The organism is uncultured Tateyamaria sp., from assembly GCF_947503385.1.
Classification (GTDB): domain Bacteria; phylum Pseudomonadota; class Alphaproteobacteria; order Rhodobacterales; family Rhodobacteraceae; genus Tateyamaria.
Map to the genome: position 1 here is coordinate 282228 of NZ_CANNDO010000001.1, position 115343 is coordinate 397570.

The 115343-nt window shown below is 60.2% G+C and carries 103 protein-coding genes and 1 tRNA gene (1 of these 104 only partly in view); 63 read left to right on the forward strand and 41 right to left on the reverse strand.

Features of this window, described 5'->3' with window-relative positions; genetic code table 11:
* The first annotated feature begins 32 nt into the window (after positions 1 to 32).
* From ade to Q1A85_RS01435, 3 genes are all read left to right on the forward strand, one after another.
* Positions 33 to 1829 (forward strand): adenine deaminase, encoded by a 1797-nt coding sequence (ade, locus tag Q1A85_RS01425; RefSeq protein ID WP_299684295.1) that lies wholly within the window; start codon positions 33 to 35, stop codon positions 1827 to 1829.
* Positions 1830 to 1831: 2 nt separating this feature from the next.
* Positions 1832 to 3286 carry an AMP nucleosidase gene (locus Q1A85_RS01430; protein ID WP_299684297.1) on the forward strand — a complete coding sequence of 485 codons (1455 nt, stop codon included), beginning with the start codon at positions 1832 to 1834 and terminating at the stop codon, positions 3284 to 3286.
* Between the two features lie 143 nt (positions 3287 to 3429).
* The gene (locus Q1A85_RS01435; RefSeq protein ID WP_299684299.1) at positions 3430 to 3717 is read left to right on the forward strand and encodes an HU family DNA-binding protein; all 288 of its coding nucleotides are present in this window, start codon (positions 3430 to 3432) and stop codon (positions 3715 to 3717) included.
* A 56-nt stretch (positions 3718 to 3773) separates the two neighbouring features.
* Here the strand turns inward: Q1A85_RS01435 and Q1A85_RS01440 are convergent, their stop codons facing one another.
* Positions 3774 to 5138 (reverse strand): DUF3179 domain-containing protein, encoded by a 1365-nt coding sequence (locus tag Q1A85_RS01440; protein ID WP_299684301.1) that lies wholly within the window; start codon positions 5136 to 5138, stop codon positions 3774 to 3776.
* A 138-nt stretch (positions 5139 to 5276) separates the two neighbouring features.
* Here Q1A85_RS01440 and Q1A85_RS01445 point away from each other — a divergent pair, with 138 nt between their 5' ends.
* From Q1A85_RS01445 to msrA, 11 genes are all read left to right on the forward strand, one after another.
* Complete coding sequence (locus Q1A85_RS01445; protein ID WP_299684303.1) at positions 5277 to 6146, forward strand: DMT family transporter; 870 nt, start codon at positions 5277 to 5279, stop codon at positions 6144 to 6146.
* A 70-nt stretch (positions 6147 to 6216) separates the two neighbouring features.
* A complete protein-coding gene (locus Q1A85_RS01450; RefSeq protein ID WP_299684305.1) occupies positions 6217 to 6618 on the forward strand; it encodes a thioredoxin family protein in 402 nt (133 codons plus the stop codon).
* Positions 6618 to 7865, forward strand: a complete 1248-nt coding sequence (locus tag Q1A85_RS01455; protein ID WP_299684307.1) for a glycosyltransferase family 4 protein — start codon at positions 6618 to 6620, stop codon at positions 7863 to 7865. The genes Q1A85_RS01450 and Q1A85_RS01455 overlap by 1 nt, the downstream gene beginning before the upstream one ends.
* A complete protein-coding gene (locus tag Q1A85_RS01460; RefSeq protein ID WP_299684309.1) occupies positions 7862 to 8650 on the forward strand; it encodes an NAD-dependent epimerase/dehydratase family protein in 789 nt (262 codons plus the stop codon). The genes Q1A85_RS01455 and Q1A85_RS01460 overlap by 4 nt, the downstream gene beginning before the upstream one ends.
* On the forward strand, positions 8647 to 9267 hold the full coding sequence (locus tag Q1A85_RS01465; RefSeq protein ID WP_299684311.1) for a sugar transferase: 621 nt from the start codon (positions 8647 to 8649) through the stop codon (positions 9265 to 9267). The genes Q1A85_RS01460 and Q1A85_RS01465 overlap by 4 nt, the downstream gene beginning before the upstream one ends.
* A 157-nt stretch (positions 9268 to 9424) precedes the next feature.
* A complete protein-coding gene (locus tag Q1A85_RS01470) occupies positions 9425 to 11329 on the forward strand; it encodes a nucleoside-diphosphate sugar epimerase/dehydratase (RefSeq protein ID WP_299684313.1) in 1905 nt (634 codons plus the stop codon).
* A gap of 100 nt (positions 11330 to 11429) precedes the next feature.
* A complete protein-coding gene (locus Q1A85_RS01475) occupies positions 11430 to 13595 on the forward strand; it encodes a YjbH domain-containing protein (protein ID WP_299684315.1) in 2166 nt (721 codons plus the stop codon).
* A 5-nt stretch (positions 13596 to 13600) separates the two neighbouring features.
* Positions 13601 to 14299 carry a YjbF family lipoprotein gene (locus Q1A85_RS01480; RefSeq protein ID WP_299684317.1) on the forward strand — a complete coding sequence of 233 codons (699 nt, stop codon included), beginning with the start codon at positions 13601 to 13603 and terminating at the stop codon, positions 14297 to 14299.
* A 98-nt stretch (positions 14300 to 14397) separates the two neighbouring features.
* The gene (locus Q1A85_RS01485) at positions 14398 to 14595 is read left to right on the forward strand and encodes a hypothetical protein (protein WP_299684319.1); all 198 of its coding nucleotides are present in this window, start codon (positions 14398 to 14400) and stop codon (positions 14593 to 14595) included.
* Positions 14596 to 14740: 145 nt separating this feature from the next.
* The gene (msrB, locus tag Q1A85_RS01490) at positions 14741 to 15184 is read left to right on the forward strand and encodes a peptide-methionine (R)-S-oxide reductase MsrB (protein ID WP_299684321.1); all 444 of its coding nucleotides are present in this window, start codon (positions 14741 to 14743) and stop codon (positions 15182 to 15184) included.
* Positions 15181 to 15687: a peptide-methionine (S)-S-oxide reductase MsrA gene (msrA, locus tag Q1A85_RS01495; protein WP_299684323.1), complete on the forward strand. Its 507-nt coding sequence runs from the start codon at positions 15181 to 15183 to the stop codon at positions 15685 to 15687. Before msrB ends, msrA begins: the two co-directional genes overlap by 4 nt.
* A 14-nt stretch (positions 15688 to 15701) precedes the next feature.
* On the opposite strand, the gene Q1A85_RS01500 is transcribed toward msrA, so the two are convergent.
* The 5 genes from Q1A85_RS01500 to Q1A85_RS01520 are packed head-to-tail and all read right to left on the reverse strand — an operon-like array spanning position 15702 to position 20880.
* On the reverse strand, positions 15702 to 17690 hold the full coding sequence (locus tag Q1A85_RS01500; protein ID WP_299684325.1) for a hydantoinase/oxoprolinase family protein: 1989 nt from the start codon (positions 17688 to 17690) through the stop codon (positions 15702 to 15704).
* Positions 17687 to 18706 carry a tRNA epoxyqueuosine(34) reductase QueG gene (queG, locus tag Q1A85_RS01505; RefSeq protein ID WP_299684327.1) on the reverse strand — a complete coding sequence of 340 codons (1020 nt, stop codon included), beginning with the start codon at positions 18704 to 18706 and terminating at the stop codon, positions 17687 to 17689. Before queG ends, Q1A85_RS01500 begins: the two co-directional genes overlap by 4 nt.
* Before the next feature lie 46 nt (positions 18707 to 18752).
* A complete protein-coding gene (locus tag Q1A85_RS01510; RefSeq protein ID WP_299684329.1) occupies positions 18753 to 19418 on the reverse strand; it encodes a glutathione S-transferase family protein in 666 nt (221 codons plus the stop codon).
* A 56-nt stretch (positions 19419 to 19474) separates the two neighbouring features.
* Positions 19475 to 20203: a monofunctional biosynthetic peptidoglycan transglycosylase gene (gene mtgA / locus Q1A85_RS01515; protein WP_299684331.1), complete on the reverse strand. Its 729-nt coding sequence runs from the start codon at positions 20201 to 20203 to the stop codon at positions 19475 to 19477.
* Between the two features lie 26 nt (positions 20204 to 20229).
* Positions 20230 to 20880 (reverse strand): SGNH/GDSL hydrolase family protein, encoded by a 651-nt coding sequence (locus tag Q1A85_RS01520; protein ID WP_299684333.1) that lies wholly within the window; start codon positions 20878 to 20880, stop codon positions 20230 to 20232.
* 162 nt (positions 20881 to 21042) lie between these two features.
* Here Q1A85_RS01520 and Q1A85_RS01525 point away from each other — a divergent pair, with 162 nt between their 5' ends.
* Positions 21043 to 21279 carry a hypothetical protein gene (locus Q1A85_RS01525; RefSeq protein WP_299684335.1) on the forward strand — a complete coding sequence of 79 codons (237 nt, stop codon included), beginning with the start codon at positions 21043 to 21045 and terminating at the stop codon, positions 21277 to 21279.
* A gap of 7 nt (positions 21280 to 21286) precedes the next feature.
* On the opposite strand, the gene gltB is transcribed toward Q1A85_RS01525, so the two are convergent.
* From gltB to Q1A85_RS01545, 4 genes are all read right to left on the reverse strand, one after another.
* Positions 21287 to 25816 (reverse strand): glutamate synthase large subunit, encoded by a 4530-nt coding sequence (gene gltB / locus Q1A85_RS01530; protein WP_299684337.1) that lies wholly within the window; start codon positions 25814 to 25816, stop codon positions 21287 to 21289.
* The gene (locus tag Q1A85_RS01535; RefSeq protein ID WP_299684339.1) at positions 25813 to 26508 is read right to left on the reverse strand and encodes a hypothetical protein; all 696 of its coding nucleotides are present in this window, start codon (positions 26506 to 26508) and stop codon (positions 25813 to 25815) included. Before Q1A85_RS01535 ends, gltB begins: the two co-directional genes overlap by 4 nt.
* Positions 26505 to 26945 carry a GFA family protein gene (locus Q1A85_RS01540; protein ID WP_299684341.1) on the reverse strand — a complete coding sequence of 147 codons (441 nt, stop codon included), beginning with the start codon at positions 26943 to 26945 and terminating at the stop codon, positions 26505 to 26507. The genes Q1A85_RS01535 and Q1A85_RS01540 overlap by 4 nt, the downstream gene beginning before the upstream one ends.
* Before the next feature lie 92 nt (positions 26946 to 27037).
* Entirely contained in the window at positions 27038 to 28474 is a 1437-nt protein-coding gene (locus tag Q1A85_RS01545; protein WP_299684343.1) for an NAD(P)-dependent oxidoreductase, read from the reverse strand.
* Positions 28475 to 28696: 222 nt separating this feature from the next.
* Between Q1A85_RS01545 and Q1A85_RS01550 the strand changes: the two genes are divergently transcribed.
* Entirely contained in the window at positions 28697 to 29500 is an 804-nt protein-coding gene (locus tag Q1A85_RS01550; protein WP_299684345.1) for an undecaprenyl-diphosphate phosphatase, read from the forward strand.
* On the opposite strand, the gene Q1A85_RS01555 is transcribed toward Q1A85_RS01550, so the two are convergent.
* Positions 29497 to 30477 (reverse strand): complex I NDUFA9 subunit family protein, encoded by a 981-nt coding sequence (locus Q1A85_RS01555; protein ID WP_299684347.1) that lies wholly within the window; start codon positions 30475 to 30477, stop codon positions 29497 to 29499. The two genes, Q1A85_RS01550 and Q1A85_RS01555, sit on opposite strands and share 4 nt — an antisense overlap.
* A gap of 202 nt (positions 30478 to 30679) precedes the next feature.
* Between Q1A85_RS01555 and Q1A85_RS01560 the strand changes: the two genes are divergently transcribed.
* Positions 30680 to 30766: transfer RNA gene (locus tag Q1A85_RS01560), tRNA-Leu, on the forward strand.
* A gap of 23 nt (positions 30767 to 30789) precedes the next feature.
* Here Q1A85_RS01560 and Q1A85_RS01565 read toward each other — a convergent pair.
* Positions 30790 to 32166, reverse strand: a complete 1377-nt coding sequence (locus Q1A85_RS01565) for a PLP-dependent aminotransferase family protein (RefSeq protein WP_299684349.1) — start codon at positions 32164 to 32166, stop codon at positions 30790 to 30792.
* Positions 32167 to 32311: 145 nt separating this feature from the next.
* Here Q1A85_RS01565 and Q1A85_RS01570 point away from each other — a divergent pair, with 145 nt between their 5' ends.
* Complete coding sequence (locus tag Q1A85_RS01570; RefSeq protein WP_299684351.1) at positions 32312 to 32683, forward strand: DUF983 domain-containing protein; 372 nt, start codon at positions 32312 to 32314, stop codon at positions 32681 to 32683.
* A 95-nt stretch (positions 32684 to 32778) separates the two neighbouring features.
* Here Q1A85_RS01570 and Q1A85_RS01575 read toward each other — a convergent pair whose 3' ends face one another.
* The gene (locus Q1A85_RS01575) at positions 32779 to 33456 is read right to left on the reverse strand and encodes a sugar transferase (RefSeq protein WP_299684353.1); all 678 of its coding nucleotides are present in this window, start codon (positions 33454 to 33456) and stop codon (positions 32779 to 32781) included.
* A 441-nt stretch (positions 33457 to 33897) separates the two neighbouring features.
* A complete protein-coding gene (locus Q1A85_RS01580; RefSeq protein ID WP_366140546.1) occupies positions 33898 to 35262 on the reverse strand; it encodes an efflux transporter outer membrane subunit in 1365 nt (454 codons plus the stop codon).
* Positions 35263 to 35487: 225 nt separating this feature from the next.
* On the opposite strand from Q1A85_RS01580, the gene Q1A85_RS01585 reads away from it, so the two are divergent.
* The 3 genes from Q1A85_RS01585 to Q1A85_RS01595 all read left to right on the forward strand — a co-directional run bounded on the left by Q1A85_RS01585 (position 35488) and on the right by Q1A85_RS01595 (position 37621).
* The gene (locus tag Q1A85_RS01585; RefSeq protein ID WP_299684357.1) at positions 35488 to 35760 is read left to right on the forward strand and encodes a hypothetical protein; all 273 of its coding nucleotides are present in this window, start codon (positions 35488 to 35490) and stop codon (positions 35758 to 35760) included.
* Positions 35761 to 35893: 133 nt separating this feature from the next.
* Positions 35894 to 36628 carry a metallophosphoesterase gene (locus Q1A85_RS01590; protein WP_299684358.1) on the forward strand — a complete coding sequence of 245 codons (735 nt, stop codon included), beginning with the start codon at positions 35894 to 35896 and terminating at the stop codon, positions 36626 to 36628.
* 144 nt (positions 36629 to 36772) lie between these two features.
* Complete coding sequence (locus tag Q1A85_RS01595; RefSeq protein ID WP_299684360.1) at positions 36773 to 37621, forward strand: sulfotransferase domain-containing protein; 849 nt, start codon at positions 36773 to 36775, stop codon at positions 37619 to 37621.
* Between the two features lie 43 nt (positions 37622 to 37664).
* Here the strand turns inward: Q1A85_RS01595 and Q1A85_RS01600 are convergent, their stop codons facing one another.
* The gene (locus tag Q1A85_RS01600; RefSeq protein ID WP_299684361.1) at positions 37665 to 40529 is read right to left on the reverse strand and encodes a S8 family serine peptidase; all 2865 of its coding nucleotides are present in this window, start codon (positions 40527 to 40529) and stop codon (positions 37665 to 37667) included.
* Between the two features lie 542 nt (positions 40530 to 41071).
* Here Q1A85_RS01600 and Q1A85_RS01605 point away from each other — a divergent pair.
* Together Q1A85_RS01605 and Q1A85_RS01610 are read left to right on the forward strand one after the other, a co-directional pair.
* Positions 41072 to 41332, forward strand: a complete 261-nt coding sequence (locus Q1A85_RS01605) for a hypothetical protein (RefSeq protein WP_299684363.1) — start codon at positions 41072 to 41074, stop codon at positions 41330 to 41332.
* Between the two features lie 128 nt (positions 41333 to 41460).
* Complete coding sequence (locus tag Q1A85_RS01610; RefSeq protein ID WP_299684365.1) at positions 41461 to 42696, forward strand: hypothetical protein; 1236 nt, start codon at positions 41461 to 41463, stop codon at positions 42694 to 42696.
* Between the two features lie 31 nt (positions 42697 to 42727).
* Here Q1A85_RS01610 and Q1A85_RS01615 read toward each other — a convergent pair whose 3' ends face one another.
* Entirely contained in the window at positions 42728 to 44752 is a 2025-nt protein-coding gene (locus tag Q1A85_RS01615; protein WP_299684367.1) for a family 16 glycosylhydrolase, read from the reverse strand.
* A gap of 111 nt (positions 44753 to 44863) precedes the next feature.
* On the opposite strand from Q1A85_RS01615, the gene Q1A85_RS01620 reads away from it, so the two are divergent.
* From Q1A85_RS01620 to Q1A85_RS01650, 7 genes are all read left to right on the forward strand, one after another.
* The gene (locus Q1A85_RS01620; RefSeq protein WP_299684369.1) at positions 44864 to 45961 is read left to right on the forward strand and encodes an acyltransferase; all 1098 of its coding nucleotides are present in this window, start codon (positions 44864 to 44866) and stop codon (positions 45959 to 45961) included.
* Between the two features lie 15 nt (positions 45962 to 45976).
* On the forward strand, positions 45977 to 47002 hold the full coding sequence (locus Q1A85_RS01625; protein WP_299684371.1) for an acyltransferase: 1026 nt from the start codon (positions 45977 to 45979) through the stop codon (positions 47000 to 47002).
* 475 nt (positions 47003 to 47477) lie between these two features.
* The gene (locus Q1A85_RS01630; RefSeq protein WP_299684373.1) at positions 47478 to 48032 is read left to right on the forward strand and encodes a hypothetical protein; all 555 of its coding nucleotides are present in this window, start codon (positions 47478 to 47480) and stop codon (positions 48030 to 48032) included.
* 138 nt (positions 48033 to 48170) lie between these two features.
* Positions 48171 to 49247 carry an acyltransferase gene (locus tag Q1A85_RS01635; RefSeq protein WP_299684375.1) on the forward strand — a complete coding sequence of 359 codons (1077 nt, stop codon included), beginning with the start codon at positions 48171 to 48173 and terminating at the stop codon, positions 49245 to 49247.
* Between the two features lie 136 nt (positions 49248 to 49383).
* Positions 49384 to 51351 carry an acyltransferase family protein gene (locus tag Q1A85_RS01640; RefSeq protein ID WP_299684377.1) on the forward strand — a complete coding sequence of 656 codons (1968 nt, stop codon included), beginning with the start codon at positions 49384 to 49386 and terminating at the stop codon, positions 51349 to 51351.
* Complete coding sequence (locus Q1A85_RS01645; RefSeq protein WP_299684379.1) at positions 51335 to 52666, forward strand: O-antigen ligase family protein; 1332 nt, start codon at positions 51335 to 51337, stop codon at positions 52664 to 52666. Before Q1A85_RS01640 ends, Q1A85_RS01645 begins: the two co-directional genes overlap by 17 nt.
* Positions 52663 to 53988, forward strand: a complete 1326-nt coding sequence (locus Q1A85_RS01650) for a hypothetical protein (RefSeq protein WP_299684381.1) — start codon at positions 52663 to 52665, stop codon at positions 53986 to 53988. The genes Q1A85_RS01645 and Q1A85_RS01650 overlap by 4 nt, the downstream gene beginning before the upstream one ends.
* A gap of 7 nt (positions 53989 to 53995) precedes the next feature.
* Here the strand turns inward: Q1A85_RS01650 and Q1A85_RS01655 are convergent, their stop codons facing one another.
* Both Q1A85_RS01655 and Q1A85_RS01660 read right to left on the reverse strand, forming a co-directional pair.
* Positions 53996 to 54970, reverse strand: a complete 975-nt coding sequence (locus Q1A85_RS01655) for a sulfotransferase (RefSeq protein ID WP_299684383.1) — start codon at positions 54968 to 54970, stop codon at positions 53996 to 53998.
* Positions 54971 to 55110: 140 nt separating this feature from the next.
* Positions 55111 to 56226, reverse strand: a complete 1116-nt coding sequence (locus Q1A85_RS01660) for a sulfotransferase (protein ID WP_366140548.1) — start codon at positions 56224 to 56226, stop codon at positions 55111 to 55113.
* 180 nt (positions 56227 to 56406) lie between these two features.
* Between Q1A85_RS01660 and Q1A85_RS01665 the strand changes: the two genes are divergently transcribed.
* Both Q1A85_RS01665 and Q1A85_RS01670 read left to right on the forward strand, forming a co-directional pair.
* Positions 56407 to 57321 carry a glycosyltransferase gene (locus tag Q1A85_RS01665; protein ID WP_299684387.1) on the forward strand — a complete coding sequence of 305 codons (915 nt, stop codon included), beginning with the start codon at positions 56407 to 56409 and terminating at the stop codon, positions 57319 to 57321.
* A 30-nt stretch (positions 57322 to 57351) separates the two neighbouring features.
* Positions 57352 to 58179 (forward strand): sulfotransferase family 2 domain-containing protein, encoded by an 828-nt coding sequence (locus Q1A85_RS01670; RefSeq protein ID WP_299684389.1) that lies wholly within the window; start codon positions 57352 to 57354, stop codon positions 58177 to 58179.
* A 3-nt stretch (positions 58180 to 58182) separates the two neighbouring features.
* Here Q1A85_RS01670 and Q1A85_RS01675 read toward each other — a convergent pair whose 3' ends face one another.
* Positions 58183 to 59388 carry a polysaccharide biosynthesis/export family protein gene (locus tag Q1A85_RS01675; protein WP_299684391.1) on the reverse strand — a complete coding sequence of 402 codons (1206 nt, stop codon included), beginning with the start codon at positions 59386 to 59388 and terminating at the stop codon, positions 58183 to 58185.
* 292 nt (positions 59389 to 59680) lie between these two features.
* Between Q1A85_RS01675 and Q1A85_RS01680 the strand changes: the two genes are divergently transcribed.
* On the forward strand, positions 59681 to 60280 hold the full coding sequence (locus Q1A85_RS01680; RefSeq protein ID WP_299684393.1) for a sulfotransferase family protein: 600 nt from the start codon (positions 59681 to 59683) through the stop codon (positions 60278 to 60280).
* A 75-nt stretch (positions 60281 to 60355) separates the two neighbouring features.
* Here Q1A85_RS01680 and Q1A85_RS01685 read toward each other — a convergent pair whose 3' ends face one another.
* The gene (locus Q1A85_RS01685) at positions 60356 to 61312 is read right to left on the reverse strand and encodes a calcium-binding protein (RefSeq protein ID WP_299684395.1); all 957 of its coding nucleotides are present in this window, start codon (positions 61310 to 61312) and stop codon (positions 60356 to 60358) included.
* A gap of 568 nt (positions 61313 to 61880) precedes the next feature.
* Here Q1A85_RS01685 and Q1A85_RS01690 point away from each other — a divergent pair.
* The 8 genes from Q1A85_RS01690 (at position 61881) to Q1A85_RS01725 (ending at position 71501) form a co-directional block, all read left to right on the forward strand.
* Positions 61881 to 64202 carry a polysaccharide biosynthesis tyrosine autokinase gene (locus Q1A85_RS01690; RefSeq protein WP_299684397.1) on the forward strand — a complete coding sequence of 774 codons (2322 nt, stop codon included), beginning with the start codon at positions 61881 to 61883 and terminating at the stop codon, positions 64200 to 64202.
* A gap of 109 nt (positions 64203 to 64311) precedes the next feature.
* Positions 64312 to 65484, forward strand: a complete 1173-nt coding sequence (locus Q1A85_RS01695) for a glycosyltransferase (protein WP_299684399.1) — start codon at positions 64312 to 64314, stop codon at positions 65482 to 65484.
* Positions 65481 to 66491, forward strand: coding sequence for a glycosyltransferase family 2 protein (locus Q1A85_RS01700; RefSeq protein WP_299684401.1), 1011 nt, complete (start codon positions 65481 to 65483; stop codon positions 66489 to 66491). The genes Q1A85_RS01695 and Q1A85_RS01700 overlap by 4 nt, the downstream gene beginning before the upstream one ends.
* Entirely contained in the window at positions 66488 to 67408 is a 921-nt protein-coding gene (locus Q1A85_RS01705; protein ID WP_299684403.1) for a glycosyltransferase family 2 protein, read from the forward strand. Before Q1A85_RS01700 ends, Q1A85_RS01705 begins: the two co-directional genes overlap by 4 nt.
* Positions 67405 to 68241: a sulfotransferase gene (locus Q1A85_RS01710; protein WP_299684405.1), complete on the forward strand. Its 837-nt coding sequence runs from the start codon at positions 67405 to 67407 to the stop codon at positions 68239 to 68241. Before Q1A85_RS01705 ends, Q1A85_RS01710 begins: the two co-directional genes overlap by 4 nt.
* A 38-nt stretch (positions 68242 to 68279) precedes the next feature.
* Positions 68280 to 69272 (forward strand): aldo/keto reductase, encoded by a 993-nt coding sequence (locus Q1A85_RS01715; protein WP_299684407.1) that lies wholly within the window; start codon positions 68280 to 68282, stop codon positions 69270 to 69272.
* A gap of 103 nt (positions 69273 to 69375) precedes the next feature.
* On the forward strand, positions 69376 to 71013 hold the full coding sequence (locus Q1A85_RS01720) for a multicopper oxidase family protein (RefSeq protein ID WP_299684409.1): 1638 nt from the start codon (positions 69376 to 69378) through the stop codon (positions 71011 to 71013).
* Entirely contained in the window at positions 71001 to 71501 is a 501-nt protein-coding gene (locus tag Q1A85_RS01725) for a hypothetical protein (protein WP_299684411.1), read from the forward strand. The genes Q1A85_RS01720 and Q1A85_RS01725 overlap by 13 nt, the downstream gene beginning before the upstream one ends.
* 10 nt (positions 71502 to 71511) lie before the next feature.
* Here Q1A85_RS01725 and Q1A85_RS01730 read toward each other — a convergent pair whose 3' ends face one another.
* From Q1A85_RS01730 to Q1A85_RS01760, 7 genes are all read right to left on the reverse strand, one after another.
* Entirely contained in the window at positions 71512 to 73008 is a 1497-nt protein-coding gene (locus Q1A85_RS01730; protein WP_299684413.1) for a mannitol dehydrogenase family protein, read from the reverse strand.
* Positions 73008 to 73775: an L-iditol 2-dehydrogenase gene (locus tag Q1A85_RS01735; RefSeq protein WP_299684415.1), complete on the reverse strand. Its 768-nt coding sequence runs from the start codon at positions 73773 to 73775 to the stop codon at positions 73008 to 73010. The genes Q1A85_RS01730 and Q1A85_RS01735 overlap by 1 nt, the downstream gene beginning before the upstream one ends.
* Positions 73772 to 74776, reverse strand: a complete 1005-nt coding sequence (locus Q1A85_RS01740; RefSeq protein ID WP_299684417.1) for an ABC transporter ATP-binding protein — start codon at positions 74774 to 74776, stop codon at positions 73772 to 73774. The genes Q1A85_RS01735 and Q1A85_RS01740 overlap by 4 nt, the downstream gene beginning before the upstream one ends.
* 9 nt (positions 74777 to 74785) lie before the next feature.
* The gene (locus tag Q1A85_RS01745) at positions 74786 to 75619 is read right to left on the reverse strand and encodes a carbohydrate ABC transporter permease (RefSeq protein ID WP_299684419.1); all 834 of its coding nucleotides are present in this window, start codon (positions 75617 to 75619) and stop codon (positions 74786 to 74788) included.
* 4 nt (positions 75620 to 75623) lie between these two features.
* Positions 75624 to 76562 (reverse strand): sugar ABC transporter permease, encoded by a 939-nt coding sequence (locus Q1A85_RS01750; RefSeq protein ID WP_299684421.1) that lies wholly within the window; start codon positions 76560 to 76562, stop codon positions 75624 to 75626.
* Positions 76563 to 76725: 163 nt separating this feature from the next.
* Entirely contained in the window at positions 76726 to 78018 is a 1293-nt protein-coding gene (locus Q1A85_RS01755) for a sugar ABC transporter substrate-binding protein (RefSeq protein ID WP_299684423.1), read from the reverse strand.
* Between the two features lie 90 nt (positions 78019 to 78108).
* Positions 78109 to 79140, reverse strand: coding sequence for a LacI family DNA-binding transcriptional regulator (locus Q1A85_RS01760; RefSeq protein WP_299684425.1), 1032 nt, complete (start codon positions 79138 to 79140; stop codon positions 78109 to 78111).
* A gap of 183 nt (positions 79141 to 79323) precedes the next feature.
* Here Q1A85_RS01760 and paaA point away from each other — a divergent pair, with 183 nt between their 5' ends.
* From paaA to Q1A85_RS01835, 15 genes are all read left to right on the forward strand, one after another.
* Positions 79324 to 80301, forward strand: coding sequence for a 1,2-phenylacetyl-CoA epoxidase subunit PaaA (gene paaA, locus Q1A85_RS01765; RefSeq protein ID WP_299684427.1), 978 nt, complete (start codon positions 79324 to 79326; stop codon positions 80299 to 80301).
* Positions 80298 to 80762, forward strand: coding sequence for a DUF3291 domain-containing protein (locus Q1A85_RS01770; RefSeq protein WP_299684429.1), 465 nt, complete (start codon positions 80298 to 80300; stop codon positions 80760 to 80762). The genes paaA and Q1A85_RS01770 overlap by 4 nt, the downstream gene beginning before the upstream one ends.
* A gap of 4 nt (positions 80763 to 80766) precedes the next feature.
* On the forward strand, positions 80767 to 81051 hold the full coding sequence (gene paaB / locus Q1A85_RS01775) for a 1,2-phenylacetyl-CoA epoxidase subunit PaaB (RefSeq protein WP_299684431.1): 285 nt from the start codon (positions 80767 to 80769) through the stop codon (positions 81049 to 81051).
* Positions 81052 to 81071: 20 nt separating this feature from the next.
* Complete coding sequence (gene paaC / locus Q1A85_RS01780) at positions 81072 to 81770, forward strand: 1,2-phenylacetyl-CoA epoxidase subunit PaaC (protein ID WP_299686326.1); 699 nt, start codon at positions 81072 to 81074, stop codon at positions 81768 to 81770.
* Positions 81764 to 82231, forward strand: coding sequence for a 1,2-phenylacetyl-CoA epoxidase subunit PaaD (gene paaD, locus Q1A85_RS01785; RefSeq protein ID WP_299684433.1), 468 nt, complete (start codon positions 81764 to 81766; stop codon positions 82229 to 82231). Before paaC ends, paaD begins: the two co-directional genes overlap by 7 nt.
* A complete protein-coding gene (locus Q1A85_RS01790) occupies positions 82228 to 83292 on the forward strand; it encodes a 2Fe-2S iron-sulfur cluster-binding protein (RefSeq protein ID WP_299684435.1) in 1065 nt (354 codons plus the stop codon). Before paaD ends, Q1A85_RS01790 begins: the two co-directional genes overlap by 4 nt.
* A 12-nt stretch (positions 83293 to 83304) precedes the next feature.
* The gene (gene paaZ, locus Q1A85_RS01795) at positions 83305 to 85320 is read left to right on the forward strand and encodes a phenylacetic acid degradation bifunctional protein PaaZ (RefSeq protein ID WP_299684437.1); all 2016 of its coding nucleotides are present in this window, start codon (positions 83305 to 83307) and stop codon (positions 85318 to 85320) included.
* Positions 85310 to 86047: a PaaX family transcriptional regulator C-terminal domain-containing protein gene (locus Q1A85_RS01800; protein ID WP_299684439.1), complete on the forward strand. Its 738-nt coding sequence runs from the start codon at positions 85310 to 85312 to the stop codon at positions 86045 to 86047. The genes paaZ and Q1A85_RS01800 overlap by 11 nt, the downstream gene beginning before the upstream one ends.
* Before the next feature lie 42 nt (positions 86048 to 86089).
* Entirely contained in the window at positions 86090 to 86704 is a 615-nt protein-coding gene (locus Q1A85_RS01805) for a ribonuclease D (protein ID WP_299684441.1), read from the forward strand.
* Positions 86701 to 87663: a KpsF/GutQ family sugar-phosphate isomerase gene (locus tag Q1A85_RS01810; RefSeq protein WP_299684443.1), complete on the forward strand. Its 963-nt coding sequence runs from the start codon at positions 86701 to 86703 to the stop codon at positions 87661 to 87663. The genes Q1A85_RS01805 and Q1A85_RS01810 overlap by 4 nt, the downstream gene beginning before the upstream one ends.
* A 10-nt stretch (positions 87664 to 87673) precedes the next feature.
* Positions 87674 to 88270: an LPS export ABC transporter periplasmic protein LptC gene (gene lptC / locus Q1A85_RS01815; RefSeq protein WP_299684445.1), complete on the forward strand. Its 597-nt coding sequence runs from the start codon at positions 87674 to 87676 to the stop codon at positions 88268 to 88270.
* A gap of 7 nt (positions 88271 to 88277) precedes the next feature.
* Entirely contained in the window at positions 88278 to 88766 is a 489-nt protein-coding gene (gene lptA / locus Q1A85_RS01820; RefSeq protein ID WP_299684447.1) for a lipopolysaccharide transport periplasmic protein LptA, read from the forward strand.
* Positions 88766 to 89524: an LPS export ABC transporter ATP-binding protein gene (lptB, locus tag Q1A85_RS01825; protein WP_299684449.1), complete on the forward strand. Its 759-nt coding sequence runs from the start codon at positions 88766 to 88768 to the stop codon at positions 89522 to 89524. Before lptA ends, lptB begins: the two co-directional genes overlap by 1 nt.
* 216 nt (positions 89525 to 89740) lie before the next feature.
* Entirely contained in the window at positions 89741 to 90304 is a 564-nt protein-coding gene (raiA, locus tag Q1A85_RS01830; RefSeq protein WP_299684451.1) for a ribosome-associated translation inhibitor RaiA, read from the forward strand.
* 41 nt (positions 90305 to 90345) lie between these two features.
* The gene (locus Q1A85_RS01835) at positions 90346 to 90810 is read left to right on the forward strand and encodes a PTS sugar transporter subunit IIA (RefSeq protein ID WP_299684453.1); all 465 of its coding nucleotides are present in this window, start codon (positions 90346 to 90348) and stop codon (positions 90808 to 90810) included.
* A gap of 16 nt (positions 90811 to 90826) precedes the next feature.
* On the opposite strand, the gene Q1A85_RS01840 is transcribed toward Q1A85_RS01835, so the two are convergent.
* From Q1A85_RS01840 to cysQ, 9 genes are all read right to left on the reverse strand, one after another.
* The gene (locus tag Q1A85_RS01840) at positions 90827 to 92242 is read right to left on the reverse strand and encodes a nodulation protein NodH (RefSeq protein WP_299684455.1); all 1416 of its coding nucleotides are present in this window, start codon (positions 92240 to 92242) and stop codon (positions 90827 to 90829) included.
* 3 nt (positions 92243 to 92245) lie between these two features.
* The gene (locus Q1A85_RS01845) at positions 92246 to 93943 is read right to left on the reverse strand and encodes a beta-1,6-N-acetylglucosaminyltransferase (RefSeq protein WP_299684457.1); all 1698 of its coding nucleotides are present in this window, start codon (positions 93941 to 93943) and stop codon (positions 92246 to 92248) included.
* Positions 93940 to 94950, reverse strand: a complete 1011-nt coding sequence (locus Q1A85_RS01850) for a glycosyltransferase family 2 protein (protein ID WP_299684459.1) — start codon at positions 94948 to 94950, stop codon at positions 93940 to 93942. Before Q1A85_RS01850 ends, Q1A85_RS01845 begins: the two co-directional genes overlap by 4 nt.
* 48 nt (positions 94951 to 94998) lie before the next feature.
* A complete protein-coding gene (locus Q1A85_RS01855; RefSeq protein ID WP_299684461.1) occupies positions 94999 to 96120 on the reverse strand; it encodes a glycosyltransferase family 1 protein in 1122 nt (373 codons plus the stop codon).
* Positions 96121 to 96136: 16 nt separating this feature from the next.
* On the reverse strand, positions 96137 to 97120 hold the full coding sequence (gene galE / locus Q1A85_RS01860) for a UDP-glucose 4-epimerase GalE (RefSeq protein ID WP_299684463.1): 984 nt from the start codon (positions 97118 to 97120) through the stop codon (positions 96137 to 96139).
* A gap of 14 nt (positions 97121 to 97134) precedes the next feature.
* The gene (galU, locus tag Q1A85_RS01865) at positions 97135 to 98028 is read right to left on the reverse strand and encodes a UTP--glucose-1-phosphate uridylyltransferase GalU (protein WP_299684465.1); all 894 of its coding nucleotides are present in this window, start codon (positions 98026 to 98028) and stop codon (positions 97135 to 97137) included.
* Between the two features lie 140 nt (positions 98029 to 98168).
* A complete protein-coding gene (locus Q1A85_RS01870; protein ID WP_299684467.1) occupies positions 98169 to 99404 on the reverse strand; it encodes a glycosyltransferase in 1236 nt (411 codons plus the stop codon).
* Positions 99401 to 100201, reverse strand: a complete 801-nt coding sequence (locus Q1A85_RS01875) for a manno-octulosonate cytidylyltransferase (RefSeq protein WP_299684469.1) — start codon at positions 100199 to 100201, stop codon at positions 99401 to 99403. The genes Q1A85_RS01870 and Q1A85_RS01875 overlap by 4 nt, the downstream gene beginning before the upstream one ends.
* Positions 100201 to 100998, reverse strand: a complete 798-nt coding sequence (cysQ, locus tag Q1A85_RS01880) for a 3'(2'),5'-bisphosphate nucleotidase CysQ (RefSeq protein ID WP_299684471.1) — start codon at positions 100996 to 100998, stop codon at positions 100201 to 100203. The genes Q1A85_RS01875 and cysQ overlap by 1 nt, the downstream gene beginning before the upstream one ends.
* Positions 100999 to 101114: 116 nt before the next feature.
* Here cysQ and Q1A85_RS01885 point away from each other — a divergent pair, with 116 nt between their 5' ends.
* Complete coding sequence (locus Q1A85_RS01885) at positions 101115 to 101939, forward strand: ABC transporter permease (protein WP_299684473.1); 825 nt, start codon at positions 101115 to 101117, stop codon at positions 101937 to 101939.
* Positions 101940 to 102118: 179 nt separating this feature from the next.
* Here Q1A85_RS01885 and Q1A85_RS01890 read toward each other — a convergent pair whose 3' ends face one another.
* Entirely contained in the window at positions 102119 to 102496 is a 378-nt protein-coding gene (locus Q1A85_RS01890) for a hypothetical protein (protein WP_299684475.1), read from the reverse strand.
* A gap of 252 nt (positions 102497 to 102748) precedes the next feature.
* Complete coding sequence (locus tag Q1A85_RS01895; RefSeq protein ID WP_299684477.1) at positions 102749 to 103348, reverse strand: alpha-ketoglutarate-dependent dioxygenase AlkB; 600 nt, start codon at positions 103346 to 103348, stop codon at positions 102749 to 102751.
* 190 nt (positions 103349 to 103538) lie between these two features.
* Between Q1A85_RS01895 and dnaK the strand changes: the two genes are divergently transcribed.
* From dnaK to radC, 4 genes are all read left to right on the forward strand, one after another.
* Positions 103539 to 105455, forward strand: a complete 1917-nt coding sequence (dnaK, locus tag Q1A85_RS01900) for a molecular chaperone DnaK (protein ID WP_299684479.1) — start codon at positions 103539 to 103541, stop codon at positions 105453 to 105455.
* 80 nt (positions 105456 to 105535) lie between these two features.
* Positions 105536 to 106687, forward strand: coding sequence for a molecular chaperone DnaJ (dnaJ, locus tag Q1A85_RS01905; RefSeq protein WP_299684481.1), 1152 nt, complete (start codon positions 105536 to 105538; stop codon positions 106685 to 106687).
* A 53-nt stretch (positions 106688 to 106740) separates the two neighbouring features.
* Positions 106741 to 107280 carry a GNAT family N-acetyltransferase gene (locus Q1A85_RS01910; protein ID WP_299684483.1) on the forward strand — a complete coding sequence of 180 codons (540 nt, stop codon included), beginning with the start codon at positions 106741 to 106743 and terminating at the stop codon, positions 107278 to 107280.
* A gap of 59 nt (positions 107281 to 107339) precedes the next feature.
* The gene (gene radC / locus Q1A85_RS01915) at positions 107340 to 108089 is read left to right on the forward strand and encodes a DNA repair protein RadC (protein WP_299684485.1); all 750 of its coding nucleotides are present in this window, start codon (positions 107340 to 107342) and stop codon (positions 108087 to 108089) included.
* 1 nt (position 108090) lies between these two features.
* Here radC and Q1A85_RS01920 read toward each other — a convergent pair whose 3' ends face one another.
* From Q1A85_RS01920 to secA, 3 genes are all read right to left on the reverse strand, one after another.
* Positions 108091 to 109644 (reverse strand): phosphate ABC transporter substrate-binding/OmpA family protein, encoded by a 1554-nt coding sequence (locus Q1A85_RS01920; RefSeq protein ID WP_299684487.1) that lies wholly within the window; start codon positions 109642 to 109644, stop codon positions 108091 to 108093.
* 24 nt (positions 109645 to 109668) lie between these two features.
* Positions 109669 to 110688 carry a hypothetical protein gene (locus Q1A85_RS01925; RefSeq protein WP_299684489.1) on the reverse strand — a complete coding sequence of 340 codons (1020 nt, stop codon included), beginning with the start codon at positions 110686 to 110688 and terminating at the stop codon, positions 109669 to 109671.
* A gap of 106 nt (positions 110689 to 110794) precedes the next feature.
* Positions 110795 to 113494, reverse strand: coding sequence for a preprotein translocase subunit SecA (gene secA / locus Q1A85_RS01930; protein ID WP_299684491.1), 2700 nt, complete (start codon positions 113492 to 113494; stop codon positions 110795 to 110797).
* Positions 113495 to 113669: 175 nt separating this feature from the next.
* On the opposite strand from secA, the gene Q1A85_RS01935 reads away from it, so the two are divergent.
* Together Q1A85_RS01935 and argJ are read left to right on the forward strand one after the other, a co-directional pair.
* Positions 113670 to 114509 (forward strand): peptidylprolyl isomerase, encoded by an 840-nt coding sequence (locus Q1A85_RS01935; protein ID WP_299684493.1) that lies wholly within the window; start codon positions 113670 to 113672, stop codon positions 114507 to 114509.
* 3 nt (positions 114510 to 114512) lie between these two features.
* Positions 114513 to 115343 carry the 5' portion of a bifunctional glutamate N-acetyltransferase/amino-acid acetyltransferase ArgJ gene (gene argJ / locus Q1A85_RS01940; protein ID WP_299684495.1) on the forward strand. The gene runs 396 nt beyond the window's last position, so only the first 831 of its 1227 coding nucleotides appear in the window; it begins with the start codon at positions 114513 to 114515; its stop codon lies beyond the right edge, outside the window.

Genomic DNA, 115343 nt, shown 5'->3' on the forward strand with positions numbered 1-115343 from the left:
GCACCTTTCGGCATTTCTTGATCCAACGGGACATGGAACATGACCTTTTCCCGTCCTGGCCCGACGTTGCCCCTGACCTTGTAAATGTTGCCGCTGGTCGCGCGCCTGCCGACACGGTGATCCGTGGCGGCACATGGGTCAACGTGCACACGCGCGAAGCGTTACCGGGCCATGACATCGCCATCAAACATGGCCGGATCGCCTGTGTGGTTCCGGATGCCAGCGCGCAGACCGGACCAGAAACCGATATCATCGAAGCGGGCGGCCGCTACATGATCCCCGGCCTGTGCGACGGGCACATGCATATCGAAAGCGGGATGCTCACCCCTGCGGAATTTGCCGCCGCCGTGATCCCGCACGGCACCACAACCATGTTCACCGACCCCCACGAGATTGCCAATGTGCTGGGCCTCGAAGGGGTCCGCCTGATGCATGACGAGGCGCTGATGCAGCCGGTGAACATCTGGACCCAGATGCCATCCTGCGCGCCCTCGGCACCGGGCATGGAAACAACCGGCTTCGAGATCAGCGCCGAAGACGTGGCCGAGGCCATGGCGTGGCCCGGAATCATCGGTCTGGGCGAGATGATGAACTTCCCCGGCATGGCCGGCGCCGATCCGCAAATGCTGGCCGAGGTCGCAGCCACCCAGCGGGCGGGCAAGACGGTCGGCGGGCACTATGCGTCCCCCGACCTCGGGTCTGATTTCGCAGCCTATGTGGCAGGCGGTCCCGCAGACGATCACGAGGGCACCTGCGAGGCGGATGCCATTGCGCGGATGCGGCAGGGGATGCGGTCGATGATCCGGCTGGGGTCCGCGTGGTATGACGTGGAAACGCAGATCACCGCGATCACCGAAAAGGGCCTTGATCCGCGGAATATGATCCTGTGCACGGATGACTGCCATTCCGGCACGCTGGTGAATGACGGGCACATGAACCGCGTTGTGCGGCACGCCATCGATTGCGGCTGTGACCCGTTGGTGGCGCTGCAAATGGCGACGATCAACACGGCGACCCATTTCGGGCTGGAGCGTGAGGTGGGTTCGCTGACGCCCGGACGGCGGGCGGATGTGATCCTGACATCGGACCTGCGCACCCTGCCGATCGAGCAAGTGATCGCACGCGGCAAGACGGTGGCAAAAGACGGCGCGCTGACCGCCACCTGCCCGCATCTCGATTGGCCCTCTCATGCCCGCCAAACCGTGCGCATGGGCACCGAAAAAACAGCAGCCGATTTCGAGATCACCGCCCCCGAAGGTGCAAACTCCGTCACCGCCAACGTCATCGGCGTTGTGGAAAATCAGGCCCCGACCAAGGCGCTGAAGCGTGATATGCCGGTCAATGACGGCAAGGTCGAAAGCCACGGCGACACCTGCCAGATCGCGCTGGTCGAACGGCACCGCGCCACCGGGGGTGTGACCAACGCCTTCGTTGCCGGTTTCGGCTACACAGGCCGCATGGCCATGGCGTCCACCGTCGCGCATGACAGCCATCATATGATCGTCGTGGGCACAGACCGGGACCAGATGGCGCTGGCTGCAAACCGGCTGGCCGAGGTGGGCGGTGGCGTCACACTGTTTAAGGACGGCGTGGAACAGGCGCTGGTGGAATTGCCCATCGCGGGCCTCATGTCCGACAGCCCCGCCGCCGAAGTCGCGGCCAAAGCACAGCAACTGGGCGCCGCCATGGAGGCCTGCGGCTGCACCCTCAACAACGCCTATATGCAGCACTCGTTGCTGGCACTGGTCGTTATCCCGGAATTGCGCATCTCGGACCTTGGTCTGGTGGACGTGCGCACATTCGAATTCATCCCCGTATTAGAGACATAACAATGAAAAAGTTCGAGCATCCGACGCATCAGGAATTCAATGATCCCGCCGCCGCTGTTGCGCAGCTGAAAAAGCTTTACGCACAGGCATCGGACTATCTGTGCGAACAATTCAGCGCGGCGATGCGGGACGGCGCGCCCGAAGGCCGCGTGCGCGCCTACTATCCGGAAATCCGATTTACCACCAAAAGCTATGCGCAGGTGGACACCCGGCTGAGCTTTGGGCACGTGTCGGCCCCCGGCACCTACGCGACCACCGTTACCCGGCCCGACCTGTTTGCGGCGTATCTGACCCAGCAGATCGGCCTGCTTATCACGAACCACGGCCAGCCCGTTGAAATCGGCTATTCCAACACGCCCATGCCGGTGCATTTTGCTGTTGCCAACGATGCTGGTATTACGGTGCCGCAACAGGGTGCCGCCAGCTTTCCGCTGCGGGACGTGTTTGACGTGCCGGACCTGTCGACCACGAATGACGATATCGTCAATGGCGTTTACGAGCCGGGCGATGGCGTCGGGCCGCTGGCCCCGTTCACTGCACAACGCATCGATTATTCGCTGGCGCGGCTCGCGCATTACACGGCGACAGACCCGGATCATTTCCAGAACCATGTGCTGTTCACGAACTACCAGTTCTACGTGTCCGAATTCGAGGCCTATGCCCGCACGCAACTGGACGACCCGAACAGCGGCTATACCGCCTTTGTGTCCACCGGCAACGCCACGATCACGGCGGGCGATGAACCGCTGGAACAGGTGGCGAAGATGCCGCAAATGCCGACCTACCACCTCAAGCGCGCCGATGGGTCCGGCATCACGCTGGTCAATATCGGCGTCGGTCCGTCAAACGCCAAGACGGCAACCGACCACATCGCCGTGCTGCGCCCCCATGCGTGGCTGATGGTGGGACATTGCGCGGGCCTGCGCAATTCTCAGGCCCTCGGCGACTTTGTTCTGGCACATGGCTATCTTCGCGAGGACAACGTCCTGGATCAGGACCTGCCGCCATGGGTGCCAATCCCGGCGCTCGCCGAAATCCAGATCGCACTGGAAGAGGCCGTGGCACAGGTAACCGAGCTCGAAGGTTACGAGCTGAAACGCATCATGCGCACGGGCACGGTGGCCAGCTATGACGACCGCAACTGGGAACTGCGCGACCAGCACGGCCCCGTGCAGCGCCTCAGCCAAAGCCGCGCCGTCGCGCTGGACATGGAAAGCGCCACAATCGCCGCCAATGGCTACCGCTTCCGGGTGCCCTATGGCACGCTTCTGTGCGTCTCGGACAAGCCACTGCACGGGGAGCTAAAGCTGCCCGGCATGGCCTCTGACTTTTACAAAACGCAGGTCGCACGGCACCTGATGATCGGAATCCGGGCCATGGAACAGCTGCGCGATATGCCGCTTGAACGTATCCACAGTCGGAAATTGCGGTCGTTTGACGAGACCGCGTTCCTCTGACACCCGGAAAACCGGCTGAAAAACGCTAAAAACAAGCGATTTTCGCTTGCGCGGGTCCACTATTCGTTGTGTTGTCACACAACATTCCGTTAAAAACGGGGACAGAGGCCCAAGACATCGGGCAGACGAAGGAGACCAGTAAAATGGCAAAACCAATGACCAAGACCCAGCTCGTCGCCGCTTTGGCCGAGAAAATGGACAGTGACAAGAAATCCGCAAGCGCCGCACTCGACGCAATCTGCGGCCTGATCACCGACGAAGTGTCGGGCGGCGGTGCCGTAACCCTGCCCGGCGTAGGCAAGATCTACTGCCGCGAGCGCCCCGAGCGTATGGTGCGCAACCCCGCCACCGGCGAGCAGTTCAAGAAAGAAGCCGACAAGGTCGTCAAGATGACCATCGCAAAAGCGCTGAAAGACAGCGTGAACGGCTAAGCCCACTCACGAACGTTTACAGAACGGGCCGCTCGATGGAGCGGCCCGTTTCTGTTTCAGCCCTCGAACACGGTCGCCGCATCACCCATGTAATTGTCCCACGCAAACCAATAGCTGATGTGTCCCGCCACACGCGGCAACCGCGCGCCGTCCGGGCCAATCAAAGCCTCTTCAGTTACAGTCCAGAGCGTGCCGGCCTGATCCTTCAATTTCCCCGCCTGCGCCGTGAATGTCCGGTTGCCCCGCTCGTAGGCGCGCACGGCGCGCTTGTCCGCATCGCCCAGCAGCACCAGCGGCGTGTCGGCAATCCCGTCATTGATCAGCCCGCGCGTCTCGAACGCACCCAGCGGCCATGCCCGCGCCGCGCCAAACTGTCGGACGGCAAAGATGTAATCCTTTTGCTGATGCGCCCGCTGATCCACCAGCACCGGAAACATCAGATCAGGCGAGGCGAAATAATCGTTGTAGACCACGCCCGACCCATAGTTGCGGCGATGCCCCGTCTCCAGCGACAGGACCTTGGTGCCCGGATTTGACCCTTTCCAGCTGTCCCATGTGGTGATCACCACCGGGCGCTGTTTTAACGCGATGCCACTGTCCACCAGCGGGCCAACAACTGGCCGGCCGGTGTACTGGTTCCATAGGCTGTGCGTGCCCCGGTCAAACATCAGCTTGTTCGACCGGTACAGGAACCCGGATGACCCAAAGACCAGTGGATCGCCCCGCCCCACATCCGTCTCGAACAGGATACCCGAGCCACAGAGCGTGCAATAGGCCAGCGCCAGCGGCACGCCACCAATCACATCATTGAACATCTCGTGCCAGCCCATGATCCGCAGCGGATAGGCCCGCGCATCACCGTTGATTGACACGCCAAAAACCAGATCGTCATCGCGCAAGTAGTCCGCCTGCGCCACCGTCAGAAGATCCGGGTTGTCGAGCGATGGGATACCGTCCTTGACCACACCGCCCCATGCGATCTCTTCGAACCGGATCTTCATCCGGTCACGGGCGAGGTGTTCGAGCCGCAGAAAGTCGTCGAAATTGTCGTCCACCCGCAGCAGCACCTCGCGCTTGAAGGGGATAAACGCCGGGTGCGGCACAACCTCGGGGGTGTGTTCCTGCCACAGCATCCACTGGAACCAGTCGACCCCATGTTCCTCCCCGGTGATCGCCTGCAACGTCTCGGCGATGGCGAACTGACGGTCACGGGCAAAGCGCAGCGATTGGATCAGCCCCGCCGCCATGTCAGGATTGCGCCGGTCGCGGATAAAGGCGAGCGCCTCGAAATACTCGGACGTGGGCGCGAACAGCGGCGCGCGATGCACCTCCAGCATGTCGCGGTCATCGGCCCTGGCCATCCCCGGCACTGCGGCCCCGGCCATGGCAAGCCCGGCAAACTGGCGGCGCGTCAATGTCATGGAATCCTCCCGGTCACAATTGCCGTCACTGTGACGGCCAAGCCGATCACATGCATCAAACACAACCGTGATCGCCGCCCTTGCACCCGGCCCGGAATTGCAGGACGGTCGCGCCGAACCGGTGGGCAAGGGGCTGACATGGATATTCGCGCGATCGCGATGGGGCTGACCTTTGCGTTTATCTGGTCGTCGGCCTTTACCTCTGCGCGGATCATTGTGACCCATGCGCCGCCTTTTGCGGCCTCTGCGGTGCGCTTTGCCATTGCGGGCTGTATCGGCGTCGCGATTGCGTGGGCACTGGGGCAAAGCTGGCGGCTGACGCGGGACCAGTGTCGCGCCACGCTGGTCTTTGGCCTGTGTCAGAACGCGATCTATCTGGGTCTGAATTTCTACGCCATGCAAACGGTCGAGGCGTCGTTGGCCTCTATCATCGCCTCAACTATGCCACTGATGGTGGCCGCTGCGGGCTGGGTTGTGTTTCGCGACAGGCTGCCGGCGCTTGGGGTGGCCGGGCTGATCCTCGGAATTGGCGGCGTGATGCTGATTATGGGCGCGCGGCTGGGTACGGGCGTGGACACGTTTGGCATCGCGCTGTGCGTGATTGCCGCTGTTGCACTGACCGTGGCCACACTGATGATGCGCACCATGTCGTCGGGCGGCAATCTGATGATGGTCGTGGGGTTGCAAATGTTCGTCGGCGCAATTGTCCTTGGCATTGCCTCGGCGCTGACCGAAACGATCACCGTCACCGTGACGCCCGCGTTTGTCGCAGCCTTCGTCTACACCATATTTGTGCCCGGCCTGCTGGCGACCTTTATCTGGTTCACACTGGTCCAGCGGATCGGCGCGACCAAGGCCGCCACGTTCCACTTTCTCAACCCGTTCTTCGGGGTGGCCGTGGCCGCGGCACTTTTGGGCGAACGGCTGGGGCCGCAGGATATCGTGGGCGTTGCCATCATCGCGGCGGGCATTCTTGCGGTACAAGTGTCACGGCAGGCCAAAACCTGACACGCCCCTCTTGCGCCTGCCTCTGCGGCTCATATCCTGCGCCGAATTTGACCCATTCCGGAGCACGCATATGCACCGCCGCACCCTTTTGATATCCGCCGCTGCGGCTGCCTTGCCACTGGGTGCGCACGCCTCTTACCCGGCGCAAGTGTTCACACCCGCCCTGTGGCGCGACCTGCGCGAAGACGACCGCGCCGTGATCTTTAACTACCGCGCCTCATGGTCGCTGACCTGTCAGATCAAGGCCGAACTGATCGCCGACGCGCTGGCCGAAAATCCCGACTATCAACGCCTGAGCTTTGTGGACATCGACTGGGACACGTTTGGACAGTCGCAACTGACCCAACGCCTCAAGGTCAAGCGACGGTCCACCCTGCTGGTGATGAAACGCGGCAAGGAAATCGCGCGGCTGGAAAACGAACCCTACGCACGGCGCGTGCGCGCCCTGCTCGACATGGCGCTGACAGCCTGATGAAACTGCTATTCGTCCACCAGAACATGCCCGGCCAGTACCGCGAACTGGTGCAATGGCTGGCCGCGAGTGGCCAGCACGAGATCGTGTTTCTGACCCAGCGCACCAATGCCCCGGAATTCGCAGGCGTGCGCACGGTTAAATACAAGACCCACCACAAGGCCGCCGAAGACGCCTATGGCCTGTCAAAGACTTGGGAAACCGCCACAGGCAATGGCTTTGGCGCCGCCAAGGCCCTGCAAGAGATTGTCGCCGAAGGATTTACGCCGGACATCGTCATCGGGCATGTCGGCTGGGGTGAGATGAGCTTTCTCCGCGAGGTGCTGCCGGATACGCCCAGCATCGGATTTTTCGAATACTACTACTCGGTGTATGGCGGTCCCGTGGGTTTCGATCCCGCCAGTCCGCCCAGCGAACATGCGCCCTATCTGATGCAGGGGCACAATGTCGTCCCGCTGTTCAACATCGAACAGGTCACTCTAGGCCACAGCCCGACGATGTGGCAGCGCAACCGCTTTCCCGAAAGTTTCCACGACAAAATTTACGTTTGTCACGATGGCATCCGCACAGACAAGCTGGTGCCAAACGCAAAGGCCAAGGTGAACCTTGGCCGCATCGGGCGGCCCCTGACCCGCAAGGACGAGATCGTGACCTACATGGCCCGCAACCTCGAGACGACGCGCGGCTACCACATGTTCATGCGCGCCCTGCCCCATATCCAGCGCGCCCGTCCCAACGCGCGGGTGATCGTGATCGGCGGCAACGACGCGTCCTATGGCGGCAAGTCCAAACATCCCGGCGGATTGCGCGGCGAGATGGAAAAAGAGGTGGGCCACCTGCTCGACTGGGATAGGCTGCATTTTTTGGGTCAGGTGCCCTATGAGAGCTATCAGAAGATCATCCAGATCAGTTCCTGCCACATCTATCTGACGATGCCATTTGTGCTAAGCTGGTCGCTGTTGGAATCAATGTCGATGGGCGCAACGATCGTCGCCAGCGATGTGGCACCCGTGCGTGAGGCGATGACACATGGTGAGACCGGCCTTCTGGTCGATTTCTTTGATCCGGAGGCCATCGCGGCGCAGGTTGCGGATGTGCTTGAACGGCCGCGTGACTTTGCCCATCTGGGGCCTGCCGCACGGCAGCACGTGGTTGATACGTATGACTTCCACACTGTGTGCCTGCCCGAGCATCTGCGCCAGATCAACGCGCTGGTGCGCGCGGACAAGCATATCCCACTGCCATGACCGCGCCCTTGGTCGTTCTGGGGGCCGGAGGCAAACTGGGGCGGCTGATGGCTGGTGCGTGGCCGGATGATGTTGTGCAATACGGACGCGCCGACCTTGATATTCTCGATCACGCGGCGCTGATGTCCGCCCTGCGGGGCGCACGCGCGGTGCTGTGTCTGGCCGGGTGCACGAACGGGTCAGGCAGGCCAATGTCACTGAACACAACACTGGCGCAACTGACATTGGGCGCCGCCGCAGCAACCGGATGCGGTCGCGTTTTCCTGATGTCATCGGCGGCGGTATACGGGCGCCAGACGGGCCACCTGTCCGAAGCCACAGCACCCGCACCGGTGGCGGAATACGGCCAGTCCAAGCTCCGGATGGAGCAGATGGCCGCCGACCACAGCCACCCTTGCAGCGTGCTGCGGCTGGGCAACGTCGCCGGGGCTGACGCCATTCTTGGCGGGTGGCAACCGGGCTTTGCCCTCGACGTTTTGGCGGATGGAACCACACCGCGCCGCAGCTATATCGGCCCGCGCAGCTTGGTCCGTGTGCTGTATATGCTTAGCCTGACAAGGGATATACCACCCCTGTTGAACATCGCGGCCCCCGGCACGCTGGCGATGGGCGATTTGCTGGACGCCGCAGGGCTTGCATGGACACCGCGCACACCTGACGGGGACATTATCGCCAAAGTTACCCTCGACACCAGCCTGCTTTCGACATTGTTTGACTGGCAACCCGATGACAGCACCGCCAAGACGATGGTGCGCGAATGGAAAGAACTGACACACCGCACATGACTTGGCGCAAACGGATTTTCGACCTGTTCTTTGCCAGCCTGCTGGTTGTGATTCTCGGCCCGATCATCCTTTGGCTGATCTGGCGCATCTGGCGCGAACAGGGGCGGCCGATCTTTTACGTGGCCGAACGGATGAAGGGGCCAGACACACCGTTTGGCCTTGTCAAATTCCGCACCATGACTGTAGTCGATGATGATCAGGGGGTGTCAGGCGCGCATAAGCAGGCGCGAATCACGCCCATGGGGGCAAGACTGCGGGCCAAGCGGCTGGACGAGTTTCCGCAGCTCTGGAATATCCTCAAGGGCGATCTCAGCTTTGTCGGGCCGCGCCCGCCGCTGCGCGAATATGTGAAACGGTTCCCCGATCTATACGCCGAAGTGCTGCGGTCACGACCGGGTGTGACCGGCCTTGCCACGATCCGCTTTCACAAACACGAGGACCGGCTGCTGGCCCGGTGCGAGACACCAGAACAGACCGATGACGTCTATTGCCGCATTTGCGTGCCCCGCAAGGCACGGCTGGACCTGATCTACCAGCGGCATCAGAACACCTGTTACGATTTCGATCTGGTGTTCCAGACCATTGGCAATCTGTTTCGCCGCAAAAACAACAACTAAGCCGATTTCCACCACTGCGGGAAGTGACGCATAATTGCGCATTTGCCACACGATTTTTCGCCGACTGAGGGGTGCGCGAAACAATCACCTATAAATTGAACCAAATGCTGTGTAACGGTAACTGCACTGCGCCGTACGGGACCGGCGGGGGGACTGTATGTTAGAACTGCTGAAATCGATGTCGCGGCGCCAAAAACGAAATGTGTTTGTTGCACTCGATTGTTTGCTGGTGCCAATGTCGCTCTTGTTTGCCTTCAGCTTGCAAGCGCCGCTGGGCGGATCCATGGCACTGTTGCAGGCCTATCTGCCGGAACTGCCCTTTGTCATGGCCGCTGCTGCGGGCCTTTCGCTTTGGCTGGGTATCAGCACCACAACGCTGAACGATTATGAGGCCAGTTCAGTCGGGCAAACGGCCATTTTTGCCGGGCTGTTGACGCTTGTATCAGTGGTTCTGACATCGCTGATCAAACCGACCGTCCCGCTAAGTACGCAGATTGTGTTCGGCATCACTTACTTTGTCTTTTCGGCGCTCAGCCGTGCAATCCTGCTGCAAATCGTCCTCGCGGTGTATCGCAGCGGTGCGGACCGCTGTCGCGTTTTGATCTACGGCGCGGGCACCACGGGGATGCAACTGGTTTCTGCGCTCCGCAATCACGAGTTCATCGAACCCGTCGCCTTTGTCGACGACAATCAGGCCCTTCAGGGTCAGTTTGTCCTTCGACTGCCGGTGCACAGCCCCGTGCGCATCGCCGAGATCGTCGCAGAAAAGCAGATCCACCGGGTACTGCTCGCCATGCCGTCACAGTCCCAACCCAAGCAGGTGCAGATTGCCCGTCGTCTGGAAAAGATGGGCCTTGAGGTGCAGACCCTGCCATCCTTTTCACAGCTGATCGGCGAAGAAGAACTGTTGAACAAGCTGACGCCCGTCCATGTCAGCCGCTTTCTCAACCGTGACGAAGTCAGCACCGCGCCGGGATCGGATGCGGCGGCCTATTTCGGGCGCAACGTTCTGGTGTCGGGCGCAGGCGGGTCAATCGGGTCCGAACTGTGCCGTCAGGTGCTGGAATGCGGCCCCTCCAAGATCGTGCTCTACGAGCTGAGCGAACTGGCTCTTTATCAGGTGCATCAGGAAATCAAGCAAATGGCCGAGGGCAGCGGGATCGCCATTGTCCCCTTGCTGGGCTCGGTCACCGATCCGCGGCAGGTGCGCCGCGCCTTGCAGGAACACAAGGTTCAGGTTGTGCTGCACGCCGCCGCCTACAAACACGTACCCTTGGTCGAGGAAAACCCATTGGCCGGTCTTGCCAACAATGTGCTGGGCACCCACACGCTGGTGAGCGAAGCCGCCGCAGCGGGTATCGAACGGTTTGTGCTGATCTCTTCGGACAAGGCCGTGCGGCCCACCAACATCATGGGGGCGTCCAAACGGCTGGCTGAACTGGTCGTGCAGGACATCGCAATGCGCATCGCAAAACCCAACAAGCTGGTGTTTTCCATTGTGCGCTTTGGCAATGTTCTGGGATCGTCCGGGTCGGTGGTGCCGCTGTTTCAGGATCAGCTGCGCCGCGGCGGTCCGCTGACCGTGACGCATCCCGACGTGTCGCGCTTTTTTATGACAGTGCAGGAGGCGGTCCACCTGGTGTTGCGGGCCGGTGCAATGGCAACGGGCGGCGAGGTGTTCGTTCTGGACATGGGCAAGCCCGTACGCATTGAGCAACTGGCCCGGCAGGTTATCGAAAGCGCGGGCTACACGGTGCGTGACGCACAAAACCCGGACGGTGATATCGAGATCGAATTCACCGGCCTGCGCCCCGGCGAAAAGATGACCGAGGAGTTGACGTTGAGCGGCTCCTTGATCGGCACGGGACACCGCAAAATCTTCTTTACCGTCGAGGATGGGCTGAGCGAGATCGAAATCGCGTCGGTCCTGCGCGCCCTGCGCGCTGCACTGGCCGCCAGCGACGACGACGCTGCACGGGCTGTGGTGACACGCTGGGTGGATGGATATCGACGCCCCTCCGCAGATGCCGACCCCGCGGACCGTGCAAACCCTGTATCCTGAATGCCGCGCTCCGGCATGACGTCGCCAGAAACGCACGCGCGCCGTTGTGCGGTTTTGCAGGCCGTGGTCTAACGTGAGCCAAGACAAAGGGGACACACACGTGACGGACATTGCGCGCCACTGGAAATGGACAAAAGCTGTTGCCGCCGCGGCTGCGCTCATCACCGCCCCTGCGCTTTCTTACGCCGAAGATGCTGCCGCACCACCGTCACCCACATTGAACTTTTACGGCGTGCCCGGCCTGATCGATATGCCCAGCGGCGAGGCGCTGCCAGACGGAACACTGGCCTTTAGCGTCTCCAGCTTTGGGGGTCAGACCCGGACCAATGTCACGTTTCAATTCTCGCCCCGCATTTCCGGCTCGTTCCGTTACATCAGCTTGCAGGACTGGAACTCCGACGGGTTTGAGACCTACCGCGACCGCAGCTTTGACGCCCGGTTTCTGCTGGCGCGCGAAGGGCGCATTCGTCCCGCGATCTCGGTCGGGCTACAGGACCTCGCGGGCACCGGCATCTATGCGGCGGAATACGTGGTCGCGACCAAGAATTTTGACCAACCGCTCAGCCTGCCTGGCCGGATCAAGGTCACCGCTGGTCTTGGCTGGGGACGTCTGGGCCAATTGGGCGACATCGGCGCACCGTTCAGCGGCAGCCGGCCCGCTTTTGATCCCAACGACAACGGCGGATCGCCCTCGACCGATCAATGGTTCCGTGGACCGGCGGCACCCTTTGGCGGCATCGAATGGCAGGTGAATGACAAATTCGGGGTGAAACTGGAATACTCCAGCGACGCCTACGCGCCCGAAACATCCCGCGACGTTTTCGAACGCAGTTCACGCATTAACATCGGTGCCGAATATCAGGTCAGCCGGTTCCTGCGCGTCGGCGGCTACTACCTCTATGGAGAAGAGCTTGGGGTCAGCGCCCAGCTTGTGACCAATCCTAAGGCACCACCGCGCGCCTTTACGCTCGCCGGGCCACGCCCTGTGATCACACGCCCGGACCGCGCGGCGGCCCCCGAAGCCTATTCGACCGGATGGGCCCCCGCCAAAGGCAAGGTGACCGAACAGCTTGGCCCGGTGATTGAACCGCTCCTGCGCGAGGACGGCATCCGCCTCGAAAGCCTGACGCTGCTGTCAACCGCGCGGGTCGAGGCGCGTGTGTCCTCGCAACGCTATACCAACAATGCCATCGCAATTGGCCGGACCGCGCGCCTGCTGACCGCAACGATGCCCGCCACGGTGGACACGTTCGACATCATCCTGATGCAGGGCAGTATCCCGGTCACACGAGTGTCGCTCAGCCGCAGTGATCTGGAGCAGCTGGAGTTCCAGCCGGGTGCCGCTGATCTGCTTTTGGCGCGGACGGCACTGGACAGCGCACCCAGCGACACCGCCCCTGACACCTATGTCCCCGAGGGGCTGTACCCGCGGTTCAGCTGGGCAATCGGTCCCTTTGTCCGCCCCAGCTTCTTTGATGTGGAAGAGCCGGTGCGCGTGGATGCAGGCATCGCATTGACAGGCGAATTCCGGCCCGCGCCGGGCTGGCTGATTGCGGGCGAACTGCGTCACCGTCTGGTGGGCAACGTCGAAGACACGGCAACCTCGCCGTCGAAACTGCCCGCTGTGCGCACCAGTGCGCCGCTCTTTGCACAAGAGGGCGATACGACAATCGAAACCCTCTATGTGAACCGTCAGTGGAAAGCAGGCAAAAACACCTATGCCCGCCTGACAGCCGGTTATCTCGAACAGATGTTCGGCGGTGTGTCAGGCGAATTGCTCTGGCAACCCACCGACAGCCGACTGGCTCTTGGGGTTGAGGCGAACTACGCCCGCCAGCGCGACTTTGACCAGCAGTTCGGCTTTCAGGACTACGACATCTTTACCGGGCACGTGTCGGCCTATTACGACTTTGGCGGCGGCTATGTCGGGCAGGTAGATGTCGGGCGCTACCTCGCCGGGGACTACGGCGCGACCTTCTCAGTCGATCGCACGTTCAAGAACGGGTGGAGCGTTGGCGGCTTTTTTACGCTCACCGATGCCACCTCCGAAGAGTTCGGCGAAGGCTCCTTTGACAAGGGCATCCGCATCTCCATCCCGTTGCAATGGCTGACAGGGCAACCGACGACGCAATCGGCCACCTTCCCGATCCGGCCCATCCAACGGGACGGCGGGGCGCGCCTGTCGGTGCCGAACCGGCTCTATCCGCAACTGCGCGATGCGGACGCGCGCGCCCTGCGCGAAGATTGGGGCCGGGTATGGGAGTAAGGACGATGACAGCAAAAGCACGCTTTGCAGCAGCCTTTGTGCTGGCGGGCCTCATCTCGGGCTGCGCCGGTGGCACGGACGTCGTCAGTTCGCAGACCGGGCGCTATCTGACTGTTGTCGGATCGCTTCAGAACGGCCTGTTTCAGGACCCTCCCGAACTGCCCAATGTAACGCGCGCGCTGCTTGATGGGCTGACGGTTCCATCGCTTGAGGTCACCGTGCCAAAGCGGGACGGGCTGGCCTATCTGGTTCCATTGATAACCCGTCAGGATGCCACGCTTGGACAGCTTGATATCTGGCGTACGGGCGACGGGACGCAACTGACCCTGCGGTCTGGTGTTATCATCGCCTCGCGCGGACTGGGCGACGATGTCACGTCTACGGACCGACGCGGCTCCATCGCCTTTGTCAACGGTCGCGCAGCGGACAACTGGCCCCTGCGCCTCGATATTCAAACCTCTGCCGAAGGGGTGGTGCGCCACGACTTTACCTGCACCGGTCAAAGCATGGGGCGCCAGACCCTCGAGATCGTCGAGCGCACATTTCCAGTCGAATTGCTGAGCGAAACCTGCGTCGGAGACAACGGTGTGCGCATCGAAAATCAGTACTATGTCGACACACGTGATGGACATGTTTGGCAGACAAACCAGTGGATTGGTGAAAATATTGGCTATATGGCCACACGTGTCCTGAAAAAGAAGTAACCGAATCTGCACCGTTCTTGCGAATAAAGCCACACGGTGCTAGTTGTTTCCCAACGTCAAAGAGCACTTCTACGCTCAAATCTCGAGAGAACGCAGATATGAAAAAGTTTTTTGCAGCTTCCGCACTCGCCCTGTCCGTCGCCGGCCTGGGCGTTACATCCGCATCGGCTCAGGGTGAGCTGGTTGCAGGTTCCATCATCTCCACGCAAGTGATCGCTGGCATCATCGTTGCCACTGTGGTCGTTGCGGTTGCGGACGACGGTTCCGTCACAACAACAAACGTCGTCGTCGAGTAATCGACACACCGCGACGCGGTACAAAGGCTGGGCGCAGGCAGCGCCCGGCCTTTTTGCGTTTGTACGTATTTCAGTGGCCGACCTTCCCGCCAGCACCTGCGCACCTATATGATGCTCTACAGCCGAAGAACTGCGAGGGGGCAACATGACGACATATTTCAAAAACCCGGACGTGATTGCGACCCTGTCGCCCGAAGAATTCCGCGTCACCCAGCAAAGCGGCACGGAACGTCCCGGCACAGGCAAACTGCTCGCCAACAAAGAGCCGGGCATTTACGTCGATATCGTATCTGGCGAGCCGTTGTTCGCCTCGTCCGACAAATATGAATCGGGGTGCGGCTGGCCGTCCTTTACCAAACCCATCGACAACGTGACCGAACATCACGACACCACCCACGGCATGATCCGCACCGAAGTGCGGTCTAAACACGGCGACAGCCATCTGGGCCACGTATTCCCGGACGGCCCACGCGACCGCGGGGGGCTACGCTATTGCATCAACTCGGCCTCGCTCCGCTTCGTCCACCGCGACGACATGGAAGCCGAAGGCTACGGCAAATACTTGGATCAAGTGGAGGATGTGGCATGAGCCATGAACGCGCAGTGCTTGCAGGCGGATGCTTTTGGGGAATGCAGGACCTGATCCGCAAACGCCCCGGCGTGATCAACACCCGCGTCGGCTACACGGGGGGCGACGTACCCAATGCGACCTACCGCAATCACGGCACGCACGCGGAAGGGATCGAGATCATCTATGATCCCACGCAGATCACCTATCGGGACCTGTTGGAGTTTTTCTTTCAAATCCACGACCCCACCACACTGAACCGGCAGGGCAATGATCGCGGGCTGAGCTACCGGTCAGCCATTTACTACGTGGACGACAGGCAAAAGCAGGTGGCACTGGACACCATCGCGGATGTCGAAGCATCGGGCATCTGGCCGGGCAAAGTCGTGACCGAGGTCGAACCCGTGGGTGATTTTTGGGAAGCCGAGCCTGAGCATCAGGATTACCTCGAACGCATTCCAAACGGCTACACCTGCCACTTCCCACGCCCAAACTGGGTACTGCCCAAACGCGCGGCGGAATAACCGTACCCCTTGGGTCAGCCCGCGACTCGCGGGCGGCCCGACACCTCGATCGTCAGCACCGCCTCGACAAACACCTCCCGCGCCTCTGCTTGTGCTGTTCGGATGTCACGGTGCACCCGCATTTCGACATCTTCGGCCCCGGCGGAGCGCGCGTCCGTATTGGCCTCGTCCTCCAGCACCAACTGCAACCGCTCCAATGCGGCGTCCTGATCCGAAAAATCTTCCAGACCACCCGGCAGATGCACGCGGAACTGCCCTTCGCCGGGCGACGTGATCGTCCCGCTTTTGCGCACCGTGACCCGACCGACCACAGCGCCGATCGCGTTCGCTACGCCGCCGTCCTCCGGCAGCTCCATCGACGTGCGCAACACCGCGCCCACTGCTGGATAGTAGGTCCGCGCCGATGCGCCGAGGCCGACCACCGGCACGGCCAGCCCTGTCTCGACCCGCACCGCACCACCCGGCCGCGCCAGACCCCGCTGCATCAACACATGTTCTGCCAGATCAGACGGCAACCCGTCCTCCGCCAGCCCAGCCTGCAACAGAACCACTGCCGTTTGCCGCGTCAGTTGATCCACAACCATCTGCGCCATGCGCTCCGGGTCAGGGGACAACAGGTCACCGGCCCCCGTCCGACGACGCCCGAACAGGTGACAGGCCAATTCCGCCGCGCGCGCGTCCCATGTATCCAGCGCTCCCAACACATGGGCCGCATCCGACGGCGTCAGCGCGGACAGTTGCACGACACCGCGTGACACCAACCGGCGCAGCGCGCCAATTTCCACACGAGCGCGCAACACATCGCCCAACGGGTGCACCGCATCCCCAATCCGATCCAGCAACGCGGCCTCGCGCGGCCCCAACCCTTCTCGTCGCGCACCGGGCACCGCGCGCACGAACCGGCCATCCATCTCTCCCGGCAGCGTGCTGCGCGCCTGCGCCTCCAGTGCGGGCAACACCACATCCGGGGCCTCGTGCGCCAGCAGCGACACCGGCACCACGCGGCGCGGTCCCAGTGTGACACCCCCTGTCAGCCCCTCGGCCACGAAATGCACCTCGCTGTCACCACCCAGACCTGTCGTGCGCATCGCCACCGCCTCGACCATGGTGCGGTGCTGACCCACTTGCGCGCCCATCGGGTCAATCGCAGGCCGCCCATCACGCAGCATGGCCACATCTGTTGTCGTTCCGCCGATATCACTGACCAGCGCGTGCGTCGCCCCGGTCAGCCAACGCGCCCCCACGATAGAGGCCGCAGGCCCGCTCAGGATCGTCTCGATTGGCCGCGCGCGCGCCTGTGCCGCAGACATCAGCGCCCCGTCCCCTCGCACCACCATCAGAGGCGCGGAAATGCCCAGCGTTGCCAGAACATCCTGCGCCCGCCCGATCAGCGTATCGATCATCCCGATCAGACGTGCGTTCAGCAGGGCCGTCACCGCACGCTTTGGCCCCCCCAGCTTGGACGACAACTGATGTGAGGCCGAGATCGGCGCGCCTGTGATTTCGCGCACCAACTGTGCCACCCGCTGCTCATGGGCCGGGTTCCGCGTCGCAAATTGTGCCGCCACGGCAAAGCCACTCACTGCCCCCCGCTGCGCCTCCAAAAACGACAGCAGCGCCGCCTCGTCCAACACCGCGGCGGCGCTCCCGTCATGCCGGTGCCCCCCGGCCAACACACAGACCGGATCATCACCCAGCGCCTCGGCCAGACCGGGCGTATCCGCAGGTACCGTGTCAAAACCTACATAGATCAACGCCCCACGCCCGCCTTGCCCTTCGACCAACGCGTTCGTCGCCAATGTCGTGGACAGGGATGCAAGGCCAATCTCCTCCGCCGCCACACCTGACGACGCCAGCACCGCCCGCACAGCCGCGCCCACGCCGATGGCCAGATCTCCCCGTGTGGTCAGCGCCTTGGCCCGCGCGATCACGGCCTCTTCGCCACGCATCAGAACTGCGTCCGTATAGGTTCCGCCCGTGTCCACACCCAACAAGATGCTCATGTCAGCCTCGATACTGCCCACCGCGCGGCGTCTGCCACCGCCGGGTCCTTATCATCCAGCAAGGCCTGCGCTGCCTCGACCAAATGCGACATGCCGGAGTTGCCGATGGCGTAAAGGACATTGCGCACGAACCGGTCCCGCCCGATCCGCTTGATGGGTGAGCCGGAGAACCGCGCGCGGAACGCCGCATCATCGAGTGTCGCCAACTCGGCCAAAGGCGGCGCGCCGACAGCACCGAGATACCGCATGTCGCTGGCTGCGACCGCAAACTTGTTCCACGGGCACACCGCCAGACAATCGTCGCAGCCATAAATCCGATTGCCCAGCAACGGGCGCAGTTCTTGGTCCACCGGCCCTTTGTGCTCAATCGTCAGGTAGGAAATGCACCGCCGCGCATCCAACTGATACGGGGCCGGAAACGCATCTGTTGGGCACACGTCCAGACAGGCCCGACACGATCCGCAATGATCGACTTCCGCCGCATCCGGCGCAAGCTCCAGCGTGGTGAACACAGACCCCAGAAACGCCCAATTGCCCCAATCCCGACTGACCAGATTTGTGTGTTTGCCCTGCCAGCCCAACCCGGCGGCCTGCCCCAGCGGCTTTTCCGGCACAGGGGCCGTGTCGACGAACACCTTGATCTCACCGCCTGCGGCATCAATCAACCAGCGGCCCAACCGCTTCAAACGCTTCTTGACGATGTCGTGGTAATCCCGGCCTTGCGCATAAACCGACACCGCGCCCAGTTCGGGCCGCTCCAGAACGGCCAAGGGATCGTGCTCTGGCGTATAACTCTCCGCCAGCATCAGCACAGACCGCGCCTCGGGCCACAAAGCCGCCGGGTTGCTCCGCCACGGCATCCGCTCTGCCATCCAACCCATCTGTCCGTGGTGACCCGCCGCCACGAAATCCGCCAAACGCTGCGCCACTTGCGGAACCGCATCCGGTCGACACACGCGCGCGGAGGCAAACCCCTCTTCCAGAGCGCGCGCAATGACCTGCTCTTTCAGGCCCATGTCTTCTTCTCTTTAAAAATACTCAAAATGGATCCGACCTCCCCGGTCAGAAATCCAGATCGTTATAGTGCCGCGGCGGTGGAAACCCCGGCACCTGATCAGCGAGAATGGACCGGAACGCGGGCCGCGACTTGATCTTGGCGTACCAGTCTTTGACCACCTCGCTCCGGTTCCAGTCAACATCCGAAATATAGTCCAACGCCGACAGATGCGCCGCCGCTGCAAAATCGGCCAAGGTCATCACATCTCCGGCCAGCCACCGGCGATGATCCAAAAGCCATGTCATGTAGTCGAGGTGATATTTGATCGCCTTCGCCCCATCTTTGACGTTCCGGCTGTCAGGAAACCCCTTGCCCATCACCTTTTTGTTCACCCGCTCATAAAGCAGCTTCGACGTAACCTCGTTGTGGAACTTGTCATCGAACCAGCCCACCAGCCGCCGCACCTCCAGCCGCTGACCCGCGTCCTTGGGCAACAGAGGCGGTTCGGGCCGCGTTTCTTCGATATATTCGCAGATCGCCGCACTCTCGCTCATCGTCAGCCCATCGAGCTTGAGCACTGGCACCTTGGCCGCCGGGTTGCGCCGCAGGAAGTCAGGGTCCGCCTCCCAGTACCGCTCCTCGACCAGTTCCACCTCCACCTTCTTTTCGGCAAGGCTCAGCCGCACTTTGCGGCAAAACGGGGATAGGGGGACGTGGAACAGGCGCGCCATCAGAAATCCAAGGTCAGCAATGGGTCAGGCATCCATGCACGCGCACGCACGAATTTTCAACTCTCGAAACACGCGGCCCGCCCGTCTGCGCGGATCGTGGCGGCCCCGTCGCGGATCGCTCCGGTCCGTTTGCGCACGAAATTCGACGGGCGGCTGGCCGACCGGCCCTTGGGATTGGGCAGCACAGCCGCGAGCCGTGCGGCCTGCGTCGGGCTCAACGCTTCGGGGCCAACACCAAAATAATGGCGCGACGCCGCCTCAACCCCGAACACCCCTTCATCGAACTCGGCCACGTTCAGATACACCTCGAGGATGCGCCGCTTGGACCAGATCGCCTCGACCAGCGGGGTCATACCCGCTTCCAGCGCTTTGCGCAGCCACGACCGCCCGTGCCAGAGATAGACGTTCTTGACGACCTGCTGACTGATGGTGGACGCGCCACGGCTGCCGCCGTCCTCAATCGCAGTGCGGATCGCCTCCAAATCGAGGCCCCAATGCAGGCAAAAATTGGCGTCCTCCGCCGCGACGGCAGACCGGGCCATCACTGGCGCGATCTCCTCCATTGGCACCCATTCCTGATCCACGCCGCCCAGACGACGGGATTCCTGCCACATGTACCAAGTGGTGGGCGGGTTCACGACCGACCACAGCAACACAGCCACAACCGCAACAAGGAACGCGGCACTGAACCCGCGCAGTGCCCAAAGCAGCAGCCAGCGAACCGGACGAAATCGCCGCTTCGTCTTTGCCTTGGGTTTTGTCTTTGCCTTGCGTGCCTTAGCCATGGCCTAGCTATAGGCAATGGGCTGGCTCAGGGCGAGATACGATTTGCCAGATAGAGACCGACCCGCTGCGCCCCCTCTGGCGACGGATGGATGCCATCCACCGCAAACAGCGCACGATTGTCCGGGTCCAGCGCATCTTCGGAATCGACAAATGTCAGCCCCGGCGTTGCCGCCGCCAACCGGGCAATTCGCGCGTCGTACTCCACCAGATACGGGCGGCAACCCGCAAACTGACCCGACCGCGCGCTGGCATAATAGCCCATCCACAGCACCTGCGCCCCGTCGCGCAGCACCTGAGCGATAAAGCGCGGCACCTCGCCGTCCAGCTCTGCATCAATCAAACCGTCCACGACAGGACCACATGCGCCACAACTACAGTCGTTCAGCAGGTCGTTTGCTCCGCCGTTCATCAGCACCAAATCCCATGGCCCGCGCCGATACTGCGACCGCACATCGAACCCCAGCGCACGGCCCAGACCGGAGGCGTTGGAAAACCGCGCACCCGCCACCGCGTCATTTTCGACCTCGGCGCCCAACACCTGCCCCATCACTGACGGGATGTCGCGCCCCGTCCACTTTTGCCAAGCAAGCAGGCTGTCCCCCACCGCAAGAATGCGCTGCGGCTCGGCCTGCGCCGCACCGGTCATCAACAGAAAGCCAAGCAAAATCCATCGCATGACACTCAATCTAGGGGCCTTGCCCTCGGCAACAACTCGTTCACCAGAGTCGACGAAAACTCTAATCAATATCAAAACGTTAAACGCTTACGGAAAATGCCTGATTCGCAGTAAACTCTATGTCAGCCGAAGCCATATGCCCTGATTTCGGAGAGCGGAGACATGATTGAAGGAATACCGCAAACACCACCCGGCAGCATCGCGCCCGAATACCGCGTGCTCAGCGCCGCAGATGCCAAACTGGTCTGGATCCTGAAATGGTCCGGCAATGCCGACCACGTGATCGCGCACAAGCTGGGCACCATGCCCAGCCGTGTCAGCGACATTCTGGCCGAAAACACCCACGTGGGCAGCCGCGATCAGGCGACCAAGATGGTCGCCCAGCGCGAAGAACCCTGAGGCCCGCTTATTCTGCGGGAATGGCCCCTTCCTCAAGCGTCAGAGGTGCGGGCAAATGGATCAACATTTCTGTGGGACACACCTGCAAGAAGTGACGCTGTTCAACGTCCCAATGTTGCAGGATATCGGCGGCCTTGCGACTGCCGGTTTCCGTCAAATGCCGCTCGATCAGTGTCTTGAGCTGATCCTGCCAGTGCGGCACGGTCACCGGGCACGTCACCAAGGTTTCCATGTTCATCAGCGGCTCGGCCTGCCCCTCGGGATCATACAGATACGCCATCCCGCCGGTCATCCCCGCGCCGAAATTCGCACCAATGCCCCCCAGGATCACGGCGACACCGCCGGTCATGTATTCACAGCCATTGGACCCGCAGCCCTCGACCACGACCTGCGCACCCGAGTTGCGCACCGCAAACCGTTCACCCGCGCGGCCCGCCGCAAACAAGAAGCCGTCGGTCGCCCCGTAAAGGACGGTATTGCCGATGATCACATTGTCCGACGCAACGAGCGGTGATGCCATCGGCGGACGCACGACAATGGTGCCGCCTGACAGACCCTTGCCCACATAGTCATTGGCATCGCCAGACACTTCCAGTTTGAGCCCAGGTGCCGCAAACGCGCCCAAGGACTGCCCGGCAGAGCCGGTCAGTTTGACCGTCAGGTGGTCAGGCTGGAGCGTATTGCGCATCCCGAACTTGCGTACGATATGGCTGGAGGTCCGCGTGCCCACAGTCCGGTGCGTGTTCTGCACTGCGTAACTCAACTGCATCTTTTCGCCGTCCTCAAGGAACCGCGCCGCGTCGCGCACAATTTGCGCGTCCAGCGTGTCGGGCACTGCGTTGCGGTCGCGATCGCGGTTGTAGACGATGTCTGCGGCCCCATCGACGGTGATCAGCATCGGGTTCAGGTCGAGATCATCCAGATGCGCAGACCCGCGCGACACCTGCGCCAGTAGGTCCGCCCGTCCAATTACGTCATCAAGGCTCCGCGCCCCGATAGAAGCCAACAGCTCTCGGACTTCCTGCGCGTAGAAAGTGATCAGGTTCACCACCTTGTCCGCGTTGCCGGTGAATTTGGCCCGCAGCGCTTCGTCCTGCGTACACACGCCCACGGGGCACGTGTTGGACTGGCACTGCCGCACCATGATACAGCCCATCGCGATCAGCGCCGCAGTGCCGATGCCGTATTCCTCGGCCCCCAGCATCGCCGCCATCACGATATCACGCCCGGTGCGCAGGCCCCCGTCGGTCCGCAAGGTCACACGGTCGCGCAGGTTGTTCATGCTCAGCACCTGATGCGCTTCGGTCAGGCCCATCTCCCACGGCAATCCCGCGTATTTGATCGACGTAGCAGGCGACGCGCCTGTGCCGCCGTTATGGCCCGAGATTAGGATCACATCTGCCTTCGCCTTGGCCACACCGGCGGCGATGGTGCCGACACCGCTGGACGCCACCAGCTTGACCGTCACCTTGCAGCGCGGGTTGATCTGTTTGAGGTCGTAGATCAGCTGCGCCAGGTCTTCGATCGAGTAGATGTCATGGTGCGGCGGGGGCGAGATCAGCGTAACGCCCTTGGTCGAGTGCCGCAGCCGTGCGATCAGGTCAGTGACCTTCATACCGGGCAACTGCCCGCCTTCGCCGGGCTTGGCACCCTGCGCCACCTTGATCTCCAGCTCTTCACACTGGTTCAGATACTCCGCCGTCACGCCGAAACGCCCGGACGCCACCTGCTTGATCTTGGCCGACGGATTGTCGCCATTGGGCTCGGGGTGGAAATGCGCCGGATCTTCACCACCTTCGCCACTGTCCGACTTTGCGCCAATCCGGTTCATCGCCACGTTCAGCGTCTTGTGCGCCTCGGGGCTCAGTGCGCCCAGCGACATACCGGGCGTTACAAACCGCTTGCGGATCGAAGTGATGCTCTCCACCTCTTCAATCGGCACAGGCTTGCCCAGCGGCTTGATGTCCATGAGGTCGCGCAGATGGATCGGCGGGCCGCTCCGCATTTTGGCGGAATACTGCTTCCACAGTTCGAACGACGCCTTGTTGCAAGCCATCTGCATCATGTGCATCGAGGTCGCTTCCCATGCGTGGGTCTCACCCGATTGGCGCGCCTTGTAGAAGCCGCCGATGGGCAGGACATCAGCGCCTTGCCAACCCTGTGCGTGGACCTCTTCGGCCTTGGACTGGATGCCTGTCACGCCAATCCCAGAGATGCGAGACAACATCCCGGGGAAGTATTCGGCACACATGGCGCGGGACAGGCCCACCGCCTCAAAATTCAGGCCACCGCGATAGGACGACACAACGGAAATCCCCATCTTGGCCATGATCTTGAGAAGGCCCGCATCAATCGCTTTGCGGTAGCGCGCAACCGCCTCGGTCAATGTGCCGTCCAACAGGCCCCGGTCGATCCGGTCGGCCAGCGAGTCTTCGGCCAGATAAGCATTCACAACCGTCGCACCACAACCGATCAGCACGGCAAAGTAGTGCGGATCAATACATTCCGCCGACCGCACGTTCAGCGAACAGAAGGTGCGCAAGCCGTTGCGCGTCAGATGACTGTGCACAGCGGATGTGGCAAGGATCATGGGCATCGCAACGCGATCCGGCCCGGAATGTTGATCCGTCAGCACTATGTGCCCCGCGCCCGACCGTACGGCATCCTCGGCCTCGGCCCGGATACGCGCCAGACCATCGCTGAGCGCGCCGGTACCGGGTTCAAAGGAACAATCGATCTCGATCAGGTCCGCGTTGAAATGGGTCGCGATCTCGTCCCACTGCGCATTGCCGACAAAGGGGCTGTCGAGTGTGATGATCTCGGTCTGTGCGCTCGACTCGTCCAGCACGTTCTTGAGGTTGCCGAACCGTGTCTTGAGGCTCATCACGCGGTATTCGCGCAGACTGTCAATTGGCGGGTTCGTCACTTGGCTGAAATTCTGGCGGAAGAAATGCGACAGCGGACGATACCGCTTGGACAGCACGGCCGAGGGCGTGTCATCGCCCATGGAGGCAATCGCCTCTTTCCCGTCCTCGGCCATGGGGGCGAGGATATTCTCAAGCTCTTCGATGGTGTAGCCTGCCGCAATCTGACGCCGTTTCAGATCATCACCGGAAAACAGGACCTTTTCCGTCACGCCCGCTATCGCAGGTTCCAGATCCTTGATCTTGCCGACCCAGTCGCCAAAGGGCTGGTTGGCGGCCAGTTGATCCTTGATCTCGGTGTCGTGATACAGCTTGCCCTCCGCCATATCGATGGCCAGCAACTGACCAGGGCCCAATGCGCCCTTTTCAATGATCCCCGCTTCGTTCAGCGGCACCATGCCGGTCTCGGACCCGGCGATAACCATACCGTCCTCGGTCACGACATAGCGCATCGGACGCAGACCGTTCCGGTCCAGCCCCGCGCAGACCCAACGCCCGTCCGTCATGGCCAAGGCGGCTGGACCGTCCCACGGTTCCATCACCGAATTGCAGTAGGAATACATGTCGCGCCACGCCTGCGGCAGCTCAACCGCCTGCTTGGACCACGATTCCGGCACCAGCATCGTCTTGGCCATGGGCGCGTTACGGCCCGCCCGCACCAGCACCTCGAACACTGCGTCGAGTGCCGCCGAGTCCGAAGACCCGTTGGCAACGATGGGCTTAATGTCCTCGGCCATGTCGCCAAACGTGCCCGATGCCATGCGGATTTCGTGGGACTTCATCCAGTTCAGGTTGCCTTTGAGCGTGTTGATCTCGCCATTGTGCGCCAGCATTCGGAACGGCTGCGCCAGCCACCATTGTGGAAATGTGTTGGTGGAATAGCGCTGGTGATAGATCGCAAAAGCGCTCTCGAACCGCTCATCCAGCAGGTCGGGATAAAACTCCGCCACCTGTTCGGCCAGCATCATGCCCTTGTAGATGATCGACCGGCAGGACAGCGACGCAATATAGAGCTGCGGCACCTGCGCAGCGGCGGCAGCCTTTTCGATGCGGCGGCGGATCACGTACAGCTCCCGTTCGAACGTTTCTTCGTCCACGCCTTTGGCATTGGAAATCAGGATCTGTTCGATCTCGGGCCGGGTTGCATTGGCCTTTTCGCCCAAAACAGAGACGTCGACCGGAACGTGCCGCCAGCCGTAGATGTAGTAGCCCATACGCAGAACTTCGGTTTCCACGATGGTCCGACAAGTTTCCTGCGCGCCAAAATCATTGCGTGGCAGGAACACCTGCCCCACCGCGATCAGCCGGTCCCGATCCGGTGTGTGGCCCGTCCGTTCAATCTGATCGTAAAAGAACGGCACCGGAATCTGCACATGGATGCCCGCGCCATCGCCGGTCTTGCCATCTGCATCCACAGCGCCGCGGTGCCAAATCGCCTTTAGGGCCTTGATCCCGTTTTCCACCACCGCGCGACTGGCGGTGCCGTCGACATTCACCACCAGACCCACGCCACAATTCGCGCGCTCGTGTTCATGCGCATACAGACCCTGTTCGGCCAGACGTGTGCGTTTTGTTTCCTCGGCCTTGACCCAAGTGGCATCAAATTTGGTCATTGGTCGGCTCCTTCGTGGCTGGGGGTGAAACGTGCCAGCGACGCTTCACACTCGTATAGCGGTGTCTTGGAAAAGAACCCCGGTTCGCCGGGAAAAATGAAATCAACGGGGTCATTCGCCCATTCGGTGACAGCCCCGTCCGCGCTGGTGTGCCGGTAGCTGCCCGACAGAAACCGACCCAGCGCAGGCGACACGTATTCGTTGCCCGTGATCGTCGTCGTTCCGCTTGTCGTGCTCTCGTAGCGCGCCGAAAAGGCCGTGCGCAGCAGGGCCTCGCCGTCAATCACGACCTCTTCGCCGGTCAATTGATCAAAGCCCACAACGCGGGTCACCTCGCCACCCGGACCGCGCATATTAAAATCGAATGCGTCGGTCCCGGTTTCAAGCAACTCGGACAGGCTGGCCGGATCGGCGGCGGGCAGTTCGATCACCTCGCGCCGGGTCGGGAACAGATCAATGCTTTCCATCCATTGGGTTTCGGCATCAATGCGCCCGATGAATTTTGGCCCATCTTCGTGAAACGACACGCGCCAACTGTCGCCCGGAGTATCAGCGGTACAGACATAGATATTGTCCAACTCGCAACCGCGCGATTGCACCGTTACAACACCCTCACACCCGACAGGCGGGATGAACCGGTCACTGGCGGTGGCTGGCGCAGCCAGCAGAAATAAAACGGCTGCACGGATCATGGGGCTGCGTCCAGATCGGGGTTGAGAGCAATCACATCGTCCCGTGTCATGCGCTTTTGACCCCGGTCCACGATTTCAAATCCGTCAGGCGCATGATCCACGTAAATCTCGTGGCTCAACTCAAAACCGTTTGGATCATCGAACAGCCCCAAGGGCAGGTCGGTCGCGCCGAACCACTTGCCCGGCTTCGTCTGACGGAAATAGAGACCCGTGCCGCATTCCCGGCACCACGCGCGTTCGGCCCAATCGCTGCCTGCGCGCACTGCAATATTCTCGGAACCGTCCCAAGTTATGTTCTCGGTCTTAACGCTGACCTCGACCAGCGCGGCCCCGGTCCACCGGCGGCACATTGGACAATGGCAGATGCCAAAGGTGCCGGGCACGTCGCGCGCAACAAAGCGCACGGCACCGCACAAGCATCCTCCGGTCTTTTCCATTGTCGTTCTCCCTGCTTTGTCAGCGATGCTGACATAAGTGATGTCAAATGTGTCTCGCGCTGTGCACGTGGATGGTCGGCCCGGTGACGTGGTTATTCGGCGGCGATGGCCGTGGCACTGAACTGTTGCAGGATCGCGTCGGCGCAGTCGCGCCCGTCCCGGATCGCCCAGACGACAAGGCTTGCGCCGCGCACGATGTCACCCACCGCATAGACGCCGACCATAGCCGTCTTGCCGGTTGTGAACTCGGCCTTGACCGTGCCCCACCGTGTCACCTCCAGCTCGGGCTGGTTCCACAGCGTTGGCAACTCTTCGGGCTCAAAGCCCAGCGCCTTGATCACCAGATCCGCCTCTTCGACGTAGTCGGCACCTTCGATCAACTCGGGTGCCTGACGGCCTGTAGCGTCGGGTTGGCCCAGACGCATCTGCTGCACCATCACGCCGGCGACTTTGTCGCCGTCGGTGGTGAACCCTTTGGGTGCGCGCAACCAGTCGAATACCACGCCTTCTTCCTCGGCGTTCTGCACCTCGCGCTGCGAGCCGGGCATGTTGGCCCGGTCCCGGCGGTACAGGCATTTCACGCTGGTCGCGCCCTGCCGGATCGACGTGCGCACACAATCCATCGCCGTGTCGCCACCACCGATGACCACCACGCGTTTACCGTTCGCATTCAGCGACCCGTCCTCAAACGCGGGCACCGCGTCGCCAAAGCTCTTGCGGTTGCTTACGGTCAGGAAATCAATCGCCTTGACCACACCGTTGGCTTCGGCGTTAGGCATTGAAAGATCACGGCTTTTGTAAACACCCGTCGCAATGATAACCGCATCATGCGCCTTGCGAATATCCTCGAACGAGATGTCGTCGCCCACGTTGCAATTCAGCTTGAAGGTCACACCGCCCTGTTCCAACTGTGCGTTGCGGCGCATCACAACGTCCTTCTCCAGCTTGAAGCCGGGAATACCATAGGTCAGCAATCCGCCCGAACGGTCATAGCGGTCATAGACGGTGACCTGCACGCCCGCGCGGCGCAGCACGTCCGCTGCGGCCAGCCCACCGGGCCCCGCGCCGATGATGCCCACGCTTTCGCTGCGTTCCTGTGCCGGAGCGATCGGTTTGACCCAGCCTTCTTCCCATGCGGTGTCGGTGATGTATTTCTCGACCGATCCGATGGTGACGGTGCCGTGGCCCGACTGTTCGATCACGCAATTGCCTTCGCACAGGCGGTCCTGGGGACAGATGCGGCCACAAATCTCGGGAAAGGTGTTGGTTGCCTGAGACACCTCATAGGCCTCTTGCAAACGACCTTCGGCAGTCAGCTTCAACCAGTCGGGGATATTGTTGTGCAACGGGCAATGCGACTGGCAATAGGGCACACCGCATTGCGAACAACGTGACGCCTGCTCTTTTGCTTTGGCATCCGCGTATTCGGCGTAAATCTCATGGAAATCCTCGCGACGTGTTTCCGCATCACGCTTTTCGGGCATGACTCGGGGGATGTTCACGAATTTCAGCATCGGTTGCTCGGCCATGGATCACTCCAGCGGGTAAACGGTCAGGTCCGCGCGGCATAAAGGATTCAAGACAGGATGAAAAGGCAGTATTACTGACCTAATAATGTGTTTTGTCACAAGATCAGGTGCAAAGCTGCATAAACGGCATAAGATTTAAGGCCGGTTCGGCCTCATATCTGGCGTTTGCGTTCAGAATCAGCGGCTTGTATGCAGAGTGTAGCACATAAGGGCGCGCGGCACATGACTCTGTTTCAACTCCTGATAGTAGCGCTGATTCAGGGCGTGACCGAATTCCTGCCCATTTCTTCCTCTGGCCACCTTATCTTGTTGCCCGCGCTCACCGGCACCCCAGATCAAGGGCTCGCCATCGACGTGGCGGTGCATGTGGGCACTCTTTTGGCCGTTGTCCTGTATTTCTGGCGGGATGTGCGTATCGCCGCTGGAGGCACGCTCCGCCTCGCCCGTGGAAAGGTCGACACCCAAGGCGCGTTCCTTGCCCTTTGCCTGATCATCGCGACGATCCCGGCGGTCATCGTGGGCTTTGCCATCAAACTCACCGGCCTTGATGAGGCCATGCGCTCTGCCGCTGTCATTGGCTGGACCATGCTGATCTTTGGCATTGTGCTTTACTGGGCGGACATGACGGGCGGCACCAAGCGCACCGCCGACCACTGGACGCTGCGCGACGCGGCTACGATGGGTCTTGCGCAATGCCTCGCCTTGATCCCCGGTACGTCACGCTCAGGCATCACAATCACCGCCGCCCGCAAACTGGGCTATGCGCGCGAGGATGCCGCCAAACTTGCGATGCTGATGTCGATTCCGGTGATCCTCGCCTCTGGCACGATCCTCAGTCTCGATGTGGTGGGACAGGCAAACTGGGCACTGATGCGCGACGCCAGCATTGCCGCCGCTTTTGCATTTCTGGCCGCATTGGGCGCTCTGGTGCTGATGATGCGCCTGCTGCGCAGCATCAGTTTTACGCCATATGTGATCTACCGTGTGATCCTTGGGATCGGCCTGCTGATCTGGGCCTATACTTAGGCGCGCAGGTTCTTTGCGCTTTCCTTGATTGCGTCATACTGACCCGACGGGCGAAAGCGATACAGATACTCTGGCAACACCGCGTCCATCGCTGTCGGTTCGATCCCCAGTTCGGCAAAGCCCTTGGCACCATCGGCCACCACATTGTCCACGGCCAGATTGCGCACCTGATCCCGCGTGATTTGCGCCGGAAACAGACCCAGCGTCAGCCGGTTGGCCAGCTCGAACCCAAAGCCCATGATGTTCGCCATCCAGAACGGGATATTCACAATCAGGCGGCGGCGCCGGATCACTTGCAGCATCGTCTCCATCAGCGACCGGAACGTGCGCACGTCCGGCCCGCCCAATTCATAGACACCGCTGGATACGGTCCCGGTCAGGGCCGTCACTGCGGCTTGCGCAACGTCGTCTACATAGACGGGCTGGAACCGCGTCTCCGCACCCACCACCGGCAGGATCGGACCCAGCCGCGACATGCTCGCAAACCGGTTAAAGAATTGATCCTCAGTGCCAAAAATAATCGACGGTCGCAGGATCACGGCATTTGGCATGTGCTCCTGCACTGCCGCCTCGCCCAGCGCCTTGGTGCGCGCATATGCGCTGTCGCTGTCCGCGTCTGCCCCGATGGCCGAAATCTGCACCATCTGAGTGATGCCGTGCGCCGCTGCAATACGCGCCACGCGCGCGGCACCTTCGGCCTGCACGGCCTCGAACGTGTTTTTGCCCTGCCGTGCAAGAATGCCGACGCAGTTCACCACCGCATCTGCACCCTGCATCACCGATGCAACGGATGCATCGTCACGGATGTTACAGAGCACCGGCTCAACCTGACCGACAACGCCGTACGGTTTGACAAAGATCGCCTCGTTCGGCCGCCGCACCGCCACGCGCACGCGCCAACCCGCCTTGGCCATGCGCCGGGCGATATAACGCCCCACAAATCCGGACCCGCCGTAGATCGTGACCAGCTTGGACATGTTAGCTCCTTCGCGCGCAGTATCGCCCTTGGTCTAAAGGGCCGAACTGCACCGCACAAGACGCCATTTTGGCGCGGACCCGCTCCCGTCTCTGTCCCAAGAAAATCCCCGCCGGAGGCTCCCACAGATGTGACCCACACAGGCCAGAGGAATCGGATTGACACCCATGTCCACTGCGCTTAAACGCCCCCTACCAACCCGTGCCCAGATGGCGGAATTGGTAGACGCGCTAGCTTCAGGTGCTAGTGTCCGTATGGACGTGGAGGTTCGAGTCCTCTTCTGGGCACCATTTCTCCCTTACCGCAGCACGTATCATCCAGACCAATTGCCCCCGGCAAGTGTATCGGTCAGGGCAACCAATCCAGCTTCGATCACGCTGCGCGATGCCGGGCCGCCCAGACACACGCGCACAGATTCGGACGGGTCCCCACCAACCGTAAATGCGTCGCTGGGCATAATGCCAAGGGGTTGCCGCGCCATCCCGGACAATAGTTCGGCCCGGCTCAGGCCTTCCGGTAATGGTAGCCATATGTTGTATGCCATAGGATCGGCGGCAAATCTGTAGCCTTCAAGAATCCGCGCCGCCATGCGCTGGCGGTGCTGCGCCTCTTGCCGGACAAATGATTGAAGCGCTGCCGCAGTACCATCCTCCATCCATGTGCTGAGCAAAGCGAGGCTGACCGTGTTGGTCATCACATGTGTTGCGCGCATGGACTGTACGAAGCGCCGCACATTCACTGCGTCAGGCACCTGGACATAGGCCAGCCGCAGCCCGGCACCAAAAACCTTGGAGATGCCCGCGATATGCCACGCCAGATGCGGGATATGGGTCGCAAAGGGCTGTGGGGTCCCCTGTGCAATGAACCGATACGCGTCATCTTCGATCAATGGAACACCGTGTCGCTCCAACAGGCTGGCGATCTGCCCGCGCCGCGTTTCAGGAACGGTGTGTGTGGTGGGGTTGCGCAAGGTCGGGTTGAGGTACAGCACCGCTTGCGGGTACGTTTTCAGCGCGCGGTGCAGCGCGTCCGGCGTGATGCCGTCGCGGTCCTCCTCCAGACCGATCAGCGGCAGGCCAAGCTCGGCACATATGGCGCGGATGCCGGGATAGGTGACCTGTTCCGACAGAACAACGGTGTCCGGCTGCCGCAACACCATCAGCGCGCCTTGGATCGCCGCGTGGGCACCGGCGGTGATGGCCAATCGATCCGGCGCACAATCGACGCCGTTTGACACCATCCACTGCGCCGCAATCTCGCGATCCTTTACACTGCCGGTTGGCGTTTGGTAGCGCAGCAGATGCACGATATTCGCGGACACGTGCTCCAGCCCCGCCTGCATCCGGGCGATCAGTTTTGGGCCCGTCGGCTCTGGCGGCATGTTCATCCGCGGGTCTTCTTCAAGCGCGCGCCTCGGATCGTGAGGCGCTGTGCCGCTTTTGGGATCTTTGACGAATGTACCGCGCCCCACATGCGCGTCGACCAGATCACGTCGGGCGGCTTCGGCATAGGCCCGGGAAATAGTGGACACATCCAAGGCGACACGCTGTGCAACTTGCCGTTGCGGCGGCAGACGGTCACCGGGCTTGAGCCGCCCGGAGGCGATGTCGGCCCCAATCGCGTCGGCAATCGCTACGTAATGCGGGCGATCCGTGCCGGAAAATTCCGGGGTCCAGTCTGCGATGGTCATGGGTGTTCCCTTGGGCGTTGATGCATAGGGCATGACAATAGCAATGCAGACAAAATGACGCAAATGCAATCATTGACTCAGATTGTATGCAATCAATATATCCCAAGCTGATAGATCCACACGACCCGGATAAGGAAGCAAGCCAATGTCAGAGATTGCTACACCGGACCGCGCCCTGAGACCTGCCATCGGCAGGGGCTTGCGGTTAAAATGTCCGAACTGCGGACAGGGTCCGCTGCTGCACGCCTATCTCAAGGTGAACACACGGTGCGCATCCTGCGGCGAGGATTTTACCCCTCAGCGCGCGGACGATGGACCAGCCTACCTCACGATCCTGTTGGTCGGGCATGTCATGGGGTTCGTTCTGCATTTTGTGTATGTGAACTTCCGCCCGGAGCCATTGACGTTTGCCTTGATCCTGTCGTCTGTCGCGGTCGCGGCAACGCTATTCCTGTTGCCACGGATGAAAGGGCTGGTCGTCGCCTATCAATGGGCCAAGCGGATGCACGGGTTTTGACGCATAGGTTTCACCAGGTACGCCAAGAACACAGTTGAAACGAAAAACGCCCGCGCAACAGCGCGGGCGTTTTCGTGTTTGCCTGACGGTATGGGTCAGCAGCCAGTCTTGCTCAGCACTGCGTCAGCCGTCTTGGCCAGAATGCGCAGGTCCGTGCCGAGAGACACGCTGTTATAGTAGGTACTGTCCATGCTCACGCGTTCACCATAGGTGACCTCGTTCCGCCCGGATACTTGCCAAAGGCCCGTTACGCCGGGCCGCATGGCGAGGTAAACACCCTGCTGGGTGCCGTACCGTTCAAGCTCAGATTCTGTCACAGGGCGTGGCCCAACAAGGCTCATCTCACCCTTCAACACATTAAAAATCTGAGGCAGCTCATCGAGGCTGGATTTGCGAAGAAAGTTACCGATCCGCGTCACACGCGGGTCATTGCGCAGCTTGCGGTCCCGATCCCATTCTGCGCGCGCATTTGGGTCACTCTCAAGCAGCGCGTCGAGGCGCTCCTGCGCATCCGTCACCATGGTGCGGACCTTCCAACATTTGAACGAACGACCGTTCCGGCCAACGCGGCTGTGACCAAAAAAGCCAGGGCCACCATCGGACCGCACGACAATGTAAAGAACAGCAATAATAGGAAGAAGGATCGGCAACAAAATGACCGACAGAATGACGTCAAAGAGACGCTTGAAAACAGAGGGATATAAAGGCGCCGCAGAGTCACGCCCGATACGTAGGCCGGCAGTATCTGCCGCCGTAGATACACGGTTGTTCATTTTGACTCCCCAGTCAAAAGAGTGCTTGGCAGCGAAACCAAACGACTAAAATAGTGTTAATATTACGTGCCTTACGTCTGCTCAACGCGACACTTGTGCAGATTATGAGTAGGTTCTACAGCATCACAGCATTCCAGAGAAGGCTAACAAACCGTTTCTTTTCCCCGTAGCGAAAACAATGCGAGCGCACCGTTTCCACCACGGAAACCGGAAAAATTTTAGCCGATTTTACAGTGGTTTACGCCGCAGTGCGGCGAAAGATAAGCCGCTCAAATTTTAAGCGATTGCGTCAAAGACACATTTTCAATCGCTTTTGAAAAGCTGAAATTTTAACTCTTTGCTCGCAAAACGTGCACCATCGCTGCCGTTTTGGCCAAAGTGATTCTTTTCGTTGGCATGGTTTGAGCGGAAATCTGCCAAGTCACGCCTTGGCGGATCGTATCATTCTGCAGTGCGCTGAAGGACGACATCGCGCCCTTGGCCAATTGCGATATTCAATTGCGCCCATGTCGCTGCATAGTCACGCCGCGCACCAGCCAGCGTCAATGATGTGTCCCGCAGGTCTTCTTCTGCCCCCAGAACCTCGATCAGGGTAATGGCGTTCAGGCTGAAAGCCTCTTGCGACAGGCTCACCGCGTCGCGGTATGTTGACTGTGCACGCTGCAAGGCCGCTGACTGTTCTTGCAGGCTTTGGGTTTGCGCCAGGCTCACCTGCACTTCCTCGACCGCTTCGAGGACGGTTTGACGATAGTTCGCCTCTGCCTCCTCCGCGCGTGCGCGACCGGCAGCAATCCGGGCACGACGCGCCGGGAGGTCGAACAGAGGTGCAACAAGGGAAGGACCAAAAGAGATCGTGTTGTTCGTACTGACGCCGATCGTACCGCCCAGAGACAGGGAGGGATAAAGCTGCGCCTCAAGCACGCCGATTTCTGCCGTGGCGGCCACCAAACGCGCTTCGCTGGCGCGCACGTCCGGACGATTGCGCAACAGCGCGGCAGGGACGTCAGGATTCAAGTGGGCCGTTGGAACCGGCTGCCCGCCGCCGCGGGCAAGAATTTCCAGTACGGATTCGGCTGGCTCCACGCTGAGCGTCGCCAGCGCAAAAGCTGTCGCTTTGAAGTCGCCTTCGAGCGCCGGCAGACGTGCCTGTTCCAGCCGCAATTCGGCCTGCGCACGGCGCAACTGCACTTGCGTGGAATCCCCAACCAAACCACGCTCCCGCAAAATCGAAACCAATCGGCTCCGATTGCGCACGGCAGCCTTGCGGATGCGCATGGACGCCTGCAGAAAGCGTGCGTTCAGATAGATTTGTGTTGCTTCAGCCTGCAAGGCAAGTCGCAGCGCCGCTTCTTCCTGCACCGCTGCTTCGAGCAGGGCTTCGGCCTGTTCTTGTTGACGGCGCCGCTGACCAAACAGGTCAAAGAGATACGTCGCGGAAACCTGAGATTGCGCGCTGCTGTTTGAATCGCGTTCAACACTGCGCACCGTTGCAGACCCGGATAGGTTGCCCGACAGCTGGCTGCGCGGGTTCACGGTTCCGATGATGGCACGCGCCTCGGCAATGCGGGCGAGGGCTGCGTCAATTTGAATGTTTCGGGCCAAAGTCTTTTCGACAAAAGACGTCAATACGGGATCGTGCAGACGCTCCCACCACGGGTCTTCGGCTGCGAAACTCAATGCACCTTTTGTGGATGCTGCGAATTGCGCATCCAGCGGAATAGCGGGTCGCTGGTATTGCGGACCAACCACGCTGCAAGACGCAAGAGTCATACCGACCGCTACGTACAATCCGTGCCGAAGTAACATAATTCTGCTCAAACCTGCTCGGGCAATTTTTTGCCTTGATTAATTGTTAACACAATGTTCGGTTTTCCGAAGTATCCGTGCGTATGGCGGACGTGTTTTGTCTTTTGGCTTACTTTTTTGCAACAGGTTGCACCTAGACAACATACCCGCTTAACGTGCACAAATACTCCATACGGGACCGAAAGTTCTCATGACTGGTAATTTGACATATTCAGGAGAAGAGCAGTGGCGCTGACCGATATGACGGCAACGGCGGCTGGAAAAACGCTCCATCCTGATCAGATCCGTATGGAAGATCAGGTCAGACGACAGACCGGTCGCCACTACAATGCACTGGCGGCGGTCATGGCAGCTGTGCCAGTGGCTGCCATTCTGTCCATCGCGGGTGTCATTCGGTTCGATCTACATTGGGCATGGGGCGTTCCCCTGTACGGTCTGTGCGGCGCTGTTGTGGTCGGCATCATTGTTTCAGTGGTTGACTACAAGCACACACATTAGCGCGACGGCCCCTTACCCGAGTTATGTCAGGCGGACGTTGAAACCGCCGCCCAATCCATTACCCTGATGAGCGAAGGCACAACCCCGTGCGGGATGACCCCCGCCGAGGATGCCGCGCACAGGGTCACAACACATGTTCCGCAAGTTTTTTCGCAGTGCACAATCGGACGCGCCGTTCCCGGCCGTCGCACCCGACGCACCTGTGGTCGTTGTCGGCGACATCCACGGATGTGCAGCCTTGTTGCATCGGTTTCTTGAGCGGGTCGGCGATCTGCCCCTGGTATGTGTTGGAGACTACGTAGACCGGGGTCCCAACAGTGCTGAGGTGCTGCGCACCTTGCAGGCCCGTCCTGACATTACATGCCTGTCTGGAAACCACGAAGTGATGATGCGCGATTTTCTGGAAGCGCCGGTAAAAGAGGGGGCGCGGTGGCTAAACCACGGCGGCACTGCAACGCTGCAAAGTTTTGGATTGCCCACGATCCGGCACAACAATGACAGTGCGATGTTGAACGATGCGCGGGATGCATTGGCCGAAGCGATGGGCCCGGATCTGGTCGCGTGGTTGGTGTCTTTGCCGCCCCTGTGGCAATCAGGCAATGTGGCAGTCGTACACGCCGGAGCCGACCCGGACCGGCCCATGAACGAACAGTCGGACCATGATCTGCATTGGGGGCATCCAGCGTTCTTCAAGCGTCGGCGGCGGGATGGCATCTGGGTGGTGCACGGACACACGATCGTGGCGAACCCTCAAGCACGGGACGGACGCATTTCGATCGATACAGGCGCCTATGCCAGCGGACGCCTAACCGGCGTCCGGCTAGAAGACGGCGAAGCGTATGCCGAGACGGTGACCCTGCAAGACTGATCCGACAACACATTTTCGCGCCGCAAAGCGCACATGATTTTTGCCCTGCGCCACAGTGTTCGCCGTGCAGGACGCTCAGGTTTGGTTTTTGCTTGCGCGTCAGGCGCTCTGCGCCTTTAAGGAGGCCCGGTATAAGGACCACACATGCGACCATTACAAGCAACGTTTATTGGAATTGGCGCGCAGAAATCCGCGTCGACTTGGCTGTACGGCGTATTGCAGCAGTGCCCGGATGTACGGGTGAGCGATGACAAGGAAGTCGACTTTTTCAGCTACTATTTCGACCGCGGCTATGAGTGGTACGAACGCAGTTTTGTCGGAGCAGAGGACCGAGCACATCGGGGGGAAATTTCGCCCTCGTACCTGATCCACCCCGGCGCGCCGTTCCGCGCAGCGCAATACAATCCGGATATGCAGGTCTTTGTCACGCTGCGGGACCCGGTAGACCGGGCATATTCAAATCACCTGCACGAGGCGCGCAAGGGCCATATCAGCGGCGCCAATCTTTCGTTCGAAACTGCGTTGGAAAACAACCCGCTCTACCGCGATCAGGGTCGCTATGCACATCATCTGTCAGGATGGTTCGATCATTTCCCACGCGAGCAAATTCATGTTATGTTTCAAGAAGATATACATGTAGATCGTGCAAAAGCCGCGCGACAGGTTACGGACGCACTGGGCCTCGAACCGCTGGCTGATTTTCTGGATTTGCGTGCCAATGAAAGCGTGCGCTATCGCAACGCAGCCATGGGTGAAACCTTGTGGAAGATCGGGAATTTCGCGCGGCGGAACGGACTTGGTAAAGTCGCGGAGTTGGCAAAGTCCCTGCCCGGCATACGCCAAATGCGACAGGCCAACCGCGAGGAAATGCGTGAGGTCGTGGCGCCGATGGATCCGGGCACGGCTGAGTCGTTGACTGGTTTTTATCAGGAAGATGTTGCCGCGCTCGAAGCGTTGCTTGGACGTTCGGTGCCTTGGACCCGCTACACATAGACGGGCCAAGGGCAGGACAGCCTGTGCCGCCCTGCCCTGATGTTTAGAACAGCCAGAATTCGCCGTCGCTTTGTTGGCCTATGCTCAGGTCGTCGGCACTGATGCCTTCGATCCGGCCAAGCTGGATCGTCTGACCACCCACTTCGACCTGAAGAATGGTGTCGTCGTTGCGCGTCACCATCTCGATGTCCGCTTCGCTGGCGCTGTTGAGGCCAACGAGCACAACTTGATCGCCTTCGTCCAGGTTGAAGTCGCGGATCACGTCCAGTTCGCCGGAGTGCTGCAGGTCAAGCACGAAGGTATCGGCCCCTGCGCCACCAAAGAGCAGGTCACGTCCTTCGCCACCGGACAGCGTGTCGTTGCCCTCGTCGCCGCGCAGGATGTCACGTCCCAGACCGCCCTCGATATAATCGTCACCAGCGTCACCGATGAGGCGGTCATTGCCGACACCACCGTCCATGACATCATCGCCAGCACCGCCACGCAGTCGGTCATACCCGGCGCCGCCGTCAATCGTGTCAGCACCCGCGCCGCCTACCAGATGGTCTGCACCTGCGCCACCATCCATGACGTCGTGACCTGCGCCACCATTCAACCGGTCAATGCCTGCACCACCGTGTAGGTCGTCTGCGCCGTCACCGCCGGACAGTGTGTCGTCACCGGCATTCCCGATAAGTTCATCGCGCCCATCCGTTCCGGTCAGGCGGTCAGCGCCATCCGTACCAGTGAACGTTTCGTCAAAATCATCCGAGGGTGTCGGCTCCACGGGAGGATCCGTGGGCTCTGGTTCGGGCTCGGGTTCTGGTTCCGGTTCGGGTTCAGGCTGAGGCTCGGGTTCGGGTTCAGGCTGAGGCTCGGGCTCTGGTTCAGGCTCTGGTTGCGGTTCGGGTTCGGGCTCCGGCTCTGGTTCGGGCAATTCGCCACTTGTGATCCACGCTTCAAGCTCTGCCGCGTCGTAGGTGACATCGGTGAACTGAAAGAATTCCACGCCAAATATCATCGACAACCCGTAGTCGATGAAGCCCAACAAGAATGTGCCAGCATCAGACAGCGTGGCGTGAACGCTGGAAAACAGTGCATCGATGGCAAAAGTGTCATTGCCTGCGCCACCGTCTACGGTGTCCTCGCCAAAGCTAAAGTGAATGATGTCGTCACCACGCCCGGTGCTCAACCAGTTGTCGGACCCGTTGCCGAATACGATGTCGTTGCCGTCGCCGGTAAAGACATCCTCAATCTCTTCTGGTGTGCCGAGATCCAGAACAACCCCCGCGATCATGCTGGAAGTGTTTCCGGTCAAGTCGATACGGCTGCCCGAAGTCACGGCGGCCGCGTTGATCGCGTCATGGCCTCCATTTGTGTCAGACAGGGTGCTGCGCGCCTCAAGATCGGTGCCGTCGTAATGGTTGCCGAATTCGTTCGTGTAGAAATACGTGTCGTCGTTCAGACCGTCCGTATCACCGTGGATCGACAGCGACACATCAAGGAGGCGACCCGTCATGGGTTCACCCTGATCTGTGGCGTCGGGGTTCATGTTGTAAATGTCCAGCGTCCACGTGCCAGCACCCAATTCACCCATCGTAGCGACGGATGAGAAGGTAAAGTTGCGGATGTTGCCAATGCTACTGGCCTCTTCGTGGTCATAGACCAGTTGGACGCGCTGACCTTCGGCGCTGGTCAGATATACCTCAAGATCGCCGCTGAACCGCCAGACCAGTGCCATCGACAACTCGACATGCTCAACTTCGATCGCTTCGGTGATCTCGATATCAACCGAAATGTGATCTTGCGTGCCGGCGATCAGCTCTTGGCCAACCTCCTGCTCGACCGTGATCGTTTCGCGATTGTGCGCCGTTTGTTGCTGTGTCCAGGTTTCGGCAAGGCGCACAGCATTGTGAGCGTTTACAACGCCGTAGCCGAACACATCACTATAGTGCATCCCACCACCGTTGAAGTTGTCGGTGTTCGTAATGCGCCAGCCTTGGCCGTGCAACGCGTTGTCGGTCAGACCCTCGCGCTCGGCGGACAAGGCGAGGATTTGCTGCACGTCCCGGTAGCCCAAATCTGGGTTGGCTTCATACATGAGGGCGATAACGGCGGACACCGCCGGAGCTGAAAATGACGTGCCGGATGTCTCTGTGTAGTTGCCCTTGGGGCGGGTCGTGTAGACGTCATCGCCTGCCGCAGACACGAGCACGTTTGCGCCAATGCTGGTCGAGGCCCAAGCGTCACCATCCGCCTGAATCGCACCCACGGAAATCGCGTAGGTCGAGTTCTGGAAGTTGTGGTAATTGGATGAGCCGCTCGCACCGTCATTCCCTGCGGAGAACACCATGCTGGTGCCCAGACCATCGCGGCCTTCTTCGGCCACGGTTTGCAGCGTATCACCCAGATGCGCGAATTCCGCGCGGCTGAAGTTATCGTGGAAGTTCTGCGTGAAACTCCAGCTGTTGTTGGCCACGTCGACGTTGACGGCGGCGGCCAAGGCTTGCTGCACCTGATCAACGGCGTTAGCGCTGGAATAGTCGATCGCAAGGCCAACCAATGTCGCGCCGGGCGCTATGCCCACGCTGCCTTCGCCATTGCCACCTTCGGCCGAGATGACGCCTGCGACCATTGTTCCGTGCCAGTCACCGATGTCGCGCGGCGCGACGTTCACGTCGTCGGTTTCAAGTGCAAAGTTGTAATCCAGATCGGAATCGTACGCGTTTGCGAGGTCACCGTGGTGATAGTCGATCTGCGAGTCGATCACCCCGACCAGCACGCCATCACCAGTGTAATCTTCCCAGACGCTCGACACATCTATGTGGACATCCGACGTTTCGGACCCATCAATAAACCAGGATTCGCCGACGTCGGGATCAGAGAGCAGCGTGTTCACCGAAGTGGGATTGATAAACGAGGCAGTCATTCTTTCAATCTTCCTTGCATTCTTTCGGGGTGCCTGTCGGAGTGGACGACATGCACAGTTTCATGTTGGTCTGGTGCACCAGACCGCGTGTTGACCCAACGGATCCGTTTAGCTGCCCAGCTTGGTAGAGGGAGATCGAGACAGGATTGTGGCTGCGGACAGCCAATTGCTGGGCAGTTTCTTGACAGGTTTGCGGAGCGGAAGGCCTGCAATGCGCCGGAACTGAAACAGGAAGAAATCAACCAAAAGTTAAATAAAATGGTAATTGTTCACGTTTTGCGAGCAGGGCTGATCCTGTGCCTTGTTTTTGTTGGAAAACCCGGTCCGCACCAATTTTCAAATCTTAACGCACGGTGCTGTTGCGCCTGCTGAAAGCGTTGACAAACCCTTAACCCACCGGTCGCACAGGCGACTGTTTATTAAGGTTTTTTACGAATTTTCCTTGTTTGTGCGTCGGTTTGATCCTTCGCATTCCCTGTGCGGTGTCTTCGACGCGCTGACCCACAGGGACGAATGCATCATTGGCACCGAAAGGACTTCACATGACTGACCGATTTGCATCGTATACCCCCGGACTCGAAGCACCGGCGGAAGACGTTTTTGTTGTGGCGCCTGATGACGGCGCGGACTTGCCGCAGGCGACGCGTGCCTTGAATGTGGCGCAATCCGGCGCTGTCCGGTTGACCACCGTTTCGGGCACTACCGCGACCGTCTACGTCGCGGCAGGCATCGCCTTTCCTGTCCGTGCCTCACGGATTTTCGCGACCGGCACGACGGCAACCGGCATCGTGGGCATGGCCTAATGCTGATTGGCATTGGCTTGACCGCAGCGCAGACGCCAATGTCTGACCTGCCCGTGGCGCCGCCGCCGCCGCCTCCGCCACCGGTCGGGGGGCTTGTGCCGCCGTCGAACCTGTTTTCGTCAACACAGATGGCATTTGACACCACTGCGCACATTGATTTGCGCAGCAACTGGTCTGTTGTGGATGGGCGCCTGACATGTCTGGGTGTCAACGGCAATGACGTGCGGATGAACTTGGATGACCCGCTTGTCGCCGGGCGCCCATATTTTGTGACCCTCGATCCGCAATACGGGAGCGCAAACGTCAAAATCAACCTCAGCGGAAGCGGGTCTGCCAACGGGCGCAATGTCAGTGAGGATTGGCAGGGCTTTCAGTACTTCCCGCCTTCGGTTGTCGACGGCAATTTTACCCGTGCCTCTCTGAACCCGAGCGCGGCCTTCACCGGGTCAGTGGATGACATTTCGGTCTATGATCTGTCTTCGGTCGATCCACATATTGTGCCCTGCGACGTGATTATCATTGGCGGAGACAGCAACTCTGCCAATGCGACGTCCGACTTTGTGACCAAAGACAACCGCGAGACGGCTTATGACCCGCGCATGTGGTACATGCCCTGTCTGCGTACCTCGCCCACCTATGGCACAGTGGGTGCAGAACGGCACATGCCGTTTCCGATGATCGAACCAGTGCTGGCGGCACCCGGAGCCTCCAGAATGTCGCCGGTACACGCTGCGGCATCCCGGTTGGTGGGATGGTCAGCGGGCCGCGACAGGCCCTTGCTGGTCATGGCGCTGGGTGATCCGGGATCCGGTCTGATGAACACGCAGGATTGGCGTCACCCAAGCCGCGCGGTGATCGAAACCACGCAGCAAGGCAACACAGCCTCGCGCATGTGGAACGAGATGATGGCGATGAAATCCGCTGTCGAGGCGCTAGGTCCGGCGCACGAAGTTGTCGGGGCGATCTGGTCGCTGGGTCAAAACGACGGCTTTAACACGCCGGATGGTCCGGACGGTTACGACACCGCACACACGGCCGAATACCACGCGTTCTTTGCAGGGGTCCGGGCAGAGTTTGGGAACATCCCCATGGTTCTGACCAACATTGCGCAGCATATTGTCGACAACACCGACGGTGCGGGCAATCCGGGTTTCGGCAGCTATCGCCAGCAATGGCTCAACCGGTTTGACAAGGACAGTGGTCATCCAAACGCGATCTCCGACTTTCGGGTGATCCAGCCTGCTTCCGGCAATCAAGTTGATCCGCTCGACCCCGGCGATCCGCATTATAACGCCGCAGGTATGCAACAGAACGGGCGCGATATGGGCGATGCATTGTTGAGCCTGATCACGTCAGCCACCTGACGGACGAACGCTTAACATTGTTGCGCGCGGCTTAAGGGCTTTGCAGGCCCGTGCCGCGCGCAGCCATGTCCGCCCCTTCGATCAAAAGTGACTGATCCGCATTGAAGGTTATCAGAATTCCCTCGTCGACCTGTTGCCACACCCAATCGTCGCCCCGGGCGCGCAGAGTTGGCGCGATAAGCAAATCGTGGCTTTGATTGTAACCCCGGAGTCGATCATGGCCCGGCGCATTGTCGATCCGCACCGTAATTCGGGACGCCTTTTCCGCGATAACAAACAGATCATCACCCGCGCCACCAGACAACTGCCCTCCATGGCCTTCGGCCTCGAGTCTGTCATCCCCGGGCGTTCCCAGCAGTCTGCCAAACTCGCCGCGCAAAATGCCGCGTTCCACATGAGGTGGCAGCCCACGACGGCCCCAAAGGATCAGTGTGTCAATATCACCGGATGCCGGTTCTTCGATGCGCGTGTGGGGATGTGACACCAAATACCGTTCCGGCCCCGGCCCGCCCACCAGCCGCGTTTCTCGTGCCCGGTCGTTGAGCCATCCGCCAGCGATACCTGCTGTCAGCAGCCCATCGGCATCTTCGTCCGACACGGACCGGTTCGGAACGTCGGCACGGGTGGCCCAGACATTTCGGCCAACAGGCCAGCGCGACACAATCTGCTCTTTGCCTATGTCGGCAACCTGCTGGTCGCGCAGGATGATGCTTTGCGGCCAATACGGATCGGACCCGCTGGACAGCCAGACATCGTCGCCCACTTGGGTCAAACGGTCATGCGCGTCAGCACTGTCAAAGAACTGGAACCCTTCGAGCACGATACGGTCGTCCGGGCCAAAGCCCCGGACCACAGTGCCCTCGCGTCCACGGCTGAGCCGGATTTCATCTGCCCCACCAGACAGTGTGATGATGTCGAACCCGGCCCCCGGTGCGATGATATCATCGCCTTGCGTATCGCGGATGATACTGCGGCGGTCATCATAGGGATTGTCGCCCTGTGCCATGTCAAACGTCAGCTCTGGCGGCATCGCCCAAGCCCGGATCGCTCGGATCAGCAGATCGTTTTCGGGATCAAGGACTGCGTCCAGGTCTGCATCGGCTGGCCAGATGCCGCCACGTGCCGTGAACTGGTCATTGGCAAGGATGTACATTGGATCATGCGCATCCTCGGGCGTCGGCGTCCGATAAATCTCCCGCAGGGAATTGCGGTCTGGGCCGAAGTAAAAGACGATTTCGCCCGGCGTCCAGTGCGCGGCGAAGGTGTTCACGCGCCCATAGATGTCCGCTTCGAGTTGATCTTCGAAATGGTGGCGCGCAAGCGTGTAGATGTTGCGCCCACCCCGCACCTTGATCTTGGGTTTGCTCCGTTCGGGATCGGGGTCAAAGTCGTTGATGACATCCACGTTGTGAACGGGCCGTTTGTCTTCGTCGAGGCGGTCAAACAGAACAGCCGTGTTGAACCGCCCGTCCTTTGGCGTAGGTTCCGCGATGCCTGCGCCATAGGCCTCGAAGATATCGATCTCGGGGGGCCAACCTGGTCCGGCAAAGTTGAGCCAAAACGCGGGCCACCGGCCCTTACCTCGCGGAATTTGTGCGTCGATCTCGAACCAGCCGTAGACTTGTGACCAGGTTTCGACCGTCGTGATCCGCCCTGTGGCATAGCGTACCTGCGCCGCCCTTTTGCCCTGATTGGTCGCGCGCATGTGCGCGCGGATCGGACCAAGCTGTGCGTCGGTCAGTGGGACGGTTCGGACCGACAGCCCATCGGGTGTGACGTTGAGTGTCGGCGCAACCGACGACCACGGCACATCCGGCAACATTGGGTCCAGAAACACCGTTTCCTGCGCATTTGTCATAAGACCGCCACGTGGGCTCTGCGTCGACCACACCCCGGTGCGCCCATCATACCGGTTCAGACCGTTTGCGAATTCTTCGTTCAGAATTGGGACCATGGCGTCGCGGTCTGGAATGCCTGACGATTGGGCAGACACGACCGGCGCGCAGGTCACAAGGGCGATCAACCATGCGGCTGCTTTAGTGGTGCGATGATTCATGGCAGTCTCCGATTAGACTCCTGTCCGTTCAATTTGGACACTGGGCATTGCCGCCACAAGAGGTATATGCGGGACGGGTCGCCAGGCCGACCACGTGAAAAGACTGAGCTGATGAGTACATCTTCACCCTCTGGGACCGTCCCAAACGCGCGGCAAAGCCGTGTCAGGTCGATCCAGTATCTGCGAGCCGTCGCGGCCCTGTCCGTTGTGGCATACCACGCGAGCAAGCGTGTGGACGAAGTATTTTCAGAGACGGTTATCGGTATCTTTCACCTTGGCCATGGCGGTGTTGACCTGTTTTTCGTCATCTCGGGTTTCATCATGTGGAGCATCGGCTGCGACGCGCCCCGTGCGCCGGGGCAATTCCTGTTGCGCCGCGCCATTCGTGTAATCCCGCCCTATTGGGTGGCAACGCTGTGCTGGGTGGCGCTGATGCTGGTGCTGGGTGTCGGCTGGATCGTGATTACACCTGCGCACGTGATCCAGTCCCTGCTGTTTGTCCCACATTGGAGCCCAACATTCCCCGATACTTTCTGGCCTGTGCTGGTGCCGGGCTGGACGCTGCTGTTCGAGATGTTCTTTTATGCGCTGTTCGCCCTGACCCTGTTGGTGACGCATCAATGGCGGCTGATCGCGCTTGCCGCCGCGCTGCTGTCATTGGTCGGGTTGGGCTGGCTGATGTCGCCGGAGACCGCTGCAATGCAAGCCTATACCAGCCCTTTATTGCTGGAATTCCTTGCCGGCTGCCTGATCGCTGAGGTTTGGCGCCGCGGCGTGTCAGGTCTTTGGACAGGTGTGGCGCTGATCATCGCGGGGCTTCTGGCACTGGTGTTTCTGACGCCGCTGGCGGTGCCGGACCAGACCTCTTGGGGGCGCCCGCTGACCTTTGGGTTGGCAGGGGCGCTGATCGTCTGGGGCGGCGTGTGCCTTGAACGTTATCTGCCCGATATGCCACTGCTGGAGCGTTTGGGCGACGCCAGCTATGCGATCTATCTGTTCCATTTCTTTGTGATCCAGATCTTTGCTGCCTTCTGGAACCGTCTACCGCTGGTCGATAACATTGCGGGCGCAGGCGGTTTTGTCATTCTGTGCCTGACAGCGTCATCGGTTCTTGGGCTTTGGCTGTTCAACAGTATGGAACGTCCGCTACAGAAACGGCTGACCGCCGGGCTGACACGACGTCCCGGCAAGGTGCAGACCGGACAGTGATGGGGTGGACATGACATGCTGACAGGACTGCAAAGCGGTCGCGCCGTGGCGGCGATCATGGTGGCGATCTTCCACGCCAATCTGTTCTTGCTGCCAAAAAATTTCTACGACGGCTCGGGCGCGGGTGCCGTGTTCAACTTTGGCTATGCCGGCGTCGAGTTCTTTTTCGTACTGTCGGGCTTTATCATGATGCTGGTGCACCGGCAGGATTTCGGGCGGCCCGAACGGGTCGGACTGTTTCTCTATAAACGTGTCGTGCGGATCTACCCGATCTACTGGATGGTGCTGACATTTCTGGTCGCCATCTATCTGGCGTCGCCCGGACGCGGCCCCGATCACGCCCGCGAACCGGCATCCATTCTCGCCTCGTATCTGCTGTGGCCCACAGAAGACGGCCCAATCATGGCCGTGGCATGGACACTGCAACACGAGATGCTGTTCTACTTTGTCTTTGCGACACTGTTGTGGCGGGTCCGGATCGGCGCGAGTCTGTTTGCTATATGGATGCTGGCCTGTGTCGCGGCTCTGCCATTTTACGGGGATCTGGCGCATCCTGTTTCCTTTGTGCTCAAGCCGCATAACATTTTGTTTGCGCTGGGGATTGCCACCGCACTTCTGTACGATCGTGTGGATCCGGGAACAGCGCGAGCGCTGTTCTGGGGCGGGCTGGTGCTGTTCCTTGGCACTGGTGTCGCTGAAACTGTTGGACAGGTGCCATTCCCACGTGGACCGCTGCCGCTCATATACGGATTGGGAGCTGCGTTGATGATGGTTGGCCTGACGCGGGGCGAACTACCGGCACCGCGTTTGCTCACCTTTTTGGGCGACGCGTCATATTCCATCTATCTGGTGCACCTGCCGGCCATGAACATTCTGGCGGTGTTTCTCAAACGTGCAGGCATTCACGAGGTCATACCACCGTTGGCGATGCTGACGCTGATCGTCGGATTGGTGACCATCATCGGATGTTTTGTGCACGTTTTGGTCGAAAAGCCGCTCATGGCCTGGTTCAAGGCGCGCGCCGGAGCAGCCCGCGCCTGAGGCCCCGTCGACAGACCGGATTTCCGCCTACGGTTCGGCTCCGCGTCGCTGACAGCACTATTTACAGTTGCAATAATCGGCTATTCTGCGCAGGCACTGCGACGAATCAGCGGCTTGCTACCGCTGTTTCTAAGGTGGATTGATGCCGAGATCGGTGCTAAGATGTAAACAATAACCTGAAAATAAGGAGATTCTCGCCCGAATAGAAAAAATCTTAATAATTCAATTTTTACGAGATGTTTACTCAGATCGCCTTTCGAGACTTACCAAAATGCGGCCACAAGGTGGCCATAATCTGACCAAGAATTCAAATTTAGCTAAAACTTGCGTCTCGAATCGTTGACATTAGGCGAAATTTTGCCACAAGTTAGCTGCAATCTGGGTGGGGTGTGTAGCGCGGACGATTCCGCATGAAATTCCCTGAAATGTAAAAACGGTGCGCGGAAGCGTGCCACCATGACATAAGGTTAAAAAAATGTCTTTTGTATCTCCCAACGGAAATGACGGCGGTGTCATCGAAACTGACAACGGCGACAACACAATCAACGGTGCTGGCGGTGATGACATCGTCAACGGCGCTGGCGGCGACGACTTTATCAAAGGCGGCGGCGGCGACGACGACATGAAAGGCGGCGTGGGTGACGACCGTCTTGCAGGCGGTGCCGGCGACGACAAAATCGCAGGTGGTGGCGGTGACGACATCATCAACGGTGGTCTTGGCAACGACAAACTGGGCGGTGGCGCAGGTGACGACGTTCTGACCGGCGGCCCCGGCAACAACCGTCTGACCGGCGGTGAAGGCGCGGACACATTCGTGTTTGACGCGGAAAGCACCGGCAAAGACAAGATCCTCGACTTTGATGCGTCCGAAGGCGACACAATCCGCCTGAACGGCGGCATCGAAGCTGACGGTTTCCGCGAGTTTGCTGGCGGTACCATCGTCGATATGAGCACAGGCGGCACCATCATCTTCCAAGGCGTCGACATGGAAGAAGTGATGGAACTGTTTGGCGTGTTCGACATCGCCTAAGCGTTCAACGTCTTTCAGACTTGAAATCAGGTCCCCTTTCCGCTCCGGTGGGAAGGGGATTTTTCTTTTCCGGCCTGCAGTATTCTGACAAGGGTGCTGCCATTCTCTGAGCGGCCGCACGATCGGACTGAATGAGCAATGCCGGACCTGTCTGACCGCCGCACGCATCTGCCGACCCTAGACGGGTTGCGCGGGTTGGCCGCGATTATCGTCGTGATTTCTCACTGTGCAAATGCAGGTTTCCTGCCTGCCGAGCTTGGTCGCGGCTTTGGGCAGATGGGCGTCGGCCTGTTCTATGGCCTCAGCGGTCTGCTCATGGGGCGACTGTATCTGGGAAAACCCCTGACTCATGCCAACCTCGTAGACTACATATGGCGCCGGGCCGCGCGCGTGTTACCGCTATATTATGCGGTGCTCGCTTTGGGCGCGGTTCTGCTGTTCGGCTTTGGCACATCACCCTACATGCAGGAAGGCGCGGGTGACGTGTTCCGCGCCGCAGCGCTGATCTACGGCACGGGTGTGCTGTGGTCGATCCCCGTCGAAATCCAGTTCTACGTGGTTTTTGTCGCCATCTGGTACGCCGCCGCGCGTGGACGTCTGGGTGCCATGTTTGTCGGTTTGCTGATCATACAGGGCGTAATTGTTGCCGCCATCTATCTGACCTCCGGTCTCGGCAAAGGTTTGGCGAACACCTATACGCTGGCATTCTGGCTACATTTCTTTCTGTTCGGGACACTTCTCGGACATCTGTCGACCAAGCCTGCATTTATGAAACGCGCCAACGCGCGGACGCCCATTGTGCTGGGGCTGTCAGCGCTGATCCTGATTGCGGGCTTGTTCACGCCGCCCGGTATTCGTCACGCTTTGGGTATCCCTTCCACCTTTGTCTTTGTCGGGCCGATCAGTGGCGGCTACCCGCTCTTGCTGCTGCTCCTCGGCCTGCTCAACTTTGGGGCCTTGCGGCTGTTTGCAGGCAAGATCTGGCGCTGGCTGGGTAAGGTTTCGTTCAGCATCTACCTGCTGCACATGCCTGTGGTCGCTGCCGTCGCAGCACTTGCGGATGACGGGCCTGTGCCCGTCTGGGCAAAGGCGGCGTTGGTGTTTGGACTGACTTTCGCCCTCTCCGCATTGACCGAACGCTGGATCGAACTGGGTGCACAACGGGCCATACTGCGAATGCGCCCCGGCGGACGCACCGCACGGGGTGCGGCCTGACGGTCCTCTGTGCCCAGTGAATTGGCATGTGCACAACAGGCAGCATCAGAATGAACCAACGGTGTTTTCTCAATGGCCCTGTAACCGGCGGCACGGTAAGGTCCCGGCGACGTGATCCATCGGATATCGACCGCCTGTGACCCATGCCCCCGTGACTTATCGCCCCGAAATCGACGGGATGCGCGCAATCGCCGTGGGCGCGGTGATTGTCTACCACCTCAAGATTGATTGGGGGGGTGATAGCCCCCTGATGGCCGGTGGATTTCTTGGTGTTGACCTGTTTTTCGTACTGTCAGGTTTTCTGATCACCGGCATCCTCGTGGATGAGTTTCGGAGCACCGGGCGCATCAGTATCGCGCAATTCTACTGGCGGCGCGCACGCCGCATCCTGCCGCCGCTGCTACTGGTCATGCTGGCCAGTTTGCCTGCGGCATGGGCGCTGCTGCTGCCGAGCGAGCTTGAGCGTTTTTCGCTGTCGCTGGTCGCCGCCCTCGCCTTTGTCAGCAACATTTTCTGGTTCTTCGAGTTGAGCGAATATGGCGCGCAATCCGGCCTGTTGCAGCCTTTTCTCCACACCTGGAGCCTCGCCATTGAAGAGCAGTTTTACCTGATCTTCCCACCGCTCCTGATCCTTTTGCTGCGCCATTTTACCCTGTCGCGCGTGATGTGGATCGTTGCCGCGCTGACTGGGATTGGCCTTGTCGTGGCTGCGATCACAACCGTGCTACACCCCGCGTTTTCGTTTTATGCGCCGACAAGCCGCGCGTGGGAGATGTTGGCAGGCGCGCTGTTGGCCGTGATCTCCCGGCACCACGCGGCGCGCGGGCAAGGCGGCCTGTTTCGTTTTGTTCCTGCGGTGTCGTTGGTGGTCCTGCTCTGGGCGTTCTTCAGCCAGGATCTGGTCGAGATGCGGCATCCCGGCATCGACACGCTGCCCGTCATCCTTGCCACATGCGGTCTGATCTGGTGCGCCGATCCACGCGAGCCTGTGACCCGGCTGCTGTCCACGGGACCGATGGTATGGATCGGCAAGCTGTCCTATTCGCTATACCTTTGGCATTTCCCCGTATTTGCCTTTGGGCGGGTCATGTCGGTCGGCGCTCCCGGCCCGCTTGAGATGGCGCTGTGGCTAGCGATGACCTTGGCGCTGTCGGTTGCGGGGTATCATTTGGTGGAAAAGCCGTTCCGCTTTCGCGTGGGTCCCCGCCCCTTTGCCGCCGCGACGCTGGCAGCAGTGCTTCCGGTGGCGGGCATCACCGCGCTAAGCCTGTCGGACATGGGCGCGTCATCGGGCCGGGCGCAGGCACTGGCCGAACTCTACGGACCAAACGAGATCGATAATTCCGTGCTGGCGCAGGCCAGCTGGGGCTTGATTGATGCTCGTTTCCCGGAAGAAGATATCGGGCCGTGGAACGCACAACGCCCATCCGTTTCCGGAACCACAAAACTGTGGTTCGAAGGCGCTGATACCCGCAAGGTCCTGATCGTGGGCGACAGTCTGTCCAAGGACGTCTACAACGCGCTGACGCTGAATGCCGAACGGTTTCCAAACTACGAATTTGCCCGCTTCAACCTGCATCGCAAGTCATTGGATGAAGACCTTGTAACGCTGGTCGGCACGCCAAACTTTGCGGCTGCAGACGTGATAATGATCGCGCCGAACTATTACCGCGAATACCGGCGCGCCCTGACCGCGATGCTCGAGTCCGTCGGCGGCCAGGGCAAGGACGTTATTGTGCTGGGCAACACCGCCAAGTTCAACGCAGGTGGCGCGCAACCGCTGTTCGACTGGTTTTTGATCAAATCTGGTGACCGCGCTGCACTCGAAAACCTGAATGCCCTCGCTCCGAAATACGAGGACGACCGGTCGCGGGTTCAAAACACAGTCATCCGAGACATCGCAGAAGCCGCCGGCGCGCAATACCTGTCCCGACGCGATCTGGTGTGCCAGAGCGACATCAGCTGTACCCTGATCACCCAAGACGGGCTCAAGACGATGTATGACGGGCTGCATTGGTCACTGGCCGGAGCCGCACTGTTCGGCAGCCGCGCCGCAGACGCCGGGTGGCTTGCCGCGCCATCGCCGATTGAGACGGGCGGATGAGCGTGACGCGATGAGTGTGGCCGACAGCACATATGCAGAGCCCAAGGCACAGGCGACACCGAATTACCTGTTCTGGGCGGTCGTGGACGCGACATTGCTGTCGCTCATCATCCTGCTCAGTGCGGACATGCTGATTCAGGTCAGGTTCCTGCAATCGCCGCTATGGATGGTGTGCTATGCGTTAACGATGCTGAGGATCGGCATCGTGCTGCCGCAGTTCCTGCCCGTTGTCAGGCGCAATTGGGTCATTCTCATCTACCCGGCCATCTGCATCGCGTCGGTGTCGTGGTCGCTCACCAAACCTTATAGCCTTGTGGCCAGCCTCCAGCTGACGATGACTATGGTGATGGGCATGTATTTGGGTTGGCGGTATTCCATGACCGTGATCCTCAAGGCGCTGGCGGTAGTGCTGTCCATCGGTGTCGCCCTGTCGATCCTGCATTGGGCCACGGGTATTTTTCCGTGGCCGGTCTACACCCGGATCGGCGGGCTCGCGGGACTGTTTTCAGGCAAGAACATGTTGGGTCTGCGCGCCCTGTTCGCCGCCACCGCGATCCTCACCATTCTTATGATGTACCGTCACGAGGTTGGGCCGCTGTTCCGGCAATTGTCCATTTTTGCGCTGCTGGGCAACATGTTCGCGCTGGCGCTGTCCCTGTCGATGACATCCGTCCTGCTGATGCCGGTCATGACCGGCGTGCTGCTTGCCTTTTGTTGGTACAGAGTGCCGCCCGCTTTCTTTGCCGCCGGTCTGTTGGTGACGCTTGCCGCAATCTCATTTGGGCCAGTGGTGCTGGCCATTGCAGGTATCAACCCGATCGAAGCGATCCTCGGCGCCGTCGGCAAAAGCACAACCCTGACCGGGCGCGTCTATCTGTGGCAAATCGCGCTAGAGGTCTACCGCGAATACCCGATTGCGGGCACGGGCTATCGCGCGTTTTGGCAAGCGCCGACCTTCCTGAACGAGCGGCTGGCGACACAGGATGCGGGCGCCACGACCAGCCGGTCCTTCCACAGCTTTCCGTTGGAAATCCTCGTCTCTGCGGGATGGGCCGCGCTGTTGGCCATGCTGGCCATCATCTGGGTTGCGACGGCGCGGATGCTGGCAATCTACCGCCGCAACCGTTCCGTTGCGATGGCGGGCGGATTGGCCCTGTTGGTGGGGGTCGTCGTGTCATCGCTGACCGGAACGTCTCTTTATCGCGGGCACGAATTGATGATCATCCTGCTGGTGGCTTTTGCTGTCACCGCGGGCGAGGACCTGCACCGAATGCGGATTGCAGATTCCGATAGAAACAAGGGCAACAACACATGATGCAGCGTCTGCGCAATTCGGGCGCTGCGCGTCTGTTCGGGACGGCGGGCATCGTTCTTGCTGTGCGGGTCAGTGGCACACTTCTCACCCTGACCTACACGCTTTTGATGATCGGCGTTGCCCCACCCGAAGAGGTAGGCCACGCCTTTGCCGCGCTGTCGGCGGGGTTCCTGCTGTCGGTCGTCGTCTCCCTGAATGTCGAAGCCGGGTCGATCCGGTTCCTGCCACTTTACTTCGAAAATGAGCGCAAGGCGGATGCCTCGGGCTATGTCTTTTGGTGCCGCCGCACTGTGCTGGTGATGACGGCGGGCTTGATGATTCCGGCGGTGGCCATTCTGATCTGGCGCAACGGGCTGGCCGAATTGGGTCCGTATCTTTTGAGTTTTGCCGCAGCACCCATCATCGCCAACGGGCGCATTAACAGCCGCCATGGCATCGCCCTTGGGCTGGTGTTGCGCGCGGCGCTGCCGCGGATGCTGGTGCGGCCTGTCTTTATGACCGCCGCTCTGGGCACTGCCAACCTGATGGACCTTGACCTGAGCGCGACGCAGATCATGGTTGCGTTCTTTGTGGCGTCATCGCTGGCGACTGGTCTGCAATGGCTGCTGATCCGCCACGCTATGGCCTTTCGACATGAGACCAAGCCCGACTATTCAGAGGCGCGCGATTGGGTACCGTTCGGACTGATGCTGAGCCCGATGCTGGTGATGAATGAATACATGCGCAATCTTATCATCCTGACCTCCGGCATCGTGCTCATGCCTGCGGATGTGGCCCGGTTGGGGATTTCGCTGTCGATGATCAGTGTGCTTAACTTTGGCCTCAACGCCTTTGACATGGTGTTCAGCCCAAAGATCTCGCGTGCCACCGCACAGGACAAACCCCGGCGCCGAGCCAAGCTGTTGACCGTGTGTGGCGCGGGCAAGCTGGTCGCGTTGGTGGTCGGCGTACCCTTGGCGTGGGTGTTCATACCGTACGTTTTGGGCTTTATGGGCAAAGACTATGCCGGGATCGAAGACATGTTCCTCGCCCTCGCGATCATCCCGGCGTCCAAGGCAATTTTTGGCCCAGCAAACCTTGTACTGAACGTCACCGGCCACAAGAAAATACTGTTCTGGTGCGCGCTGATTGGGGCGGGCGGGATCGTGCTGGGCACGCTGGCCGGACACGCAATTGATGGCACGCGCGGCGTGATCATCGGGGCCGCACTAGCGGCGGCATTTTATCAGGCGCTGCTGTTTACCATGTGCCGCTGGCACACCGGCACTGACACCACCGTCCTGTCCCTGATGTGGGACAAGCGGCGGCAGGTGGCGGCGTAATCGATGATCAGGTGCGCTTGAGGCGCGCCTGCAACCGCGCGCTGACATCGCGGCCCATCCGCATCAGTCGCAGGCCGGGTTTGTTGTACATCATCACTGAGCGGACCCGTTCGATCCCCGTGCGCAGGCCCGAAGCCTCCTGCCCCTCGGTCAAGTTGTATCCAAACTCTTCGAGCACGGGACCCATGATCGTCTCGATCTGCGTCACCACTTTGGGGTCCATTTCCTTGCGCCATGCCTCGGCGCGGTTGGACATCAGGGGGCGACCCACATTTTCCTTCCACCACGTTTCGGTCGGCTTGACCGTCCGCACTTCGCGGTCGTGTTCAAACATCTCTTCGGACGGCGCAACGCCGAGAAAGCTCATCACTGGTTCCATCACCGCCCGCGCATCGCCAATCAACTCTTCATAGCGGACCATGTGTACCTGATCAGGGCGTTCGTCGCGCAGCATCTTGCCAATAGAGATGTTGCGCACCCATTGGCGCGACAGGGTCACCGGGTCACTTGTGGCCCATGGCACCTTGATCAGCGAGGCCACGCAAGCGCGCCCATCACGCATGATCCACAGGATGCGCGCATCCGGGAACCATTCGAACAGGTCGTCCATTCCACGCAGGTGCCAAGGCGTCTTTTCGAGCAGCCGCGGCTTGCCATCCGCTGCGCGGAAACATTCGAGAACCGTTTGGAAAACGGTCGCCTCGGTCAGCACATCCAGCCCCTTGAGCGCGGTCAGCAGTGTGTCGTGATCCAACACCAGAAATCGCATGGGCGAGTTTTCGATCACGTCAAGAACCGCCTCGGGGCCCTTGGACAGAACCGGCGCAACCTGAAACCGCACGATGTTGAGGTAAAGGGATTCGGGCGTGCTCACGATATCGGGGTGACGTCCCAGCATGGAGGCCAACAATGTCGTGCCCGACCGAGGATGGCCGACAACAAAGATGGGACGATCAAGCGGGGCGGGAGAGGTCTGCGTCATAAGGAAAGCGTATCCGACAAATGATTTGCCGCTTGTCTACAAGGACCCGTATTCAAAAGTCACTACCACGCGTGCCGTTCCCTGCGCACGCGTGTCCGGAATGCCAAAATTCTGCGCTTGTCGAGATAACCCGCGTCACATCAGGCCACTTGTCCGCCCTTACGATGGTCACTATCGCGGGTTTTACGCCGCAGTTGCGAAACCGACTGGCGCACGTTTGCCTTCAGCGATTCCTTGGCCAAAAAGCCCGACCGCATCAGGCGCAGACCCGCAGGGTTCTGCAAAGCGATGGACTTTGTGCGCTCGATCGCGGCCCGCACAGGTTTGGCCTGCGTGAGGGGGGCATACCCGAATTGGCGGAGGGACGGGCCAATGATCGCTTCGACGCGGTACAGATCCTGTTCCGAAAAACTGTCTTTCCATGCGTCCGCCCGGCTTGGCATCAGGGGCTGCATGACGTTCTGTTTCCAGCTTGTTTCGGTGGGCTTGACCGTATGAACCGCTTGGGTGTGATCAAAGATGGCACTGTCCGGGTCAAGATCGAGAAACCGCAATGTCGGTGCAAGGGTCTCTTGCGGATCGGTCACAAGCTCTTCGTAGCGCAAGATGTGTATCCGGTCGGCGTGCGCGCCAGCAAACATCTTACCAAATGCCATGTTACGCCGCCATTGCTGCGCCAATGTCACAAGGTCATTTGTTGCCCAGTTTACCTTTGTCAGGGATGCAATACACGCCCGCCCGTCCCGCACGATCCACACGACCTGCGCATCGGGAAACCATTCCAAAAGCTCGTCGACGTGACGCAGGTGTACTGGTGTCTTTTCCAGCAGGCGGGGTTTTCCGTCGGCAATCTGGAAACAGGACAACACCGTTTCGAACACATTGCGGAGGGTCAGCACAGGCAAAGCACCCAATGCCGTCAAAACGTCGGCCTCATCCAGCACTAGAAACCGCATCGGTGATGTGAGAATGGCATTCAAAACCGCGTCTGGTCCGAGGTGCAGAACGGCTCTTACACGGAACCTGACCATGTTCATGTACAGGGTTTCCGGAGTACTCACGATGCTGGCATGTCGACCCAGCATCGAGGCCAAAAGCGTAGTCCCCGAACGAGGGTGACCTACGACGAAAACAGGACGATCAAGCGTACCCGAAAGAGTGTATGTCATGGCGATAGGGTGTGTCCAAAAACGTTCCAATGTTTTGTTGCCGCTTTCGAATATGTGCGTGGCGCGAAACCTTTCAACTGATTCCATTTTTGTCGGTGCTTCTTTGCCGAACACCTGCTGATTCAGGCATCATTGGCTGAATTTCAGGGCAACCAAGGCACGGAATGCGACAACTGGCGCTTTGCAGCGCCGCGCTTTTGGGGCAAGACAACCGCAATGCAATTGGCGCGCGCCATGACACCGGCTTGCGAACAAAGGAATTGAGGCGTGATCTCTGTCGCCGTAATGGCTCATAACGAAGAGGCGGGGATCGCCCGGTGCCTTGAGGCGATATTGTCGCAGGATGGGTTTGGACCGGACGACCGCGTCACCGTTCTTGAAAACGGATCCACCGACCGAACAGCCGAGATTGTCGAAGCGGTCGCCGCAGACAACCCTGCGGTGTCCCTGCGCCGGATCGGTCTGGGTGACAAGGCCAACGCATGGAGCGTCTATACCTTCAATGTCAGCCCCGGAATCGAAGCCGATGCCCACGTCTTTATCGATGGCGATGTGGTGATCCGACCCGGTTCGCTCAGCGCTGTGCGCGCGGCCCTGATCGACGCGCCGGATGCGCTGGCCTTTGGGTGCTTGCCCTATGGCGGACGTACGGCGGACACGTGGCGGGCTCGCGTTTTGCGGGAACATGGATTGCCCGGGAATTTCTATGCCCTGCGCGGCACGACAGTGACGGCGATGCGCGACGACGGATGGTGCCTGCCAGTAGGCTACATGGGCGACGACACCTTCTTACAATGGATATTGAAGCGACGGCTCGACCCGATGGTCAAACCGGACAAGACGGCAATCCATCCAGTCGCTGAGGCCGGGTTCGACTACGAATCGATCTCGCGCGGGTCTGCATCCGGGCTTTGGATGTTGTATCGCCGCCAGCGTGCCTATGCGATGCGCGACATTCAGTCGAAGCTGCTGTCCGATCACGTCATGGCGGCCCCGGGCAACCGCCCGCCGCAGGACATTGCCGAACTTTATCCCAATGCCAAACCCTGGACCGCCCTGTTTGGTCCCTTCGGTGCGCTCAAACCGTTCAAGCTGCGCAAACTGATGTTCCTCTACACGTGGTGGCGGACGCGGCAAACGCCCCAGCGCAAGGGTTTGCCCTGGCATCAGGAACAGGCATGACCACGATCCCACTGCAAAGGACCTACACACATGGCGCGTAAAGCCCCGTTCCGCGAGCGTTTGAGCCGCCGGTCCGCCATTCTGCGGGGGCGGACAGGGCGCAGCCTGCCCGGCCGTGGCCCTAACCACCCAAGTCTGTTTTTCCATCTTCCAAAATGCGGTGGCACCTCCTTGTCAGAGGCGATGTACGCGACTGTCCCGTTCAATCAGCGCATTGGCGTGATCGACGCGGTGGCCACGCGCCGGGCTGCTTCGATCCTGCATTTCAACGAGGACGACCCGCAAAAATGCCATGAAGATCGCGACACAGGGCAACTGACATTTGACCTGCGCGAAGGCGCGCTGTTGCAGCACATGGCATGGGACACGATGCTGATCCACGGCCACGTGTTCTGGTCAGATCGCGCGTGGCAGCATTTCGGCCAACGCTACAAATACGTCACCATCATGCGGGATCCGGTCGCACGCATGATTTCAAATTTTCGGATGACGCAGCGCAGCGGGATCGTGACCGACGATCTTGACACATATCTGCAAGGGCCGATCGCGCGGCGCCATGCGCAGGTCTACCTGCGCTATCTTGTCGGGCGGAACGACATTGACGACGACGCCCTGCCCGCTGCGCTGGAACAGGCACGGGCGCGGCTAAAGAACTTTGCGCTGATCGGGTTTCTGGATCGGACAGAGGCGTTTTTGGCCGCCTATCGCGACCTCTTCGGCGTTCCTTTGCGAATGCCGACGCTCAACACAGCGCCGGGCGAAACGCCCGACCTGACCCCGTCACAAAAATCGGCCATCGACACGCTATGCGCGCCCGACATCACTCTGTTCGAAGACGCGCGCGCGCTGTTCCTCTAAGCGTTAGCGCGTCGCGCTCAGCGGGTCGTCTACCTCGACAACAATGATATCACCGGGCAGGAGCGGCGTGTTGATTGTCACTTCGGCGTCGCCGAACCGGTCCGAACGCGGGCCTCGGATCACGAACCGTACATCCAGCACCGGCACCTCTTCGGCCAGCGCGGCGGTATCATCACTCAGCACCGTCAATTCGTCCAACGCAAAGCCGTATTCGCGCAAACCGGATTCCAGATCGACGCGCGCTTCTTTCATTTCTTGCAGATCTTCCTCGCGGCGGTCCGACAGAAACCGGTCCCGGTTGCGTGCGGCCAGTGTTGCTGCACGGCGCGCGGCGATCTTGGCCGTTTGCAGGCTCAGCAATTCCTCGCGATCGTCCGAAAGGCGCTGCTGCTGCGTCGAAAACCGTGCCGTCGTGGTCAGCCCTTGGGTGCGCAATTTCTCAAGGTCGGCCAATTCTGCCGCCAGTTGAGCCACGATGTCCTCTTTCAAAACGATCCGTTCATCCAGCAAGAGCGTCTGTTCTTCGAAATCGGCGATGTCACTGTTCCACGACGCCACGAGGTTGTCAGCCGTGCTGCGGCGCACGGCCAGCCGTTCTTTCTCTGCCTCGATCCGGGCATCCATGCCGTCGCGCAGATCGACCGGTACGGCGGCGCGCATGGCATCGCTCAGCTCGACAGGCGTGTCGGGGCCATCCAAAGCGGCATCCAGACGCGTGATGTCTGCGACCGCTCCGGCGATCCGCTCTGCCGCCGTTGAGGCACGGCGACGGGCGTTCACGGCCAGCACATCCGCGTTCGGCCCTTCGATGTCGCCTGCACCAAAGCCACCTGCCAACGCGAGGGCCGCGCTCACGTCCATACCCGGCAGATATTCATATCGGCCGCTGCGCTCGACGTATCCGGACACGACAACCGGCGCATATTCCGAAATCTCGACCAACACGAATGAAACGCCGCTGAAACCACCCAGTGTCATTTGCTCGGAAATCGCATTTTCGATCTCGTCGAGGGTTCTGCCTGCTGCGGGGATGCTGCCCACTTCGGACAAACGAATGTTGCCGTCCAGATCGACGCTCGTCGGCTTGGGCTCGTCCAGAAAATCGTAGTTCACGATGACCCGGTCCCCGATGATCAGGCGGTACGGGTCGGCATCTGCCGGAAGGGCCATAAACATGACCAATGTCAGCAAACTCAGGTGTTTCAGCATCTACAATTCCTTTTCGGCATATTCCGCGTACCGGCCAAGGCGCTCCCTGTGGCAACACCTCGCAATAACACGCGCAGCTTTAGCGACTATTGCCGTAATTATACAGGCTTGTCCCCTACAGGATGGCAGGAATGGTGCAAAAAGCGGGCAGAGCGGAATTACAATGGTATCTGCTGTGCACTGAACTGGACAAGTGCGTTGGGCTTTGATCTAGAACACCTGCGTTTTGCACCGTCGGGCCCGCCCGCCGATTGCACTGCGCGCCATTGGTCGAATCAACCTGGATTGAATCATGAAAGTCTTTGGGATCGGATTTCACAAAACCGGCACGACATCTCTTGCCGTGGCGTTCAAGGCGCTTGGAATGTCCGTCACCGGGCCAAACAACACGGACGACCGCGACATCGCTGACACCTACGTCACATTGGCGCAGGACCTGTCCAAGGAATACGACAGCTTTCAGGACAACCCTTGGCCCCTCGTCTATCGCGAGATGGACGAGATGTGGCCGGACGCCAAGTTCATCCTAACCACGCGCGATGCGGACCGCTGGGTCAAGTCGCAGGTTTCCCACTTTGGCGCGCGGTCCACGCCGATGCGCGAACTGATCTATGGGAAAGGCCGTGGGATGCCCTTTGGCAACGAAGAACACTACAAGGCGACGATGCTGGCCCATAACGATGCAGTCCGCGCCTATTTCGCGGGGCGCGAGGGCAAGTTGCTTGAGATTGACATCACCAAAGGGCACGGGTGGGACGTGATCTGCCCGTTTCTGGGCATTGATATCCCTGAGGTCGAATTCCCCCACCGCAACGACAAGCGCAAGCGCAGTATGATCAAGCGGGTCGCGGGTGCGGTGCGCCGCCAGATGCGGGCCATCTCCGCTCGTTGAATGCGTTGCCAGACGAATATGGGCTGCCCGATCTGATGTGATCCGGCAGCCCGTTTTTGTTGGATACCAACGACGTCAGATAAAGATGATGTCGTCGTAATCCGCCAACCCAAGGTTCTGCAGCAAAATGCTCTCGGTACCGAGCGCGTTTTCCAGCAGCAGACCATCGACGCTTTCGCTGGTGATCAGGTTGTTCGGATTGATCCCGGCAAAGTCGATCATGTCTTCGGATGTATCGAAGTCGGTGATGATCGTGGTGCCAAGGCCGATCTGACCGGTGAACAGGAACGTGTCAGCGCCGCCGCCACCCGAAACGATGTCGGTGCCCGGTGCAGACACGATCGAGTCGTTGCCCAGACCGCCAAAGATCACATCATCGCCGCTTGCTGCGTTGATGAAGTCATCGCCGTCGCCTGCCGTGATCGTGTCATCGCCGTTGCCGCCAAGGATCGAGTCGTCACCGTCGCCGCCATCGATCAGGTCATCGCCACCTGTGCTGCCGCCGCCTTTGATCGTGTCGTTGCCTGCGCCGCCTTCGAGCGTGTCGTCACCAACGCCACCGTTCAGGAAATCGTCGCCGTCACCACCGAACAGCATGTCGTCGCCAGCACCGCCGCCCAACCGGTCGTCGCCGCTGCCGCCGCGCAGAACGTCATCGCCGGTATTGCCGGACATAAAGTCGTCACCGCTGCCGCCGATCAAAAGGTCGTTGCAGTCGCCGCCTTCAAGCGTGTCGTCACCCGATCCGCCCAACAGCGTGTCTTCGCCGTCGCCACCCAAAAGCGAATCGTTGCCGCTGCCACCACGGATAAAGTCGTGGCCACCGCCGCCGTCCAGCGTGTCGTCGCCCCAAAGGCCAAGGATCAGCTCGTTCTTGGAAGACCCGGTGTATGTATCGGACCAGCACGACCCAATGACAATTTTTTGCAGGCCGGATCCGCTTTCGCCGCACCCGTCCTCACATTTATTTTCAAAATATTCTTTGTGGGACCACCACAAGTAGCAAATGAATTGCCAAAAAGACCAGTACATTTCCGTATTCCCATTTTTCTTAAAACCCCACCTTTAAAAATACCCAAAAGCGCTTTGTGTCAATAAAATGGCGATATTTTGCACTTAATTGTAATTCTACCTATGACTGAAATTCATATTCCAAATTGCTACAAAAACACGAACTTCTCGCAATACGGGTATTTGCGTTTCTCATTCACGCAAAATCTATTAATGAATCACAATCTGATGACTATACGTAGACAATCATCTGATTTGTCTGATTTCCGGTCAGTGACCTGAAATTGGTGCAAAATATGACGGCGTTGCCCGCCAGTTCTACCAGTGCGGGAAATCCACGCCCAGGGCCGACACGAACGGGACACGTGATTCTTTGACGATTCGCGACTCTGTGCCAAACCCTCACCTCTCCAGCGGATTTGCACAAAATCTGCTGATCTCCTGCGCAAGCACACCATGGCTTTGTTGGATATTTACACGCCTTGTGCCAATTCGAACCCACAACGGGGACGATCCGCGCTAAGAAGTTGACAATAATGCAAGGTTTGCCCTTTTCAGTGGTTAGATTATACTCACTCAGGTTCAACACATGAATGTGGATCGGATCTCGCAGATGCGCCCCGAATTGTCCGATCGAGACGCGTTTCTCCCGTCAATCGACATGGGGGATGTTCTGCGTGGCACGTGGCTCAAGCTCCTCCGCAACTGGAGGATCCTCGCGGCCTGCCTGCTACTGTCGATATGCGGATCGATCTACTATGTCCTGACAGCCACCGCGCTTTATACGGCGAACGGTGCACTGCTGATTGACCCGCGGGTCGGGCAGGCGCTGGAAAGTGGGTCCAAGGTGAACCCAGCCATCGGCTCGCTGGATGCGCTCACTGTTGACAGTGAATTGCGCGTGCTCACCTCTCGTGAGGTGACAACACGGACGATGCAAACCCTCCGCTTTGGCGAACGCACCGAGGAAGACGAGGACGACGGTGGCATGTCGATCCGGGCATGGTTGACCCAGTTGATCGGGCTCGATGCTGCTCCGGCCGGGACGGGCGACGCGTTGCCCGGCGGGCTACAGGCCGAACGCCAACGCGAGGCCTTGCGCCGCAGCTTTGTTCGTGGGTTCAAGGCAGAGCGTGCGGGCGACAGCTATGTCATTGATATCTCATATACATCCCCTGATCTTGTATTTGCTGCCGAGGCCGTAAACACGTTGATGCGCGAATACCTCACGGCGTCTGGGCAACAGCAAGTCGAAGTGGTCGAGCGCACACGGGATTGGTTGTCCGAGCGCATCGAAGCACTGGAGATTTCCGTCCGTGAGGCCGAAACGGCTGTGGCAGAGTTTCGCGGCGACAACGAATTGGTTGCCCTGCAAGGCGAACTGTTGCCCACCGAAATCGCTCTGAATGCATCCATCGAAGAGTTGATACGCCTGCGCGGCGCATTGCTGGTGATCGAGGTGCAGGTTGAACAACTGACCGAGCAAATTGAGGCTCGCAACATAGAGGCAGTGCAGGTCCCCGCCGAAGAGCGTTCCAATGCGCTTGATGAATTCCAGAAGCGATACGCAGAGTTGCTGCGCGAGGAACAGGAGCTGTTGGTCAGCTGGGCCGAAGACGCGCCTGTCATGCAGGCCAACCGCCAGCAACAGGATCAGATCCGCGCGCTGATCCTTGATGAATACCGGCAGGTCCGTGATCGCCTATCCACCCGTGCCGATGCACTGGCGCGGCAAGTGGCCGCCACAGATATCGTAATCTCGGACTTGCGCGGACAATATAGCGATAACATCCGCCAGACTGTTGAACTGCGCAATCTTGAGCGTGAAGCGGACGCAAAACGTCAGCTCTATGAACGCCTGCTCGAAGAATTCAACAGCTCCTCCCAATTGCTGACTTTCGACGCAACCTCGGCCCGTGTGATCGCATGGGCCGTCCCGCCTGACCGCAAGTCCGCGCCGCAGTCCCGTCAAATCGTGGTGCTTGCGGTATTTGGCGCGATGGTTCTGGCGGTCAGCCTGATCCTGCTACGCGAAGCGCTGGATGGCAGCTTCCGCGCCTATGATGAAATCGGACGCGACTTGGGTCTGCAATATCTGGGCCTTGTGCCCTCTTTCCGGTCGGAACAGCAAAACGAAAGCCTGTGGAAACGTCTGACCGGCGGCAAACAAATCTTGCCGGGACCACGATGGAAGAAGCTGTCGCGCGCCGGGCAACGGCTTGGCTTTGCCAGCAACAGACCGACATCGGTCAGCGCCGAGACAATGCGCGCCATTCACGTGCAACTGATGTTGCAACGCGACACGTCCGAAGAAGAGGCGCAATGTCAGATCGTTGGCTTTACCTCCACGACACGGGGCGAGGGTAAAACAACCGCCTCGTTTAACTTTGCCAGCTTTCTTGCCCAGCAAAGCGAACGTGTCGCTATCATCGACCTTGATCTTGCCTCCAAGCAGATGTCGAAACTGTTGGAGCCGGTATTGCCGGGCACCAATGAACTGTCCGATTTCCTCGACAATCCCAAGGATGCCCTGTCGATGGTCATGCCTGTCGCCGAATTCCCGAACCTTGCCGTGGTGGGCAATTCCGGTGCAGGCGAAACGCCTGTGACCATGCTGCGCGATCAGAAACGCATCGAAAACATGCTGTCGTTTTTCCGCGAATACTTTGACTATATCATTCTGGATCTTCCGCCGGCCCAAGGGGTTGCGGACACGCGTTTGCTGACCAAACTCAGTGACCACCTTGTTTACATGGTGCGCTGGGGATCAACACCAAGAAGCCAGGTCATGTCCGTTTTCCGGCAGCGCCTCGTGTCCAAGGATCGTATTCTGGGTGTTCTGTTTTCGCGGGCCAATATCCGGAAATACCGCTGGTTCAACCGGGACGATATGATCGACTATTACAGCTAAGCCCGACCGGCGATGACGCTGCCACAAGAACCAGCAGAGATGACATGAATTACGCCGTTGCCTTTCCCTCTGCCACGCAGGGCTGCCACCCCGGCAGCGTCCACGTCACATGATGGCTGCATCTGATCCCCGGACAGACGGGCTGCGCATCGAGGTGTTTGGATTCGATGTGGCCGAAATCTCGCAGATCAGACGCATTCGCGCGCTGATTGGTCTGGGCCACAACGTCCACAGCTTCACTATGCGACGTGACAACATGAACAAGGATTTTGAGCCGGACTGGCCAAACACACACCTGTTCATGACTGAAAATGAAAACCTCCCCAAGCGTGCGGCGATTGTCGCCGCCTCTGTTGTCAAAATGGCAAAACATCGTGCACGTCTGCGTGCTGCGGACATGATCATCGCGCGCAACCTCGACATGGTGGCGATTGCATGGGCCGCGCGGGCCATGGCTGGTGCGGGACACGTGCCGTTGGTCTATGAATGCCTCGACATCAACGGCGCGCTTTGTGGCGATGGGCCCAAGTCCCATGCGATGCGCGCGGCGGAACGACGCCTGCTGGCCGGAGTACAGATGCTGGTGGTGTCGTCGCCCGGCTTTATCCGCAACTATTTTAAACCGCTCCAGGACTATGATGGCCCGTGGGCCTTGTGGGAAAACAAGCTCGCCGCTGGCACGGCTCTGCCCGACCGCCCGAAAATACGGACCGCTTCTGACGTTGAAGCGCCCTTGCGGCTTGGCTGGGTCGGCACAATCCGCTGTGCACCCAGCCTCGCGCTGCTCGCCGCTGTTGCGGATCAATTGGGTAACGCGGTCGAGGTGCATATCCACGGTATCGTACACCGCCACGCCCTGCCCGATTTCGACGCGACACTTGCCGCGCATCCAAACATGATCCTGCACGGACCCTATGAATATCCGGGGGATTTGGCACAGATTTACGGCGGGCTTGATCTGGTTTGGGCGCAGGACCTTTGGCAGACAGGCAACAATTCTGACTGGTTGCTGCCCAACCGGATTTACGAGGCAAGTTGGGCCGGGTGCCCCAGCCTTGCCGTATCCACAACCGAAACGGGGCGCCGCGTGGCGGAGGATCACCTTGGTTGGGTGACAGACAGCGCGACACCGGACGCCCTGATAGCGCTGCTCGCATCGCTGGATCGGACCAAGATTGCAGAACGGAGTCACGCGTTGCTGAACCGGCCTGCATCCGATTTTGTCCAGTCGCCCGACGATCTGACGGATGTCATCAACCAAGTGCAGCAGGCCCGCACATGACGGATGCGACGCCCTATCCCGTCGACCCGGCCACGATCCTTGTGGCAGTGCCGACCCTGAACGAAGAACGCTACATCGCAGACACGCTGTATGACCTGTTGCGGGGCGCGGGTGCGGCCCTCAGGATCGTCGTGGCCGATGGCGGAAGCAGCGACGCCACACGGGACATCGTGGCCGATATCGCTTCGCGCCACGACAATGTGCGACTGATCGACAACCCGGATCGCTTGCAATCCGGCGCAATCAATCGCGTCGTGTCCGAAATGGCAGAACCCCAGCACCGCATTCTGGTGCGCGTTGATGCCCATTCCCACTATCCACCCGGCTACGTCTTGGACGTGGCTGCCAGCCTGATGGAGCGCGGCGCCGACGGCCTTGCCACGGTTATGGATTCCGTCGGCGAAGGTTGTTTTCAAAAGGGTGCTGCATGGGCGATGGAAACCAAGCTGGGCTCTGGCGGGTCTGGTCACCGAGGCGGCGCGACGTCCGGCTGGGTGGATCATGGGCACCACGCCGGTTTCCTGCTTGAGACATTCCGCGCGGTGGGTGGGTACGACACCGGTTTTGTCGCCAACGAAGATGCCGAACTGGACCACCGGATCATCGCCTCTGGCGGTCGCATTTGGCTCGATGCGTCGATCCGGCTGGGATATGTGATGCGCCCGACATTGCGACGGCTGGCCTTGCAATACTGGCGCTACGGCAAGGGACGCGCGCAGACGGTGCTCAAGCACAAATTGCGGCCACGCGTGCGCCAGATGATCCCGCCCGCTGTGTTTGCGGTCAATACGCTTGCCATTCTGCTGTCTCCGTTGGCACCGTGGATGCTACTGCTGCCGCTCGCGTATCTTGCGATCCTCGGTGCTGTCACGGCGCGCACCCTGATCCACAAGCGCAGCGTCTGCGCGCTTTGGGTTGGGCCAGCTCTGTTGGTCATGCATATGGTCTGGGGCGCTGGGTTCCTCTGGCAGGTCATCCGACAGAAAACAGGTTTGGGCGCGCTATGAAGATCGACATTTGCCTGTGTACGTTCCGCCGCCCCCAAGTGGCCGACACGATACGGTCTATTGCGCGCGCAGACGTCCCCACGGGTGCAAGCCTGCGTGTCATCGTTATCGACAATGACGATACGCCCTCTGCCAAAGGGGTGGTGGCGGATGTCGCAGAGGAAACCGGTCTCAACGTTTTGTATCGCCACGTGCCGGGGGCCAATATCTCCATCGCGCGAAATGGCGGGTTGGAAGCTGCGACAGCAGACTGGATTGCCTTTCTGGACGATGACGAAATCGTGGAGCCTGACTGGCTGACCGCTTTGGTGGACTGTGCGCAAGCGACCGATGCGGACGCCGTATTTGGCCATTCCCGCGCCAACTACAGCCCCGATGCGCCGGACTGGATTGTCGAGGGCGACTTTCATTCCCAATTCGCAGCACCTCGTGGGGAGGTGGTCGAAACCGGCCACACTTGCAACGCGCTTTTGCGCTGGGGCGACGCACCATGGCGTGACCAGCGGTTCGAGATCGAGCGTGGCCGTTCCGGTGGAGAGGACACCGAATTCTTCTTTCGGCTGCGCAGGATGGGCGCGCGCTATGCCATCGCAGACGGGTCCATTGTACGCGAGGACGTGCCGCCCGCACGTCTGACCCTGTCGTGGCTGATGCGCCGACGCTACCGCATCGGGCAAAGCTATGCGGCGGTTGCAACCGGCGGCGCAGCACGGATCAAACTGTTTGGCACGGCTGCGATAAAGGCGGCCTATTGTTACATCCGCGCGGTTTTGTCGTGGCCAGTGATGGCCAAGCGCGCCTTCTGGCTGATGCGCGGCACAATGCACACGGGTGTCTGTGCAGGATGCCTGCGGCTGCGGCAAAGCGTGCTTTATGGTGCTGCTGTCGACCCGACCCCAAAGGAGCCTGCCAAATGACCGCGCCGCTGCTGCCGCATTTTATCATCATTGGCGCGATGAAGTCCGGGACGACGACGCTTTACCGTGATTTGGCGCTGCACCCGGACGTCGACATGTCGCGCGACAAGGAAACCGACTTCTTCGTCGCGGAAAAGAACTGGTCGCAAGGACGCGACTGGTACGGAGCACAGTTTTCGCGACCTGATGCCGTGCGCGGTGAGGCCAGCCCGAACTACACCAAGTCACGCGATTTTCCGGGTGTGCCCGCCCGTATGGCGGACATCTGCCCCGATGCCAAGTTGATCTACATTCTGCGCGATCCCGTGGCACGCGCCCAATCGCAGTTCAGCCACAGTGTCGTCATGGGGTCTCTGTCTCCTAATCTCGACGGGTTCGAGGACAGCCACGAATACGCCCATATCCTTGATGGCAGTCTCTATGCCAAGCAGCTCGAGGGCTATCTGGAACACTTCCCGCTCGAGGCGATCCTAATCCTTGATTTCGACGACCTCGTGCGTGATCCGCAAGCGGTGATGAACCAGATCACCGACCATATTGGTGTGGCACGGCATGTATTGGATGCACATGGCGCCAAGAACGACAGCGCCGAAATCTCCAAGGTGCCCGCGCCTATCCTGCGCTTTGCCCAATCTCCCGTCGGTCGCAGGATCGCGGGACTGATCAGCCGCGACATGCGCGACCGTATCCGTGGCGCACTGGCCCTGAGTAAATCGCGCAAACCGCCTGCCTTTCCGGACGCCCTGCGCGCCCGGATCGAGGCAGACGTGCGCGCCGACGCCAACCGCCTGCGCCAGATCACGGGCAAGCCATACTCGAACTGGTCTGTCTAACCCGCAGCATTCTTTGTCTAACCGCCGGGAGACGTATAATGAAAACGATCCAACTGGGTGCAAACGGCCCGCGACTGTCGCAATTCGGGATTGGTGCGATGTCCTTCGCCGGTATTTACGGCGACGCAACCGAGGGCGAAAGCCACGCCGTTCTGGACGCCTGTTGGGACGCAGGTGTGACCCATATCGACACCGCGAATGTCTACGGCGGCGGGCGGTCCGAAACGATGATTGGCACTTGGTTCGCTGCGAATCCCGGCAAACGTGACAGTCTGATCCTAGCCACCAAGGCGGGCATCACAGGCAATGCTGACCGCCGGTTCAACAACGATCCGGACCACCTGACGGCATCTCTGGACGACAGCCTCGCGCGGTTGGGCGTGGATCACGTGGATCTCTTTTATATCCATCGTTACGACACGGCACACAGCCCCGAAGACCTTGCTGGCACACTCAAACAGTTGATTGACAGTGGCAAGACCCGTGCCGTGGGTCTGTCCGAGGTCGCGCCAAGCACGTTGCGCCGCGCCTCCTCGGAATGTCCCATTGCCGCGGTCCAGTCTGAATATTCACTGTCCACCCGCGCGCCCGAGCTTGGGCTGATTCAGGCCTGCGCCGAACTGGGCACGACACTGGTGGCGTTTTCGCCTGTGGGGCGCGCGTTTTTGACCGATGCGCCGTTCAGCTACGAACGGGGGCAATCCATGGCATTCACCAAGAACAACCCGCGCTTTGTCGAACCGAACTACAGCGCGAACATCGCCGCTACGAACGCGTTCCGCACGCTCGCGGCAGAAATGGGCGTACCAGCAGCAAGCCTCGCCATTGCATGGGTTATATCGCGCGGCGACCACGTGCTGCCCATTCCGGGGACCAAGAACGTGGATCATCTGGCCGAGCTGATACGGGGCACCGAAATCACCCTGAGCGACAGTGATTTCGCCCAAATAGACGCGGTTCTGCCTGTGGGCTGGGCCCATGGCGACAGATACTCTGCCGTGCAATGGGAAGGCCCTGAACGCTACAGCTGATCACACCACCTGACGCCCCAACACCCGCAATCGCTTTGTTCAGTCGCGGTTTTGGTATACCCTGTGGTTGAATTTTTATGACGATCAGGTTTTTGGGGGGCGTATGGACAGACGCACATTTATGCAGCGGGCCGCTGCGGCGACTGTGGGCGCGCAGGCGCTTGGTGTGTCCACAGCCATGGCACAGACCGGGGACGCTCTGCGCAGCTTGCCCGAATTGCGCGCAAACGGCACGCACCTGTCCACGGACCTGATCATCGAAATGGGCGTGTTTCAGGTGGGCAAACGCACCATAAAGGTGCCCGCCTACCGCTTTGCCGATATGGAGGCCGGATCGCTTCCCGGACCGACATTGCGGATCAAACCGGGCGACACGTTTGAATGGAACCTGATCAACCGGATGGTGCCAAACGGCATCCCCGACGGCGCAACCAAAGAAGAGATCGCCGCGTTCAACCAGCTTGAGTTCACCAATGTTCACACCCACGGGCTGCAAGTGTCGCCCAAGCCGGGTGGCGACAACGTCTATCAGCAGGTCGGTCCGGGCGACCCGCCGCAGCCCTACAGATATGCCGTGCCCGGCCCAGAGACAGGGCGGCCACAACCGGCGGGCCTGTACTGGTATCACCCGCACCGTCACGGCAGCACAACGCATCAGGCGTGGCAGGGTCTGTCCGGCGCTATCGTTGTCGAAGGCGACATCGACCAAGTGCCCGAGATCGCGCGCGCCAAGGAACGGGTGATTGTCATGAACGCCCTGTTGGTGAACCCCGCAGGCGAGGTGCCACGCGCGATGATCGCGCCCAATGCGGGGTTTTCACCCTTTACGTCGATCCCGTCTATGCCCACCGACATCATCCTGACACTGAACGGGCAATTGCAGCCCGTCATCGACATTCAGCCGGGCGAAGTGCAGCGGTGGCGGATGCTGGCGGCGGCCCCGCACCGGTTCTACTGGCTGGATCTCGAAGGGCACGACTTTTACCAGATCGCACAGGATGGCATCCCCTTTGCCACGCCCAAGCCGGTCAAGCGCATCTTGATGGCACCCGGAAACCGGGCCGAATTTCTGATCAAGGGCAGCCAGCCGGGCACATACAAACTGCGCGCGGTTGAATACGAACAGGGGCACCCGGGCGGCGCACGACCGGGTTGGGTCATTGGCACGATGGAGGTCGGCGGCGAGATTAAATCTGACCCCGTGCCCACCACATTGGTTGAGCCGCCCACCATGCCCGACCTTCCGGTCGTCCAGAAACGCACCGTGACGTTCAAGGGCGAAATCTCGGGCAACTTGGCCAAGGGCGCGTTTGTGGACGGATCGGATCACGGTGGTCAACACGGCACAGGGCTGCCGCCTGTGCAGTTCTACCTCGACGGCAAGGTCTTTGCCCTCGACCGCATTGACCAGCATGTCGTGGCAGGCACGGTCGAAGAGTGGACGCTGGTGAATGAGGACGTGTTTCAGCACCCGTTCCACATTCACGTCAATCCGTTTCAGGTGGTCAAGATCAACGGCCAGCCCATCTATGACGACACGTGGTGGGACGTGATCGCACTGCCGTCCAAGGGACAGATCACCGTGCGCATGTATTTCCGACCGGATGTGGACGGCAAGACCGTCTATCACTGCCACATCCTGCCACATGAGGATAACGGGATGATGGCCAACATGCTGATTTGCCCACCCGGTTCCGACCCCTATGAACTGCCGGAGGACAATCAGACATGCAGCGCCTGACCCGGACCCAGTTGCGGCGCGTGGGTGGTATCGTGGCGGCCATCGCGCTGGTGGTGCTGGTGGTCACCGACACGCTGTCCGCCGAAACGCAGTACCCGCACTGGAACAACGATACATTGGACAAGCGTCCCTACATCTTTACGCAGCAAAACAACGTCGAAGGGCGCGAAGGCGCGCCACCGCACACCCAGAAAGTGCGCATAGGCTATCCTCTGCAAGTGCAGTTGCCCGGCAACCCAGCGGTCTGGACCTTTGACGCGGGCGTCAGCACATTGGTGGAACCGCGCGGGTGGACCATGGTTTTTTCCCCGGACCGCATTCCGGGGACGCAGAGCATTTTTGTCTTCGACTTTGTCCTGTCACCGGACGCCGCGCACGGGGACGAAGGGGTGATCGTTCTCACCACAAGCGACTTGCCCGAGGCATTGGATATGGTCCTGCCGCAGGGCGTTTTTGCGGTCAAGTTTCAGGTGATTGATCCGAAGTGACGCCGCGCGGTCAGCGGTTCAGGTAAGCGTCCAGCGTTGCGCGCGTCCCATGGGTCCAAAGGTGATTTAACCAGTCGGCAAACGCGTCCGCAAACACCGGCTCATCTACAAGGGTCCCGTAGAATTGTGATTGCGCCAACCATGCAGCGGGGTCCGCCTTGGCGGCGTGCGCGGCGGCAACCAAATCGCCCCAATGCGGGTCATTTGGTTCAATCTGCGACCCATCCTCGCGCGTGCCCGCACACATACGCGCCCACAGCGCCTCGACCAACGCAAGGCCCAATACCGGCGCACTGGCCGCCAGCGCATCGCGCAGGATCGGCAGGACAAAGCCGGTGTGCCGGGAAGAGCCGTCAAAGGCGACGCGGCGCGTCGTGTCATGAATTCTGGGGTTGGAAAACCGGCGCGTGATCAGGTCGAGATAGGCGACAGGCGTGATGCCGGGCACGGCGTCCACATAGGGCGCAATTTCGTCGGCCTCGACCTTGGCAAAGAAGGCGGCGATGTCATCATCGCTCATGCAAGCAGCGATGGTCGGTACAGATAACAGCTCGCCCGCGTTGGCCAGCACCTGATGGCCCGCGTTCAACATACGAATTTTCATCGCCTCATAGGCGTGCACGTCATTGGTCAATGTGGCGCCGACCTGATCCCAATTGGGGCGTCCGGCGCAAAAGTCATCTTCGATCACCCATTGGCGAAAATTCTCGTGCGTGACCGGGGCGGCATCGTCGATGCCAAGGCTCAGCGCCCGCGCTATCTCCTGTTCGCCGGTTGCCGGTACGATGCAATCGACCATGGAATTCGGAAAACTTGCGTGCCGCTCGATCCACTTTGCCAGATCGGGATCGATCATCTGTGCCAGCGACACCACCGTCTGACGCAGGATCGCTCCGTTGCCCTGTAGGTTGTCACAGCTTTGCAACGTGAACGGCCCGTGACCTGCGATGCGCCGCGCCGCAAGTGCGGCAATCATCGCGCCAAAGGCCGTGCGCGGCGCATCGGGATGCATCGCATCGTGCTGAATGTCCGGGTGGGCCGCATCAAAGCCGCCTGTGGCCGGATCAATGAAATAGCCGCCTTCCGTCACCGTTAACGACACAATCCGGATGCGCGGATCGGTCATCGCAGCGATCAGAGGCCCATTTGTCTCGTCAATCGGCAAGTAGTCGATCATCGGCCCGATGACCTCGACCGCAGTGCCCGCCGGATCAAGCTCGATCAACGTGGTCAGGCAGTCCTGTGCCAGCAGCTTGTCACGCATCGTGGCATCATAGGCGCGGACACCCGCCCCGATGATGGCCCAGTCCTGGGCAACACCGGTTTGCATCAACCGGTGCAGATACCAAGCCTGATGCGCCCGGTGAAAATTGCCCAGCCCAATGTGGACAATGCCCGGACGCAACCCGGCACGGTCATAGGTCGGGCGTGTCACGGTTTTTGGCAGTCGGTGCAGATTGGCATCCGACAGCGTCACAGGTGCGGGGGTTTGGGCCAGATCGTCCATCAGCTCATCCAGTTGCCGCCGTCGACATTATAAGTTTGCGCGACGATATACTCTGCCTCGTCCGAAGCGAGGAACACCGCCATGCCGGTCAGATCTTCGGCACGGCCCATGCGGCCATAGGGCACCGCCGCCCCGACCTCACGCTTTTTCTGGCCCGGTGCCTTGCCCTCATGCTTGGCAAAGAACGCATCAACGCCATCCCAATGTTCCCCGTCCACCACGCCGGGCGCGATGGCGTTCACGTTGATGCCGTGCTTGATCAGGTTCTGTCCCGCCGACTGGGTGAGGCTGATGATCGCCGCCTTGGACGCGCAATAAACCGCGACAAGCGGCTCACCCCGACGCCCCGCCTGCGAGGCCATGTTGATGATCCGCCCTTTGATGCCACGGTCGATCATATGCCGCGCCACTGCCTGCAATGTGAACAGCGCGCCCGAAACGTTGATGTCAAACACACGGTCGTAGTCCTCGCGCGTGATCTCGACGATGGGCGCGGCGTTAAAAATGGCAGCGTTGTTGATCAGGATGTCGATCTGACCGACATGGCCAATGGCCTCGGCCACGCCAGCGTCGATGCTGGCCTGATCCGTCACGTCCATGCGCACGGCAAAAGCGCCGATATCCGCTGCCGTTTCCGTTGCCCGGTCCATGTCGATATCGGCAATAACCACCTGCGCCCCTTCGCGCAGATACGCCTCGGCAAAGGCGCGCCCGATACCGCGGGCGGCCCCTGTGATCAGCGCCGATTTGCCTGCCAGTCGCGTCATTCGATCCGCAAACCCTTGTCATCAAACTTGTGCAAAAGTGCGAGGTTCGGCGTCAGGTACACGGTGTCGCCGTGCGACACGCTGAACTCACCCGCGGCACGGACCGTCATCGGGTCACAGCCGGGGACGCCATGGATGTGAACGAACGTATCGGACCCCAGATGTTCCGCCACACCAACGGTGCCCTGCCACAGACCCTCGGTTGTCGAAATCTCCACATGTTCGGGGCGGATACCGATTGTATGCGCGCCCTGCTTTTCCGCCTCGACCCCTTCGATCAAGTTCATCTTGGGGCTACCGATGAAACCAGCCACAAACTTGTTTTGCGGACGGTGATAAAGGTCAAGCGGGCTGCCCACCTGTTCGATCACTCCGGCCTGCAACACGACGATCTTGTCTGCCATTGTCATCGCTTCGACCTGATCATGCGTCACGTAGATCATGGTGGTCTGCATACGCTTGTGCATCTCGGTGATTTCGAGCCGCATACCCACACGCAGCGCGGCGTCGAGGTTCGACAGCGGCTCGTCAAACAGGAACGCGGAGGGGTCGCGTACGATCGCGCGCCCAATGGCGACCCGCTGACGCTGGCCACCTGACAACTGGCCCGGTTTGCGGTCCAGATAGTCGGTCAGATTCAGCGATTCCGCAGCGGCCTTGATCTTGGCTTCCTGCTCTTGCTCGCTCATGCCTGCCATGCGCATCGGAAAGGCGATATTCTTGCGCACCGTCATATGCGGATAAAGCGCATAGGTCTGGAACACCATCGACAGACCACGCTTGGAGGGCGACACTTGCGTCACGTCTTCGTCGTCGATCAGCACCTTGCCGGATGTCGTGTCCTCAAGCCCCGCGATCAGGCGCAACAGGGTTGACTTGCCGCAACCCGAGGGGCCAACGAACACGGCAAATTCGCCGTCCTCAATCTTCAGGTCCAAAGGCGGGATCACTTGGGTCTCGCCAAAGCTCTTGGTCACTTTATCAAGTACGATTTGTCCCATGATGTTTCCTTACTTCACGGCGCCGAAGGTGAGACCTTGGACCAGTTGTTTCTGACAGAACCAGCCCAGCACAACGATGGGGCCAACGGCGGCGGCGGACACGGCAGACAGGCGGCCAAAGAACAGGCCCTCTGGTGCGCGGTTGCCTTCGATGAGTTTCGAAAGGGTGGCGGCCTCGGTGGTGGTCAACCGGACGGTCCAGTACGCCTCGTTCCAGCAAAAGATAAAGCAGAGCAGCGCGGTCGAGGCGATGCCACCCCACGCCAGCGGGATCAGGATTTCCTTGATCTCGCCCCACGTGTTCACACCGTCCATCTGGCCGGCTTCGATGATCTCTTTGGGGATCTCCTTGAAGTAGGTGAACAGCATCCAGATCACGATGGGCAGATTGATCAGCATCAGCACGACAATGACCATGAAATGCGTATCAAAAAGCCCGATGCTCTTGGTGATGAACGTCATCGGATAGAGCACAGCCGCCGCTGGCAGCATCTTGGTCGACAGCATCCACATCAGCACGTCCTTGGTGGCGCGCGACGGGTTGAACGCCATGGCATAGGCGCAGGGGATACCCACGGCCAGCGCAAAGACGGTGGCAAATACGGAGGTGATGACCGAATTGGTGGCAAAGCGCCAATAGTCATAGTTCTCGGTCATGTTGAGGTAGTTATCGAGCGTCGGTGTAAAGAACAGCAGGTGTTCAGGCTTCACCGCATCCGCGTCCGTCTTGAAGCTGGTGAAGACCAGCCAGAAGATCGGAAAGAAGAAGATCAGCGCCACGACCCAGGCAAGGACAGGCCGCCCGTACGTGCCGAATCTGGTTTGGTTTGCAACGATGGCCATGGGTCTACTCCATCAATGTCTTGCCGATCATCCGCAGCAGGAAGATGGCAACGATGTTGGCAAGGATGACAGCAAAGATGCCCGTGGCGCTGGCGGCACCGATATTGTTGTTGGCAAATTCACCGATCAGATACGGCAGGTTCTTGTTCCCGTTCCCGCGGCTCACGATCTCGATCTCCGCGTAGAGCGACAGATGGAAAATGGCCTGGATCATCACCACGATGGCGATGGGTCGGCCCAGATGCGGGAGCGTCAGAAACCTGAATTGCGACCACGCCCCGGCACCATCCAGAATGGCCGCCTCTTTCTGCTGCTGATCCTCGGATTGCAGCGACGTCATAAAGATCAGCACCGCAAACGGCGTCCATTGCCATGTCACCATGATGATGACCGCATAGGCCGAAGTTTGCGTGGCGCGGAAGGAAATGGGTTCAAATTCGGGCCAGAGCGAGAAGAACGCGCCCAGCACAGGCGTACTGCGCAGCCCCGCAATCATGTCGTTGATCCCGTTCACCGCAAGACCCTGCAAGCCCAGCACCGGATCAAGGATCATATTGATCCAAAGGACGGCATTCACCGCTGGCATCACAAAGAAGGGTGAAATCAGCAGCACCCGGACGATGCCCTGTCCCGGAAAGGATTTGTTGATCAGAACTGCGATCAACACGCCGAAAATCACGGTGCAGAACAGGATACTGCCAACGATGAGCAGACTGTTCTGAATGGCAAAAAGGAAATCCTTGGAGTTCAGAACAAATTCGTAATTGCCAAAACCCCGCCAGTTGCTGAAAGACGGTGTCGTCCACTCGGGCCTGCGCAGGTTGTTCAAAACATAGCGGATGAACGAAAAGTAAAGCGTGAGGCTCAGCGGGACCAGCATCCAGATCAGCAGCAAAATGACGGCTGGTGTCTGAAGCAGACGTGGGAGCGATCTGTTGGACATGACTCTCCTGCCTTGGCGCACCTATTTGCGCGCCACGTGCGGTGGTTTCAAAAAGTCTTGTGGTTTCAGTGTCGGGATTTTGGCCCGCTCGGGCAAGGCATCCGATCATCCGGTGGGGGTGAAGGCCCGGATATACCGGGCCTTCGGATCGTGACGTGCCGGCTTAGTAGTAGCCCGCTTCGCGCATGACGGAGTCTGCGACTTCCTGTGCCGCGGCCAGTGCGTCTTCGACGGACTTGGCACCGGACAGAGCGGCCGACATTTCCTGACCAAACGCACTACCGATTTCCGGGAATTCCGGGATCGCAACGAACTGGACGCCAACGTAGGGCTTCAGCTCGGTTGCGCCGGGTGCGGCGGAGTCGATCGCTGCCATCTCGGCTTCGGCGAACTTGGCCACAGCCTGGAACTCAGGGATCTCGTAGGTCGACGCACGCTGACCTGTCGGGACTTTGTCCCAGCCAAAGTCGGGGTGGTTGCCCACGGCCTTCACGTACTCTTTGGACGTGGCCCACTCGATGAACGCTTTGGCTTCCTCGGCGTTTTCTGTGCCGGACGGAATTGCCATCGCCCATGCCCACAGCCAGTTCGCGCCGACAGGGTTACCTGCGTTGGGCGACTGCGCATATGCAACGTTCGGGTTCTCAAGGAACGAAGCCGCGATTGTGGCGTCGATCCACAGGCCGCACTTGTCTTCGTTGTACAGAGCGAGGATCTCGTTGAACGAGTTGCCTTCCGAACCGGGAGGGCCGTAGTTGCTCAGCAGGTCAACATAGAAGCTGACAGCCGCGTTCCACTCGGGCGAGTCGAGCTGCGGTTTATAATCCGCGTCGAACCAGCGCGCCCCAAAGGAGTTCGCAACGGTTGTGATGAATGCCGCATTGTCGCCCCAGCCCGGCTTGCCGCGCAGGCAGGCACCGTAGACGCCGTTGTCGGGGTCGTGCATCGCAGCCGCGGCCGCTTTGACGTTTTCCCAGCTGTCATTGTCGGCAATGGTGACGCCAGCCGCATCGGCCAGGTCTTTGCGATACATCACCATCGAGCTTTCGCCATAGAACGGTGCGGCATAAAGCTGGCCATCATAGCTCAGACCTTCGCGCATGGCGGGCAGGATGTCGTCAACGTCATAATCGTCGCTGAAATTCAGCGGCTCGATCCAACCGGCCTGACCCCAGATGGGGGCTTCTTGCATACCGATGTTGATGATGTCGTACTGGCCACCGCCTGTCGCGGTGTCGGACGTGACCTGCTCGCGCAGCACGCCTTCTTCGAGCGAGACCCAGTTCAGCTGCACACCGGTTTCTTCGGTGTACGCTTCTGCGACTTTCTGCATGTTGATCATGTGGCCGTTGTTCACGATCGCAATCGTGAGCGATTCGGCATGGCCGTCGGCGAGTGCTGCGCTCGTGCTGAGCGCAAGCAGGCTGACCGCACCAAGTGCGTTCCTGAAATACATCCGATCCTCCCTAAACTTGGATGTTACACCGTGACGTTAGGTGCAATCTTGTCGCGGTGTCAAATAAAAATTTACGCGCGATAACTTTTACTACGCCGAAGCCCGCAGGATCAGCCGTGCGGGAAACAGTGTTTCCGCCCGCGTGCCGGGCCTCTTACCGTTCTCGATTAGCTCGAAAAGGCTGTCCACGCTGTGCTCTGACACACGGTCATAGTCATGTGCCGCCGTCGTCAGCGCCGGGCAGGTGAACTTGGAAAACGGGTGGTCGTCATTGGATGCGACCCGCAACACGCAGTCAGCATCGCGCCCGACTTTGACACCGCGTTCGTAGCAAGCGGACAGGAATCCGATGGCCAGCCGGTCATTGCTGCACAGGATCGCGTCGGTTGGGTGATTCTTGTCTTCGAGGACCTTATGTGCCCCGCGCCGCCCGATCTCTTCGAAGGCCCAGCCTTCTCCGTCGACCTGAATCACATGCGGCTCGAATCCCAACCGCGTCATCATCTCGATATAGGCGGCGCGTCGTTTGTTGGCGTTCGGGTTGGCGGGGGTGCGCATCTCGAAAAAGCTGGGCGGCGCACCGGTGCGGGTCATGTATTCGACCGTCTGCGACACAAAGCTAAAGTTGTCGGAACCCACGAAAGCCTCGCCAATACCGTCCAGATTGCTGTCAAACAGGACGGTGGGCACGTTCTTGCAGAATTTCTCGATCTCGGCTTTGTTGCTGGCCCGTCCCAGCGGCGCAAACAATACGCCTGCCGGTTTCAGCGACTGCAACGCATCCAGAATTTCGATCTCCAGTTCCGGATTGCCGTGGGACGAAAACAGGGTGGGCCGATAGCCGGAGTCGATACACCGCTGTTCGATATTGCGCGCAATCTCGGCAAAAAACGGATCTGCAAGGTAGGGCACCACAATACCGATATTCTTGGTCAGCTTGCGGTTCTGGTTCATCGCAAAGATGTTCGGGCGGTAGTCGTATTTCTCAAGCGCCGCTTCGATCCGGGCGCGCGTGGACGCCCGCACACTGCCGGGATCGTTGAAATATTTGGAGACGGTTGGCCGCGAGATACCACTCAGCGCGGCGAACTCCTCCATGTTCTTGACCTTAACGTCGCCCATAGCGTGCAGGACCTCCCCTTTCCCAATTCTTACCGTTTCTTACCGCGCGACAAAAATCAACGCCCCGCAGGAAAGAATTGATACGTGATATGTTACGATTTTCCGCCATATTTTCGGATTTCGTAACATTTTATTTGATCTGAGCACGCCGCGCGCGTATTTTCACGGCAGGAGGAGCGGCACATGTACGCACAAATGATCAAGTCCGAGGCAACGCAGGACGACCCCGAACAGCTTGCCGCGTTTCAGGCGCGCATCGACGCGGGCGACAAGATCGAGCCGAAGGACTGGATGCCCGAAGGCTATCGCAAGACGCTGATCCGCCAGATCGGCCAACATGCCCATTCCGAAATCGTGGGCCAACTGCCCGAAGGCAACTGGATCACCCGCGCGCCCAGCCTTGAACGCAAAGCGATCCTGCTGGCCAAAGTGCAGGACGAGGCCGGTCACGGACTCTATCTCTATTGCGCCGCCGAAACGCTGGGCGTCAGCCGGGATGAACTGACCGAGATGCTGCTTGATGGTCGGATGAAGTATTCGTCCATCTTTTCCTATCCCACGTTGACATGGGCCGACATGGGTGCCGTTGGTTGGTTGGTCGATGGTGCGGCCATAATGAATCAAGTGCCGCTGCAACGAACGTCCTTTGGCCCTTATGCCCGCGCCATGGTGCGCATCTGCAAGGAAGAGTCGTTCCACCAGCGTCAGGGCTTCGACATCATGATGAAAATGGTAAACGGCACTGCGGCGCAAAAGCGTATGGCACAGGACGCGCTGAACCGGTTTTGGTACCCGTCGCTGATGATGTTCGGCCCCTCGGACAGCGACAGCGTGCATTCCGAACAGTCCATGTCGTGGAAGATCAAGATGAATTCCAACGACGAACTGCGCCAGAAATTCGTCGATCAGACCGTTCCGCAGGCCGCGTATCTTGACCTGACCGTCCCGGACCCGGACCTCAAATGGAACGAGGACAAGGGCGGATATGATTTCACCGGCCCCGACTGGTCCGAGTTCTTCGACGTTCTCAAGGGCAACGGCCCGTGTAGCACAGAGCGGATCGAGGCCCGGCAAAAAGCATGGGATGACGGCGCATGGGTCCGCGAGGCGCGTCTGGCACATGCTGCGAAAGGGCACAGTGCAAAGGTGGCCGCGGAATGAAACTTGCCGAACTGAACGTAGGCTATGCCCGCTACGCCACCGATGATCCGCGCATGGCAGAGTTTATGGACAACCTTGATCGTGTGAATGCCCTTGCCGAACGCAGCCCGGGATTTGTGTGGCGTATGAAATCCGACAGCGGCAACGCCACTGATATCTCCGTCCCCGGCGATGCCGAGATGATTGCAAACCTGTCTGTCTGGGACGATGTGACCAGTCTTGGGCACTATGTGTTCAACACGGTCCACGCCCGGTTTTACGAGAAGGGACCGAATTGGTTCGACCCGATGAAGGTGCCGCATTTCGTTATGTGGCACGTGCCCGATAACCACATCCCGACCTTGACAGAAGCAATGGACCGCTTGCGCCATCTGCAATCGCACGGCTCATCGGACCACGCCTTTGGCTGGGAATATGTCGATATGTCCGAATGGCGCCGCTGCGCCATCGCAGCGGAGTAGATTCATGTCCAATGAATGGCCCCTTTGGGAAGTGTTCATCCGTGGGCAGCACGGGCTGTCGCACCGCCATGTTGGGTCGCTGCACGCATCCGACGCCGAACACGCACTGCAAAACGCGCGCGACGTCTATACCCGCCGCAAGGAGGGCGTGAGCATCTGGGTGGTGCCTGCGGCGGACATCACCGCCTCAGCCCCCGAAGACAAAGGGTCGCTCTATGATCCGGCGGACGACAAGGTGTACCGCCACCCGACCTTTTTTGACATCCCTGACGATGTGGGGGCGATGTGAGCATCGAGGGGCTTCTCCGGATGGGCGACAGCACGCTGGTGTTGGGCCAACGGCTAAGTGCGTGGTGCGGTCACGCCCCCGCGCTCGAAGAAGACATCGCGCTGGCCAATATCGCGCTGGACCTGATCGGGCAGACGCAGTTGTGGCTGGGCCTCGCCGGTCAGCGTGAAGGAAAGGATCGCGACGCCGATACGCTCGCCTTTCACCGCGATGCATGGGATTTTCGCAACCTGCTGCTGGTCGAACAGCCCAACCGCGATTTTGGCGTGACCATGATGCGGCAGTTCCTGTTTGACACATGGCACCTTGAGGCCCTCAGGGCGCTGACACACCACACCGATGCAGACATCAGCGCCATTGCCCAAAAGGCCGTCAAAGAGGTCACGTACCACCGCGAACGTTCCACCGACACGGTCATCGCCCTTGGCGACGGCACCGAGGAAAGTCATGCGCGGATGCAATCGGCACTGGACCGGCTCTGGCCCTATGTGGGCGAAATGTTCGAGGCGGACGCAGATGACCTGACCGACATGGCCGCTCTGCGCCCGGCCTTTGATGCGCATCTTGCCGCGACACTGTCTGCGGCGACACTGACCCAACCCTCCAGCGATTTTGCTCATCTCGGTGGCAAGACAGGCGTGCGGCATACCGAACATCTGGGCCACATGCTGGCCACCATGCAGGTGCTGCCGCGCAGCTATCCGGACGCAAAATGGTGACGACCCAAGTTCCGCTCGACGACATCTGGCGCTGGCTGTCGGACGTGCCGGACCCTGAAATTCCGGTGATCTCGGTCGTGGACCTTGGCATTGTCCGTGATGTGCAATGGGACGGTGATACGCTTCGGGTCACCGTCACGCCCACCTATTCCGGTTGTCCCGCAACAGCTGTCATCGACATGGAAATTGAGGCCGCGCTGCGCGCGAAGGGTATCGAACACGTCACCCTCAAACGCCAGATCGCGCCGCCCTGGACCACCGACTGGCTCAGCGATGCGGGCCGCGCCAAGCTCGAAGCCTATGGCATCGCTCCGCCCAGGCCCGCGGGCGGGCCCGCCCGCTGTCCCCGCTGCCATGCAACGACGGTGGAGCGGATAAGCCAGTTCGGTTCGACCCCCTGCAAGGCACAATGGCGCTGCAAGGACTGTCTGGAACCCTTTGACTACTTCAAATGCATATGAGCCAGTTTCACCCCCTCACCGTCACCGACATTCATCACACAATCCGCGATGCCGTCGTGCTGACCCTGCAACCGGACGACCCTGAGGCCTTTCGTTTTACCCAAGGCCAGTACCTGACCTTTCGGCAGGATTTTGACGGCACCCAATTGCGCCGCAACTATTCTATCTGTTCGGGCGTGGATGACGGGACCTTGCAGGTGGGGATCAAGATGGTCGAAGGCGGCGCGTTCTCGACCTATGCCAACACCGAACTGCAAGTGGGTGACGTGCTGCACGCGATGCCGCCCATGGGCACGTTTGGCGCACCCATCGAACCTGACAAGGCCAAACATTACCTTGGCTTTGCCGGTGGGTCGGGCGTCACGCCGGTCCTGTCGATCCTGCGCACCGTCCTGACCCGAGAACCGCTCAGCCAGTTTACACTGGTCTATGCCAACCGGGCCGTCCACACGGTCATGTTTCGCGAGGAACTGGAGGACCTCAAGAACCGGTTTATGGGGCGGCTGACGCTGGTTCACGTGTTGGAATCCGGTCAGGATATCGACCTCTTTTCCGGTCGTATTGATCAGGACAAATGTGCCGCCCTGTTCCGGTCGTGGATCAATATTGCGGATGTAGACGTCGCCCTGATCTGTGGGCCCGAACCAATGATGATGGCGATCAACGAAAGCCTGCTTGCCCACGGCTTGCGCAAGGATCAGATCAAGTTCGAACTGTTTGGCGCCAGCCAAGAGGGGCTGTTGGCCCGCAAGGCCGCGCGCAAGACGCAAACCGGACCGCAGGGCACCGTGGCACAGATCACCATCGACGGCACCACCCATACGGTCGAAATGACCCGCGATATGTCCATCCTTGAGGCCGCACTCGCCCAAAACCTTGACGCGCCACACGCCTGCCGCGCGGGCGTGTGTTCAACCTGCAAGGCCAAGGTGACGACGGGCGATTGCGAGATGCTGATCAACCACGCGCTGGAAGATTACGAGGTAGAAGCGGGCTTTGTCCTGACCTGCCAATGCTACCCTTTGGGCGACCGCTTGGTCGTCGACTACGATCAGCACTGAGGGAGAACCACGATGCGTCAGGTGCACAGTTTCGCTGCCGGAGAATGGGTGCGCCCCGGCCCCGGCGCACGTCCGATCGAAAGCGCGATCACTGGCCAAATCATCGCCGAGGCCGGCAACGATCAGCTGGACGTCGCCGCCATGCGCGACCACGCCCGGAGCCGGGGAGGGCCTGCCCTGCGCGCGATGAGCTTTCACGAACGGGCGCGTATGCTCAAGGCGCTGGCCTTGCACATCAAAGAACACAAACAAACGCTCTACGATCTCAGCTTTGACACCGGGGCCACGCAGTCCGATCACCTGATCGACGTGGATGGCGGCATTGGGACGATGCTGGTCTACGCGTCCAAGGGTCGCCGCGAGATGCCGGACGGGCATGTCTACCTTGATGGTCCGCCCGAACAGCTGGGCCGCGCCGGGCAATTCCATGGGCGGCACATCTACACCCCGCTGCAAGGGGTGGCGGTGCATATCAACGCTTTTAACTTTCCGGTCTGGGGAATGCTGGAAAAACTGGCGCCAACCCTGCTGGGTGGGATGCCCGCAATCATCAAACCCGCGACCGCAACCAGCTATGTCACCGAGGCGTGCGTGCGGATAATGCTGGATAGCGGGCTGTTGCCCGAAGGCGCGCTGCAATTGATCTGTGGCGGCGTGGGCGATCTGCTGGACCGGCTGGACTGTCAGGATGTCGTGACCTTTACCGGGTCCGCCGCCACCGGGCTGACCTTGCGCGGCCACCCTAATCTGCTGGCACAAGGCGTCCGGTTCACCGCAGAACAAGACAGCCTCAACGCCAGCGTGCTCGGCCCCGACGCCACACCGGACACGCCCGAATTCGACCTGTTCGCCAAGGAAGTCACGCGCGAGATGACCGCGAAGGCGGGACAAAAATGCACGGCAATCCGGCGCATCATGGTGCCAGAGGCGCATCTTCCGGCAATCACAAAGTCCATTCAGGACCGTTTGGAACGTATCGCCGTTGGTGACCCGCGCAATCCCGACAGCCGCATGGGCGCGCTTGTCTCTCAGGCGCAGAAACGCGACGTGATGGACAAGGCGGCGCTGATCGGTGGAGAGGCACAGCGGGTCTTTGGCGACCCGGACAATTTTGCCATGACAGGCCAACCCGGGGCCTATGTGCCCCCGATGCTTTTTCACTGCGCCGACCCTGATGCCGCGCAGCATATTCACCAGACGGAAGCGTTTGGTCCAGTGGCGACGGTGATGCCCTACCGCGATCTGGAACACGCGAGCGCGCTGCTGAACCGGGGCGACGGATCGTTGGTGGCGTCGATCATCACCCATGACCCGCATGTCGCCCGCAACATCACAATGGCCGCCGCCGCGTTTCATGGGCGGCTCTATTTTAACAACCACGACAGCATGGCCGAGGCCACCGGCCACGGCGCGCCCTTGCCACATATGACCCACGGCGGTCCCGGACGCGCGGGCGGCGGAGAAGAGCTTGGCGGTATCCGCGCCGTCCTCCACTACATGCAGCGCACGTCGGTCCAGGGCACGCCCGACATCCTCACCGCCATTGGCAAACACTGGGTGCCCGGCGCAGTCCAAACCACGGACAAGCCGCACCCCTTTACGCGCGCCTTTGGTGATATCGCCCTAGGCGACACATTGGTCAGCCCCGCCCGCACCGTTACGCTGGACGATATCGAAACCTTCGCCCATTTCACCGGCGACACTTTTTATGCTCACATGGATGACGACGCCGCCCGCGCGAACCCGTTTTTCCCCGGACGTGTGGCGCATGGCTATCTGCTGCTCAGCTTTGCCGCCGGTTTGTTTGTGCAGCCGGACCCCGGACCGGTTCTGGCCAATACCGGCCTCGACAATCTGCGCTTTCTCCAGCCGGTCAGTCCGGGCGACAGCATCCACGTACACCTGACGGTCAAGGCTAAGACCCCTCGCAATGAAGACTACGGAGAGGTACGGTGGCATGTCGCCATCCTCAATCAGGACGACACGCCCGTGGCCGAATACGAATTGCTGACCATGAATGCCTTCTGATCCCTACCACGAGGCCATTGCCCGCCTGACCGTTCTGGGCCCGTTGCGGGTCTGGTCCCTGCTTGTCACTGTGTTCGGCGATCTCGCGCCCGACGATGCGCTGGACGGACCGACGTTGTCGGCCATCCTGTCCGAAATCGGTATCAAGCCCGAAGCGTCCCGCGTGGCATTGCACAGGCTGCGCGCAGACGGCTGGATTACGTCGGAAAAGACCGGGCGCACCAGCCGCCACCGGCTGAGCGTCAAGGGTCGCGCCGACAGTGACGCGGCCCGACCCCGCATCTATGCAGCCGCGTCGGACATGCCCGTCCACTTTGCCTTGATGCCGGACGGCAAGGTGCCTGACCCTGAACATTATGCCCCCATCTCGCCCCGCCTGTTTGTTGCCGCCGCGTCCACCCCACCACCGGGTGACGCGCTGATCCTGAACGGGGACGCAGTGCCGCGTTGGCTGCGCACGACCGCCGAGACGGAGGACCTGCGCACAGGTTACGCCGCGCTTCATGATGCACTGTCAGACCTCAATTTGCCCGACGCGCAGTCCCTTGGGCCACTGCGCGTTGCTGTCATCCGCGTCCTGATCGTGCACGCGTGGCGACGGCTGGCGCTCAAACATCCGATGCTGCCCCGCGCGCTGTATTCGGACGCGTGGCGTGGCCACGACTGCCGGACACAGGTGATGGACCATTTGGCGCAACTGCCGCGGCCCGCGTTGAACGACATTTAATCCACGGCTTTCCCCGCATCATCCACCGCGTTATAGCGGGGCATGACGAACCACCTGCACATCTCCGACCTGCCCGATGATCTTGACCTAGGACCTATGGTTGCCATTGATTGCGAAACCATGGGCCTGCACCCGCACCGCGACCGGTTGTGTGTTGTGCAGCTTAGCGCCGGGGACGGCGATGCGCATATGGTGCAGATCAAACCGGGTCAGACTGAGGCACCAAACCTATGCAGGCTGCTGACCGATCCCAATGTGCTCAAGCTGTTCCATTTTGGCCGGTTTGACATCGCCGCGATGCAAAATGCATTTGGTGCCGTCACCGCTCCGGTTTACTGCACCAAGATCGCCAGCCGCCTCGTGCGGACCTACACCGACCGCCACGGTCTCAAGAATTTGTTGCAGGAATTGCTGGGCGTCGACATCTCCAAGCAGCAACAATCAAGCGACTGGGGCGCCGATACACTGACCGACGCTCAACTGGCATACGCCGCCTCGGACGTGCTGTACCTGCACCAATTGCGGGATGCGCTGAACGACATGCTGCTGCGTGAAGGACGGATGGACATGGCACAGGCGTGTTTCGACTTTTTGCCAATGCGGGCGCATCTGGACCTCGCCGGGTGGCCCGAAACCGATATCTTTGCCCATTCATGAGCGGCGATTTCCTTGATACCGCGCGGGCCGTTATCCACGCCGAAGCGCAAGCGCTGGAAACCCTGTCTGCGACACTCGATGACAGCTTTACCGCTGCGGTGGAGTTGCTGCTGAACGCCAAGGGTCGCGTGATCGTGTCGGGGATTGGCAAGTCCGGCCACATCGCGCGCAAAATCGCCGCGACGCTCGCCAGCACGGGAACACCCGCGCAATTTGTCCACCCCGCCGAGGCCAACCATGGCGATCTGGGAATGCTCACGCGCGACGATGTCGTGCTGGCCATTTCCAATTCGGGCGAGGCACCGGAACTGGCAGGCGTGATCAGCTTTTCCCGTCGCGTGAACATCCCGCTGATCGGCATGACCAAGGCACCGGACAGCACGCTTGGCACGCAATCGGACGTGGTCCTGCGTCTGCCTGATCTGGGCGAGGCCTGCGGCACCGGTGTGGTGCCGACAAATTCCACCACGATGACCCTCGCGATGGGCGATGCGCTGGCTGTGGCGCTGATGAAGCATCGCAGCTTTACCGCCGAACACTTTCGCGACTTCCATCCCGGCGGCAAGCTGGGCGCGCAATTGGCCCGCGTCTCGGACCTCATGCACAAGGGTGATGCGATGCCATTGGTGTCGCTCGACACGCCCATGCCCGACGCCCTGATCGAGATCAGCCGGAAAAGCCTGGGCGTCGTTGGCGTGCTGGATGACGCCGGGGCGCTGGCAGGAATTGTCACCGATGGCGACCTGCGGCGGCACATGGATGGGCTGCTGAACTTGAAAGCGGCGGATGTGATGACCACTTCCCCTACAACAATTGCGCCCGGCGCGCTGGCCCAAGAGGCCGTTGCCACCATGAACGCGCGCAAGATCACATGCGTGTTTGCCGTTGATGAGAATGGCACGGGCGCGCCGCAGGGTATCCTGCACATCCACGACTGCCTACGGGTCGGGCTGGGCTAAAGGACATGAAATGGACCGCTATTCGCGATTTGTGGCCTGGCTCAAGGTCCTGCTGCCGTTAACGGCGCTTGCGCTGCTGTCGACGCTTTTCCTGTTGTCGCGCAACACCGACCCGGTGGCCACAGTTCCCTTTGCCGATGATGAATTGCTGGACCGGGTGCGTGATGAGCAGATCACCGGCCCCTTCTTTTCCGGCACGACGACGGATGGCGACCGCGTGTCGGTCGCTGCGGGCACAATGCGCACCGGGTTGGGCAAAGCCAGCACGGTTGAGGATCTTTCGGCCCAGATCGACATGTTGTCGGGTACACGGATCATCCTGTTTTCCGACTCAGGCGCTTTCGACATGTCCAACGCGCAATCGAACCTGACGGGCAATGTCGTCATAACCACATCGACCGGGTTCAAAATGACAACCGATTCCCTGAATGCTGATTTCGACACCATGCGGGTCGAAGCCCCACAACCGGTGACTGCAAACAGCCCATTCGGGACGCTCAACGCCGGACAAATGCGTATGGAAAAGCGTGGCGCGGGCGAAAATGCCCATTTGATTTTCACAGACGGGGTGAAACTGGTATATGACCCCACGAACCTGGAAGAGTGATTTACACGTGACCTATTTGCGGCTTTTGGCCATTGCCTTCGTCCTATGCGCTGCGGCGCCCGTTTCTGCCCAAGGCACGTCCGTTGCGTTCGGCGCGATCCAGCAGGATACCTCCGCCCCGGTTGAAGTCACCGCAGACGAACTGGCCGTCGATCAGGCATCCGGCGCGGCGACTTTTACCGGTAATGTGGTCATCGGTCAGGGCGAGATGCGGCTGTCCGCGCCGCGCGTGCTTGTGATCTACAGCCAAGGTCAGGCGGGCATCGAACGGCTTGAGGCGACGGGGGGCGTTACGCTGGTTTCCGGTCCCGATGCGGCTGAAGGACAGCGCGCAGATTACAATGTCGCAGACGGCGTGATCGTGATGAGCGGAGATGTCCTTCTGGCCCAAGGGCAAAGCGCGCTCAGCGCGGACCGCATGACCGTGAACCTTGATGATGGGACCGCGCGGATGCAGGGCCGGGTCAAAACGATTCTGCAAACCGGCAACAACTGATGCCCAAAGCTGACCTCAAGATTGCTGGCGGCGGCGCGGGCTTGCAGATATCGCATCTGCGCAAATCCTACCGCAAAAAACTGGTGATCCGCGATTTTTCGATGGAACTGAGCCGTGGCGAAGTGGTGGCGCTGCTTGGCCCCAACGGATCAGGCAAAACAACGACGTTCTACGCCGTGGCGGGCCTCGTGACGCCCGAAGGCGGAAAGGTCATGCTGGACGGCACCGATGTCACCAGCCTGCCAATGTATCGCCGCGCGCAGATGGGCATTGGGTATCTGCCGCAGGAAATGAGCATTTTCCGCGGCCTGAGCGTCGAGGACAACATTCTCGCCATTCTCGACATCACCGAGCGCAATCGCCACAAGCGCCGCGAACGGCTTGAGGAATTGCTGAGCGAATTTTCCATCGAACACCTGCGCCGCGCCCCTGCGCTGGCCTTGTCCGGGGGTGAACGCCGCCGGGTCGAAATTGCCCGGTCACTGGCGGCTAATCCGAAATATCTGCTGCTGGACGAACCGTTTGCCGGGGTGGACCCAATTTCGGTCGGTGATATCCGCAACCTTGTTGCCGACCTGAAAACACGGGGCATCGGGGTGTTGATCACGGACCATAACGTCCGGGAAACGCTCGAGATTGTGGACCGCGCCTATATCTTGCATGACGGTCAGGTTCTGATGTCCGGCACACCCCAAGATGTTGTGCAAAACGAAAATGTGCGCCGTGTCTACCTTGGCGAAAACTTCCGCATTTCATGACAGATGCGCGGAAATGCGCGTCCGCTTTTCATTGACAGGTGCCTGCGTTTTGGCGTGCAATGGGGCATGGCTTTTGCGCGGATCCATCCTGTCGGCCTTCAACTTATGTCCAACCGGACAGACCACGCACACGCCCTCCCGACCAACTGAACGTGCAATCTCGCTACCACTATAGCGGGAAAAGTGTCATGTTGGCGGTCCAAAGAAGGAGACGGCATGCAATACCAAATCAGCGGCAAACAAATCGATATCGGCGAAGCGCTGCAAACCCATGTGCGCAACGATCTTGGCACGGTGGTCGAAAAATACGCAGAGCGCCCGACAAACGCGCAAGTGGTCTTTTCCAAGTCCGCGCATGAATTTGTCTGCGAGGCGACGGTCCACCTGTCGACGGGCCTGACGGCGCAGGCCAAGGCCCATGCCACTGAAATCTATGCCGCTTTTGATGCTTGTTCTGAAAAGATGGAAAAGCAGCTGCGCCGCTACAAGCGGCGTCTTAAGGACCATCACAAGGAACGCGTACAGCCGGTTGAACTCTCTGGCGCGGCCTCGTATATCCTCGCCTCCGACGCAGGTGCCGAGGAATCAGAGCCCGAAAGCCTGCAACCTATGATCGTGGCCGAGATGGAGACCAAGATACCGTCCCTGTCTGTTGGCGAGGCGGTCATGCAAATGGAGTTGGCCGGAGCGCCCGTTTTGGTGTTCCGCAATGAGGGTAAAGACGGGCTGAACGTGGTATACCGTCGGGACGACGGCAATATCGGTTGGATTGATCCGTAACAGAACCGGCGCCAAGACAGCGCGCCAGCAGAGCGAGCAGAATGAACTTTGAAACTCTTCTGAAGCCGGAGGCCGTGAAGGTCGTCACATCGGCAACGTCCAAGAAACGATTGCTGCACGAAGTCGGCGATCTGATGGAGGTTGCCTATGGCGTGACCGGCGGGCTGGTCGTCGAGGCGCTTTTGGCGCGCGAAGCGTTGGGACCGACAGGTGTGGGGCATGGGGTGGCTTTGCCCCATGCACGACTTGACGGAATCAACGACGTGATGGGTGCCTTTGTCCTGCTGGACAAGCCTATCGATTTTGACTCGGTTGATCGTCAGCCGGTCGACATCGCCTTTGCCCTCTTCGCACCAGAAGAGGCTGGCGTAGAACACCTCAAGGCGCTGGCCTTGGTGTCCCGCACCCTGCGCGATTCGAGCATTTGCGGAAAGCTGCGCGCCAACCCCGATGCCTCGACCCTGTACACGATCCTGAGCCAAGCGCAGTCTGCACAGGCTGCCTGATCCGCGCGGTTCCCGTCTAGCTGTCTTGCCAGTCGGTGAACCCGAAGGTCACATAATCCCGCGCGTAGGCGTTTCGCGCCAGTTTCTCGACTTCGGCATCATAAATATCAGCGAGCATATAGGGCGTGTCGGCAGGTTGCGGGGGCAGGTCGGGCAACCCGTCCGCACCCAGCGCTTGCAAGCCGGCCCCGATGTCCGTGTCACGGATCACGACATCCGGGACGGCAAATTCCGCAAATCCTTCAAGCGTCTTGCTTTGCGTGGCCCAGTCGGGATCCACACGGATGGCTGTTTGCCCGGCAAGGTTCGCCTTGAGGAATTGCAGGTACGCCACAAACGCGGCGCGATGCGCAGCCTTGTCATATCCTGCATCCTGCGGATCATCTGGCAGGGGCAGCTTGTACCGTCGGATCAACGTCGCCCGGATACCGCCATATCCCCCCTTGCCCGTGTTGAGGATGCGCGTGCAGAACACATGATGCGCCCGCGCCAGCGGATGCCGCAACACGGAAAACCGACGGTGCCCGGGATGCGCGCGCATCCAGTCGCGCAGATTGCCCTGGGACAGCTTTGTTTCGGTTGTGCTACCAGCCGCCATGTCGATGCCATTTAACCATGCGACAATCCGGTCCTCCGGCCCACCGCGCACCGGCAGATACACCAGACCCGCCGCACCGCTTGCATGATAGGTGGGCACGGCGGCCCCCCGGCGCGGTTCGAAATTTGGTGTGCGGGTCAGGTTGAAGCGGTCCAGCGCACCCAGCGCCGCCTGCATTTGGCTAAAATTGCTCACCTTGTCGGCGAGCGACGCGGGGTTCTGCACCTTGAGCGTCTTGTCCAACGCCTCAAGCCGTGCGTCGATACCCAACCACGCCGCGAGGCCGTTCATCACGTCCACATTTTGCAAATCTTCGTACGCCACGTAAAACGCGGTCTGTCCGGACACCTGTAGCCGGTTCAACAGCGTTGTCTGAAACGCCTGCAAAGCGTCCAGATGAGCTGTGAATTCTTCGGGCACAAACGATGCCTTGCCGTCCTTGCGCGCCTTGGCATCCGTCAGTTTCCATTGGCCAGTGGCCTGCGCGATCTTCCACGACACATAGCTGTCCACCGGGTTGCGGGTCAGAACAACCTTAGCGCATTTGCGGTCATCCATGACGGTGTCGAACACCCGCGGATCGTGATCGTGAAAATAGCGGAAGCCGCTTAGCTCGGGTGTTTGTTTCAGCGCGCGCAGCAATTGCATCGGGTCGCTATCGCGTGCCTCTTGGGTCAATCCGAGCAATTCCGCCCGGTCCGGGTATCCAGGGAAATGCGGGTTGAACGCCTCTCCGTGGCAGGCAAGCCCATCGAATGCGTTCAGATTGGTTTCCAGAAAATTGGAGCCTGTCCGCATCTCGGCAAACACGACGAAATGATCGAACTGCGCCATCTGCTATCGCACCAGATACGGTTTGCGCGGCGAAGCCTGGGTCGGTTCAGGCCCAAGCGCAACGGGGAAATCGCCCATCAAATATGGGTGCATCCCCTGATTCTTGAGGTTTTGCAGGAACTGGCCGAACCCGGTCAAATCCACCATCTTGGGCACTTCGGACAGGCGGCGCATCTGGGTGTGCCCAATCTCGTCCAGAATGCCCTGCAACGGCTCCATCGGAGCTTCGATAAATTCGGCCATGGTCCAGATGCGAATGCGCGCCTTGGCATAAGGCGACCGCAGCACATCCAAATGCTCGCTTTCGATCTTTTGCAGACGCGCGGCCTCTTTGCGGATGTCCATAAAGTTCATGTTGGACCGGAACAGCGGCACCGCCCACGCCCCCGAAATCACCGAAATCTGGGCGTTTGGGTCTTTTGACATGCGCCAGATCACGTCCTGATTGTCCGCCGGGCCAAACTGGAAACACTGACGTTCGCCGCGGGTATTCCAGATCAGATTGGTCAGAAACGCATTGGCGTTATAGTCCCGCGCTTTGGCGCTGTCGCCAATAGCGCCATTTAGCGTGGTTTGACCGTCCGCGTATTCCACGCGCTCGGGCGAAAACAGATGCCCGTGCACCCGTGAACCTGTCGCCTTGCCCAGCCACGATTCGAAGTTCTCAAAAATTTCGGAAAAGCCTTGGAACACAGAATAGGGCGCAGCCGTCACCCCGTTTTCCCAATCCTCATTCGGAAACCGGCTTTGCATATACAGGCCCGGCCTGCCGCGCGTCCGACGCTCAACCGCTTTGGCAAAGATGCGGTCGATCTTGCCCGGATTGGGCTCAGTGCGTTTCATCGCACCCGCAGGATCGGTCAGGAACGCTTCGTAAAGTCGGTTGGCATGGGGCCAAATCTTGCGCGCCACAAAGCAGTCGGACCGGCGCAGCAATTGCAGGTGATCGTCGTAGAAAATATGCGGCTTGCCCTGAAAATCGAACTTGGACAGGGTCAGCGACCGGCTTTCGATGTTGGTCGAAAACTGCCGTGCGAGCGTTTGATAATAGCTTTCGTCCGGGATCCACACATGACGAAAATAAGCGTCGTATTCGCGCCGGTCCGGGCCTTGCAAGATAGCGGTCAGCGTTTGCCGGGTTAGGCACCACCACTGGCTGCCCATGTGCGGAACCAACCCGTTGGGGATACGGCGTTTGAACCCCAATCGCCGTTGCAGGGCCACGAATTTGTCAAACAGGAACCGCTGACGTTTCCACGAGAATGGGAACCGCATGGTAAACCGTTCTTCATCCAGCCCACCAACAGTCCACGGCACATCCGCCGTCGTCGCACTTTCGATAAAGTCGGTGCGCGGTCGGTCGGCGAGGTAGTCAATCAACTCATCCACAGGACGCAACGGCAGGCACGATCCGGAGGCAAGGTAGACATGACGCACATCGTCGAACGTCCGCAGCATCAATTCGGACGCCGTCTGGCTTGCGGCAACAATGCCCCACGTGCCCCACTCGCAGCGGAACCGTTTAGAAAAGATCACCGCAGGCACATCCGACAGTGCTTCGGTGAATTTGACATAGGTCTTTCGCGGTACATTGGCATCCACGTGGATCACCACGGGGCACCCGCCTTCAGCCCAATGGCGGGCGGCTTGTTCGGCGCGGCCCAAAGCTGTGTGGACCAGCATGACAATCCCGACGGTCATGCCCAGTTCCCTTTGGACATGAGACCCAGAATTTCCAATTGCCGCCAGTTGATGTACTTTTCAGACCACTTGCACCACAGATCCGGGTCATCCCGCATCGTTTCGGCATAGGCCCGATATTCCACAGAAGCCGAATAATGCTGTTTGCGCGTCAACTCTTCGGCAGCTTTGGCGGTGAATGTGTCAAGGAATTTGGCGTGCAGCAGAACGCCCGACGCTTTTTCGCCGCCCCACTCGTCATAGACCTGATTGAGCCCACGCGGCAGCAGCATATGCGTGGACGACACATAGGCATAGCGGCGATCCCATTTGACCAGCGGTATCTTGTTCAGCGCCGGCGCCTTGGCCGGTTGATCTGCAAAGAACATGCGCGCCCGCGGGCCACCTTGAATCCATAGATTGCCGAACCGCTTGTTGCGCGCAATTGTGTAATTTCCGCTGTCAAACCAACTGGCAATCTCAATCGGATCCTGCCCGGACTGATACGGCTGTTCATCCAGCCGCCCCTTGGGATACATGTCGAGCAGCATTGCAGAAAACGACCGGATCGACGATGCATCCAGCCAGTCTGTTAACGCCCGCAGGGGGCGCGTGTCGCAGAATGGGTAGATCAGAAACTCATCCGGGTCGACCGTCAGTGACCAATGCCCATGGGCATAGCGCATCTGCAACCAATTCAGCCAATCCACTCCGAATCGCGACCGCTTGTAACTGGCCTTCGTGCTCCAGACGGACACGTCCGGTTGCGCAGCAAGGTAATCGGCGGACCCATCGGTGCTGTCATTGTCCACGATCAGGAAATGATTGATGCCCTGATCCCGGTAGTATTGCAGGAAATATGGAAGGCGCACCGCCTCATTGCGGATGGTGGAAAAGCACAGCAAATCAAGCGGACGGATTTCCGCAGTACGGTCCACCTCGCGCTTCAATTCACGTCGCTTGCGGACCGCACGAATGCGCCACCGCTTGCGCTGAAGCCTCAGTCGATATGACTGCCAAGCGCCCAAATTCGCCCGTCCTTTACCCGCCGCTACCTACGGCCCGCGTCACGCCTATCAGGTCACCCTTAACACAGTCTTGAAATGCGCGTCCCAAGTGGGTGGAACAAACTGTGCGCCGGGCGCTTGTGATGGTGTTCTTTTGGCCAAAGCCTCAATTTTCTTTTTCCACAGATAGCGGTCTGTGGCGTTTGCGTAAATGGGAATGTTCCCAAGGACTTCGTGGAAGACAGGCAGGTCATTGGCGACCACGGGCACACCGCGGGCGGCCGCTTCCATCGCGGGCAGGCCGTAACCTTCGCCGTGGGACGGAAAAAGCAGGCCGTGTGATCCTTGCATCAGGGCGGCAATTGCGCCGTCTGACAGACCATGCGCCACACGCACCGGCCCGTCTGGCGGCAATGCATCGAGCCGGGCAAACACGTCTTCGTTTTTCCAGCCGCGATTGCCTGCGATCACCAGGCCCGGTGCATCCGCACCCCAATCTTCCCACAGATCAAGCAGCAGCGCGTGGTTCTTTCGCGGCTCAATGGTGCCCACGCAGACGAAATAAGGACGCCGTGGCACGGTCCCTTGGGGGATATCACCCGACTCTGCCACAGCCACCTCTGTTCCCAAATGCGCAACAATTGTCGGCGGCGCGTCGGGCAGGTGGGCGGCCAGACGCGTCTGCGTATCGACCGAGTTGCAGAGGATGAGATCCGCATGACGCCCCACGCGGGTCAGCATATTGGCAAAGGCTTTGGCAACGCCATCCCGTTGATATTGCGGAAAATCCACCGGGATCAGGTCATGGATCATGACACACACGCGCGCATCCACTGCGGCCTTGATCGTCGTCAGCACACGCTGCGTGAGGTTTGAATGGCCCACGTTCAGATACGCCACACCGGGCGGCAGCTTGCGCCGCAGCATCCGGCCCAGCAGCGGTGGCGGAGCGCGGCCAATCGCCAGCCTTCGCGCTTTTGACCAAGCAGGCCCATCCTCACCACCAGCCAATCGCGCTTCCATCCGGGCGAGGCCGGTCTGATCCAGCAACAGATAGCCATATCGCGTCCGGATCAGGCCAAACACCGGAACCGGGTCGGCCAAGAGCGCCCGCAAATAGGCGAGCTCGACCCGGTCGACACCGGTCAGAACCCGACCCGCCCGGCGCATCAGCCGGGTGATATCCAGCACACGTGCCGGGGCCGGGTTATTTGTCGTAATGGCCAGTTTGATGCCATCTCCAAGCGTCGGTGATCATAGTTTCGAGCGTCGAACGTGTGGGCGTCCAGCCCAGCTCTGCTTCGGCACGGGTCGAGCCTGACACAAGCTTGGTACAATCCCCAGGACGCCGATCACCGTCGACATACGGCACCGCTTGGTTCGTGACGGCGCGCGAATGGTCAATCACCTCGCGCACGGAAAAGCCTGAACCCGTCCCAAGGTTAAACACGCGGCTGCCCTTGCCGTCCTGCAACCAATTCAACCCAAGTACATGCGCATCCACCAGATCGCACACATGCACATAGTCGCGGATACAGGTGCCGTCGGGGGTGGGATAATCGGTGCCATAGACAGTCAGCGCGTCCCGCTTGCCCGCTATTGCGTCCAGCATCAGCGGAATCAGATGCGTCTCTGGCTGGTGAAATTCGCCCACCTCGCCGTCGGGGTCGGCACCGGCCACGTTGAAGTAGCGGAAGATCACATGGCGCAGGCCATATGCCGCCTCAAAGTCGCGCAGGATGTCTTCGATCGCGCGTTTGGACGCGCCATAGGCGTTGATGGGGTATTGTGCACTGTTTTCGTCCAGCACCACGTTGTCCTGATCGCCATAGGTCGCGCAGGTCGAGCTAAACACGAAATCCATACAGCCTGCTGCCACCGCCGCCTCGATCAGAGTCAGCGATCCTTCGACATTGTTGCGCCAGTATTTGCCGGGGTTCGACATGCTCTCGCCCACTTGGCTGAGCGCGGCGAAATGCATGACTGCCACCGGCTGATATTCAGCAAACACGGCATCCAGACGCGCGCGGTCCAGCAGATTGCCTTGGGCAAACGGCCCAAACTTGACCGCGTCCGCCCAGCCAGTTTCCAGATTGTCGAAAGTCACGGGGGTGTGGCCCGCGTCGCGCAAGGCCTTGCAGGCGTGCGAGCCGATATAGCCCGCTCCGCCTGTCACCAGTACATTTGCCAAAGGTCGGTCCCGCCTTATTCCGCCGCGTTGTCCATCGCCACGACATCCCGGATATACCCCAACAGGTCGTCGCGCAGCTCTTCACGCGCCAGACCAAAGGAAACGGTCGCTTGCAAGAACCCCGATTTGGACCCGCAGTCGAATCGCTGACCGCGGAAACGGTAGCCATATACGCCCGTCTCGCCACCGATCTCGCGGGCAATCGCGTCGGTCAACTGAATCTCGCCGCCCGCGCCCGCCTTCATCTGGTTAAGGGATCGCAAAACAGACGGGTTCAGGATGTAGCGGCCAATCACGGCAAGGTTTGACGGCGCTTCGTCGGCGGGGGGCTTTTCGACCATCCCCTTGACCTGCACCATCTGACCCATGTCGTTCTCGATATCGAGCACACCGTAGGACGATGCCTTTTCCGGCGGCACTTCCATGGCGGCCACGACGTTTCCGCCGGTTTCCTCATAAGCCTCGACCATCTGCGCGAGGCAGGGTTTTTCCGCGGCAATCACGTCGTCCGGCAGAATCACGGCAAAGGGTTCGTTGGCGATCAGGCGCCGTGCGCACCACACCGCATGGCCAAGGCCCAGCGCCTTGTGCTGGCGGACATAGGCAATCGCGCCGCTGTCCATGTTCGTATCCTTGAGCGTTTCAAGAAGCTCGGTCTTGCCCTTCTTGCGCAGCTCTTGTTCGAGCGTCGGCGCAAGGTCGAAATAATCCTCAAGCGCACCTTTCCCGCGCGACGTGACAAAAATGAATTCCTTGATTCCGGCAGCGCGCGCCTCGTCAATGGCATATTGGATCAATGGGCGGTCCACCAAGGTCATAATCTCCTTGGGCACCGATTTTGTAGCTGGCAGAAAACGTGTTCCCAAACCTGCTACTGGAAAAATGGCTTTCGTTAACTTCTTTCGCATGGTCTTTCCCCGCGTCTGAACTGATGAGCACCAGGGTGCCGTTCGCTGTGCCCTTACTAGTTCGGGCATTGTGTCGAATAAACGTCGTACACGTCAAATTTTTGCAGGAAAGGGGAACTGTTGCGTTAACGCGCCAAAATTTATAGCGAAATCAGACGCTGTTGCGCGACACGCAGCACTTCGCGACGCACCCGACTGCGGAATGACTGGAATCGCACCAGTGCTGCGTCCCGCTCTGATCGGCCCCACAATCCGCCCCGCTGTTCCCAATATCCGGCGGGCATGAAGCTGACGCGGTGGTATAGCGCGGTTGGCGACAGCAGGATCAGCGTCACGCGCTCACCTTGCTCGGCGCGTTGTGCCGCCTCGCGCCGCAAGCGGGCGCGCTGCCAACTGCGGCCTGTCAGCACGACCCCTGCACCGGTGCGCACCGGCATGGCGCGAAAAGCCGACACGGCGCTGGCAGACACCTGCGCCCCACCCCGGTGCCGCGCCAGCCCCTGACCATAGCCCTGATCCAGCCGCCGCATCAGGCGGCGCACGTCACCGGGTTCCAACCGCCCAGCAACCACATGCGAGACAAGGCGCCGACGTTCGGCCAGCCGGAGGGGGTGCCAATGGTCCAGCCGCTCACGCTCGGGGATGTACTTGCGCTGAAACACGGCCCAACTGGCGCCGATGTCGAACAGATCGCGCGGCACACGGTCGGGCCGCCGCCGCGGGCTGGCCTGATACCCGTGATGCACCTCGGCCATGGGCACAATCGCCGTCGCGTGCCCCGCGCGCATGATCCGCAGGTTCAGATCGGTTTCATCAAGAAAGAAGGCAAAGCCGGGGTCAAAGCCTTCCAGCGTCACCAGAATATCGCGGCGCACCGCCATATTGGTGCCTTCGGTTTTGATCGCCCGCCCGCCCTTGGGTCTGAACACCGTCACCCGGCTGTGATTGACGTCCACGGGTTCCGATACGCCACGCGCATCAATGCTCCGCGCCTCCCATTGGTAGGAAATCCCGTTCCGCGCCCGCACAAAACCACCCGCACAGGCCACCTCGGGCTTGTCGAAGGGACGGATCAGATAGGTCAGCCAACTTGGCTCTGGCACTGCATCATCGTCGATAAAGGCTACGACTTCGCCCGCTGCATGACTGATGCCAAGATTGCGCGCCTGCGAAATATTGGCCCGCTCGAACAGCACAGTCTTGAGGTTGTCCGCAAACGGCATCTCCTGTGCTGCGGCGACGCCCGCCGCATCGGCGACCACAACCACCTCGAACTGAGGGTATTGCAGCTGCGCCACCCCTTCGAGGCAACGCTTCAACGCCTCCGGCCTGTCGCGGCTGACCACCACAACGCTGACCGGCAGCGGTTCGCTCATGCCAGGCCCATCTCGGCCATCATCGCCTCAATCTTGGGCACGTCTGACGGGTTGTTCAGCTCCCAGAACTGCCGCCCACGCGCGTCCACCTCGACACACAGCACCTGGCGCCCGTTTTCGAGGAACCGCAATTGCTCCAACCCTTCGAGCGTTTCCAGCGGGCCCGTAAGCCAAGACGGATAGGCCGCCAATGTATCAGGCCGGTAGGCATAGACACCAACGTGGTGGAAAACCGGCGTGTCATCCGACGCGGCATAGGTCTGACCGGTGAACGGCACCACTTCCTTGGAAAAGTACAGCGCACGCCCGCCAGTCCCAAAGACGGCGGTTGTCCCGCCCACACGCCCGGCTTTGCGATCGTCAAGAAACCCATTCAGCGTCGCGCCGTCACAGCGCAAAACCGGCGTCGCAATCTCTGCCTCGGGCGCAGCGCGCAAGCCGTCCACCAGCGCCTCAATGAACCATGGCGGCGTTAGGGGCGCGTCGCCTTGCAGGTTGACCACGATGTCGTATCCGCCGCCCAGCGCCGTATTCGCCTCGGCACAGCGTTCTGTTCCATTGGCGCAGCTTTCCGAAGTCATCACAACCTCTGCCCCGAAACCTGTGCAGGCATCGGCAATCCGGTTGTCATCCGTCGCAACCACCACGCGGTCAACCCCGGCCACGTCACGCGCGGCATCCCAGCTTCGCCGGATCAGCGTCCGCGCCACGCCTGTGGCCCCGGTCAGGTTCACCAGCGGCTTGCCCGGATAGCGCTGCGACGCATAGCGCGCCGGGATCACCACCAGAACCGACATCAGCTGTCTTTCAGATCGACGCCCGGCGCGTAGGCGATAAAGAATGGGTTGGCGTAACCGTCTTTTCCGTAGGCAAGCGGGGTGAGGTCGTCAAACCGCACCACGGCCCCCCCGGCCCCCGACAACACCGCGTGCCCCGCAGCGGTATCCCATTCCATCGTGCGGCCCAGACGCGGATACAAATCCGCCTCTCCCGTTGCCACCAGACAGAACTTGAGGGACGAACCCGCGCTTTTCATGTCCTTCACGGCGTATTTGTTGATGTAATCATCCGTGGCCTGATCCCGGTGCGATTTCGACGCCACAACCATCAACGCGTCATTGTCGCTGTCGGCCACCTTCATCGGCGTCACATCACCCATCTGCGCGGCATCAAACGGGCCGGTTTCCTCGACCGACTGGCCATCCGCCTGCGTCAGAAACATCCGTCCCTTTGCGGGCGCATAAACCACACCGCGCGTTGGCACGCCGCCCTCGACCAAGGCAATGTTCACCGTGAAATCGCCGCGGCGATGCACAAATTCCTTGGTCCCGTCGAGCGGGTCGACGATCAGGAAGGTATCGCCAGTCGTGTCGTGTGTGGCCGCCTGCTCTTCGGTGACGAGCATCACATCGGGAAACGCCGCGCGCAGTCCTGCCGAAATCAAAGCATCCGCCGCCTCGTCCGCTGCCGTCACTGGGCTGTCATCCGACTTCGACTTCACCTCGAAATCGTCGCTTTCATAGATTTCCATAATCTTGTCGCCCGCCTCGATCGCCAGACGGCGGATCACCGGGATCAACTGCTCGTAATTCATGGTTTTGCCTTCCCATGTGGATTTGTTGAAATAGACTGTCGGGTCCCTTATGCTGCGGCACTAACGGATCGGCAAGAAATCCGTGCGACTATCGCGCATCCGAGGCATCAGACCGCATGTTCACGTCTTCACGCAAGCCACAAACCAACCTTGGCTCAGCTCTTGCCATGTTCGAAGTGATCTATCACTCGATCGTGCGCAGCGTGCGGAAATCACACAACAATGCCTTTATCGCGATCCTGACGAACATGCTTCAGGTCATCATATTCGTCATGGCGTTCTACGTGATGTTTTCGGTGCTTGGCCTGCGGGGTGCCGCAATTCGCGGGGACTTTTTGCTGTACATTATGTCGGGCATTTTTCTGTTCCTGACACATACGAAATCGCTGGGTGCCGTCGTCGGATCAGAAGGACCGGCAAGCCCGATGATGCAGCACGCGCCGATGAACACCATCGTGTCGATCCTCTCCGCAGCCTTTGGCGCGCTATACGTACAGGTGCTGTCGCTGGCAGTGATCCTGTTCATCTACCACGTCGCATTCACGCCGGTTGTCGTCGACCAACCCTTTCCCGCCTTTGGAATGCTGCTGATCGCATGGTTCACCGGCTGCGCGTTGGGCGTGGTTCTTCTGGCGCTCAAACCGTGGTTTCCCACGGCGGTTGGTATCTTTTCCACGATCTACCAGCGGGCCAATATGATCGCGTCGGGCAAAATGTTCGTGGCCAATTCCCTGCCCAGCTTTATGCTGGCGATGTTCGACTGGAACCCTCTGTTTCACGCAATTGACCAGTCGCGGGGCTATGTCTTTATCAACTACAACCCGCGCTATTCCAGTTGGGAATACGCATGGTGGGTGGGCGTCATTCTGATCATGGTGGGCCTCATGGGCGAGTTTTACACCCGCCGCCATGCCTCCATCAGTTGGAGCGCGCGGCGCTAAGCGCATGTACGGTTTTTCTGACGGAGTCGACGCCAGACAAAACGATACAGACATGCGGACCAAGATGCTTGCTCTGTATCTGCCCTGACATGCGATGCCGAAGACCGCGTCACCCTGCAACACACGCAACCAGACAAAAAAAGACCCGCCAAAATGGCGGGCCTTTTCGGTGATCGGTCTTAGTCGATCAGCAGGATGCGGGCCGTCTCGTTCGGGTCAGCGGTGCCCGACAGGCTCACGTCCAGTTCAGCTTCGGTCGCTTGCAGGACCAGACGGTCGTCGGAGAACAGCACTTTGCCCTCTTCTGCGACCACAAACACGGTCTCGTTGTCAATGTTCGACGAGTTGGCTGTGTCGATGATGAACGTCGCTTCGGCACCATCCAGATCAACGTCGGTCAGCACACCAAACAGCTTGCCGTCGCTGGTGTAGACTTCGGACCCGTTGGCAGCTTGCATCGTGGTCACGTCGTCAAACGAAAATGTCGTCGCGAACGCAGCCGGGGCAGCGATGGTCAGGGCAGCAGCAGTTGCAGCAGCGATAGTAAAGCGTTTCATTGTGTTCTCCTTTCGAATTCAGTTACGGATCATCAATGCTTGGCGGCAAATTCCGTTCCCTGAAAACGTGCCAAAATATCAAAAAATATCTGCCAAAATTTGCGGAACAAAACGGACGGAAAAACGTTCGCGCGCCCGGACTTTCTTACCGACCACAACCGACCACAACAGCGTGGATTGTGTGCTGGCGATCACTCCGACACCGGCGTGACGTGGTCGCAATACCAACCCCATCGCGCATATTCGTGGTCCTCATCTGACCACGCGGCAGGTCAGATTGATGCGCCCGCCCTTGGGCAACAATGACGACGACCCAAACCGGATACGGTCGACCCCGTGATAGGTCAGCCGCGCATCGCCCCCCATCACCACCACATCCCCGGATTCCAGCCACAGCGATTCCGTCTTGCCGCCGCGCGTCGTGTTCCCGATCCGGAACAACCCCGCATCACCGAGGCTCACCGACAGCACAGGCCACGAAAAATCAGCCTCGTCGCGGTCCTGATGCATCCCCATCCGCGCGCCTTCGCCGTAAAAGTTGATCAGGCAGCAGTCGGGATCGCGGTCCAACCCCGTCAACCCGCGCCACACGTCGAGGATCGCCTGCGGAATCGCAGGCCACGACCCGCCGCCGGGATGCGTCTCGGCATACCTGTATCCCGACCTGCCCGAATACCACCCCACAGACCCTGCCGAAGTCATCCGCACGCTCATCGGCTTGCCGTAAGGCGTGTCCGGCGAAAACAACGGCGCGGCCGCCACAACGTCGCGAATATCGGCCACCAGATCACCTTGCGCAGCGGCATCCAGATACCCTTTGTGGATGTCAAATCCGCGAACAGAGAGCTTCATGCACCTTTCCAGTCAATTTTAGCGACATTTTTGCCCCACACACGCCAATCGCAACGGTTGCAGCGCCATTCCACCCTCCTTATATACGCCGCAGCGCGCGGGACAGCCCCGCGCAAACTGATCGGGACGTCGATGCCGACACGGGTCGCCGCCTCGGGACATCGCCTTGAAGCAAAGAGGGATCGAAAACATGGCCAAAGTCATTGGTATTGACCTGGGAACCACCAACAGCTGCGTCGCCATCATGGATGGCAGCCAGCCACGCGTGATCGAAAACGCAGAAGGCGCGCGGACGACACCGTCCATCGTCGCATTCACCGAAAGTGAACGGCTCGTCGGACAGCCCGCCAAACGGCAGGCAGTGACGAACCCCGATAACACCATCTTTGGTGTCAAACGCCTGATTGGCCGCCGCAATGACGACGCGGATTTGGCAAAGGACAAGAAAAACCTGCCCTTCGCCGTTATCGACGGTGGCAATGGCGACGCTTGGGTCGAGGCACGTGGCGAGAAATACTCGCCCAGCCAGATCAGCGCCTTTATCCTCGGCAAGATGAAAGAGACCGCCGAGAGCTACCTTGGCGAAGACGTGACCCAAGCGGTCATCACCGTCCCCGCCTATTTCAACGACGCCCAGCGTCAGGCGACCAAGGACGCAGGCAAAATCGCCGGCCTCGAAGTGCTGCGGATCATCAACGAACCAACAGCCGCCGCGCTGGCCTACGGTCTCGACAAGGAAAATTCGCAAACCATCGCGGTCTATGACCTTGGCGGTGGTACGTTCGACGTAACCATCCTCGAGATTGACGATGGCCTGTTCGAAGTGAAATCCACCAACGGTGACACGTTCCTTGGTGGTGAAGACTTTGACATGCGGATCGTGAACTACCTCGCCGATGAGTTCAAAAAGGAACACGCCGTTGACCTGACGCAGGACAAAATGGCCCTGCAGCGTCTCAAGGAAGCCGCTGAAAAGGCCAAGATCGAACTGTCCAGCTCGTCCCAGACCGAGATCAACCAGCCGTTTATCTCTATGGGCGCCAACGGCCAGCCGCTGCACATGGTGATGAAGCTGACCCGCGCCAAGCTGGAAAGCCTCGTGGGCGATCTGATCAAGGCGTCGATGAAGCCCTGCGCCGCTGCGCTCAAGGATGCGGGCCTGTCGGCCTCTGATGTGGACGAAGTGGTCCTCGTCGGCGGTATGACCCGTATGCCCAAAGTGGTTGAGGAAGTGACCAAGTTCTTTGGCAAAGAGCCGCACAAGGGTGTGAACCCCGACGAAGTGGTTGCCATGGGTGCGGCCATTCAAGCCGGTGTTCTGCAAGGCGACGTCAAGGACGTTGTCCTGCTCGACGTGACGCCCCTGTCGCTGGGTATCGAAACGCTCGGTGGCGTGTTCACACGCCTCATCGACCGCAACACCACCATCCCGACGAAAAAGTCGCAGATTTTCTCGACCGCCGAGGATAACCAGAACGCCGTGACCATTCGCGTGTTCCAAGGTGAGCGTGAGATGGCGTCCGACAACAAACTGCTCGGGGCCTTTAACCTCGAAAACATCCCGCCTGCGCCGCGCGGTATGCCCCAGATCGAAGTGACCTTCGACATCGACGCCAACGGCATCGTGTCCGTGGGCGCCAAGGACAAGGGCACCGGCAAGGAACAGCAGATCACGATCCAGGCGTCGGGTGGCCTTTCGGACGAGGACATCGAACAGATGGTCAAGGACGCCGAGGACAACGCCGAAGCGGACAAGGAACGTCGCGAGCTGATCGAAGCGAAAAACCAGGCCGAAAGCCTCATTCATTCGACCGAAAAGTCGATGGAAGAGCATTCGGACAAGGTGGATCCAACCACGATCGAAGCCATCGAACTGGCCATTGCTGCGCTCAAGGATGACCTTGAGGACGAGGGCGCAGGCGCTGACAAGATCAAATCCGGCATCCAGAACGTGACCGAAGCGGCCATGAAACTGGGTGAGGCGATCTATAAAGCGGCGCAAGAAGATGGCGAGGACGAGCCGGCAGGCGCGGACGAGCCACGCGATGACGCGGACGATATCGTCGACGCCGAATTCGAAGACCTCGACGACGACAAACGCGCCTGATTTTGGGCCTCAGAGGAACCAATCGCGAGGCCGGCCACACCAAGGGCCGGCCTCAGACGTTCCAGCAAAGGACATAATCCATGGCAAAACGTGACTATTACGAGGTGCTCGGCGTCACCAAGGGCGCCTCCGCCGACGAGATCAAAAAAGGGTACAGGCGCAAGGCCAAGGAACTGCACCCTGACCGCAACGCCGACAATCCCGAAGCCGAAAACCAGTTCAAAGAGGCGAACGAAGCCTACGAGGTTCTCAAGGACGCCGACAAAAAGGCGGCTTATGACAGATTCGGACACGCCGCCTTCGAGGGCGGCATGGGCGGAGGTGGAGGTCACCCCGGCGGTGGCTTTGGCGGTGGTCAGCAGGACTTTACCGATGCATTCTCCGACATGTTCGGCGACCTGTTCGGCGATTTCGGCGGGCGCGGGGGCGGCGGTGGGCGTCGTGCCGCGCGGGGCTCTGACTTACGCTATAATTTGCGCATTGATCTCGAGGATGCATTTGCGGGTCTGCAAAAATCGATCAACGTGCCGACCTCCGTATCTTGCGGATCATGCAGCGGCACCGGTGCAGAAGGTGGTTCCGAACCGTCCACCTGCCCGACCTGCTCAGGCATGGGCAAGGTGCGCGCGCAACAGGGCTTTTTCACCGTCGAACGCACCTGTCCCACATGTTCCGGCCTCGGCCAGATCATCAAAGACCCGTGCAAGACCTGTTCCGGCGCAGGCCGCGTCGAAAAGGACCGCGCGCTTAGCGTGAACATCCCCGCTGGCGTTGAAACCGGCACCCGCATCCGCCTCGCCGGTGAAGGCGAGGCCGGGATGCGCGGCGGGCCGTCGGGCGATCTGTACATCTTCATTGAGGTGAAGGAACACAAGCTCTTTGAGCGTGACGGCACCAACCTGTTCTGCCGCGTTCCGGTATCCATGGGCACCGCCGCCTTGGGCGGCAGCATCGAAGTGCCCACCATCGACGGTGGTCGTGGCCGGGTTCAAATTCCGGCGGGATCACAATCGGGACGCCAGATGCGCCTGCGCTCCAAGGGGATGCCCGCCCTGCGCGGCGGCCCAACAGGCGACATGTTCATCGAACTGGCCGTCGAGACCCCGGTGAACCTGACCAGCCGCCAAAAAGAACTGCTGCGCGAATTCGAAGATCTCTCAGAAGAGAACAACCCCGAATCCACCAGCTTCTTTTCATCGGTCAAATCGTTCTGGGATTCGATGAAAGGCTAAGGCGCCGAACGTCAAAACTTGCGTAGGATGGGCATTCTGCCCATCTTGCCGCCATGCGCCTTACCTCTGACACCACGACGCTGCGCCGGATGCGCGCGGATGACCTCATGGCCTTTCAGGCCTACCGCCGTGATCCCGCCATCGCCCGCTTCCAGAATTGGGAGCATATGGACGACACCCGCGCAGCCCACTTTCTCCACCACAGCGCCACCGTCGAACCGCTCTTGCGGCCCGGACATTGGACGCAGATCGCCGTGGCAGACACCGAAACGGATGCGCTGATTGGCGACATCGGCCTGCGCATCGCCAAAGATGAGGCCGAAGGCGAAACCGGCATCACGCTCGCCGCCGCCCATCACGGTCGAGGGCACGCGCAGCGTGCCATGCACCTCGCCATCGGGCTGATGTTCAGAACCACCCGAATTGCGCGGATCAGGGCTTGGGCCGACATCCGAAACACCAAATCCGTGACTATGCTGCACCGCGTCGGCTTTGCCTTTTTGGGCCACGAAGTCACCGATGGCATCAAAGAAGCGGCGTTCGAACTGCGCCGCGATGACCACGAGCCATATGCAGGTTGTGCCCACAATTAGACGCGCGTTTTTGACTCTGATTAACCCTTCGTTCACCACGTGCAGGCCAAGGTTTGCGCATGACGGAATTCGCAGAACAACCGCTCCCCTTCGATCTTGACGAGGCCTTGCCTGTCACCCTTCCCAAGGGGCGTACGCCGTCCTACATGGCCGATCATCGCAAGCGTCTGCGTACCCGTTTCATGGACGGCGGCGCGGCGGCTCTGCCGGATTACGAGATGCTGGAACTTGTCCTCTTTCGGGCCATCCCCCGGCAGGACGTCAAGCCGCTGGCGCACCTCCTGATGGGTGAATTCGGCGACTTTAACCGGGTTGTATCCGCCCCGCCGGAACGCTTGCGCGCCCTCAAAGGTGTCGGAGACGCGGTGATCTGCGAGCTAAAGATCATCGAGGCGGCGGCACAACGGCTTGCGCGGGCCAAGGTCCTGAACAAACAGGTGATTTCAAGCTGGGACGCCCTGCTGGATTACTGCCACACCACCATGGCGCACCGCGAAACAGAACAGTTCCGCGTGCTTTATCTTGATCGCAAAAACGTCCTGATCGCGGATGAGGAACAGGCCAAGGGCACCGTCGATCACGTCCCCGTCTATCCACGAGAGGTGGCCAAACGCGCCCTGGAACTGAACGCGTCCGCGCTGATCCTTGTGCACAATCACCCATCAGGCGACCCCACGCCCAGCCAGTCTGATATCGACATGACCGAACAAATCGAGACAGCCTGTCAGGCGCTTGGACTTACGTTACATGATCATCTGATTGTCGGAAAAGACCGGGAAATCAGTTTCAAAACAGAGGGTTACCTGTGAACTAACGGACCCAAACCTCAACACGCCGGTTCGCCTGACGTCCCCACTCGCTGTCATCGCAGGCCATAGGCAGCGCCTCGCCAAAGGCATCGACGCTCAGGTCGATCCGGTCAAAATTTGCTGTTTCCGCCGCTGTGACCAACGCCCGTCGTACGGCCTCTGCCCGGCGCAAGGCGATGTCACGGTTGATCTCTGCCGGGCCATCTCCATCGCTGAACCCAACAAGCAGCATCGCTCGGGCGTCGTATTTGCCCTGCTCCAGCGCCCGCGCCAGTTGCTGCACGTTGGATCGGGACTGCGCGTCCAGCCGCACCGACCCCGTCTCGAACCGAAACGAGATCGACAGCCGCGCCATCGGGTACAATGTCCGCGTCATCCGTTGCAGCTCCTCCAGCGACACCTCCGGTCCTGCTGCTGTGACCGCATTGGCAAACCGGTAGCCTTGTGCGTCTATGGACACTTCCTCGGGGGCTTGATCGACAAATCCAGCACGCCGGATCATCACCTGCGCCGACGTCCCCCGCGTGAATGCCAGAAAATCCCGCGCGACCTTGGGCAGCCGCCGCGCTGGCAGATACAAAAACATAGGTGCGGTCAGCGGGTAGTCTTCGGTCTTGATTGTCCCGCGCGTTGCCGACAATGAAAATCCGCACGGCCCCGTCAGGCTGAGCGCCCGTGCGTTTCCGATATCGGCAAAGCTGGCAACACCCAGCGCAAACGGGTCTCGCCCAACCGCCGCCACCAGATCTGCGCCGCGATCATGGCGGGCGATCCCATCAGCCAACGTAAATCCAACCGGCCCCATGACATCATCCTCAACCGCTTGCCCCAAACCGGTATTTGTCCCCGGCAGATGTAGGGAAATCGGAGCATCCGCCCCGCCCAGCGTCGACCAATTGGTGATCCGTCCTGCCAACACCTCGGCCAACCCGGTGGGAGAGATGGTGTCGACCGGATTGGTTGGCGCCACAATCGGAACCATCGCATCCAATGCCAATACGCGGCTGCGATTTGCTTGCGTCAGGTCGCCCAGCCCTGCCTCCCGCGCGCGCTGACGTTCGTCCGGACGTATTTCGCGCAGCGCCATGACAATGTCCGCGTCATTGGCCAACAGATCGGCAAAGCCTTCATCCGTGTTTGACACCCAAACATAGAAACGCGCCACAGGCTTGCCGTCTGCGACGCTTCGCAACTCGTAGGTATAGGTCTGTTCGTCGGTGTCGAACCGATGCGTGGTGTAGTCATTGCGCAACGCAAAGCCTTCGATCAGGGCGGGCAACAGGACCGCGCCCATGGTGGCGGACCCGGACACGCTGACCTCTGCCACGAAGTTTTGCAGATTTGGGCAGGCGGGGCCTTCGCATTGCACGCCGGATCCGTCCACGGTCAGTTCGCCATAGATCGTCTCGACCCGGTAAAACTCTCCGTCAAACCCCAGCAGCGTGCCGCTGATTTCCACCCGCCCATCGGGCGACGTCAGCGTCACGTCCTGCGCTGCAAGCGCGGTCCCAAAAAGAAAAAGTGCGGCGCAAAACGCCGCACGGAGCCATGCCATAGGTGGTCACTGCCCTTGTTGCGATCAGTTGGACGCGACTTTCATGTCTGTGACCAGATTGTTCAACACCAGAAAGTCACCGGCCGCATCACAGCCCGGCACAGCAAGCGTTAAATCGCGCGTCGTGATGGTGCCGCGGTCCGACATCTCAAGGGTTTGCGCCTCGACCTCGAGGCCACAGTTTTGCATCGTGATCTCGGTTTCGACGGACAAATCAATCAGGCCGTCGCGACCCGACCGGCCCGCAGCAAAGGTGTAGACTTCGGCCACCAGCGGATCAGCCAATTCAGGATCACCCAGACGCATCAGCGCGCCGGTCTCACCGTTCAAGAACCCTGTCGCCGCAGCCTCTCCACCGGACCAGACATGACCCGCATCACCGTAGGACGCACCAAATTCACGCGCATGAAGCTGGAATCCGGCTTGGCCACGCCATTGCAAGGCAACCCGCGAGAATGCATCGATATCCGGGACCGAAACCTGCGCCACGGCACCGTCACCGTTGGAAAAAGCCATGATGAACACGCCGTCTTTGGCGAGCGCGGGCACCAGCACTTTGAGCGTGCCTGCGTCATCTGTGGCTTGGGTAAAGATCAGACCATTGTGATGCACCGTCAGCCGTTCATTGGGCGCACAGGGCGCATCAAGGTGGAGCATCGCCATTCCACCGGGCACAGCCTCAGCCGAAGCGGTCATTTCACATTGGGCAATCTGCGGAGCCGTATCTTCGGCGGGGGGCGGCGCCAGCACATCGGCGGGCGACGCGGCCACACGCTGAACGGCAGTCTCTGATTGCGGCGGGGTCACCGGGGCCACATCGGAGGCAGAGGTCAGTTCGATGGCCTGCACTTCGATCAGTTCATCCGTACGCATCGCGCCAAGGAACCCTGCACCTGCGACCGACGAACTGTTCACTGCAACAGAAGCACGCGCCTCTTTGCCGTAGCGTTCTTGTGCGGCCTCGCTGCGCTGCATAACAAAGCCGATGCCAACAGCAATCGCCAGCGTGCCTACGGCCGTGATGATTTCCTTCTTGTGCGACATCGTCCCACGCCCTCTCCACGGAATTTCTCCATCAAGGTTTCGCGCAGAAGTTGGGCCACTGTATGGCCGGGTGGAGGAGTCTTTGGGGCAGGAATGGGGCGCCCGGTCAGAGACGTCCGTGGCAATGCTTGAACTTTTTGCCCGATCCACACGGGCACGGATCGTTGCGGCCCGGGTCGCCCCACGTGCTTGGATCGTTCTCGTCAAACCCGCCTTCGATAGCCGCAGGTGTGGGGGCCGGCACCGTCGCTTCGGGTTCCGCAGCCTGCTGCACGGCAGCCTGTTGCGCGGCCACCTGCGCCAGCATCTCTTGCTGCTCTTCCTCGGTCAGCGGACGGATACGGGACAGTTTGTTGGTCACTTCGGTGCGCAGACTTTCGAGCATCACCTCGAACAACTGGAACGCTTCGTTCTTGTATTCGTTCAGCGGGTCACGCTGCGCATAACCGCGGAACCCCACGACGGACCGCAAATGTTCCAGCGTCAACAGGTGTTCACGCCACTTGCCGTCGATGGCCTGCAGCACCAGTTGTTTCTCGATGCTGCGCATGTTCTCGGCGCCAAAGGACTCGAGTTTTTCTGCCAGCATCTTGTCACTGGCTTCGATCAGGCGGTCGCGGATTTGTTCGTCGTCCACACCTTCCTCTTCGCACCATTCCATCACCGGAGGGTTGATGCCGAGGTTTTCGATCACAGCGGCATACAGCCCTTCGCTGTCCCATTGGTCGGCGTAGGAGCCTTCGGGCAGATACTGGTCAATGAGGTCATCAACCACCTCGTCGCGCATGTCCGATGTAACCTCGGACAGGTCTTCGGCTTCCATGATCTCGCGCCGTTGTGCAAACACCACCTTGCGCTGGTCGTTCATCACATCGTCGAATTTCAGCAACTGCTTGCGGATGTCAAAATTGCGGCCTTCGACCTTGGCCTGCGCCCGCTCTAATGACTTGTTCACCCACGGGTGCACAATCGCTTCGCCTTCTTCCAGACCCAGCGTCTTGAGCACCTTGTCCAGACGGTCTGACCCAAAGATACGCATCAGGTCGTCTTCGAGCGACAGGTAAAAGGACGTGCGGCCCGGATCACCCTGACGACCCGACCGGCCACGCAACTGGTTGTCGATCCGGCGGCTTTCGTGGCGTTCGGACGCAAGCACCAGCAGGCCGCCCGCCTCCAGCACCTTTTTCTTTTCGTCCTCGTGCTCGGCCTCGATCCGCGCACGCACCGCTTCGGGATCGGCCTCCGGGTCAGCGGTGATCGCTTCCAGCACCTTCATCTCGACGTTGCCGCCCAGCTGAATGTCTGTGCCGCGACCGGCCATGTTGGTGGCGATGGTGACCGCGCCGAACTTGCCCGCGTCCGCAATAATCTGCGCCTCTTGCTCGTGCTGGCGGGCGTTCAGGACGTTGTGTTCGATCCCTTCAGCCTTGAGCGCTTCCGAAAACATCTCGGACTTGTCGATAGAGGTGGTGCCCACAAGGATCGGTTGACCTTTGGCATTGGCCTTCTTGATCTCTTCGACGATGGCTTTGTACTTCTCGGCGGCGGTGCGATAGACCTGATCGTCCTCGTCCACCCGCGCGATAGGACGGTGCGTCGGGACCTCGACCACGCCCAGCCCGTAGATCTCTGCAAATTCCTCGGCCTCTGTCGCGGCGGTGCCGGTCATGCCCGACAACTTGCCATAAAGGCGGAAATAGTTCTGGAACGTCACCGACGCGAGCGTCTGGTTTTCAGGCTGGATCTGGACCTGCTCTTTGGCCTCCAGCGCCTGATGCAGACCGTCGGACAGACGGCGGCCCGCCATCATGCGGCCCGTGAATTCGTCGATCAGGACAACCTCGCCATTGCGGACGATGTAATCCTTGTCCTTGGTGAACAGCTTGTGCGCCCGCAGGCCCTGGTTCACGTGGTGCACGATGGTCGTGCTTTCCGGATCATAGAGCGAGGCGTCTTCTTCGATCAGGCCACGCACGCGCAGCTGTTCTTCGATGAACTCGTTGCCGTCTTCGGTGAACGTCACGCTGCGCTGTTTTTCATCAAGCTCGTAGTGTTCGTCCTGAATCAACGGGATCACACCGTCGATGGTCACGTACATCTCGGACCGGTCCTGAAGCGGGCCGGAGATCACCAGCGGCGTCCGCGCCTCGTCGATCAGGATGGAGTCCACCTCATCCACGATGGCAAAGTTGTGCCCGCGCTGCACCATCTGTTCGATCGACGGTTTCATGTTGTCGCGCAGGTAATCAAAACCCAATTCGTTGTTGGTGGCATAGGTAATGTCGCAGGCGTAAGCGGCGCGCTTGGTCTCTTCGTCCATGCCGGCATAGGCGACACCGGTGGTCAGACCCAACGCTGCAAACACCTTGCCCATCCATTCGGCATCCCGCTGGGCGAGGTATTCGTTCACCGTCACCACATGCACACCCTTGCCCGTCAGCGCATTAAGATACGCGGCAAAGGTCGCGGTGAGCGTTTTGCCCTCACCTGTCTTTTGTTCAGCAATGTTACCCTGATGCAGGAACAGACCGCCCATCAACTGAGTGTCAAAGGCCCGCAGGCCCAGCGCGCGTTTCGCCGCCTCGCGGCAGTTGGCAAAGGCTTCGGGCAACAGCGCATCCAGCGCTTCGCCACCCATGGCGCGTTTCGCCAAGGCTTCGGTCTTGTCCTTCAGACCGTCGTCACTCAGCGCCTCAAATTCCGGCTCCAACGCGTTGACCTGTTCAATGATCGGCCTCACGCTCTTGATCTTGCGATCATTGGGGGTGCCAAACACCTTTTTGGTGAGTGTTCCGAAACCGAGCATACCGTCTCCAGCCGATCAATTATGTTCATGCAGCAACTGCTTGCCGGGCGCGCGCCAAGCCCATAAGTATCGGGGGCATTAATCGGCCCAGGCCACGTCCATAGGGCGATGTAAGGGTCACGCGAAACCGTGTCAATGCGCGCCCCAGCCGCGTGCCCAGCCCAAGGACTGTTCCATGTCGAAACGCCTCTTTTCCCTGTCTGCACTGGCCCTTTCCGTGGCTATGGCCCTGCCTGCCGCCGCGCAGGACGCAGACACGGTTGTCGCAACCGTGAACGGGACGGATATCACGATCGGTCACATGATCGCCGCCCGCGCCACCTTGCCCCAGCGATTTCAGGAACTGCCCGACGAGGTTCTGTTCACCGGTATCCTCGACCAATTGATCCAGCAGACACTGCTGGCCCAATCCTTCGAAGGGGATTTGCCCAAACGCGCGCAACTGTCGCTGGACAACGAAACCCGGTCCCTGACAGCGGGCGAAGTCATCGAAGGCGTGCTGGAGCAGGCGCTGACGCCCGATGCGTTGCAAGCCGCCTATGACGCGCGTTTTTCCGATGCGACCCCGACCGAGGAATACAACGCCTCCCATATCCTCGTGGAAACCGAAGAAGCGGCGCAGGCGATCAAGGCCGAACTGGACGACGGCGCAGAGTTTGCCGCCGTCGCACGTGAGAAATCCACCGGCCCGTCGGGCCCGAACGGTGGATCATTGGGCTGGTTCGGTCCGGGCATGATGGTCCCGTCCTTTGAGGCGGCAGTGATTGCGCTGGAACCCGGCGAGGTGTCGGACCCTGTTAAAACGCAATTCGGTTGGCACGTGATCACCCTCATCGAAACACGCACCGCCGATCTGCCCGAAATCGAAGAGGTGCGCGCCGAGTTGGAAGAAGACCTGCGCACCGAAGCCATCGAAAACCGCGTCAACGCCCTGCGCAGTGCAGCGGATGTGGATGAGAGCGCCGCACAGGGCATCGACCCGGCGATCCTGCGCGACATCGAACTGCTGCAATAAGCCATGGGTGATCCGTTGCCCCGTTCGCCGCTGGCCCCGGCGGCCTTTCCTGACACGCCAGTGGTCAATGGTGTCCGGTTTGCGGGCGCTGAGGCTGGGGTAAAATACAAGGGTCGCAAGGACGTCATGCTTGCCGTCTGCGCACCTGGTACGGCGATTGCCGGGGTTTTCACGCGGTCCGCCACACGGTCGGCCCCCGTGCTCGATTGTCAGGCCAAGCTGGGGGGCGACAGCGCGGCGGGCGCTGCAATCCTCGTGAATTCGGGCAATGCCAACGCGTTCACCGGGCGCAATGGGGTCGACGCAGTGAATGCCGTTGTGACGGCGGTGAGCACGGCCACCGGTCTGCCCGCATCGCGCGTGTTCACCGCCTCTACCGGCGTCATTGGTGAGCCGTTGCCCAAAGAACGGATCGCAGACAAGCTGGACGAGCTGGCCGCGAACCTGTCCGACACGGCCATCCGCGATGCAGCGGACGCGATTATGACCACCGACACCTATGCCAAAGGGGCGTCCGCAACCTGCGGGGTTGACGGCCAGACCGTCACAATCGCTGGCATCGCCAAAGGGTCCGGTATGATCGCCCCGGACATGGCAACGATGCTGGTCTACATCTTCACGGACGCACAGATCGGTCAGCCGGATTTGCAGGCTCTGGTCAGCCGCCTAAACGACAAGACGTTCAATTGCATCACCGTTGACAGCGATACTTCCACCTCTGACTCGTTGATCTGCGCCGCGACGGGCGCGTCCGGTATTGATGTGACCGGCAATTCCGGGTTCGCCGACGCTTTGCACAGCGTGATGCTGGATCTGGCCCATCAGGTGGTGCGT

Coding starts and splice junctions, on each gene's coding strand:
- ade (WP_299684295.1), top strand. CDS start 33: ATGGAACATGACCTTTTCCCGTCCTGGCCCGACGTTGCCCCTGACCTT.
- Q1A85_RS01430 (WP_299684297.1), top strand. CDS start 1,832: ATGAAAAAGTTCGAGCATCCGACGCATCAGGAATTCAATGATCCCGCC.
- Q1A85_RS01435 (WP_299684299.1), top strand. CDS start 3,430: ATGGCAAAACCAATGACCAAGACCCAGCTCGTCGCCGCTTTGGCCGAG.
- Q1A85_RS01440 (WP_299684301.1), bottom strand. CDS start 5,138: ATGACATTGACGCGCCGCCAGTTTGCCGGGCTTGCCATGGCCGGGGCC.
- Q1A85_RS01445 (WP_299684303.1), top strand. CDS start 5,277: ATGGATATTCGCGCGATCGCGATGGGGCTGACCTTTGCGTTTATCTGG.
- Q1A85_RS01450 (WP_299684305.1), top strand. CDS start 6,217: ATGCACCGCCGCACCCTTTTGATATCCGCCGCTGCGGCTGCCTTGCCA.
- Q1A85_RS01455 (WP_299684307.1), top strand. CDS start 6,618: ATGAAACTGCTATTCGTCCACCAGAACATGCCCGGCCAGTACCGCGAA.
- Q1A85_RS01460 (WP_299684309.1), top strand. CDS start 7,862: ATGACCGCGCCCTTGGTCGTTCTGGGGGCCGGAGGCAAACTGGGGCGG.
- Q1A85_RS01465 (WP_299684311.1), top strand. CDS start 8,647: ATGACTTGGCGCAAACGGATTTTCGACCTGTTCTTTGCCAGCCTGCTG.
- Q1A85_RS01470 (WP_299684313.1), top strand. CDS start 9,425: ATGTTAGAACTGCTGAAATCGATGTCGCGGCGCCAAAAACGAAATGTG.
- Q1A85_RS01480 (WP_299684317.1), top strand. CDS start 13,601: ATGACAGCAAAAGCACGCTTTGCAGCAGCCTTTGTGCTGGCGGGCCTC.
- Q1A85_RS01485 (WP_299684319.1), top strand. CDS start 14,398: ATGAAAAAGTTTTTTGCAGCTTCCGCACTCGCCCTGTCCGTCGCCGGC.
- msrB (WP_299684321.1), top strand. CDS start 14,741: ATGACGACATATTTCAAAAACCCGGACGTGATTGCGACCCTGTCGCCC.
- msrA (WP_299684323.1), top strand. CDS start 15,181: ATGAGCCATGAACGCGCAGTGCTTGCAGGCGGATGCTTTTGGGGAATG.
- Q1A85_RS01500 (WP_299684325.1), bottom strand. CDS start 17,690: ATGAGCATCTTGTTGGGTGTGGACACGGGCGGAACCTATACGGACGCA.
- queG (WP_299684327.1), bottom strand. CDS start 18,706: ATGGGCCTGAAAGAGCAGGTCATTGCGCGCGCTCTGGAAGAGGGGTTT.
- Q1A85_RS01510 (WP_299684329.1), bottom strand. CDS start 19,418: ATGGCGCGCCTGTTCCACGTCCCCCTATCCCCGTTTTGCCGCAAAGTG.
- mtgA (WP_299684331.1), bottom strand. CDS start 20,203: ATGGCTAAGGCACGCAAGGCAAAGACAAAACCCAAGGCAAAGACGAAG.
- Q1A85_RS01520 (WP_299684333.1), bottom strand. CDS start 20,880: ATGCGATGGATTTTGCTTGGCTTTCTGTTGATGACCGGTGCGGCGCAG.
- Q1A85_RS01525 (WP_299684335.1), top strand. CDS start 21,043: ATGATTGAAGGAATACCGCAAACACCACCCGGCAGCATCGCGCCCGAA.
- gltB (WP_299684337.1), bottom strand. CDS start 25,816: ATGACCAAATTTGATGCCACTTGGGTCAAGGCCGAGGAAACAAAACGC.
- Q1A85_RS01535 (WP_299684339.1), bottom strand. CDS start 26,508: ATGATCCGTGCAGCCGTTTTATTTCTGCTGGCTGCGCCAGCCACCGCC.
- Q1A85_RS01540 (WP_299684341.1), bottom strand. CDS start 26,945: ATGGAAAAGACCGGAGGATGCTTGTGCGGTGCCGTGCGCTTTGTTGCG.
- Q1A85_RS01545 (WP_299684343.1), bottom strand. CDS start 28,474: ATGGCCGAGCAACCGATGCTGAAATTCGTGAACATCCCCCGAGTCATG.
- Q1A85_RS01550 (WP_299684345.1), top strand. CDS start 28,697: ATGACTCTGTTTCAACTCCTGATAGTAGCGCTGATTCAGGGCGTGACC.
- Q1A85_RS01555 (WP_299684347.1), bottom strand. CDS start 30,477: ATGTCCAAGCTGGTCACGATCTACGGCGGGTCCGGATTTGTGGGGCGT.
- Q1A85_RS01565 (WP_299684349.1), bottom strand. CDS start 32,166: ATGACCATCGCAGACTGGACCCCGGAATTTTCCGGCACGGATCGCCCG.
- Q1A85_RS01570 (WP_299684351.1), top strand. CDS start 32,312: ATGTCAGAGATTGCTACACCGGACCGCGCCCTGAGACCTGCCATCGGC.
- Q1A85_RS01575 (WP_299684353.1), bottom strand. CDS start 33,456: ATGAACAACCGTGTATCTACGGCGGCAGATACTGCCGGCCTACGTATC.
- Q1A85_RS01580 (WP_366140546.1), bottom strand. CDS start 35,262: ATGTTACTTCGGCACGGATTGTACGTAGCGGTCGGTATGACTCTTGCG.
- Q1A85_RS01590 (WP_299684358.1), top strand. CDS start 35,894: ATGTTCCGCAAGTTTTTTCGCAGTGCACAATCGGACGCGCCGTTCCCG.
- Q1A85_RS01595 (WP_299684360.1), top strand. CDS start 36,773: ATGCGACCATTACAAGCAACGTTTATTGGAATTGGCGCGCAGAAATCC.
- Q1A85_RS01600 (WP_299684361.1), bottom strand. CDS start 40,529: ATGACTGCCTCGTTTATCAATCCCACTTCGGTGAACACGCTGCTCTCT.
- Q1A85_RS01605 (WP_299684363.1), top strand. CDS start 41,072: ATGACTGACCGATTTGCATCGTATACCCCCGGACTCGAAGCACCGGCG.
- Q1A85_RS01610 (WP_299684365.1), top strand. CDS start 41,461: ATGGCATTTGACACCACTGCGCACATTGATTTGCGCAGCAACTGGTCT.
- Q1A85_RS01615 (WP_299684367.1), bottom strand. CDS start 44,752: ATGAATCATCGCACCACTAAAGCAGCCGCATGGTTGATCGCCCTTGTG.
- Q1A85_RS01620 (WP_299684369.1), top strand. CDS start 44,864: ATGAGTACATCTTCACCCTCTGGGACCGTCCCAAACGCGCGGCAAAGC.
- Q1A85_RS01625 (WP_299684371.1), top strand. CDS start 45,977: ATGCTGACAGGACTGCAAAGCGGTCGCGCCGTGGCGGCGATCATGGTG.
- Q1A85_RS01630 (WP_299684373.1), top strand. CDS start 47,478: ATGTCTTTTGTATCTCCCAACGGAAATGACGGCGGTGTCATCGAAACT.
- Q1A85_RS01635 (WP_299684375.1), top strand. CDS start 48,171: ATGCCGGACCTGTCTGACCGCCGCACGCATCTGCCGACCCTAGACGGG.
- Q1A85_RS01650 (WP_299684381.1), top strand. CDS start 52,663: ATGATGCAGCGTCTGCGCAATTCGGGCGCTGCGCGTCTGTTCGGGACG.
- Q1A85_RS01655 (WP_299684383.1), bottom strand. CDS start 54,970: ATGACGCAGACCTCTCCCGCCCCGCTTGATCGTCCCATCTTTGTTGTC.
- Q1A85_RS01660 (WP_366140548.1), bottom strand. CDS start 56,226: ATGGAATCAGTTGAAAGGTTTCGCGCCACGCACATATTCGAAAGCGGC.
- Q1A85_RS01670 (WP_299684389.1), top strand. CDS start 57,352: ATGGCGCGTAAAGCCCCGTTCCGCGAGCGTTTGAGCCGCCGGTCCGCC.
- Q1A85_RS01675 (WP_299684391.1), bottom strand. CDS start 59,388: ATGCTGAAACACCTGAGTTTGCTGACATTGGTCATGTTTATGGCCCTT.
- Q1A85_RS01680 (WP_299684393.1), top strand. CDS start 59,681: ATGAAAGTCTTTGGGATCGGATTTCACAAAACCGGCACGACATCTCTT.
- Q1A85_RS01685 (WP_299684395.1), bottom strand. CDS start 61,312: ATGTACTGGTCTTTTTGGCAATTCATTTGCTACTTGTGGTGGTCCCAC.
- Q1A85_RS01690 (WP_299684397.1), top strand. CDS start 61,881: ATGAATGTGGATCGGATCTCGCAGATGCGCCCCGAATTGTCCGATCGA.
- Q1A85_RS01695 (WP_299684399.1), top strand. CDS start 64,312: ATGATGGCTGCATCTGATCCCCGGACAGACGGGCTGCGCATCGAGGTG.
- Q1A85_RS01700 (WP_299684401.1), top strand. CDS start 65,481: ATGACGGATGCGACGCCCTATCCCGTCGACCCGGCCACGATCCTTGTG.
- Q1A85_RS01705 (WP_299684403.1), top strand. CDS start 66,488: ATGAAGATCGACATTTGCCTGTGTACGTTCCGCCGCCCCCAAGTGGCC.
- Q1A85_RS01710 (WP_299684405.1), top strand. CDS start 67,405: ATGACCGCGCCGCTGCTGCCGCATTTTATCATCATTGGCGCGATGAAG.
- Q1A85_RS01715 (WP_299684407.1), top strand. CDS start 68,280: ATGAAAACGATCCAACTGGGTGCAAACGGCCCGCGACTGTCGCAATTC.
- Q1A85_RS01720 (WP_299684409.1), top strand. CDS start 69,376: ATGGACAGACGCACATTTATGCAGCGGGCCGCTGCGGCGACTGTGGGC.
- Q1A85_RS01725 (WP_299684411.1), top strand. CDS start 71,001: ATGCAGCGCCTGACCCGGACCCAGTTGCGGCGCGTGGGTGGTATCGTG.
- Q1A85_RS01730 (WP_299684413.1), bottom strand. CDS start 73,008: ATGGACGATCTGGCCCAAACCCCCGCACCTGTGACGCTGTCGGATGCC.
- Q1A85_RS01735 (WP_299684415.1), bottom strand. CDS start 73,775: ATGACGCGACTGGCAGGCAAATCGGCGCTGATCACAGGGGCCGCCCGC.
- Q1A85_RS01740 (WP_299684417.1), bottom strand. CDS start 74,776: ATGGGACAAATCGTACTTGATAAAGTGACCAAGAGCTTTGGCGAGACC.
- Q1A85_RS01745 (WP_299684419.1), bottom strand. CDS start 75,619: ATGGCCATCGTTGCAAACCAAACCAGATTCGGCACGTACGGGCGGCCT.
- Q1A85_RS01750 (WP_299684421.1), bottom strand. CDS start 76,562: ATGTCCAACAGATCGCTCCCACGTCTGCTTCAGACACCAGCCGTCATT.
- Q1A85_RS01755 (WP_299684423.1), bottom strand. CDS start 78,018: ATGTATTTCAGGAACGCACTTGGTGCGGTCAGCCTGCTTGCGCTCAGC.
- Q1A85_RS01760 (WP_299684425.1), bottom strand. CDS start 79,140: ATGGGCGACGTTAAGGTCAAGAACATGGAGGAGTTCGCCGCGCTGAGT.
- paaA (WP_299684427.1), top strand. CDS start 79,324: ATGTACGCACAAATGATCAAGTCCGAGGCAACGCAGGACGACCCCGAA.
- Q1A85_RS01770 (WP_299684429.1), top strand. CDS start 80,298: ATGAAACTTGCCGAACTGAACGTAGGCTATGCCCGCTACGCCACCGAT.
- paaB (WP_299684431.1), top strand. CDS start 80,767: ATGTCCAATGAATGGCCCCTTTGGGAAGTGTTCATCCGTGGGCAGCAC.
- paaC (WP_299686326.1), top strand. CDS start 81,072: ATGGGCGACAGCACGCTGGTGTTGGGCCAACGGCTAAGTGCGTGGTGC.
- paaD (WP_299684433.1), top strand. CDS start 81,764: ATGGTGACGACCCAAGTTCCGCTCGACGACATCTGGCGCTGGCTGTCG.
- Q1A85_RS01790 (WP_299684435.1), top strand. CDS start 82,228: ATGAGCCAGTTTCACCCCCTCACCGTCACCGACATTCATCACACAATC.
- paaZ (WP_299684437.1), top strand. CDS start 83,305: ATGCGTCAGGTGCACAGTTTCGCTGCCGGAGAATGGGTGCGCCCCGGC.
- Q1A85_RS01800 (WP_299684439.1), top strand. CDS start 85,310: ATGCCTTCTGATCCCTACCACGAGGCCATTGCCCGCCTGACCGTTCTG.
- Q1A85_RS01805 (WP_299684441.1), top strand. CDS start 86,090: ATGACGAACCACCTGCACATCTCCGACCTGCCCGATGATCTTGACCTA.
- Q1A85_RS01810 (WP_299684443.1), top strand. CDS start 86,701: ATGAGCGGCGATTTCCTTGATACCGCGCGGGCCGTTATCCACGCCGAA.
- lptC (WP_299684445.1), top strand. CDS start 87,674: ATGGACCGCTATTCGCGATTTGTGGCCTGGCTCAAGGTCCTGCTGCCG.
- lptB (WP_299684449.1), top strand. CDS start 88,766: ATGCCCAAAGCTGACCTCAAGATTGCTGGCGGCGGCGCGGGCTTGCAG.
- raiA (WP_299684451.1), top strand. CDS start 89,741: ATGCAATACCAAATCAGCGGCAAACAAATCGATATCGGCGAAGCGCTG.
- Q1A85_RS01835 (WP_299684453.1), top strand. CDS start 90,346: ATGAACTTTGAAACTCTTCTGAAGCCGGAGGCCGTGAAGGTCGTCACA.
- Q1A85_RS01840 (WP_299684455.1), bottom strand. CDS start 92,242: ATGGCGCAGTTCGATCATTTCGTCGTGTTTGCCGAGATGCGGACAGGC.
- Q1A85_RS01845 (WP_299684457.1), bottom strand. CDS start 93,943: ATGACCGTCGGGATTGTCATGCTGGTCCACACAGCTTTGGGCCGCGCC.
- galU (WP_299684465.1), bottom strand. CDS start 98,028: ATGCGAAAGAAGTTAACGAAAGCCATTTTTCCAGTAGCAGGTTTGGGA.
- Q1A85_RS01870 (WP_299684467.1), bottom strand. CDS start 99,404: ATGAGCGAACCGCTGCCGGTCAGCGTTGTGGTGGTCAGCCGCGACAGG.
- Q1A85_RS01875 (WP_299684469.1), bottom strand. CDS start 100,201: ATGTCGGTTCTGGTGGTGATCCCGGCGCGCTATGCGTCGCAGCGCTAT.
- cysQ (WP_299684471.1), bottom strand. CDS start 100,998: ATGAATTACGAGCAGTTGATCCCGGTGATCCGCCGTCTGGCGATCGAG.
- Q1A85_RS01885 (WP_299684473.1), top strand. CDS start 101,115: ATGTTCACGTCTTCACGCAAGCCACAAACCAACCTTGGCTCAGCTCTT.
- Q1A85_RS01890 (WP_299684475.1), bottom strand. CDS start 102,496: ATGAAACGCTTTACTATCGCTGCTGCAACTGCTGCTGCCCTGACCATC.
- Q1A85_RS01895 (WP_299684477.1), bottom strand. CDS start 103,348: ATGAAGCTCTCTGTTCGCGGATTTGACATCCACAAAGGGTATCTGGAT.
- dnaK (WP_299684479.1), top strand. CDS start 103,539: ATGGCCAAAGTCATTGGTATTGACCTGGGAACCACCAACAGCTGCGTC.
- dnaJ (WP_299684481.1), top strand. CDS start 105,536: ATGGCAAAACGTGACTATTACGAGGTGCTCGGCGTCACCAAGGGCGCC.
- Q1A85_RS01910 (WP_299684483.1), top strand. CDS start 106,741: ATGCGCCTTACCTCTGACACCACGACGCTGCGCCGGATGCGCGCGGAT.
- radC (WP_299684485.1), top strand. CDS start 107,340: ATGACGGAATTCGCAGAACAACCGCTCCCCTTCGATCTTGACGAGGCC.
- Q1A85_RS01920 (WP_299684487.1), bottom strand. CDS start 109,644: ATGGCATGGCTCCGTGCGGCGTTTTGCGCCGCACTTTTTCTTTTTGGG.
- Q1A85_RS01925 (WP_299684489.1), bottom strand. CDS start 110,688: ATGTCGCACAAGAAGGAAATCATCACGGCCGTAGGCACGCTGGCGATT.
- secA (WP_299684491.1), bottom strand. CDS start 113,494: ATGCTCGGTTTCGGAACACTCACCAAAAAGGTGTTTGGCACCCCCAAT.
- Q1A85_RS01935 (WP_299684493.1), top strand. CDS start 113,670: ATGTCGAAACGCCTCTTTTCCCTGTCTGCACTGGCCCTTTCCGTGGCT.